The 110,826-nt window shown below is 63.2% G+C and carries 108 protein-coding genes and 1 riboswitch (1 of these 109 only partly in view); of the genes, 54 read left to right on the top strand and 54 right to left on the bottom strand.

What is annotated here, in order from left to right; all coding sequences use genetic code 11:
• Positions 1–30 precede the first annotated feature (30 nt).
• Positions 31–203: riboswitch (yybP-ykoY riboswitch) on the top strand.
• Between the two features lie 12 nt (positions 204–215).
• From AC1DMA_RS15700 to AC1DMA_RS15680, 5 genes are all read left to right on the top strand, one after another.
• Positions 216–782, top strand: a complete 567-nt coding sequence (locus AC1DMA_RS15700) for a TMEM165/GDT1 family protein (protein WP_478144780.1) — start codon at positions 216–218, stop codon at positions 780–782.
• Between the two features lie 124 nt (positions 783–906).
• The gene (metX, locus tag AC1DMA_RS15695) at positions 907–2,088 is read left to right on the top strand and encodes a homoserine O-succinyltransferase MetX (RefSeq protein WP_478127569.1); all 1,182 of its coding nucleotides are present in this window, start codon (positions 907–909) and stop codon (positions 2,086–2,088) included.
• Positions 2,085–2,672, top strand: a complete 588-nt coding sequence (gene metW, locus AC1DMA_RS15690) for a methionine biosynthesis protein MetW (protein ID WP_478127568.1) — start codon at positions 2,085–2,087, stop codon at positions 2,670–2,672. The genes metX and metW overlap by 4 nt, the downstream gene beginning before the upstream one ends.
• Before the next feature lie 55 nt (positions 2,673–2,727).
• Positions 2,728–3,315: an IMPACT family protein gene (locus tag AC1DMA_RS15685; RefSeq protein ID WP_478144779.1), complete on the top strand. Its 588-nt coding sequence runs from the start codon at positions 2,728–2,730 to the stop codon at positions 3,313–3,315.
• Positions 3,316–3,456: 141 nt separating this feature from the next.
• On the top strand, positions 3,457–3,999 hold the full coding sequence (locus AC1DMA_RS15680; RefSeq protein ID WP_478127566.1) for a bactofilin family protein: 543 nt from the start codon (positions 3,457–3,459) through the stop codon (positions 3,997–3,999).
• A 13-nt stretch (positions 4,000–4,012) separates the two neighbouring features.
• On the opposite strand, the gene AC1DMA_RS15675 is transcribed toward AC1DMA_RS15680, so the two are convergent.
• Positions 4,013–4,819, bottom strand: coding sequence for a DUF72 domain-containing protein (locus AC1DMA_RS15675; RefSeq protein ID WP_478144778.1), 807 nt, complete (start codon positions 4,817–4,819; stop codon positions 4,013–4,015).
• 183 nt (positions 4,820–5,002) lie between these two features.
• On the opposite strand from AC1DMA_RS15675, the gene AC1DMA_RS15670 reads away from it, so the two are divergent.
• Entirely contained in the window at positions 5,003–6,496 is a 1,494-nt protein-coding gene (locus tag AC1DMA_RS15670) for a M20 family metallopeptidase (protein WP_478144777.1), read from the top strand.
• The gene (locus AC1DMA_RS15665) at positions 6,493–7,356 is read left to right on the top strand and encodes a lysophospholipase (protein ID WP_478144776.1); all 864 of its coding nucleotides are present in this window, start codon (positions 6,493–6,495) and stop codon (positions 7,354–7,356) included. The genes AC1DMA_RS15670 and AC1DMA_RS15665 overlap by 4 nt, the downstream gene beginning before the upstream one ends.
• Here the strand turns inward: AC1DMA_RS15665 and AC1DMA_RS15660 are convergent.
• From AC1DMA_RS15660 to AC1DMA_RS15640, 5 genes are read right to left on the bottom strand one after another with little or no spacing between them, the layout of a single operon-like run.
• Positions 7,353–8,528 (bottom strand): MFS transporter, encoded by a 1,176-nt coding sequence (locus AC1DMA_RS15660; RefSeq protein WP_478127562.1) that lies wholly within the window; start codon positions 8,526–8,528, stop codon positions 7,353–7,355. The genes AC1DMA_RS15665 and AC1DMA_RS15660 overlap by 4 nt on opposite strands.
• A gap of 24 nt (positions 8,529–8,552) precedes the next feature.
• The gene (locus tag AC1DMA_RS15655; RefSeq protein ID WP_478127561.1) at positions 8,553–9,020 is read right to left on the bottom strand and encodes a YidB family protein; all 468 of its coding nucleotides are present in this window, start codon (positions 9,018–9,020) and stop codon (positions 8,553–8,555) included.
• A gap of 39 nt (positions 9,021–9,059) precedes the next feature.
• Complete coding sequence (locus AC1DMA_RS15650) at positions 9,060–10,439, bottom strand: M20/M25/M40 family metallo-hydrolase (protein ID WP_478144935.1); 1,380 nt, start codon at positions 10,437–10,439, stop codon at positions 9,060–9,062.
• A 14-nt stretch (positions 10,440–10,453) separates the two neighbouring features.
• Positions 10,454–11,176 (bottom strand): 16S rRNA (uracil(1498)-N(3))-methyltransferase, encoded by a 723-nt coding sequence (locus AC1DMA_RS15645; protein WP_478144775.1) that lies wholly within the window; start codon positions 11,174–11,176, stop codon positions 10,454–10,456.
• On the bottom strand, positions 11,173–12,267 hold the full coding sequence (locus AC1DMA_RS15640; protein WP_478144774.1) for an aminoglycoside phosphotransferase family protein: 1,095 nt from the start codon (positions 12,265–12,267) through the stop codon (positions 11,173–11,175). The genes AC1DMA_RS15645 and AC1DMA_RS15640 overlap by 4 nt, the downstream gene beginning before the upstream one ends.
• A 97-nt stretch (positions 12,268–12,364) precedes the next feature.
• Here AC1DMA_RS15640 and AC1DMA_RS15635 point away from each other — a divergent pair, with 97 nt between their 5' ends.
• From AC1DMA_RS15635 to rsmA, 3 genes are read left to right on the top strand one after another with little or no spacing between them, the layout of a single operon-like run.
• Positions 12,365–14,779 (top strand): LPS-assembly protein LptD, encoded by a 2,415-nt coding sequence (locus AC1DMA_RS15635; protein WP_478144773.1) that lies wholly within the window; start codon positions 12,365–12,367, stop codon positions 14,777–14,779.
• Positions 14,780–14,793: 14 nt separating this feature from the next.
• Complete coding sequence (locus AC1DMA_RS15630) at positions 14,794–16,173, top strand: peptidylprolyl isomerase (RefSeq protein ID WP_478144772.1); 1,380 nt, start codon at positions 14,794–14,796, stop codon at positions 16,171–16,173.
• A gap of 31 nt (positions 16,174–16,204) precedes the next feature.
• Positions 16,205–16,984, top strand: coding sequence for a 16S rRNA (adenine(1518)-N(6)/adenine(1519)-N(6))-dimethyltransferase RsmA (gene rsmA, locus AC1DMA_RS15625; protein ID WP_478144771.1), 780 nt, complete (start codon positions 16,205–16,207; stop codon positions 16,982–16,984).
• A gap of 327 nt (positions 16,985–17,311) precedes the next feature.
• Here rsmA and AC1DMA_RS15620 read toward each other — a convergent pair whose 3' ends face one another.
• The 3 genes from AC1DMA_RS15620 to AC1DMA_RS15610 all read right to left on the bottom strand — a co-directional run bounded on the left by AC1DMA_RS15620 (position 17,312) and on the right by AC1DMA_RS15610 (position 20,727).
• Positions 17,312–17,731, bottom strand: a complete 420-nt coding sequence (locus tag AC1DMA_RS15620; protein ID WP_478127555.1) for a barstar family protein — start codon at positions 17,729–17,731, stop codon at positions 17,312–17,314.
• A 59-nt stretch (positions 17,732–17,790) separates the two neighbouring features.
• Positions 17,791–18,204, bottom strand: a complete 414-nt coding sequence (locus AC1DMA_RS15615) for a guanyl-specific ribonuclease (RefSeq protein WP_478144770.1) — start codon at positions 18,202–18,204, stop codon at positions 17,791–17,793.
• Positions 18,205–18,387: 183 nt separating this feature from the next.
• Complete coding sequence (locus tag AC1DMA_RS15610; protein ID WP_478127553.1) at positions 18,388–20,727, bottom strand: NADP-dependent malic enzyme; 2,340 nt, start codon at positions 20,725–20,727, stop codon at positions 18,388–18,390.
• Between the two features lie 389 nt (positions 20,728–21,116).
• Here AC1DMA_RS15610 and AC1DMA_RS15605 point away from each other — a divergent pair, with 389 nt between their 5' ends.
• The 5 genes from AC1DMA_RS15605 to AC1DMA_RS15585 are packed head-to-tail and all read left to right on the top strand — an operon-like array spanning position 21,117 to position 27,035.
• Positions 21,117–22,172, top strand: coding sequence for an SPFH domain-containing protein (locus tag AC1DMA_RS15605; protein WP_478127552.1), 1,056 nt, complete (start codon positions 21,117–21,119; stop codon positions 22,170–22,172).
• A gap of 10 nt (positions 22,173–22,182) precedes the next feature.
• Entirely contained in the window at positions 22,183–23,667 is a 1,485-nt protein-coding gene (locus AC1DMA_RS15600; protein ID WP_478144769.1) for a DUF4178 domain-containing protein, read from the top strand.
• Between the two features lie 25 nt (positions 23,668–23,692).
• Positions 23,693–23,911 carry a DUF350 domain-containing protein gene (locus AC1DMA_RS15595; RefSeq protein WP_478127550.1) on the top strand — a complete coding sequence of 73 codons (219 nt, stop codon included), beginning with the start codon at positions 23,693–23,695 and terminating at the stop codon, positions 23,909–23,911.
• A gap of 17 nt (positions 23,912–23,928) precedes the next feature.
• Positions 23,929–25,461 (top strand): polyamine aminopropyltransferase, encoded by a 1,533-nt coding sequence (locus AC1DMA_RS15590; protein WP_478144934.1) that lies wholly within the window; start codon positions 23,929–23,931, stop codon positions 25,459–25,461.
• Complete coding sequence (locus AC1DMA_RS15585) at positions 25,458–27,035, top strand: FAD-dependent oxidoreductase (RefSeq protein ID WP_478144768.1); 1,578 nt, start codon at positions 25,458–25,460, stop codon at positions 27,033–27,035. The genes AC1DMA_RS15590 and AC1DMA_RS15585 overlap by 4 nt, the downstream gene beginning before the upstream one ends.
• 10 nt (positions 27,036–27,045) lie before the next feature.
• Here AC1DMA_RS15585 and AC1DMA_RS15580 read toward each other — a convergent pair whose 3' ends face one another.
• Positions 27,046–28,431, bottom strand: a complete 1,386-nt coding sequence (locus AC1DMA_RS15580) for an aminopeptidase P N-terminal domain-containing protein (RefSeq protein ID WP_478144767.1) — start codon at positions 28,429–28,431, stop codon at positions 27,046–27,048.
• A gap of 366 nt (positions 28,432–28,797) precedes the next feature.
• On the opposite strand from AC1DMA_RS15580, the gene AC1DMA_RS15575 reads away from it, so the two are divergent.
• Positions 28,798–30,600 (top strand): hypothetical protein, encoded by a 1,803-nt coding sequence (locus AC1DMA_RS15575; protein WP_478144766.1) that lies wholly within the window; start codon positions 28,798–28,800, stop codon positions 30,598–30,600.
• 36 nt (positions 30,601–30,636) lie between these two features.
• On the opposite strand, the gene AC1DMA_RS15570 is transcribed toward AC1DMA_RS15575, so the two are convergent.
• Both AC1DMA_RS15570 and AC1DMA_RS15565 read right to left on the bottom strand, forming a co-directional pair.
• Positions 30,637–31,341 (bottom strand): nucleotidyltransferase family protein, encoded by a 705-nt coding sequence (locus tag AC1DMA_RS15570; RefSeq protein ID WP_478144933.1) that lies wholly within the window; start codon positions 31,339–31,341, stop codon positions 30,637–30,639.
• A gap of 38 nt (positions 31,342–31,379) precedes the next feature.
• Positions 31,380–31,769 (bottom strand): S-adenosylmethionine decarboxylase family protein, encoded by a 390-nt coding sequence (locus AC1DMA_RS15565; protein ID WP_478127546.1) that lies wholly within the window; start codon positions 31,767–31,769, stop codon positions 31,380–31,382.
• Between the two features lie 99 nt (positions 31,770–31,868).
• Here AC1DMA_RS15565 and tkt point away from each other — a divergent pair, with 99 nt between their 5' ends.
• Positions 31,869–33,920: a transketolase gene (gene tkt, locus AC1DMA_RS15560; protein WP_478144765.1), complete on the top strand. Its 2,052-nt coding sequence runs from the start codon at positions 31,869–31,871 to the stop codon at positions 33,918–33,920.
• A 43-nt stretch (positions 33,921–33,963) separates the two neighbouring features.
• The gene (gene gap / locus AC1DMA_RS15555; protein ID WP_478144764.1) at positions 33,964–34,965 is read left to right on the top strand and encodes a type I glyceraldehyde-3-phosphate dehydrogenase; all 1,002 of its coding nucleotides are present in this window, start codon (positions 33,964–33,966) and stop codon (positions 34,963–34,965) included.
• 46 nt (positions 34,966–35,011) lie between these two features.
• On the opposite strand, the gene AC1DMA_RS15550 is transcribed toward gap, so the two are convergent.
• From AC1DMA_RS15550 to AC1DMA_RS15535, 4 genes are all read right to left on the bottom strand, one after another.
• Positions 35,012–36,271: a HipA domain-containing protein gene (locus tag AC1DMA_RS15550; protein ID WP_478144763.1), complete on the bottom strand. Its 1,260-nt coding sequence runs from the start codon at positions 36,269–36,271 to the stop codon at positions 35,012–35,014.
• On the bottom strand, positions 36,271–36,546 hold the full coding sequence (locus AC1DMA_RS15545) for a helix-turn-helix domain-containing protein (protein WP_478144762.1): 276 nt from the start codon (positions 36,544–36,546) through the stop codon (positions 36,271–36,273). Before AC1DMA_RS15545 ends, AC1DMA_RS15550 begins: the two co-directional genes overlap by 1 nt.
• A gap of 94 nt (positions 36,547–36,640) precedes the next feature.
• A complete protein-coding gene (locus tag AC1DMA_RS15540; RefSeq protein WP_478127541.1) occupies positions 36,641–36,949 on the bottom strand; it encodes a putative quinol monooxygenase in 309 nt (102 codons plus the stop codon).
• Between the two features lie 102 nt (positions 36,950–37,051).
• Positions 37,052–38,065, bottom strand: coding sequence for a ComEC/Rec2 family competence protein (locus tag AC1DMA_RS15535; protein WP_478144761.1), 1,014 nt, complete (start codon positions 38,063–38,065; stop codon positions 37,052–37,054).
• 107 nt (positions 38,066–38,172) lie between these two features.
• Between AC1DMA_RS15535 and AC1DMA_RS15530 the strand changes: the two genes are divergently transcribed.
• The 3 genes from AC1DMA_RS15530 to AC1DMA_RS15520 are packed head-to-tail and all read left to right on the top strand — an operon-like array spanning position 38,173 to position 43,499.
• Positions 38,173–38,766 (top strand): restriction endonuclease subunit S, encoded by a 594-nt coding sequence (locus AC1DMA_RS15530; protein WP_478127539.1) that lies wholly within the window; start codon positions 38,173–38,175, stop codon positions 38,764–38,766.
• 19 nt (positions 38,767–38,785) lie between these two features.
• Entirely contained in the window at positions 38,786–40,300 is a 1,515-nt protein-coding gene (locus AC1DMA_RS15525; protein WP_478127538.1) for a type I restriction-modification system subunit M, read from the top strand.
• A complete protein-coding gene (locus tag AC1DMA_RS15520; protein ID WP_478144760.1) occupies positions 40,293–43,499 on the top strand; it encodes a type I restriction endonuclease subunit R in 3,207 nt (1,068 codons plus the stop codon). Before AC1DMA_RS15525 ends, AC1DMA_RS15520 begins: the two co-directional genes overlap by 8 nt.
• Before the next feature lie 15 nt (positions 43,500–43,514).
• Here the strand turns inward: AC1DMA_RS15520 and AC1DMA_RS15515 are convergent, their stop codons facing one another.
• Positions 43,515–43,934 carry a VOC family protein gene (locus AC1DMA_RS15515; protein ID WP_478144759.1) on the bottom strand — a complete coding sequence of 140 codons (420 nt, stop codon included), beginning with the start codon at positions 43,932–43,934 and terminating at the stop codon, positions 43,515–43,517.
• A 140-nt stretch (positions 43,935–44,074) separates the two neighbouring features.
• On the opposite strand from AC1DMA_RS15515, the gene AC1DMA_RS15510 reads away from it, so the two are divergent.
• Entirely contained in the window at positions 44,075–44,722 is a 648-nt protein-coding gene (locus AC1DMA_RS15510; protein ID WP_478144758.1) for a TetR/AcrR family transcriptional regulator, read from the top strand.
• Positions 44,723–44,785: 63 nt separating this feature from the next.
• Here AC1DMA_RS15510 and AC1DMA_RS15505 read toward each other — a convergent pair whose 3' ends face one another.
• Positions 44,786–45,982: an MFS transporter gene (locus tag AC1DMA_RS15505; protein WP_478144757.1), complete on the bottom strand. Its 1,197-nt coding sequence runs from the start codon at positions 45,980–45,982 to the stop codon at positions 44,786–44,788.
• A gap of 342 nt (positions 45,983–46,324) precedes the next feature.
• Between AC1DMA_RS15505 and AC1DMA_RS15500 the strand changes: the two genes are divergently transcribed.
• Entirely contained in the window at positions 46,325–46,672 is a 348-nt protein-coding gene (locus AC1DMA_RS15500) for an FHA domain-containing protein (RefSeq protein WP_478127533.1), read from the top strand.
• A gap of 121 nt (positions 46,673–46,793) precedes the next feature.
• On the opposite strand, the gene AC1DMA_RS15495 is transcribed toward AC1DMA_RS15500, so the two are convergent.
• Complete coding sequence (locus tag AC1DMA_RS15495) at positions 46,794–48,596, bottom strand: NAD(P)/FAD-dependent oxidoreductase (protein WP_478144756.1); 1,803 nt, start codon at positions 48,594–48,596, stop codon at positions 46,794–46,796.
• Positions 48,597–48,771: 175 nt separating this feature from the next.
• On the opposite strand from AC1DMA_RS15495, the gene AC1DMA_RS15490 reads away from it, so the two are divergent.
• Both AC1DMA_RS15490 and AC1DMA_RS15485 read left to right on the top strand, forming a co-directional pair.
• Entirely contained in the window at positions 48,772–53,130 is a 4,359-nt protein-coding gene (locus AC1DMA_RS15490) for a DEAD/DEAH box helicase (RefSeq protein WP_478144755.1), read from the top strand.
• 36 nt (positions 53,131–53,166) lie between these two features.
• Positions 53,167–54,177 carry an aldo/keto reductase gene (locus AC1DMA_RS15485; RefSeq protein WP_478144754.1) on the top strand — a complete coding sequence of 337 codons (1,011 nt, stop codon included), beginning with the start codon at positions 53,167–53,169 and terminating at the stop codon, positions 54,175–54,177.
• A 23-nt stretch (positions 54,178–54,200) separates the two neighbouring features.
• Here AC1DMA_RS15485 and AC1DMA_RS15480 read toward each other — a convergent pair whose 3' ends face one another.
• On the bottom strand, positions 54,201–55,196 hold the full coding sequence (locus AC1DMA_RS15480; protein ID WP_478144753.1) for a bile acid:sodium symporter family protein: 996 nt from the start codon (positions 55,194–55,196) through the stop codon (positions 54,201–54,203).
• 71 nt (positions 55,197–55,267) lie between these two features.
• Between AC1DMA_RS15480 and AC1DMA_RS15475 the strand changes: the two genes are divergently transcribed.
• On the top strand, positions 55,268–56,164 hold the full coding sequence (locus tag AC1DMA_RS15475) for a LysR family transcriptional regulator (RefSeq protein ID WP_478144752.1): 897 nt from the start codon (positions 55,268–55,270) through the stop codon (positions 56,162–56,164).
• A gap of 15 nt (positions 56,165–56,179) precedes the next feature.
• On the opposite strand, the gene AC1DMA_RS15470 is transcribed toward AC1DMA_RS15475, so the two are convergent.
• Complete coding sequence (locus AC1DMA_RS15470) at positions 56,180–57,241, bottom strand: pirin family protein (protein ID WP_478144751.1); 1,062 nt, start codon at positions 57,239–57,241, stop codon at positions 56,180–56,182.
• 137 nt (positions 57,242–57,378) lie between these two features.
• Positions 57,379–57,534, bottom strand: a complete 156-nt coding sequence (locus AC1DMA_RS15465; protein ID WP_478127526.1) for a hypothetical protein — start codon at positions 57,532–57,534, stop codon at positions 57,379–57,381.
• Positions 57,535–57,616: 82 nt separating this feature from the next.
• Here AC1DMA_RS15465 and AC1DMA_RS15460 point away from each other — a divergent pair, with 82 nt between their 5' ends.
• Complete coding sequence (locus AC1DMA_RS15460; RefSeq protein WP_478144750.1) at positions 57,617–58,819, top strand: DUF2252 domain-containing protein; 1,203 nt, start codon at positions 57,617–57,619, stop codon at positions 58,817–58,819.
• Positions 58,820–58,855: 36 nt separating this feature from the next.
• Here the strand turns inward: AC1DMA_RS15460 and AC1DMA_RS15455 are convergent, their stop codons facing one another.
• Positions 58,856–59,335 (bottom strand): FKBP-type peptidyl-prolyl cis-trans isomerase, encoded by a 480-nt coding sequence (locus tag AC1DMA_RS15455; RefSeq protein WP_478127525.1) that lies wholly within the window; start codon positions 59,333–59,335, stop codon positions 58,856–58,858.
• 121 nt (positions 59,336–59,456) lie between these two features.
• Positions 59,457–60,464: an SDR family oxidoreductase gene (locus AC1DMA_RS15450; RefSeq protein ID WP_478144749.1), complete on the bottom strand. Its 1,008-nt coding sequence runs from the start codon at positions 60,462–60,464 to the stop codon at positions 59,457–59,459.
• A gap of 187 nt (positions 60,465–60,651) precedes the next feature.
• Here AC1DMA_RS15450 and AC1DMA_RS15445 point away from each other — a divergent pair, with 187 nt between their 5' ends.
• The gene (locus AC1DMA_RS15445) at positions 60,652–61,947 is read left to right on the top strand and encodes an Nramp family divalent metal transporter (RefSeq protein ID WP_478127523.1); all 1,296 of its coding nucleotides are present in this window, start codon (positions 60,652–60,654) and stop codon (positions 61,945–61,947) included.
• A gap of 27 nt (positions 61,948–61,974) precedes the next feature.
• On the opposite strand, the gene AC1DMA_RS15440 is transcribed toward AC1DMA_RS15445, so the two are convergent.
• The gene (locus tag AC1DMA_RS15440; protein WP_478127522.1) at positions 61,975–62,397 is read right to left on the bottom strand and encodes a hypothetical protein; all 423 of its coding nucleotides are present in this window, start codon (positions 62,395–62,397) and stop codon (positions 61,975–61,977) included.
• Between the two features lie 115 nt (positions 62,398–62,512).
• Here AC1DMA_RS15440 and AC1DMA_RS15435 point away from each other — a divergent pair, with 115 nt between their 5' ends.
• The gene (locus AC1DMA_RS15435) at positions 62,513–64,795 is read left to right on the top strand and encodes an ATP-dependent DNA helicase (RefSeq protein WP_478144748.1); all 2,283 of its coding nucleotides are present in this window, start codon (positions 62,513–62,515) and stop codon (positions 64,793–64,795) included.
• 20 nt (positions 64,796–64,815) lie between these two features.
• On the opposite strand, the gene AC1DMA_RS15430 is transcribed toward AC1DMA_RS15435, so the two are convergent.
• Entirely contained in the window at positions 64,816–65,586 is a 771-nt protein-coding gene (locus tag AC1DMA_RS15430; protein ID WP_478144747.1) for an SGNH/GDSL hydrolase family protein, read from the bottom strand.
• A 218-nt stretch (positions 65,587–65,804) separates the two neighbouring features.
• On the opposite strand from AC1DMA_RS15430, the gene AC1DMA_RS15425 reads away from it, so the two are divergent.
• Complete coding sequence (locus AC1DMA_RS15425; RefSeq protein ID WP_478127519.1) at positions 65,805–66,116, top strand: plasmid stabilization protein; 312 nt, start codon at positions 65,805–65,807, stop codon at positions 66,114–66,116.
• Positions 66,117–66,147: 31 nt separating this feature from the next.
• Here the strand turns inward: AC1DMA_RS15425 and AC1DMA_RS15420 are convergent, their stop codons facing one another.
• Both AC1DMA_RS15420 and AC1DMA_RS15415 read right to left on the bottom strand, forming a co-directional pair.
• The gene (locus AC1DMA_RS15420) at positions 66,148–66,327 is read right to left on the bottom strand and encodes a hypothetical protein (RefSeq protein WP_478127518.1); all 180 of its coding nucleotides are present in this window, start codon (positions 66,325–66,327) and stop codon (positions 66,148–66,150) included.
• Positions 66,328–66,382: 55 nt separating this feature from the next.
• The gene (locus AC1DMA_RS15415) at positions 66,383–67,303 is read right to left on the bottom strand and encodes a c-type cytochrome (RefSeq protein WP_478144746.1); all 921 of its coding nucleotides are present in this window, start codon (positions 67,301–67,303) and stop codon (positions 66,383–66,385) included.
• Positions 67,304–67,499: 196 nt separating this feature from the next.
• On the opposite strand from AC1DMA_RS15415, the gene AC1DMA_RS15410 reads away from it, so the two are divergent.
• A complete protein-coding gene (locus tag AC1DMA_RS15410) occupies positions 67,500–68,180 on the top strand; it encodes a TetR/AcrR family transcriptional regulator (protein ID WP_478127516.1) in 681 nt (226 codons plus the stop codon).
• Between the two features lie 11 nt (positions 68,181–68,191).
• Here the strand turns inward: AC1DMA_RS15410 and AC1DMA_RS15405 are convergent, their stop codons facing one another.
• From AC1DMA_RS15405 to AC1DMA_RS15385, 5 genes are all read right to left on the bottom strand, one after another.
• Positions 68,192–68,512 carry a hypothetical protein gene (locus AC1DMA_RS15405; RefSeq protein ID WP_478144745.1) on the bottom strand — a complete coding sequence of 107 codons (321 nt, stop codon included), beginning with the start codon at positions 68,510–68,512 and terminating at the stop codon, positions 68,192–68,194.
• Between the two features lie 103 nt (positions 68,513–68,615).
• The gene (locus tag AC1DMA_RS15400) at positions 68,616–68,786 is read right to left on the bottom strand and encodes a hypothetical protein (protein ID WP_478127514.1); all 171 of its coding nucleotides are present in this window, start codon (positions 68,784–68,786) and stop codon (positions 68,616–68,618) included.
• Positions 68,787–68,820: 34 nt separating this feature from the next.
• Positions 68,821–70,227, bottom strand: coding sequence for an ATP-dependent RNA helicase DbpA (dbpA, locus tag AC1DMA_RS15395; RefSeq protein ID WP_478144744.1), 1,407 nt, complete (start codon positions 70,225–70,227; stop codon positions 68,821–68,823).
• Between the two features lie 8 nt (positions 70,228–70,235).
• The gene (infA, locus tag AC1DMA_RS15390; RefSeq protein ID WP_028249914.1) at positions 70,236–70,505 is read right to left on the bottom strand and encodes a translation initiation factor IF-1; all 270 of its coding nucleotides are present in this window, start codon (positions 70,503–70,505) and stop codon (positions 70,236–70,238) included.
• A gap of 57 nt (positions 70,506–70,562) precedes the next feature.
• The gene (locus AC1DMA_RS15385) at positions 70,563–70,811 is read right to left on the bottom strand and encodes a hypothetical protein (protein WP_478127512.1); all 249 of its coding nucleotides are present in this window, start codon (positions 70,809–70,811) and stop codon (positions 70,563–70,565) included.
• An 8-nt stretch (positions 70,812–70,819) separates the two neighbouring features.
• Between AC1DMA_RS15385 and AC1DMA_RS15380 the strand changes: the two genes are divergently transcribed.
• Both AC1DMA_RS15380 and AC1DMA_RS15375 read left to right on the top strand, forming a co-directional pair.
• Positions 70,820–70,984 (top strand): hypothetical protein, encoded by a 165-nt coding sequence (locus tag AC1DMA_RS15380; protein WP_478144743.1) that lies wholly within the window; start codon positions 70,820–70,822, stop codon positions 70,982–70,984.
• 198 nt (positions 70,985–71,182) lie between these two features.
• Entirely contained in the window at positions 71,183–72,244 is a 1,062-nt protein-coding gene (locus tag AC1DMA_RS15375) for a S1C family serine protease (RefSeq protein ID WP_478144742.1), read from the top strand.
• A 17-nt stretch (positions 72,245–72,261) separates the two neighbouring features.
• Here AC1DMA_RS15375 and AC1DMA_RS15370 read toward each other — a convergent pair whose 3' ends face one another.
• Positions 72,262–73,317 (bottom strand): sugar phosphate isomerase/epimerase family protein, encoded by a 1,056-nt coding sequence (locus tag AC1DMA_RS15370; protein WP_478144741.1) that lies wholly within the window; start codon positions 73,315–73,317, stop codon positions 72,262–72,264.
• Positions 73,318–73,496: 179 nt separating this feature from the next.
• On the opposite strand from AC1DMA_RS15370, the gene AC1DMA_RS15365 reads away from it, so the two are divergent.
• Complete coding sequence (locus AC1DMA_RS15365; RefSeq protein ID WP_478127509.1) at positions 73,497–74,378, top strand: gamma-glutamyl-gamma-aminobutyrate hydrolase family protein; 882 nt, start codon at positions 73,497–73,499, stop codon at positions 74,376–74,378.
• On the opposite strand, the gene AC1DMA_RS15360 is transcribed toward AC1DMA_RS15365, so the two are convergent.
• Entirely contained in the window at positions 74,375–74,539 is a 165-nt protein-coding gene (locus tag AC1DMA_RS15360; protein WP_478144740.1) for a hypothetical protein, read from the bottom strand. The genes AC1DMA_RS15365 and AC1DMA_RS15360 overlap by 4 nt on opposite strands.
• 14 nt (positions 74,540–74,553) lie before the next feature.
• Entirely contained in the window at positions 74,554–77,481 is a 2,928-nt protein-coding gene (locus AC1DMA_RS15355) for a DNA topoisomerase III (protein WP_478144739.1), read from the bottom strand.
• Positions 77,482–77,566: 85 nt separating this feature from the next.
• Here AC1DMA_RS15355 and AC1DMA_RS15350 point away from each other — a divergent pair, with 85 nt between their 5' ends.
• Genes AC1DMA_RS15350 through AC1DMA_RS15340 form a run of 3 tightly spaced genes read left to right on the top strand, consistent with a single transcriptional unit; the run spans position 77,567 to position 79,208 of the window.
• A complete protein-coding gene (locus tag AC1DMA_RS15350) occupies positions 77,567–78,220 on the top strand; it encodes an SET domain-containing protein (protein WP_478127506.1) in 654 nt (217 codons plus the stop codon).
• 2 nt (positions 78,221–78,222) lie between these two features.
• Positions 78,223–79,020: a biotin--[acetyl-CoA-carboxylase] ligase gene (locus tag AC1DMA_RS15345; protein WP_478127505.1), complete on the top strand. Its 798-nt coding sequence runs from the start codon at positions 78,223–78,225 to the stop codon at positions 79,018–79,020.
• Positions 79,017–79,208 carry a sporulation protein gene (locus AC1DMA_RS15340; protein WP_478127504.1) on the top strand — a complete coding sequence of 64 codons (192 nt, stop codon included), beginning with the start codon at positions 79,017–79,019 and terminating at the stop codon, positions 79,206–79,208. The genes AC1DMA_RS15345 and AC1DMA_RS15340 overlap by 4 nt, the downstream gene beginning before the upstream one ends.
• Here the strand turns inward: AC1DMA_RS15340 and AC1DMA_RS15335 are convergent.
• The 3 genes from AC1DMA_RS15335 to AC1DMA_RS15325 form a co-directional block, all read right to left on the bottom strand.
• Positions 79,205–80,671: a sensor histidine kinase N-terminal domain-containing protein gene (locus AC1DMA_RS15335; protein WP_478127503.1), complete on the bottom strand. Its 1,467-nt coding sequence runs from the start codon at positions 80,669–80,671 to the stop codon at positions 79,205–79,207. The two genes, AC1DMA_RS15340 and AC1DMA_RS15335, sit on opposite strands and share 4 nt — an antisense overlap.
• A 142-nt stretch (positions 80,672–80,813) precedes the next feature.
• Complete coding sequence (locus tag AC1DMA_RS15330; protein ID WP_093165483.1) at positions 80,814–81,488, bottom strand: response regulator; 675 nt, start codon at positions 81,486–81,488, stop codon at positions 80,814–80,816.
• A 51-nt stretch (positions 81,489–81,539) separates the two neighbouring features.
• Entirely contained in the window at positions 81,540–82,025 is a 486-nt protein-coding gene (locus AC1DMA_RS15325; RefSeq protein WP_478144738.1) for a MarR family winged helix-turn-helix transcriptional regulator, read from the bottom strand.
• 145 nt (positions 82,026–82,170) lie between these two features.
• Between AC1DMA_RS15325 and recA the strand changes: the two genes are divergently transcribed.
• Together recA and recX are read left to right on the top strand one after the other, a co-directional pair.
• Complete coding sequence (recA, locus tag AC1DMA_RS15320; RefSeq protein WP_478144737.1) at positions 82,171–83,292, top strand: recombinase RecA; 1,122 nt, start codon at positions 82,171–82,173, stop codon at positions 83,290–83,292.
• 71 nt (positions 83,293–83,363) lie between these two features.
• On the top strand, positions 83,364–83,813 hold the full coding sequence (gene recX, locus AC1DMA_RS15315; RefSeq protein ID WP_478144736.1) for a recombination regulator RecX: 450 nt from the start codon (positions 83,364–83,366) through the stop codon (positions 83,811–83,813).
• A 36-nt stretch (positions 83,814–83,849) separates the two neighbouring features.
• On the opposite strand, the gene argC is transcribed toward recX, so the two are convergent.
• The gene (gene argC, locus AC1DMA_RS15310) at positions 83,850–84,773 is read right to left on the bottom strand and encodes an N-acetyl-gamma-glutamyl-phosphate reductase (protein ID WP_478144735.1); all 924 of its coding nucleotides are present in this window, start codon (positions 84,771–84,773) and stop codon (positions 83,850–83,852) included.
• A 193-nt stretch (positions 84,774–84,966) separates the two neighbouring features.
• Here argC and sucC point away from each other — a divergent pair, with 193 nt between their 5' ends.
• From sucC to AC1DMA_RS15260, 10 genes are all read left to right on the top strand, one after another.
• On the top strand, positions 84,967–86,133 hold the full coding sequence (gene sucC, locus AC1DMA_RS15305; RefSeq protein WP_478144734.1) for an ADP-forming succinate--CoA ligase subunit beta: 1,167 nt from the start codon (positions 84,967–84,969) through the stop codon (positions 86,131–86,133).
• 9 nt (positions 86,134–86,142) lie between these two features.
• The gene (gene sucD / locus AC1DMA_RS15300) at positions 86,143–87,036 is read left to right on the top strand and encodes a succinate--CoA ligase subunit alpha (RefSeq protein WP_478127497.1); all 894 of its coding nucleotides are present in this window, start codon (positions 86,143–86,145) and stop codon (positions 87,034–87,036) included.
• Positions 87,037–87,128: 92 nt separating this feature from the next.
• Positions 87,129–87,818, top strand: coding sequence for a TerC family protein (locus tag AC1DMA_RS15295; protein WP_478127496.1), 690 nt, complete (start codon positions 87,129–87,131; stop codon positions 87,816–87,818).
• Positions 87,819–87,834: 16 nt separating this feature from the next.
• Positions 87,835–88,644 (top strand): Stp1/IreP family PP2C-type Ser/Thr phosphatase, encoded by an 810-nt coding sequence (locus AC1DMA_RS15290; RefSeq protein WP_478127495.1) that lies wholly within the window; start codon positions 87,835–87,837, stop codon positions 88,642–88,644.
• 67 nt (positions 88,645–88,711) lie between these two features.
• Complete coding sequence (locus tag AC1DMA_RS15285; protein ID WP_478144733.1) at positions 88,712–89,365, top strand: FHA domain-containing protein; 654 nt, start codon at positions 88,712–88,714, stop codon at positions 89,363–89,365.
• 42 nt (positions 89,366–89,407) lie between these two features.
• Positions 89,408–91,675: a CHASE2 domain-containing protein gene (locus tag AC1DMA_RS15280; protein ID WP_478144732.1), complete on the top strand. Its 2,268-nt coding sequence runs from the start codon at positions 89,408–89,410 to the stop codon at positions 91,673–91,675.
• A 35-nt stretch (positions 91,676–91,710) separates the two neighbouring features.
• The gene (locus AC1DMA_RS15275) at positions 91,711–92,517 is read left to right on the top strand and encodes a 3',5'-cyclic-nucleotide phosphodiesterase (protein ID WP_478127492.1); all 807 of its coding nucleotides are present in this window, start codon (positions 91,711–91,713) and stop codon (positions 92,515–92,517) included.
• A gap of 203 nt (positions 92,518–92,720) precedes the next feature.
• The gene (locus AC1DMA_RS15270) at positions 92,721–93,218 is read left to right on the top strand and encodes a pilin (protein ID WP_478127491.1); all 498 of its coding nucleotides are present in this window, start codon (positions 92,721–92,723) and stop codon (positions 93,216–93,218) included.
• A 59-nt stretch (positions 93,219–93,277) separates the two neighbouring features.
• A complete protein-coding gene (locus AC1DMA_RS15265) occupies positions 93,278–93,514 on the top strand; it encodes a hypothetical protein (protein ID WP_478144731.1) in 237 nt (78 codons plus the stop codon).
• Positions 93,474–93,797, top strand: coding sequence for a GNAT family N-acetyltransferase (locus AC1DMA_RS15260; RefSeq protein ID WP_478127489.1), 324 nt, complete (start codon positions 93,474–93,476; stop codon positions 93,795–93,797). The genes AC1DMA_RS15265 and AC1DMA_RS15260 overlap by 41 nt, the downstream gene beginning before the upstream one ends.
• 351 nt (positions 93,798–94,148) lie before the next feature.
• Here the strand turns inward: AC1DMA_RS15260 and AC1DMA_RS15255 are convergent, their stop codons facing one another.
• The 7 genes from AC1DMA_RS15255 to moaC all read right to left on the bottom strand — a co-directional run bounded on the left by AC1DMA_RS15255 (position 94,149) and on the right by moaC (position 101,543).
• The gene (locus AC1DMA_RS15255; RefSeq protein ID WP_478127488.1) at positions 94,149–94,598 is read right to left on the bottom strand and encodes a type IV pilin protein; all 450 of its coding nucleotides are present in this window, start codon (positions 94,596–94,598) and stop codon (positions 94,149–94,151) included.
• Between the two features lie 2 nt (positions 94,599–94,600).
• Entirely contained in the window at positions 94,601–98,470 is a 3,870-nt protein-coding gene (locus AC1DMA_RS15250; protein WP_478144730.1) for a PilC/PilY family type IV pilus protein, read from the bottom strand.
• A gap of 11 nt (positions 98,471–98,481) precedes the next feature.
• Complete coding sequence (locus tag AC1DMA_RS15245; protein ID WP_478127486.1) at positions 98,482–99,066, bottom strand: pilus assembly PilX family protein; 585 nt, start codon at positions 99,064–99,066, stop codon at positions 98,482–98,484.
• The gene (locus AC1DMA_RS15240; protein ID WP_478144729.1) at positions 99,063–99,803 is read right to left on the bottom strand and encodes a PilW family protein; all 741 of its coding nucleotides are present in this window, start codon (positions 99,801–99,803) and stop codon (positions 99,063–99,065) included. The genes AC1DMA_RS15245 and AC1DMA_RS15240 overlap by 4 nt, the downstream gene beginning before the upstream one ends.
• A complete protein-coding gene (pilV, locus tag AC1DMA_RS15235) occupies positions 99,800–100,351 on the bottom strand; it encodes a type IV pilus modification protein PilV (protein ID WP_478127484.1) in 552 nt (183 codons plus the stop codon). Before pilV ends, AC1DMA_RS15240 begins: the two co-directional genes overlap by 4 nt.
• The gene (locus AC1DMA_RS15230) at positions 100,348–100,914 is read right to left on the bottom strand and encodes a GspH/FimT family pseudopilin (RefSeq protein WP_478127483.1); all 567 of its coding nucleotides are present in this window, start codon (positions 100,912–100,914) and stop codon (positions 100,348–100,350) included. The genes pilV and AC1DMA_RS15230 overlap by 4 nt, the downstream gene beginning before the upstream one ends.
• Before the next feature lie 146 nt (positions 100,915–101,060).
• Positions 101,061–101,543, bottom strand: coding sequence for a cyclic pyranopterin monophosphate synthase MoaC (gene moaC / locus AC1DMA_RS15225; protein WP_478144728.1), 483 nt, complete (start codon positions 101,541–101,543; stop codon positions 101,061–101,063).
• Positions 101,544–101,594: 51 nt separating this feature from the next.
• Here moaC and AC1DMA_RS15220 point away from each other — a divergent pair, with 51 nt between their 5' ends.
• The gene (locus tag AC1DMA_RS15220; protein ID WP_478144727.1) at positions 101,595–103,181 is read left to right on the top strand and encodes a M48 family metalloprotease; all 1,587 of its coding nucleotides are present in this window, start codon (positions 101,595–101,597) and stop codon (positions 103,179–103,181) included.
• A 15-nt stretch (positions 103,182–103,196) separates the two neighbouring features.
• Here the strand turns inward: AC1DMA_RS15220 and AC1DMA_RS15215 are convergent, their stop codons facing one another.
• The 3 genes from AC1DMA_RS15215 to AC1DMA_RS15205 are packed head-to-tail and all read right to left on the bottom strand — an operon-like array spanning position 103,197 to position 104,821.
• Positions 103,197–103,550: a phage holin family protein gene (locus AC1DMA_RS15215; protein WP_478127480.1), complete on the bottom strand. Its 354-nt coding sequence runs from the start codon at positions 103,548–103,550 to the stop codon at positions 103,197–103,199.
• A gap of 15 nt (positions 103,551–103,565) precedes the next feature.
• Complete coding sequence (locus AC1DMA_RS15210) at positions 103,566–104,033, bottom strand: hypothetical protein (RefSeq protein ID WP_478127479.1); 468 nt, start codon at positions 104,031–104,033, stop codon at positions 103,566–103,568.
• Between the two features lie 50 nt (positions 104,034–104,083).
• Positions 104,084–104,821, bottom strand: coding sequence for a TerC family protein (locus AC1DMA_RS15205; RefSeq protein ID WP_478127478.1), 738 nt, complete (start codon positions 104,819–104,821; stop codon positions 104,084–104,086).
• A gap of 409 nt (positions 104,822–105,230) precedes the next feature.
• On the opposite strand from AC1DMA_RS15205, the gene AC1DMA_RS15200 reads away from it, so the two are divergent.
• Both AC1DMA_RS15200 and AC1DMA_RS15195 read left to right on the top strand, forming a co-directional pair.
• Positions 105,231–105,662 (top strand): DUF3717 domain-containing protein, encoded by a 432-nt coding sequence (locus AC1DMA_RS15200; RefSeq protein ID WP_478127477.1) that lies wholly within the window; start codon positions 105,231–105,233, stop codon positions 105,660–105,662.
• A 14-nt stretch (positions 105,663–105,676) separates the two neighbouring features.
• Positions 105,677–105,991, top strand: coding sequence for a DUF2007 domain-containing protein (locus tag AC1DMA_RS15195; RefSeq protein ID WP_478144726.1), 315 nt, complete (start codon positions 105,677–105,679; stop codon positions 105,989–105,991).
• A gap of 30 nt (positions 105,992–106,021) precedes the next feature.
• Here the strand turns inward: AC1DMA_RS15195 and AC1DMA_RS15190 are convergent, their stop codons facing one another.
• Together AC1DMA_RS15190 and purB are read right to left on the bottom strand one after the other, a co-directional pair.
• Positions 106,022–106,582, bottom strand: coding sequence for a YaeQ family protein (locus AC1DMA_RS15190; protein WP_478144725.1), 561 nt, complete (start codon positions 106,580–106,582; stop codon positions 106,022–106,024).
• Positions 106,583–106,640: 58 nt separating this feature from the next.
• Entirely contained in the window at positions 106,641–108,020 is a 1,380-nt protein-coding gene (purB, locus tag AC1DMA_RS15185) for an adenylosuccinate lyase (protein ID WP_478144724.1), read from the bottom strand.
• Between the two features lie 158 nt (positions 108,021–108,178).
• Here purB and AC1DMA_RS15180 point away from each other — a divergent pair, with 158 nt between their 5' ends.
• On the top strand, positions 108,179–108,790 hold the full coding sequence (locus AC1DMA_RS15180; protein WP_478144723.1) for a glutathione S-transferase N-terminal domain-containing protein: 612 nt from the start codon (positions 108,179–108,181) through the stop codon (positions 108,788–108,790).
• Positions 108,791–109,047: 257 nt separating this feature from the next.
• Here AC1DMA_RS15180 and AC1DMA_RS15175 read toward each other — a convergent pair whose 3' ends face one another.
• The gene (locus tag AC1DMA_RS15175; protein WP_478144722.1) at positions 109,048–109,659 is read right to left on the bottom strand and encodes a glutathione peroxidase; all 612 of its coding nucleotides are present in this window, start codon (positions 109,657–109,659) and stop codon (positions 109,048–109,050) included.
• Positions 109,660–109,774: 115 nt separating this feature from the next.
• On the opposite strand from AC1DMA_RS15175, the gene AC1DMA_RS15170 reads away from it, so the two are divergent.
• Positions 109,775–110,632 carry a ferritin family protein gene (locus AC1DMA_RS15170; protein WP_478127472.1) on the top strand — a complete coding sequence of 286 codons (858 nt, stop codon included), beginning with the start codon at positions 109,775–109,777 and terminating at the stop codon, positions 110,630–110,632.
• Between the two features lie 116 nt (positions 110,633–110,748).
• Here AC1DMA_RS15170 and AC1DMA_RS15165 read toward each other — a convergent pair whose 3' ends face one another.
• Positions 110,749–110,826, bottom strand: partial view of a septal ring lytic transglycosylase RlpA family protein gene (locus tag AC1DMA_RS15165; protein WP_478144721.1) — the 3' end only. The gene runs 987 nt beyond the window's last position; the window shows 78 of its 1,065 coding nt (coding positions 988–1,065); its start codon lies beyond the right edge, outside the window — the gene reads right to left on this strand; its stop codon occupies positions 110,749–110,751.

Here is a 110,826-nt window from a genome sequence, read left to right as displayed (position 1 = left end):
TACATGAAAGAGGTAAGCCACGCTACAATCCCCGCAGTCATCGGGGAGTAGCCGCCTTCCATTGCGAGAAGGGTTTGCGTCAACAGACTTGTCCTACATCGAGTGGGATATGGCGCAAGCAGCGGACAGCCTGGCGAGACCTTTGACCGTGCGACTTCGGGTTCGGCCGAGTTGTCGTACGGTCAATTGCGTCTTCGGCCGAGGGATCCTTATTCATGGAAGCTTTTTTCGTTGCCACCGGCGTGGTCGCTCTCGCCGAGATGGGCGACAAGACCCAACTCCTCTCGCTCGTGCTTGCCGCGAGATTCCGCAGGCCTTGGCCGATCGTTCTCGGAATCCTCACCGCCACAGTCCTCAACCACGCATTAGCGGGCGCCGTCGGAAATTGGGTGACGCACTTCCTGGGCCCGGTCGTCCTGCGCTGGATCCTCGGTGGCTCGTTCATCGCAATGGCGCTGTGGATACTCGTCCCCGACAAGCTCGAGGACGACGAGGTTCCCAAGTCTTCTCGCTTCGGCGTTTTTGGCACGACCGTCATCGCCTTCTTTCTCGCCGAAATGGGCGACAAGACGCAGATTGCAACGGTGATGCTCGCGGCGCGTTATGTGGATGCCTATGCGTGGGTCGTTCTGGGCACGACGCTCGGGATGATGCTGGCGAATGCGCCGGTCGTGTGGCTTGGGGAGCGCATCGTCAAGCGCGTGCCGATCAAGCTTGTTCATGGCATCTCCGCCGTCATCTTTCTGGCGCTGGGCGTGGTCGCTTTGATCGACTGGGGTTGAAAGACAGAACGTCATATACTTTCGCGACGCGCCGATTTGCTCCAGCTTGCGGGCGCTTAACAAATGCAGCTAAAGACGGATGCCGACCCGGCTCGTTTTTGGCGAGGCCGGGTCTTTTTCATTCATGTCGTTCGTCGTTACTCCGCAATCCATGCAGTTCGCCGGCCCGCTGGCCCTGACCAGCGGCGCTTCGATCTCCGACTACACACTTGCTTTCGAAACCTACGGCGAACTCAACGCCGACCGCAGCAACGCGGTGCTGGTGTGTCATGCGCTCAATGCGTCGCACCATGTCGCCGGCATGTACGCGGGCCAAGCCAAGTCCGAAGGCTGGTGGGACAACATGATCGGGCCCGGAAAGCCGGTCGATACCGACCGGTTTTTCGTCATCGGCATCAACAATCTCGGCTCGTGTTTCGGCTCGACGGGGCCGATGCACATCAATCCGGCAACCGGCCGCGCCTACGGAGCCGACTTTCCGGTGGTCACGGTCGAAGACTGGGTCAATGCGCAGGCCGCGTTGCTCGATGCGCTCGGCATTCACACGCTTGCTGCAGTGATGGGAGGCAGCCTCGGCGGGATGCAGGCGCTCTCATGGGCTCTGCAATTCCCGGAGCGCGTGCGAAATGCCGTGGTGGTGGCGAGCGCTCCGAGTCTCACCGCACAGAACATTGCATTCAATGAAGTGGCGCGCCGGGCGATCGTGACCGATCCCGACTTCAACGGCGGCCACTTCTACGAGCACGGTGTCATCCCCAAACGAGGCCTGCGTATCGCGCGAATGGTCGGCCATATCACCTACCAGAGCGACGACCTCATGAACGAGAAATTCGGTCGGGCCCTGCGCAGTGCGGTCGAAGGGAGCGCCGTCAACACCGACTTCCTCTATTCGACACAAGAGGTCGAGTTCCAGATCGAAAGCTACCTGCGCTACAACGGCGACAAGTTCAGCGAGTACTTCGACGCGAACACCTATCTGCTGATCACGCGCGCGCTCGACTACTTCGACCCCGCGCGAACCCACGGCGGAGACCTTCGCGCCGCGCTGGCGAAAGCATCGGCCAAGTTTCTGTTGGTCAGCTTCACGACCGATTGGCGCTTCGCTCCGGCTCGCAGCCGGGAGATCGTCAAGGCGCTGCTCGACAACCGCCGCAACGTGAGCTATGCGGAAATCGACGCGCCGCATGGGCACGATGCCTTTCTCCTCGACGACGTGCGCTACATGAGCGTCGTGCGCTCGTACTTCGAGCGCATCGCTGGCGAGCAGACCCTGTCACCCAAGCGCGTGGAAGTCGCACCGGCATGAGCGATCTCGACACACAACGCCTCATTGCGCGACTCGTGCCGGAGGGCTCTCGCGTGCTCGATCTGGGCTGCGGCGATGGATCGCTGCTCGACCTTCTTCAGCGCGAGCGCGGATGCAGCGGCTACGGCGTCGAGATTGCCGATGGCAACGTGCTGCAATGCGTGCGACGCGGCGTCGACGTGATCCAGCTCAACCTCGACGAAGGCCTGGCCATGTTCGACGACGCGTCTTTCGATGTTGTGCTGCAGATCGACACGCTGCAGCACTTGCGCAACGCCGAGGTGATGCTGCGCGAAACCGCCCGCGTCGGGCGCATCGGCATTGTCGCGTTCCCGAATTTCGCGCATTGGCCCAACCGCATCAGCATCGCGCGTGGCCGCATGCCCGTGACGCGCCGGTTGCCCTACCAGTGGTACGACACGCCCAACATCCGTGTCGGGACATTCAAGGACTTCGGAGTGCTCGCGCGCAAGAACCGCTTGCGGGTGCTCGACTGTTTCGGCCTCGAAGCGGGACACGAAGTGCGCTGGCTTCCGAATGCGCGCGCCAGCACGGCAGTGTTCAAATTCGAGCGCGGCGAATAGCCAATACCCAATACCAATATACCCGGCGAAGATGGGCGGCGAGCGCCCGACCCCCATGTCCTTCACACTTGCTGCTCCGACGCACAGCGAGCTGATCATCAAGAAAAGCCGATTCATCGGCTGCGTCCAGCCGGTCGCCAATCGCGAAGCGGCGCAAGCCGTGGTGGCCGCGCTTCGCGCCGAACATCCCGGAGCCGCTCATGTCTGCTGGGCATTGATGGCCGGAGGCCAATCGGCGGCGAACGACGACGGCGAGCCAAGCGGCACTGCTGGACGGCCCATGCTCGAAGTGCTCCGCCATCACGATCTCGAAAGCGTGCTGGCCACGGTTGTGCGCTACTTCGGCGGCGTAAAGCTCGGTGCGGGCGGCCTGGTGCGCGCCTACACCGACAGCGTTGCGCAAGCGCTCGTTGGCGCGACGCTCATTCCATTGGTGCGTTTGCGCACTCTGAATTGCGCAGTCGCCTATGCGTTCGAAGGACTGCTGCGCCGCGAGATCGCCGCAATGGGCGCGACGCTCGACGAGGTGCATCACGACAGCCAAGTGCGTTTCTCGTTCACCCTCCCGCAATCGGCCGCGGATGCGTTCATCGCACGACTGGACGACGTGACGCAAGGGCGAGTTGCGTGGCTTCGCGCGTGATTGGCCGAACATGCTCGGCCGCGCGAGCACAAAAGTTCGCAGGCATCACGCTTTGGACTTATTCAGTTACGCCTATTGCGCAATGAAGTGCCGCCTTCGGTGACGGCGTTCTTACGATAGGCGATTTTGAGGAGCTACCCATTGGCCACACAGTCCCCCTTCTTCGGCAAGCGTGATCGCGACGCTGCCGACAATGTCACCTCCCGCCCCGCGCCGCTGATGGGTTCCGGTACTAATCTTTCCGGTACGCCCGTCAGTCCCTCGACGCTCACCACGCAGGCCGCCAACGCCGTTGCCAGCGTCGCCGCCCCCAAGGAGGGCGGCAGCAAGCTGACCGTGGGTCCCAACATCAAACTGAAGGGTGTCGAGATCACCGATTGCGACACGCTCGTCGTCGAAGGCCTTGTTGAAGCCACGATGGATTCGCGCGTGATGCAGATCGCCGAACAAGGAGCGTTCAAAGGCTCGGCGGAAATCGACATCGCCGAAATCCGCGGTCTCTTCGACGGCAATCTGACGGTTCGCGAGAAGCTCGTGATTCACTCCACGGGCAAGGTCACCGGCAAGATCCGCTACGGAAAGATCATCATCGAAGAAGGCGGCCAGCTTTCAGGCGAGATCACCTTCGGCGCCGCGGCGGCCGGCAGCAGCAAGCCCGCGGCGGCTCTTCACGCCGCTGCCTGACGCGCATCACGGGTCAGCTCAGTCGCTCGATCAAGGCACCGGCGGCCGCCGGTGCCTTTTCTTTTGCGCCGTTGATGAAGTAGACAAACACGTCACGCGCTTTCGAGGCGCCTGACTTGTCTTCTTCAACATGGGGCAATGACGAGGATGTTCCGCCCGCGGCCCAGGTTTTCGCGGCCTCGGCCCATTCGTCCAACGCCTTCGGTGCGTATCCGGACGCAAGCTTCGCGTCGCTGTTCATCAGGCGCGCGTAGACGAAGTCGCCCGTCAGGTCGGCAAACGACGGAAACTTCGGCGAATCCGTGAAGACGGTCGCCACCTTGTGCTTTCGGACGAGCGCAAGGTACTCGGGCGTTCGAAAGCTGTCATGGCGCACGTCCAGCACGTGACGCAGCGCACGGCTGCCTTCCTTCTTCGGCAGCAGTTCCAAAAACGCTGCGAGATCTTCCGGGTCGAACTGTTTGGTCGGCATGAATTGCCACACGATCGGCCCCAACTTGCTGCCGAGTTCGCCGATGCCGCTGTCCACGAAACGCTTGATCGATTCACCTGCCGTGGCGAGTTGCTTGCGATTGGTCGAGAAGCGCGAAGCCTTCATCGAAAACACGAAATCGTCCGGCGTCTCGTCGTGCCACTTCTTGAAAGTCGTCGGCTTGAAGGTGCTGTAGTAGGTGCCGTTGACCTCGATGGCGGTGACGTGGCGACTCGCGTAGTTCAGTTCCTGCGCGTGCGGAAGACCCGCCGGATAGAAGTTGTTGCGCCAGGGCTCGAAGGTCCAGCCTCCAATGCCGACACGGATTCGCTCAGCAGCGGCGTTCATTTCGGGCCCTTTCCCGCAGTGGCGGGCAAGTGACAAAGGCGAAGCTGGATGCGCGCAGGCATGGCATTCCTCGGAAGCAATGGCGAAGCACGCCTTTTTATCCCATCCAGCGGGTGCTTGCCATCTGCGCACGACCGGCCAAGACCCACTAACATCGTTCTCCTCACCCCGCGGAGTACTTTCATGAACGCCCCTCTCCACCGCGAAATGCCCTCCGGCCTGCTCGACGCCGGGCGCGCACTGTCCGACGTCTCGTCCCAATGGGACAACGACATCGTCAAGCAACTCACCAACTACATCGCGATCCCGGCCAAGTCCCCGGGCTTCGACAAGGAGTGGGCACAGAATGGCTACCTCGAAACCGTGCTGCGCAACGCCGCTGCCTGGGTCGAAGCTCAGAAGGTCGATGGCCTGAAGCTGGAGATCGTGCGGCTCGAAGGCCGCACGCCGGTGCTCTTCTTCGAGCTGCCGGCGACCGGTACGGACATGACCGAAACCGTGCTGATGTACGGCCACCTCGACAAGCAGCCTGAATTCACCGGCTGGCGCAACGACCTCGGCCCCTGGACACCCAAATACGAAGACGGCCTGCTGTACGGGCGCGGAGGCGCGGACGACGGCTATGCCGTCTATGCGAGCGTCGCGGCCATCCAGGCGCTGAAAGCCCAGGGCGCGGCACATCCGCGCATCGTGGGTCTGATCGAAACGTGCGAGGAATCCGGTTCATACGACCTGCTTCCCTATGTCGATGCATTGCGGCCGAGATTGGGCGACGTGTCGCTCGTCATCTGTCTCGATTCGGGCGCGGGCAACTACGATCAGCTTTGGCTCACCACCTCATTGCGCGGCATGGCGAGCGGTACGCTGAAGGTCGAGATCCTGACCGAAGGCGTGCACTCGGGCGACGCTTCGGGATTGGTGCCGTCGAGCTTCCGCGTCATGCGGCAGGTCCTTGACCGACTCGAAGACAGCAAGACCGGCCGTCTACTGCCCGAGAGTTTTCATTGCGCGGTCCCGGCTGAACGGTTGTCGCAGGCCAAGGCGACGGCCGCGATCCTTGGCGAAGAAGTCTACAAGCGTTTTCCGTGGGCGCACTACGATTGCGGCGGCGCATCGGCGTTTGCGCTGCCGACCACGACAGACCCGGTGGAGGCGCTGCTGAATCGCACCTGGAAGCCGACGCTCTCCGTCACCGGCGCCGAAGGGTTCCCGGCGTTGAAGGACGCCGGCAATGTGCTGCGCCCCTATACCGCATTCAAGCTGTCGCTGCGTCTGCCGCCGCTGGTCGATGCGGGTCAGGCAGTGCAACAGCTCAAGTCTTTGCTCGAGGACAACGCACCCTACCAGGCCAAGGTCACCTTCGAGAGCCATGGCGGCGCGACCGGATGGAACGCCCCCGACACCGCGCCATGGTTCGAGCATGCGCTGAATGCCGCGTCACAGGCGCACTTCGGCGCGAGCTGCGGCTACATCGGGCAAGGCGGCACCATCCCGCTCATGAACATGTTGAGTGTTGGCTTCCCGAAGGCGCAAATGATGGTCTGCGGTGTGCTGGGCCCCAAGAGCAATGCGCACGGGCCCAACGAGTTCCTGCATGTCCCCTATGCCAAGAAACTGACGGCGGCGGTGGCGGAGGTCATCGCGGCCTTGCCGGCGGCGAACGCCGTCGCTGCTTGAGCGCTCGTCCGACGCAAGCGGCGCCGCAGGTGCATCAAGCGCTGCGAACGCCCGACGGCGAAACATTGGCGCTGCACGTCTGGCCACCAGGACGTACCGTTGCAAGAGCCGTCGTCGTCATCGTTCATGGCTTGGGCGAACACGCCGGCCGCCTTGCGCATGTCGCACAGCGACTCAATGGGTGGGGCTTCGAAGTGCTCGCCCTCGATCAGTATGGCCATGGCGCTTCCACCGGCGCGCGCGGCGGTTTGCCGACGTCCAACCGCCTTACCGAAGATCTCGCGCTCGTGGTCGACGATGCCAGGCGCCGGCACCCGGGGCTCCCGGTGGTTCTGCTTGGCCACAGCCTGGGTGGGCTGGTGGCTGCAAGCTTCGTCGCGCGCGATGTGCGCACGGTAGATGCACTGGTGCTTTCGTCGCCAGCACTCGATCCCGGTCTCAGCCGATTCCAGAAGCTCCTGATCGCAATGCTGTCGCGGCTCGCGCCCGAATTGCGCGTGAGCAATGGACTCGACCTCAAGTATCTGTCGCACGATCCCGCGGTGGCAGAAGCGTATCGAGCCGACCCGCTGTGTCACGATCGCATCGGCGCGCGGCTGGCGAGCTTTTTGGCGGATGAGGGCACCACGGTGCAGTCGGCTGCTGCCGCTTGGCGCGTGCCGACGCTGCTCATCTACGCCGGGGATGATCGCCTTGTTTCTCCCGAGGGCAGCCGCGCATTCGAAAGTGCGGCGCCGTCGGAGCTTGTGAGCACCACGTGCTACACCAGCCACTTCCACGAGATCTTCAACGAACTCGACGCAGCGCCCGTCTTCGACAGGCTCGAGCGCTGGTTGGACGAACGCTTTCCGAATCTCTAGGCGGCTGCCGGGGCGGACGCGGCGCGCCGCCGCGCAAGCCACAAGAGCGCAAGGCCGGTCAGCACCACTGGCACCAACGAGCCGAAGTTAAGCAAGCGCCATCCCTGTGTCGTGACCAGTACGCCTGACGCGAAAGAGCTGATTGCCAGGGTCCCGAAGACACAGAAGTTCAGCGCGCCTTGCGCCCGGTCCCTTTCCTCGGCCGTGTACGCGGTCAGCGACAAAGTCGTGCTGCCGGTGAAGAGAAAGTTCCAGCCCACTCCCAGCATGAACAACGCAATCACGAACCGATGCAAGTCCACGCCAGACAGCGCGACGGCGATGCACCCCAGGTTGAGCAGCAATCCGACACCCATGACCGGCAGCGCGCCGAACCGGCGGATCAGGTGACCGGTGAAGAAGCCCGGCGCAAACATCCCGATCACGTGCCATTCAAGGACCAGCGCTACATCTTCAAATGGAAGACTGCACACCTGCATGGCGATCGGCGTCGCGGCCATCAGCAGATTCATGACACCGAATCCCAGCGCGCCCGAGACAGCGGCAACGATGAATACCGGCTGACGTGCGATCTCGGAAAGCGATCGCCCGCCTGCGGATGCGTTCTTGGCCGGTGGCGCGGGAAAGTCGATGAATTGCATCATCGCCATCGACGCCAGCGCGATCACCGCCAGGGCGAGGTACGCACCAGCGAACGGCACTTCGAACCAATTGCGCGTGACCGCGGCGAGATTCGGCCCCGCGACAGCACCGATCAGACCACCAGCCATCACCAGCGACACCGCCTTCTCGCGCCATTCGGGAGCGGCGAGTTCCGCGGCGGCAAATCGGTAGAGGCTGGCGTTGGCGTTGTAGTAGCCAGCGACCAGCGTCGCAAAGCAGAGGAGCCAGAAGTCCTTCCAGACAGCAGCTTGCGCGCACAGCAGCGCCGAGAACAGCGCCACTGCAATGCCGATCTGGAATGAACGTCGACGACCGAGACGGCGCTGGGTGCGCGCCACCAAGCCGGTCGCGAGCGCGCCGCCCACCACGTAGCCCATCACGGGCAGCGTTGCCATCCAGCCATGCGGCGCGAGTGCCAATCCGACGAGACCATTGATTGCGATGAACGTGACGTTGTTCGTCAGGAACAAGCCTTGGCAAATGGTCAGCAGCCAGAGATTGCGATTCATGGCATGAACGAAGGACTGCGGTCGTCAGCCCTTTTGAAGCAAGCCGCTCAGGGATGACAGCAGATCATCGTGATTGCCGAGGCCTTCGGCAGGCACCTGCCCCTTCGGCGTCAGGTGATCGATCAAGGTGGGCAGCAGCGTTGCGAGCAATGGCAGCAAGGTTGCGCTGTTCATCCCGAGCTTTTGCGCGATGCCGGAGATCGCGTCACTGCCCAGCACATCCTGCAATTGGCCTCCGGAGATGGGCGCGTTCTCGCCCTTTCCGATCCACGAGCCGATGACGTCACCCATCCCGGCCTGATCGAATTTGGACACCAACCCGCCGAGGCCACCAGTTTCACTGTTGTTGGCGAGCAGCCCGCCAAGGGCGCCGGCAATGCCGCCCAGATTGCCGAGCCCCTCGAGGCCGCTGAGCCCGCCGGGACCGCCTTCCTGAGGTTGCGCCTGCGCGCCGCCGAGCACCTGACCGAGTACCGAATCGAGCAATCCCATGATGGGCTCCTGAAGCAATGAAGGATGTGGAACGCGGCGTTACTTGGGGCGCGGTGTCCGCTTGGCCAGCAGCGGCTCGCTCACACCCTGCACGCCGACCAGCCCAAGCACGGTCGCGAGCGCATTCTGCGCGCCCTGCCAACCATCTGTCACGTCGATCCATTCAGACAGCGCATGAAAGCCGCCGGTCTTGCCTCCGCTACCGATGATGATCGCCGGGATCCCCAGCGACATCGGCACGTTGGCATCCGTGCTGGCGCCGGTGAGGAGCGTCTTGTGGCCGAAAGCGGCGTTGGAGCGGACCGCCGCCTCGACGACCACAGAATCCGACCCTGTGCGTCCGCCTGGCCGATCGCCGATAAGCTTGGTCGATGCACTGAGGGTCGTGACATTCCAGCGCTTGTTTTCTTCCGCTACGGCCTCGTCGATTGCGGACAGCACCTTCTTTTCAGTGTCCAGCAAGGCGCCCATTTCGTCCGAGCGGATGTCCACCGCCATTCGCGCATCCGGCGCGATGGTGTTGACGGACGTTCCACCGCCGACGGTGCCGACGGTGAACGTCGTCTTGGGAAAGCTCGGCGTCTTGATGTCGGCGATCTTTGCGATGGCGCGACCCATCCCGTGGATGGCGCTCGGAACCTGGCCAAACGCCGCGTAGCTGTGGCCGCCCGGGCCCTTGAAGTTCACTTCATAGCGGTGGCTGGCGGTACCGAGCACGAGAACGGTTCCGTCCGGCGCGGGCTCCAGGCCGACCATGCCGTCGATCTCCGGGTGATCGCGAAAAATGGCCTTCATGCCGCGCAAGTTGCCGAGTTCTTCTTCGCCGACGTTGCCCACGAACATCAGGTCGCCGACCGTCTGCACCTTGTGATCGTTCAGCACCTTGAGCCAGGAGAGCAACACGGAAAGGCCCCGTGTGTCGTCCGAGATGCCAGGCGCATGGAGCTTTCCATCCCGCTCCTTGACCTTGACGTCCGTGCCTGCGGGAAAGACCGTATCGAGATGCGCCGAGATCAGCAGTGTCGGCCCGTTGCCGGTACCTTTGCGCACGCCGATCACGTTGCCCTCGGCGTCGATCCTGGCGTCCGCAAGGCCGAGCGCCTTGATCCGAGCGAGAAACGCTTCGGCCCGCTTCTGCTCCTTGAACGGCGGCGCCTCGATCTCGGTGAGCGCCTTCAGGTCCTCGACCGATCGCTCATGGTCAGCCTTGACGGCGTCGAGCAACTGCTTGACGGCCGGTGCGGTCAGGAGCTGTGTATACGCCTCGTCGACTGCGGGCCGAACCTGCGACGGCGTCGGCGCCACAGCGGAGACTTGTGCGTGCGCGCCGCCGCCGATGCATGCTGCGGCAAGCACGATGGGCGCCATGCGCGACGGCAGCAAAGCCCGCGAGGGCAAGGAAATGAGGCGAGATGACATCATTCTTTGATCTTTCATTGCGAATCGGTGAGCAACACCAGCGCAGCGAGCGCGGCTGTTTCAGCGCGCAAGACACGCGGTCCCAGCGTCAGCGGGGCAAAGCCGCGGACCAGCGCTTCTTTTTCTTCTGAAGCACTGAGGCCGCCTTCCGGGCCGCTCAGGACCCAAACCGAACGCTGAATGCTGGCCGCCGCTTCGGGCGCCGACCAAGCTCCTTCGGTGAGGCTCAAGATGAACCGTTCCGAATCGTCCGCCGATGCCGCGAGCCACCCTGCCAGCGGCCGAACCGGATGAATCACCGGAACACGGTTGCGTCCGCATTGCTCGCAGGCCGAAATTGCGATGGCTTCCCAATGCAGGCGCTTCTTGTCGGCCCTTTCGCCTGACAACCGGAGCACCCCATGTGCCGTCACGAGCGGCTGAATGCTCGCGACGCCGAGTTCGGTCGCTTTCTCGACCAGCCAATCCATCCGTTCGTTGGCCGGCATTCCGACGGCCAGGTGCACCGCTCGCGCAGCCTCGCGCTCGATGGGCTTGCGCGCGCCGACGGTGACATCGACGTCGCTCCGCCCCATGCGGTCGACGGTCGCCGCGAATTCGCCGCCGCTGCCATCGAAGAGGGTCAGCGCATCGCCGGGTTGCATGCGAAGCACCTGCACGTGGCGCGCAGCACCGGGCGGCAGCGTGAGCGAGCTGTTCTCGACCAGCGCCACAGCGCAGTGAAATCGCGCCGTCACATGCGTCCGTAGGCGAAGCCGCTCAACGGCTGAGTGCCTTCGACTTCGTCGATCACGCGCAGCAACGGTGTGAGTTCGCGATAGCGACTGGCGGTCGCGCGGATATAGGCGATGAACCGCGGCGTATCGGCCAGGTACTTGGGCTTGCCGTCACGAACCGTGAGCCGCGCGAAGATGCCCGCGACTTTCAGGTGGCGCTGCAGACCCATCCATTCGACGCCCCTATAAAACGCACCGAAATCGTCGTCGACCAGCAGACCAGCCTTGCGGGCCCGCTCCCAATAGCGCACGGTGACGTCGATCACGAACTCTTCGTCCCAACTCAGAAACGCATCGCGCATGAGGCTTGCGATGTCATAGGTGATCGGGCCATGAACCGCGTCCTGGAAGTCCAGCACGCCCAGCGCCTGTCCCTCCTTGACCATCAGGTTGCGAGGCATGAAGTCGCGATGCACGTACACGCACGGCGCGGCGAGATTGTTCTCGACGATCAATGCAAAACTGCGGTCGAGACGCTCCTTGAGCTGCCCCTCCACCGGAATTCCTCGGTGCCTGGCGATGTACCACTGCGGAAACAGCGCAAGCTCGCGCTCCAGCAGCGCGCGATCGTAAGGAGGCAGGACATTCGGCTTCGATGCCAGTTGCCAGCGAATCAGTGCATCGATCGCCTGCTCGTAGAGAGGCCGTGCCGCGCCAGAGTCGGCGGGATCGATCACGTCGAGCATCGTGTGCGCACCCAGGTCATCGAGCAACAAGAATCCGTCGGTCTGATCCCACTCGAGCACCGTGGGCGCAGTGACGCCTGCGTCGCTCATCAGCTTGGCGATCTGAACGAAAGGGGCGCTGTTCTCCTGGGCGGGCGGTGCATCCATGATGATGCGGGTCTTGGCGCCGTCGCTCGTGTCGACCCGGAAGTAGCGTCTGAAACTGGCGTCTGCCGAGGCGAGCCGCACGGTCTGCGGCTGCAATTGGTGCGCCGGCGCAACGCGATCCATCCAGCGGTTGAACGCCTGGGCGCGGGCCGGATCGGTCCACGCTGGGGAATGAAGGGGAGATGCGGCGCGGTCGACCGGGGACGAAGAGGCTGTCATGGATAATTGATTCTACAAATCCGCCTTGCGCGGGCTCTCCCAACTCGACGGCCGTCAGCGCCGCCCTTCCCCTTCAGAAGATATTTGTTCCGTACCGATGCCTGACCTGAACCGAGCTGCCTGGCGCCGGTGCCGCCCGCCCTTGCCGCTGGCGGTACTGACGCTCGCACTGTTGCATGCGCACGCCGTGCGGGCGCAGGATACGGAACTGGATGCTCCGCTCGTGCTCAAGCGCACACCGCAGCTTGCCGAAGTGATCACGCCCGCGCAGCGCGGCGACCGGCCCAGCTTCGTGGATGGAGATCGCATCTCCGGCAGGCCGGACCTCGAGACGGTGGTCGAAGGCAACGCCACGCTGCGTCGTGGCGACACCTTCATTCGCGCCGACCGGCTGGAGTACTACCAGCCCGAAGATCGCGCCCGCGCCACCGGTAACGTCCATGTGAACCAGGCCGGCAATGTCTACGAAGGCCCCGAACTGGAACTCAAGCTCGAATCCTTCGAAGGGTTTTTCAACAAGGTCCGCTACTCCTTCCTGGCCAATGGCGGGCGGGGAGACGCGGAGCGAATCGACTTCATTGACAGCAATGTCTCGGTCGCACGCATCGCGACCTACACCACCTGTCGTCCCGAGGACTATCCGGGCTGGATGCCGGCCTGGCTCCTGCGCGCCAAGACCATCACCACCGACTCGGAAGAAAACATCGGGGTGGCGACAAGCGCGCAGGTCACCTTCATGGGCATCAGTACGCCGCCGTTCCCGTCGCTCAGCTTTCCTCTGAGCAACGCACGCAAGACGGGTCTGCTGCCGCCAGTGATCGGCATCGACAGTGTCAACGGCATCGAACTGACCACGCCTTACTACTGGAACATTGCCCCGAATCGCGATGCAACGTTCTATCCGACGCTGATGAGCAAGCGCGGCATCAATCTCGGAAACGAGTTCCGATATCTTGAGAACACGTACCAGGGCGAGATTCGCGCGGACTACATGCCGTACGACCGCCTTCGCGATCAAGACCGCTGGGGCGTCTGGACCCAACACAACCAGACTTTCGACCCCAAACCGCTCGGCCTCGACTATCTGACCGGCTCCCTCAGCATCAATCGCGTGAGCGACGACAACTACTGGCGCGACTTCACGCGGACGCCGTCCCTGACGACGCGGCTGCTTGCCAATGATGGCGCGCTGCGATGGGGTTCAGGGGACTGGAGCGGCATGGCCCGCGCGCTGAGTTACCAGACGCTGCAATACGCGCCTTCGCCGATCATTCCGCCGTACGACCGCATGCCGCAGATCACGGCCAACTACAACAAGTACGACGGCCCGGCCGGTTTGGACTTTTCGTTCAACAACGACTACACGCGTTTCCAGGGCGATCCGATCTTGCAGGGGCAGCCCGACGGGGAGCGCGCTTTCACGCAGCTTTCGCTGAGCCGACCTTTTCTGACCCCGGGCACGTTCGTCATTCCAAAGGTGATGGTGAACGCCCGCGCCTATCAGTTCGACGCGCCGATCAACGGATTGACTTCAACCAACGTGACGGTGCCGACGTTCAGTCTCGACAGCGGCATGATCTTCGAGCGGGACGCGAACTATTTCGGACGTGGGTTCCGGCAGACGCTCGAGCCTCGCGCCTTCTACGTCTATACGCCGTTTCGCAACCAGAACGAGTTGCCCAACTACGATTCAGCGGCCAACGACTTCAACTTTGCGACGGTTTACACCGAGAACGCCTTCTCCGGCAATGACCGGATATCCGACAGCAACCTGCTCACGCTGGGCGTGACTTCGAGATTGATCGATCCGGACACGGGCGCCGAGGCTGCCCGCTTCGGTATCGCGCAGCGGCTGCGTTTTGCCGATGAACTCGTCACGCTGCCGGGCGGAGTTCCTGTGACAGACCGTTTCAGCGACCTCTTGCTCGGCGCGCAGATCAACTGGACGCCCAAGTGGACCTTCGACGGCACTGTTCAATACAACCCGGACCAGCACAACTCCGAGCGCACAGCGCTGACCGCCCGCTATAGTCCCGGACCTTATCGCACGATCAGCGCCGCCTATCGCTACCAGGCAAGCAGCTACGCCGCAGCCGCGGACGGGACCAGAGTCTCCAACAATGACGGCAACCAATCGATCGATGTCGGCTGGCAGTGGCCCATCAACGATCTCTGGGGCGACAAAGGCAAGGACCTCGGCTCGGGGCGGGGTCAGGGGGGTGGGCGCTGGTACGCTGTAGGCCGTCTGAATTACAGTCTGCAAGACAGCAAACTCACCGACGGCGTACTCGGCTTTGAATACGACGGCTGCTGCTGGATCGGCCGCGTGGTTGTTGAACGTATCACCACCGGGCAAGTCACAGCCAGTACGCGAATCATGTTCCAGCTCGAGCTGGTCGGCTTCGCCAGCATCGGTACGAGCCCGCTTCGCACGTTGACGCAAAACATCCAGCGCTACACCCCTCTACGCCAACCCGGCGCCGCGCCGAGCCGCTACACCAATTACGACTGAGATAGAGCTTCGCCATGAAACACATTCGCTCCATCCTTACGCTTGCCTGCATGGCGACCCTGGCCACCGCTTCTGGCGCGCAAGGCATCACCGACATCATGCGCTCGGGGCCGCGCATCGCGCCTCCGGTCCCGGCCGACACGAGGGCCGCGCCGCCCAACGTGCAGCGCTCGGCCGAGTACATCGTCGCACTGGTCAACTCCGAACCCGTCACGAACACAGAGGTGCAGGCGCGCGTTCAGCGCATCCTGAGAGAGAACCCCGAAGCCGACCGCATGCCCCGGCCTGAGCTGACGCGTCTGGTGCTGGAGCGGCTCATCAACGAGCACGCCCAGCTGCAGATGGCCCAGGAAAACGGCATCAAGGTGGACGACCTTGCAATCGACCAGGCCGAACAGGCGGTGGCCCGGCAGAACCAGATCAGCCTTGTCGAGCTGCGCCGCCGGGTGGCGGCCGAGGGACTCTCGCAGGAGCAGTTCCGGCGCGAGCTTCGTGATCAGCTCATGCTGACCCGCCTGCGCGATCGCGAGATCGAAGCCAAGGTCAAGATCAGCGACGTCGAAGTCGACCAGTTCATTCGTGAACAGCGTGCCGGCGGCAACGCGGCAATCGCGCCGAACATCAACATCGCGCAGCTGCTGGTCGCCGTGCCCGAGAACGCGAGCGAGACAGACATCGCAAAGCTGCAGCAGCGCGCGCAGAGCCTCGCCCAGCGCGCGCGGGCCGGCGAGGATTTCGCAAAGCTCGTTCAGGAAAATTCCGACGCGGACCGCGCTGCGGGTGGCGCGCTCGGGGTGCGCAGTGCCGAGCGTTATCCGCCACTCTTCGTCGAAGCTACACAGTCGACCCCGGTCAACGGAATCGCCGGCCCGGTTCGGTCGCCAGCAGGCTTCCATGTGCTCAAGCTGCTGTCCAAATCGCAGCCTGGCGCGACTGACGCGGTCGTCACGCAGACGCACGTGCGTCATATCCTGCTGCGCAACGATCCCAAGCGCACCACTGCTCAATCGGTCGCGCAACTCGCCGAGTTCAAGGATCGCGTGAAAAAGGGTTCGGCGGACTTCGCGAGCCTTGCCAAGGACAACTCGGAAGACGCAAGCGCTAAGGAAGGCGGCGACCTCGGCTGGGCGCGCCCGGGCCAGTTCGTGCCCGAGTTCGAAGATGCAATGAACGGCCTCGCTCCCGGTCAGATCAGCGATCCGGTGGTGTCTCGCTTCGGGGTCCACCTGATCTTGGTGGAAGGTCGCCGAGAAGCCAAGCTCACCCAGACCGAGCAGCGTGAGGCAGCGCGCGCGGTGCTGCGCGAGAAAAAGATCCAGCAAGCCACCGAGACTTGGGCCCAGGAAGTGCGCGCGCGGGCCTACGTCGAATACCGCGACCCTCCGCAGACCTGATGCGTCGCCCCAAGGTTTCGCGCGCTTCCTCGTGAGCCGCGTTCATATCCCTCGCAAGCGCTTCGGGCAGCATTTCCTTGCTGACCAAGGCATCATCGACGCGATTGTTCGTGAGATTGCCCCGAAGCCCGGCGATGCAATGGTCGAAATCGGCCCAGGGCTCGCGGCGCTCACGCAACCACTCGTCGAGCGCCTTGGCCGATTGACCGTAATTGAACTCGATCGCGATCTGGCGCAGCGTCTGCGCAGCCACGGTCAATTGGATGTGGTTGAGTCGGACGTCCTGAAGGTTGATTTCGCCGCGCTTGCCGACAGGCTCGTGGCGCTGCCTTCCACCGGCCTGCGCGTCGTAGGCAACCTGCCCTACAACATCTCCACACCGATCCTCTTTCACTTGCTCGGCTTCGCACCGTTGATCTCCGACCAGCACTTCATGCTGCAGAAAGAGGTGATCGATCGCATGGTTGCGCGACCGGCAACCTCGGACTATGGCCGTCTGAGCGTCATGCTGCAGTGGCGGTACGAGATGGAGAACGTTCTTTTCGTGCCGCCGGAAAGCTTCGATCCCCCTCCCCGTGTCGATAGCGCCGTGGTCCGCATGGTGCCGCTGGCGGAGCCGCCGAAGGTTGACACGGAACTGCTCGGCGAGATCGTCCAGGTCGCTTTCAGCCAACGCCGCAAACTGCTGCGCCACAGCTTGGGCAAGTGGCTGGATCAAAAGGCTTTCGCCGGCACCTTCGACACCCAGCGCCGCGCCGAAGAAGTCCCGGTCCACGAATACCTAACCCTGGCCCAGCAGTTCCCAAAATGAAAAAAAGCCCGTCACTGACGGGCCTTTGTTAGTGAAACACCGCGGAACCGGCTCTGCCGGGCCGCTGGTGTTGCCCCCGGTAGGGGGTAGGTGGCCACACGAAGTGGGCAAGCCTGGGGGCGAGCAACACCTACGCTGCAGCGAGCCAATATCCCGCGTTGAACGGGCTGCTCATGCGCAACGCCAACGGGGAAACATCGACCAATTTGTCTGTCGGCATTTTTTCTGCCGCTGGGTCGGAATTCTGAACTTCGATATCGGCGGCCGGTGCGGTGCCGATTTGAGCCTCGTTCGCCCGTTCTGCTTGGCTGGTTTGTGCAGAACGGGCTACAGAAAAGAATAGAAGCACCGGAAGGGTATCTTTCGGTCTCCCCAGTAATCGGCAGCGTCACGGAAGATGTCCAGCAGTTGCTCCCGCGCTTCCTTGTCGAACTTGGCGTTCGCAGGGATCTGCTCGAGCACGATCACAAAACCGGGCTGCGGGCCCGATTTGTGCAACGGGTCCGTCATGCAGTCATACAGCGCATCGAAGTTCTTGCCGAAGTGCTGCGGAAAGGTGAATTGCTGAGCGATCAGATCCAGCACATCCTGCTTGGTCTGGGCGTTGCCGAGGTTGGCATATAGAAAGTGCTGACCGGCCGCATGTGCTGCCTCTTGCAGGTCGTTCACGCGAAATGCGCGAATCGACTGCACGATGTTCGGTCGCACGCCACGAAGGGATAGGGTCATCTCCGCTGGTCTTTCCATGGTTGTATTCATCATTTCGTCAGGACGCTCGTTCGCGCCTTTCCAATTCTGTTTGTCGCTCAAGGTTCGATCCGCCGAAAACTCGCATAGTGATCTGCCGTGTACCAGCAGGCCGATGGCGTCGTACGCTCGCCTCCGCAGACGATGCGCCGTGCACCACGATCGCGCGAGCCGGGCGTATCGACCGTGTACTCTCGGTAGTGGCCTCGGCGCTCCTGCGGCAGCAGGCGTTCGCGATTGCCGAACACCACGCCGTCTTTTTCATGCCGGAAAGGGCCACCGTTCAAAATGGCCTCATATGTACGCTGGCCTTGCACAGGCAATTCGGCCAACGCAATCGATTCCTGCACGGGCTGACCGGCTTCAGTACCGAACCATTCACGTGCCTGAACTCCAGTTGCAAAAGCCACCAACAACAAGCTGGTAAGCGCAAACTTGGAAACCGGAGACGTGATCGAGGCGTAAGCCGCCATGGGGCACCAGAAAGAAAAGAGCGAGAGCCGAATTGGGGGGTCAACCGGTTGGGGTTAACCCGCAAATTCAAGGCCGCAAGTGTGCACCAGAGGCGCGCAAATAGCAAGCGCCTGCCCAATCTTTGAGCAGGCGCAAGGGTTTGAGCGCGGGTTTGAAGTTAGCGACCGCTGTCGCCACACTGCCTAGCGCTCTGCGTTGGCGTCCGCGACTGTCAGTGCCGTCATATTCACGATGCGACGAACAGTGGCGCTCGCCGTGAGAATATGGACGGGCTTCGCTGCGCCCAGCAGAACCGGGCCGATCGCGATATTGCCGCCTGCTGCCGTTTTGAGCAGGTTGTACGAAATGTTGGCCGAATCGATGTTGGGAAACACGAGCAAATTGGCATCGCCAGCCAATGCGCTATGGGGCATTACCGCCGCACGCTGCTTGCCGTCCAACGCCACGTCGCCATGCATTTCCCCGTCGACCTCGAGCCACGGCGCTTGGGTGCGGAGCAAATCGAGCGTTTGACGCATCTTGAGGGCCGTTGGCAGATTGCTGCTGCCGAAATTGGAATGCGACAGCAAGGCGGCCTTTGGCTTGAGGCCGAACCGCATCATTTCTTCCGCGGCCATCGTCGTGATCTCGGCGAGTTCCTCAGGCGTCGGATCGTAGTTGACGTGCGTGTCGACCAGGAAGACCTGCCGGTCGGGAAGCAGAAGGCCGTTCATGCAGGCATAGATCGGCACGTTCTGACTGGTACTCGCGCAACCGCCCGGGCGCTTTCCGATCACCTGGTCGATGTAATGCAGGTGAATGGTCGTGGTACCCCAGGTACCGCAGATCATTCCGTCGACATCTCCCTTGTGGAGCAACATCGCGCCGATCAGGGTCAGGCGGCGACGCATCTCGATCTTTGCTGTCTGGACGGTCGTGCCCTTGCGTTCGGTCATCCGGTGATAGGTCTGCCAGAAGTCGCGATAGCGATGGTCCTGTTCGACGTTCACGATGTCGTAGTCGAGATCTTCCTTCAGGCGAAGGCCGAATTTTTCGATGCGTTGGGCAATGATTGCGGGACGGCCGATGAGCGTGGGTCGCGCGATTCCTTCGTCGACCACGATCTGCGCAGCGCGCAGCACGCGTTCTTCCTCGCCTTCGCAGTAGGCCACGCGCTTCTTCGGCGCGCGCTTGGCGGCATCGAAGATCGGTTTCATCATCGACCCTGAGGTGTAGACGAAGGTCTGCAGCTTGTCCCGATAGCCATCGAGGTCAGAGATGGGCCGCAGCGCCACCCCGCTCTCGGCAGCCGCCTGGGCGACGGCGGGTGCGATCTTCATCATCAACCGCGGATCGAAAGGCTTCGGAATCAGGTATTCGGGGCCAAAGCTGAGTTTCTCACCCGCGTATGCGGCCGCCACCCGCTCGCTCTGTTCTGCTTGCGCGAGTTCAGCGATGGCATGGACCGCCGCCACTTCCATTTCGTCCGTGATGGTGGTCGCGCCGCAGTCCAGGGCGCCGCGGAAGATGTATGGAAAGCAAAGGACGTTGTTGACCTGGTTCGGGTAGTCGGTCCGGCCGGTGGCCATCACGACGTCGTCGCGAACGGCGTGAGCATCCTCGGGCGTGATTTCCGGATTCGGATTCGCCAGCGCGAAGATCACGGGCTTCGCCGCCATCTTTGCCACCATGGCGGGCTTGAGCACGCCACCGGCGGACAAGCCAAGGAAAACATCCGCGCCTTCGATGACCTCGGTCAACGTCCGCGCCTTTGTCTTCTGCATGTACTGGCGCTTGTCGTCGTCCATCAATTCGGTGCGGCCTTCATAGACGACGCCCGCGAGATCGGTGACATAGACGTTCTCGCGCTTGAGGCCGACTTTCAGCAGCAGGTTCAGGCAGGCCAAGGCTGCAGCGCCTGCGCCCGAGGTCACGAGCTTGACCTGGGAGATGTCCTTGCCGACCACCTTGAGGCCGTTCAGCATGGCTGCCGCAACCGTGATGGCGGTGCCGTGCTGGTCGTCGTGGAAGACCGGAATCTTCATGCGCTTGCGCAGTTCGCGTTCGACGTAGAAGCAATCCGGCGCTTTGATGTCCTCGAGATTGATGGCCCCGAATGTGGGCTCGAGGGCGGCAATGACTTCGACCAGCTTTGCCGGGTCCTTCTCGTCGATTTCGATGTCGAACACGTCGACGCCGGCAAACTTCTTGAACAGAACGCCCTTGCCCTCCATGACGGGCTTGGAAGCCAGAGGGCCGATGTCGCCGAGACCGAGAACGGCCGTTCCATTGGTGATCACCGCAACGAGGTTGCCACGCGCGGTGTACTTGAATGCGTTGACGGGGTCCTTGACGATTTCCTCACACGGGGCCGCAACGCCGGGCGAATAGGCGAGCGCCAAATCGCGCTGATTGACCATCTGCTTGGTCGCGGCGATCGAGATCTTTCCGGGGACGGGATGCTCGTGATATTCGAGGGCTGCGCGGCGCAGTTCGGCACGTTTGTCCTCGGGCGTGGGGATCGGTGAAGTCGGATCGGACATTGGGCCGTGCCTCCAGTGACGCTTCTTGCAAAAGGGCGCCGATTGTAGACCTCGACTTTGGCGCGGCCGACGCGGATCGGGGGCCTCTGCGGCCCGGCGCCGTCTGTTCCTACTTCTTCTACTTATTCTTCCTATTTAGATTAGTAGTAGTAGTAAGGGACCGGCTCCGCTGTGGACAGTGGCACTTTCTCGTTGCGCAGCAAGCACTTGCCGAAGCCGGCCAGCTGTGGGCAGCTGCGCTTTCGTGCTGTCGCGCGAAGGCGAACAACTTTGACGAGAGCCTCTCGCCTGTGGATAACTGATGGGTTGTGCCGGAACTGTCCCCAGGGTTGTTCGACGGGCGCTGTGGCAATATGCCCGGCACAGCAACCCCGTAGCGAGGAACGACCATGGCGCTGATGGATTTCATCAAGAAGCAGTTCATCGACATCATTCAGTGGACCGAGACCAGCGATGGAACGCTGGCCTGGCGCTTTCCGATGCAGGACCTGGAAATCCAGAACGGCGCATCGCTGACGGTGCGGGAGTCGCAGGTGGCGGTGTTCGTGAACGAGGGCCAGGTGGCCGATGTCTTCGGGCCAGGCATGTACAAGCTCACGACGCAGACGCTGCCCGTGCTCACATACCTCCGGAACTGGGACAAGCTGTTCGAGTCGCCCTTCAAGAGCGATGTCTACTTCTTCAGCACGCGACAGCAGGTCGATCAGAAGTGGGGCACGCCGCAGCCGATCACCGTTCGTGACAAGGATTTCGGTGCGGTTCGCTTGCGGGCATTCGGCAACTTCAGCTTTCGCATTGGCGACGCCAAGCTGTTCCACACAGAGATCTCGGGCACCCGCGACCTCTACACGGTGGCGGAGCTCGACGGTCAGTTGCGCGGGCTGGTGCTTCAGAACATCAGCAACGCCATCGCTTCGAGCGGCGTGCCATTTCTCGATCTTGCAGCCAACCAGATCCAGTTCGCCCAAGCGCTCGCGACCCAGCTCGTGCCGGAGTTCGCAAAAATCGGCATCAAGCTCGAGACCATCACGGTGCAGAACGTCTCGTTGCCCGAAGAACTCCAAAAGATCCTCGACCAGAAGATCGGCATGGGCATGGTCGGCAACGACATGGGCAAGTTCATGCAGTACCAGACGGCGCAGGCCATTCCGAAGTTTGCCGAAGGGGCCGGCACTGGCGGTGGCATTGCGGGCGATGCCATGGGATTGGGCGCCGGCGTTGCGCTGGGCCAGGTGCTCGCGCAGAACCTTGCGCAGGGGCTGGGTCAGCAAAACCCTGCTGCTCCCGCGGCGGCCGGTCAGCAGCAGTCGCCCGTCGTCGCCGTTGTCAATCCAGCCGACGTGATGGCGACCCTTGAAAAGCTCGGTGAACTCAAGGCCAAGGGAATCCTCACCCAGGAAGAATTCGACGCCAAGAAGGCGGAGCTTCTGAAGAAGCTGGTCTGATCCGCGCGCGTTGGCCACCGATTCGTTTCAGCAGCGGCTCTATCGCGCGCCGTGCCCGGGCTGCGGCGCGCCGGTCGAATTTCGATCGGCGCAGTCGACCCATGCTGTGTGCCCCTACTGCCAGAGCACCGTGGTGCGGCAGGGCGAGACGCTCGCGCGCATCGGCAAGATGGCGGAGCTGTTCGATGACTTCAGCCCGCTGCAACTCTTTGCGGCCGGCCGCTTCGCGGATCGACCGTTCACGCTGGTCGGTCGCCTTCAGTACAGCTATGACAGCGCACGTTGGACCGAATGGATTGCCGCGCTCGATGCCGACCGCACCGGCATCCTGAGCGAAGACAACGGCGCTTACGTCTTCACGCTGCCGATCGCCCTGCAACGCCCTGCTCCGCCTGCGGAGGACTTGCGAGTCGGCGCAACGACAGCGTTCAACGGACAGAGCTACACGGTCACGTCAAACGAACAGGTTGCGCTGATCTCCGCGCAGGGCGAGTTGCCGAGGTTGCCCGAACTCGGCCGCCGATTTCCGGCCGTCGAACTGCGCAACGACCAGGGAGAGGTGCTCAGCCTCGACTACGACACGAATCCGCCTGGCGCGTATCTCGGGCGTGCGGTGCGTCTGGAGGACCTCCAGCTCACGGGATTGCGTGATGAATCGGCCAAGGAGGAGAGGGGCCGCAGCTTCAACTGCCCGAACTGCGGCTCGCCGGTCACACTCAACCTGGCCGACAGCAAGAGCGTCACCTGCCCTTCGTGCAACAGCATCATCGATCTGTCGCAAGGCATTGGCGGGGAGTTGCGGCACGCGTCGCAAGACGAACCCATCCAGCCGCTGATTCCGCTGGGTGCCGTCGGGCAATTGCAGGGCGTGAATTGGCAGGTGGTCGGCTTCCAGCATCGCATGGGCGTGGCGCCGGGCGATGACGAGCACTTCGGCTGGAGCGAATACCTGTTGTTCAACCAGAAGCGCGGCTTCAGCTTTCTCGTCGACGCGGAGGATGGCTGGAGCATTGTCAAGCCGACCACCGGCGCGCCGACGATGGCCGAAAACGGGTCGCGGGCAACCTACCTCGGCAAGGTCTACCTGCAGCAATATGCCTACAACGCCGAGACGGGCTACGTCGCCGGCGAGTTCTACTGGCAGGTCCAGCGCGGGCAGAAGACTTTCAACCGCGACTTCGCCGCCGGCACTTCGTTGCTGTCGATGGAGCGTTCTGCCAACGAGCTGACGTGGTCGGCTGGCAGCAGGGTCGACAGCGCCTCAGTGGCGGCCGCCTTCAAGCTCGATCGCCGCAAGGACATGTTCAAGCGCAACGATGCGTTGCCCGTGAGCGCGGCATCGAGCCTCGGATGCGGCACCATCATTCTGGTCATCGTGGTGATCATCATCCTGCTGATCATCCTGAGCACGTGCAGCGGTTCGGGCGGAACGGGCGGCACGCGCAGCGCAGGCGGCTCGTACGGCGGCTATTCGAGTGGCGGCGGCCACAAGTAATCAAATTTTTTCCGGAGGTCCTCTCATGACACTTGAATGGTTGAAGCCCGACGTCATCCTCGGATCGCTCGTCTATGCGGTGATCGGCATATTGGTCTTCTGGTTTTTCTTTCTGCTCATCGACAAGATGACGCCTTACGACCTCTGGCTCGAGATTGTCGAGAAGCAGAACGTGGCGCTGGGTCTCGTGGTTGCGGCGATGAGCCTCGGGATTTGCATCATCGTCGCAGCGGCGATCCATTGAGACCGAGCGAGGTCGCTGTGCCGGCGCATGCGGCCGCGAAGAGCGGCCCGCAGCCTGTCGAGGTCGCGCTGCTCGCCAGCGTGTTCGTGGTCGCGGCCTGCGGGCTGGTCTATGAACTCAGTGCGGCGGCGTTGAGCTCTTACCTGCTGGGAGATTCCGTGCTGCAGTTCAGCACGGTGATCGGCACCTACCTGTTCGCGATGGGTCTTGGCTCATGGCTCTCGCGCTATTTCGATCGGCAGCTGCCTGCGCATTTCCTGCGCATCGAACTGCTCGTGGCCTTGATCGGCGGCACCTTGCCCGCCGTTCTCTTCGTGGCCAACGCGTACATGCCAGGCGCTTTCCGGCTGCTGTTGTATGGGCTCGTGCTGGCCGTGGGCATGCTCGTTGGGCTCGAGATTCCGCTGGTCATGCGGATCCTGCGGCGCAATATCTTGCTGAAGGAACTGGTCTCGCAGGTCTTGACCTTCGACTACCTTGGCGCGCTTGCGGTGTCGATCGCGTTTCCGCTTTTGCTGGTGCCGCAATTGGGAATGATCCGCACCGGCTTGTTGTTCGGGCTGATGAACGCGGCCGTTGCGGTGTGGGCGCTCTGGCTATTTAGAGGCGAACTGCGACGGGTCAGGGCGCATGCAATGGCCTGCCTGCTGGTGCTGCTGGCGCTCATGGCTGCCTTCATCTTCGCGGAGCGCATCACGACGCTCGCGGAGGACAAGTTCTATCAAGACCGGGTGGTGTTCAGCGCGACCTCGCCCTACCAGCACATCGTGGTCACACGGGGTGCTTCGGGGCACCGTCTGTTCCTCAACGGGAACCTGCAGTTCGCGGAGCGCGACGAGTACCGATACCACGAGGCCTTGGTCCATCCTGTGATGGCCGCGCACGGGGCGCCCCGGAGGGTCGCGGTGCTTGGCGGCGGCGACGGAATGGCGGTGCGCGAGATCCTCAGATATCCCTCCGTCGAAAGCGTCACACTCGTCGAACTCGATCCGAACATGACGCGGCTCTTTACGGAGCACGAGACCCTGGCGGCGCTGAACGGTGGCTCGCTGAAATCGCCGAAAGTACGAATCGTCAATACCGACGCCTTCCAATGGCTCCAGGAGCAGGGCGAGACCTTTGACGTGATCGTGATCGATTTTCCGGACCCGACGAATTTCGCCATCGGCAAGCTCTACACGAGCTCGTTCTATGCGTTGCTCGACAAGCGCCTGTCGGCCTGCGGCTACGCAGTGATCCAGACCACGTCGCCGTTGATTGCACGCAAGAGTTTCTGGACGGTCGCCACGACCATCGAATCGGTCGGGCTTCATGCGACGCCCTATCACGCGCACGTGCCCAGCTTCGGCGAATGGGGCTACATCATCGCCAGTCGGCGGCCCTATCGCTTCCCCGAAACCTTGCCCGCGGGCTTGCGATTTCTGTCGACGGAAAGCTTGCCGTTGCTGTTCGACTTTCCGCTGGACATGGCGAGCGTGCCGACGCAGGTGAATCGGCTTTCGAATCAGGTCCTGGTCACGACCTACGAGCAGGAATGGGGAAAGCGGTGAGGCGCCGCGGGTTTCTGGGCGCGGTTGCAGGCGCGGCCATGCTGCCGGGGTGCAAGCCGTCAGACGAAATCCAGGGCGGCTTTGCAGGCATCGAAGTCGCACGAGGGCACGCACTTCGCGATGGTGCATTGAAAAGTGGTGACGCTCCGGACATCGTGCGTCGCACCCGGGTCGTGATCGCGGGCGGCGGTGTCGCAGGCCTGGCCGCCGCGCGTGCGCTGCGGCTCCACGGCATCGATGACTTCGTGCTGCTCGAACTCGAAGACACAGTGGGTGGCAACAGCCGGGGTGGCGCGGTGGATGGCATCGCTTGTCCGCTTGGCGCGCACTATTTGCCCCTACCCGGCGAAGACGCGCACGAGGTTCAGGACTTGCTCGAAGAACTCGGCTTGCGGCGCCGCATGGCGGGCCGCTGGGGTTACGACGAGCGCAATTTGTGCAGCGCGCCTCAGGAGCGACTCTTCTTTCGCGGCGCTTGGCAGGACGGGTTGCTGCCGATGGATGGCGTCGCCGCGAGCACGCCGGCGCAGTACCGCCGTTTTGCCGGTCGGGTCGATGCGTTGCGTCGAGAAGCGCGGTTCGTGATCCCGACCCTGCGGGCAGAAAGCGCGCCCCTGCTGCTCGAGTTGGACGGGCAAACTTTTCAGGCTTGGCTCGACCGCGAAGGCTTCACTGACCCGAACCTCCGCTGGTATCTGGACTACTGCTGTCGAGACGACTACGGCGCAGGCATGGCTTTCGTGTCGGCCTGGGCCGGGATTCATTACTTTGCCAGCCGCCACGGCTTTCACGCGCCGGGCAACGACAGCGCGGAGCCCGATGCTGTGCTGACGTGGCCGGAGGGCAATGGCTGGCTTACGCGGCGACTTGCCCAGCCTTTGGGCGAGCGGCTGAAGACTGGGCATGCGGTGAGCCGCATCGCGGAGCTCCGCGGGAGTGTCGAGGTCGACGCCTTCGATATCACGACCCGATCTCAGGTGCGCTGGCACGCAGAGCGTTGCATCGTTGCGCTCCCCGCATTCATCGCTGTGCGCCTTGTCGAGAACCCGCCCGAAGTATTGCGTCGAGCGGCGTCGGCTCTGGGCTACGCGCCATGGCTGGTTGCCAATGTCCATGTGCGTGAGCCGCTGGCAGACAGGCCGGGCGCGGCGCCGAGTTGGGACAATGTGATCTTCGGAACGCGCGGGCTCGGCTACGTGGACGCGCGCCACCAGACTCTGGACCCAACGCCGCGCGCCACGGTGCTGAGCTGGTATCGGCCGCTGGGGCCGAGCGGTTTCGATGGGCCTGACGGTCGGCGCCTGTTGCTGGACCGCGCGTGGTCCGATTGGCGCGACGAACTGCTGGCGGAGCTATCGGTCCCTCATCCCGACCTTGCGGGACTGGCAGCGCGAATCGACATCTCCCGATACGGCCACGCCATGGCGATTCCCGCTCCGGGCATGCTGAAGCAACTGGGCGCGCGCGACCGAATCGTGGCGGGACGCCTGGCCTTTGCGCACAGCGATTGGTCCGGCTACTCGATCTTCGAGGAAGCATTCACGCGCGGCCACCTGGCGGCTGCGGCGACCTGAGGTCCGTCCTTCAGCCCCGCATCAGCGCTTCGATCTCGTCGCCATCTACGGGCACGCCGCGAGAGATGAGTTCGCAGCCGGTCTCGGTGACGATCGCGTCGTCCTCGATGCGGATTCCAATGTTGTGGAATTGCTCCGGCACGCCTTCCGCAGGGCGCACGTAGATGCCGGGTTCGATCGTCAGGACCATGCCGGGGTGCAGGATTCGACTCGGCCGGTTCTTGATGATCTCGTTCGACAGCGGATCCCGGCGCTCGCTCACCTCACCGATCTGCGTGGGTTCGACATAGCTGCCGCAATCGTGCACGTCCATGCCAAGCCAGTGGCCTGTGCGATGCATGTAGAAGGGAAAGTAGGCGCGGTTTTCGATCACGTCATCCAGGCTGCCCACCTTGTTGGCGTCGAGCAACCCGAGGTCGAGCATGCCTTGCGAAAGCACCTTGACGGTGGCTTCGTGTGGATCGTTGAACCGTTGGCCCGCGCGGGTTGCCGCAACGGCGGCGTCCTGGCTCGCGAGGACGAGGTCGTACAGCGCGCGCTGCGGGCCGGTGAACTTGCCGTTTGCCGGAAATGTACGCGTGATGTCGCTCGCATAGCCGTCGAGCTCACAGCCCGCGTCGATGAGAACCAGTTCACCGTCCCGCACCGGCGCGGTGTCGGCCCGGTAGTGCAGGACGCAAGCGTTCGCGCCCGCCGCCACGATCGAGCTGTACGCCGGGTATTGCGATCCGCCCAAGCGGAATTCGTGCAGCAACTCCGCGTCCAGGTGGTATTCGCGGACGTCCTTGCCTTCACGCAGCATTCGCGCCGATAACTGCATCGCACGGACATGCGCCCTGGCGCTGATTTGCGCCGCCCGGCGCATCGTGTCCTGCTCATGCGCGTCCTTGACGAGCCGCATTTCATCCAGCGGGCCACACAGGTCGCGCTGTTCCTCAGGACAGAGCGCGCCGAAGCGCACGCGGGCGCGTACTGCAGAAAGCCATCCGTCGACCCGCGTCTCCAGCCCCTTGTGGGTGGCGAAGGGATACCAGACGACTGATTTGTTCTCCAGCAGCCGCGGCATCCGGGTGTCCAGTTCATCGATGGAGTAAGCCTCGTCGACCCCCAGTGCGGCCGGCGCGGCTTCGGGGCCGAGCCGGTAGCCGTCCCAGATTTCCCGCTCCAGATCCTTCGGTGCGCAGAACAAGGTGCACCGGCCATCACCCGACAGCACCAGCCATGCGTTCGGCTCCGTGAAGCCCGTCAGGTAATAGAAATAGCTGTCGTGCCGAAACAGAAAGTCACTGTCTCGGTTGCGCTGCCGCTCTGGCGCGGTGGGGATGATGGCGATGCTTTCGGCACCTATATAAGCAGAAAGATGTACACGTCGGGGGGCTTGATGAATTGGGGTCATAAGGTCACTATCCGATACGTTTGTAAGCAGTCCCTGGGGTAGGGAAAACACGAAGAAAGCAATTGCAAGAAGAATTGCCGTGTAGGACTACTCCCACTAAAAACCACCACTTCTTATTTCGGAGGTGTTTTTTTGTTCAATGTTCTAAATAAGAGCGCGATTCTGCTCGCGATAGGCGCTGGCGTGCTCACAGGTTGTGGTGGAGGAGGAAGCGGCGGCGGGGGCGGTATTGCCGCGACTGCCGTCAATGCGGCAGTGACACCCGACGCGGCCAATGCGTCGGCCCCCACAGTCTCGCCTGGCGGCACGGCACTCGGCGCTAGCGCGGCTTCGACCACGTTCTGTTCGACCGAAAGTAAAGACATCGTGGACGCATCTTCCAACATCGTGGCTGCGCAGTACACGGCGATGGCCAAGCAACTGAGCAAGGATGCCGGCATCGCGTACCGCTACGGTCCCGACGCGGCGTCTTGCGGAACCGCCAACACCGGTCCCGCCCTGGCCAAGCGCACGGACACCAAGCTTACCGACCCCGCGCAGAACGTCCCGTTCTACTGGTCGGTGGGCGGGCCTGTTTCCGGCGATCCGGGGCTTTTTTCCACCAACCAGGCCAACATGCTCTTCGCGGCCGACAATACGAGCGAACGCGTCGGCGTGGCCCTGTTCCAGGCTTCGGCGTACGTCTACAACGTCTTCGCCCAACTGCCGCAACTCCCATGGCAGATCTATCAGAAAGGCCAAGGCATCGACACCCCGAACGTCATGAACTACAAGGCGGCGGGCATCACGAGCGGCGATCCGGTGGCAATGGGCCGCTGCTATGGCCGCACGGGCTTCTGCGCGGAAGCCGTGGTCGCCTTCCAGAACGGCGTCATCGGCAGTGTCGGCACCAACACGGCGAGCAACAACGCGACGACCACGCTGGGGCCTAACAAGGTGCCGACGGGTGTCGCGGTGACCAATAACAACGAGTTCGCCCTGATCACGGTGTGGGACACCGTCGCGCTGAAGGGCCAGGTTGCCGTGGTGGCGCTGGCGGGCCTTTGCGATGGCTGCGATGCCATGAATGGAGCGGCGCACACCGTCAACGGCGTCTCATACGCGGCTTGGCATGACTGGTGGGGCGAATGGACGAGTCCCTACCCTGGCTTGCCCAACATGGGCAACACCGCTTTCATGAAGGTGCTGGGCTATGTCGATCTTCCTGGCATGGCGGCGCCTACCGAGATCTCGGTGACCACCGGCATGGACCAGTTCGACACAGTGCTTCCCAACGGCGCCGGCTTCATGGGATCGGCCAATTCGCCCCTGACCAGCAACTGGCAGAAGTTCGCCAAAGGCGGCAGCGACTACCGCAGGTATGCAAAGGGCGGTGTGGCGGTGGTGGTTTCCAAGTCGGAGCAGAAGGCTGCCTTCATCGACCTGAAGCCGCTCTTCAGCTACATCAACGGCGTGTATTTCAGCTCGAACGTCGGGTCCACCAGCAACCTGGGGCAAGGCGCCAACCAGTGGCCCTTCATCTCGGATGCAGCGACCCAGATGCCCAAGGTGGTGAAGACCGTGTCGCTGGGCGGCCGCCCGACGGCCGTGAAGACGACGGTCCTCAGCAGCAATCCGCGCGCATGGATTGCGACTCAGGACGGCACGTTGCACATCTACAGCCTGGACGGCTATGCACCGGGCGGCGCGGACAGCTCGCCGGCAGCCAGCGCCATCGCTGAAGTGGGCACCGTCAGCGGCATCGGCCGCAACCCGACTTCGCTGGCCACCTCCAAAGGCGAGCCGAGCAACTGGAGCGGAGAGCCCCTGAACCAGCAGGTGATTGTGGGATCGCGCGGCGACAACAAGATCTCCTGGGTGCGTTTTGCTGCCGACGGGAACAGCGGTGGCATCGTGCGGACCATCCAGCACAACGAGCTGAAGGACCTGATTGCCGTGGAAGATGCCGACAACTTCGCCAACGCGAACAACGTGGTGAGCGTGACGGACTACGCTGGCAAGGCAGTGCGCAACTACCGCTATGGTCCGGTGATCTTCTCGGACGGCGGTGCGTGTCCCAAGCCCAATGGCTGCTCGGTCAATTCGACCAATGGCAGCGTCGCTGAATACGGCGGTGCCATGACGGTGCCTGGCAAGCCATTCCAGGTGTCGACCGTCAACGTCCCCTGACGCGGATTCGAGACTTCATGCAGCAAACGGCCCGCCTCATGCGGGCCGTTTTTTTGTGTTCAGTTCAGTAAGCCGTTCGGGCGTGCCGACATCGGCCCAGCGCCCGCTGTAGCGCTCGGCACTGACATGCCCGTCCTTCATGGCATGGCGCAAGAGCGGCGCCAGCGCAGCCTTGATTCCCTCAGGATTGCCCCTTGGGATGTCGCAATAAGGCGGGGCGAACAACTCGGCGCGGTACAACGCAATCGTGGAGAAGGTGTCCTTCTGTGCCGATACGCTCAGGGCGCTCCCGTCCGGCGCGATGCCGAAATCGCCGTTCGGGTTGTGCGCAGGATTGGGCACCAGCCATAGATGCGCCAGCCGGCCGCTGGCCGCAAAACGATCCACCGCCGCTTGCGTGAACTCGAAGTCCGGAGCGAACACATCTCCGGCAACCACCCAGAAAATTTCTCCGAGCAAAGGCAAGGCCCGTACGATGCCTCCTGCGGTTTCGAGCGGGCCGCCGAAATCGTGCCCTTCATGCGAATAGGCAATGGTGGACGTTTCGAATCGCTGGCCAAAACGCACCTGTATCTGATCGCCAAGCCATGCCGTGTTGATCACGAGTCGGCCGAATCCTCCCGTTGCGAGCGCTTCCATGGGCCATTGCATGAGGGGCTTGCCTGCGACCTCCAGCAGAGGCTTCGGCGTGGTGTCGGTCAAGGGCCGCATGCGCTCACCGCGCCCTGCGGCAAGAATCATCGCGCTGACTGCTGGAGTCGCTGAAGTGGCTGGAGTCGTCATGCGGCCTCCGCCCGGATCGCTCCGCGCTGCAGCGCATGCCGCTCGACGTGCAGTGGCAGGAAGAGTGCCTCCAGCGAACCCATCAGCGCATGCGCCTTGGCCGAATGATCAGCGCCGAAGTTGCAGACGTAGACGTCGAGCGTGACGCTGCCTTCCTCGGGCCATGTGTGCACGCACAGGTGCGACTCCGCGAGCAGCACTGTGGCAGTCACTCCGCCCTCGCCCTTCGGTGTCGCCGGAAACGCATGAAAAAGCCGCCCAACCACCTGCAGCCCCGCGGATTCGGCCGCTTCGGCACAGGCGGTGCCGAGCGCATCGGCGTCGACAAGCCAGCGCGTCTCGCAGCGGCATCGATGGAGATCGGCAGTGAGGTGCAGTCCATGCATGGGCGGCACTCTAGCAGCCCTCCGCGCTTCGTTCGAAGTGCACCGACCTCGGCCGCTAAAATGCCGGGTTCCCCCTAACTTGCTCCCAGGAAGCCACAGATGGCCAACCAAGCCTTGATGGCCAACGCGATTCGCGCGCTGGCAATGGATGCCGTACAACTCGCAAACTCGGGGCATCCGGGCGCACCAATGGGCATGGCCGACATGGCTGTCGCGCTATGGGGCGAGCATCTCAAGCACAACCCCACCAATCCACACTGGTTCGATCGCGACCGCTTCGTGCTGTCGAACGGCCATGCGTCGATGCTCATCTACGCGGTGCTGCACCTCACGGGTTACGACCTGCCGATCGACGAGCTGAAGCACTTCCGCCAGTTGCACAGCAAGACCGCCGGCCACCCTGAAACGGGCATCACCCCCGGCGTCGAGACCACCACCGGGCCGCTGGGCCAGGGCATTACGAATGCCGTGGGTTTTGCGCTTGCCGAAAAGCTGCTTGCGTCGGAATTCAACCGCAAGGACCACACCATCGTCGATCATCACACCTACGCTTTCCTTGGCGACGGGTGCCTGATGGAAGGCATCAGCCACGAAGCCGCTGCCCTCGCCAGTGCATGGAAGCTTGGCAAGCTGATTGCGCTCTACGACGACAACGGCATTTCGATCGACGGTCCGGTCAAGCCCTGGTTCGTCGACAACACCGAAGAGCGTTTCAAAGCCTACGGCTGGCGAGTGATCGGGCCGATCGATGGGCACGACATCAAGGATGTGTCGAAGGCGATCGAAAAGGCGAAGAAGCACGACGATCGGCCCACATTGATCATCTGCAAGACGCAGATCGGCAAGGGAAGCCCCAATCGCGCCAACACGGCCAAGGCGCACGGAGAGCCGCTCGGTGCGGACGAGATCGCACTGACGCGCAGCGCGCTCCAGTGGAGCCACGCGCCCTTCGACCTGCCAGCGGCCGTCTATGAGGAATGGGATGCCAAGGCAGCCGGCGCCAAGGCCGAGGCCGAATGGAATGAAAGATTCGCGGCCTATGCGCAGTCCTTTCCCGATCTCGCGGACGAGTTCACGCGCCGTATGAAGGGAGAGCTGCCGAAGAACTTCCATCAGACCGCCTTCGATACGGTGGTGGCCGCCCACACCAAGGCCGAGACGGTCGCGTCGCGAAAAGCATCGCAACTCGCTCTCGAAGCCTTCACCGCCGCATTGCCCGAGTTGCTCGGCGGCAGCGCCGATCTCACCGGCTCGAACCTCACCAACACCAAGAGCACGCCCAGCCTGCGCTTCGATGCCAATGGCGCCGTGATCCGCAGCGAAGGCAACGAGCAGTTCCCTGACGGTCTGCCGGGCCGCCATATCAATTACGGCGTCCGCGAGTTCGGCATGGCCGCCATCATGAACGGCTTGGCGCTGCATGGGGGCTACATCCCTTACGGCGGCACCTTCCTGACTTTCAGTGATTACAGCCGCAATGCCATTCGCATGGCCGCGCTGATGAAGCAGCGCGTGATTCATGTCTTCACGCACGACTCCATCGGTCTCGGCGAAGACGGCCCGACACACCAGTCGATCGAACACGCTGCCTCGCTTCGCCTGATCCCGAACCTCGATGTCTGGCGCCCCGGCGACACGGCCGAGACTGCCGTCGCCTGGGCCGTGGCGCTGCAAAGCGCAAATCGTCCGACCGCACTGCTGCTGTCGCGCCAGAACCTGCCCTACTCGCCCAAGTCGGATCTGAGCGACATCAGCAAGGGTGCGTATGTGCTGTCTGAGCCGGCGGCAGTCGGGCTCAAGAACAAGAACGTGAAGGCCGTGATCATCGCGACGGGCTCCGAAGTGCAATTGGCCCTCAAGGCGCAAGAGCTGCTTGCCGCAAGGAAAATCGCGGTCCGCGTGGTTTCGATGCCTTCGACCACCACCTTCGATCGCCAGGACGTCGCCTACAAGACCAGCGTGCTGCCGAGCGGCACCCTGCGCATCGCCGTCGAAATGGGCGCCACCGGTGGGTGGTGGAAGTACGGCGTCGCGGCGGTGGTCGGCATCGACACTTACGGCGAATCGGCGCCTGCGGGCGTGCTGTTCAAGCATTTCGGGTTCACGGCAGAGAACGTGGCTGCCACGGTCGAAGCGGCGCTCAAGCGCTGAAATCGATCGCCCTTTCGGTTTTCATCATCCAGGAGCAAATGACATGGCTATCAAACTCGGCATCAATGGCTTCGGTCGCATCGGTCGCAACGTGCTTCGCGCGGCGGTGCAGAACTTCAAGAACGACATCGAGATCGTCGCGATCAACGATCTGCTCGAGCCGGACTACCTGGCGTACATGCTGCAGTACGACTCCGTGCATGGCCGCTTCCAGGGCGAAATCAACGTCGAGGGCAACACGCTCATCGTCAATGGCAAGAAGATTCGCCTGACGCAGGAGCGCGACCCGGCACAACTGAAGTGGAGCGACGTCGGCGCCGACGTCGTGCTCGAATCCACCGGCCTCTTCCTCACCAAGGAGACGGCGCAGAAGCACATCGACGCCGGCGCGAAGAAGGTTCTTCTCTCGGCGCCGAGCAAGGACGACACACCCATGTTCGTCTACGGCGTGAACGACAAGAAATACGCGGGCGAGGCCATCATCAGCAACGCCAGCTGCACGACAAACTGCCTGGCGCCGCTTGCCAAGGTCGTGAACGACAAGTGGGGCATCAAGCGCGGCCTGATGACCACCGTGCACGCAGCTACCGCGACGCAGAAGACCGTCGACGGCCCGAGCAACAAGGATTGGCGCGGCGGCCGGGGTATTCTCGAGAACATCATTCCGTCGAGCACCGGTGCAGCCAAGGCCGTCGGCGTGGTGATCCCCGAGCTCAACAAGAAGCTCACCGGCATGAGCTTCCGCGTGCCGACTTCCGACGTGTCGGTGGTCGACCTCACTGTCGAGCTGGTCAACGCGGCGACCTACGAGGAAATCTGCGCTGAAATGAAAGCCCAGAGCGAAGGCGCGCTCAAGGGCGTCCTCGGCTACACGGAAGACAAGGTGGTCGCCACCGATTTCCGCGGCGACCCGCGCACCTCGATCTTCGACGCCGACGCTGGCATCGCCCTGGACGGCACCTTCGTCAAGCTCGTGAGCTGGTACGACAACGAGTGGGGCTACTCGAACAAGTGCCTGGAGATGGTTCGCGTGATGGCGAAGTAAGGCGGTTTCGAGCACTCACCGACAACGCGCCCGAGGGCGCGTTTTTTCATGGTGCCTTAAGAAAGCGCTTGGAGAGCTGGCGAGTCGTTGAGACGACGAATCGATGCAGCCGGACGGCCAACGTTTTCGCACCCGCGGATAAATCGGGCTCAAGGGACTCGATGGCTGCTTCCGTTGCGTCAGGCAGCTTGTTGGCGAGTTCTTCGGCAATGGCGAACAGGAACCCCGAGCGCATATTGAATGCTTCGGCGAGCGCCATGATGTTCGCTCGCGACATCGTACCGGGCGTCGTCTCGCCGCCGATGGAGAAAGCGAAGTGCGGTGACAGTCCGGGATAGATGCGGGTGCACATCAAGTCGTAGAACGGCGTGAGCCTCATGCCAGCGCCAGGCACCCGATAGAGCGACAAGTTCTTGGCGTGGCTGTCGTTGTTGCCGACATAGAGGTTGAAGAACAGCCAGGCGACGAAGTTCTTCAAGTCCGACGCAGGTTGCGTGCTGTACCGGCGAATCAGTTCTGCGCAACGTGCTGCACCGGGGCCGCCTTCAATCTCGTATTTTTTCTCCGACACTGTGCCGGCCAATTGGCACAAGTCGTACTGCAACAAGCGACCCAGGGTGCCGTCCGCCCGGTCGAGGCGGTCGAAGCGCTTGACAACGCAAGCCTGGGTGGTCGGCTCATAGAAGACTTGCGCTGTCGGCAGCCCGCACAACGCCGAGGTGCGCATCATCACAGCTTCGTTGGCCGCCGAATGCCAGATCTTGGCAATGCGGCGGATGTCCGGCTTGAGAATGTGCGTGGACGGAGAAGTGCCCTGAGGAAGTCGCGGCAATCCATCGTCGAACAATGCGATGGAAGCCTTGTCTTGGGCGCCGGCCAGCGACACTCGGGCATGGTTGCCTTTGATATCGATAGCGGCAGCTGACTTGCGCCCCAGCATCAGCGCGAGGGCCTGCCAGCTCGTTGTCTCATAGGAAGGGGGTTCGGGTCGCTCCCCACCCGGGAGAATGACGAACCCGCCGGCGGTGTCGCCCGCGACTTCGTGCAGCAGCGAGAACAACGTGGAAGCCTTCTTCTGCTCTGAGAGATAGGCGCGCAGTTCGCCTTCGGGCAGCAGGTTTTCCAAGAACGCCTGCACGGCCGCCGAGGATTGATGCCCTGGAGAAAGGTCTATGGCGGCGACTTGCAGCCGCTCAGCGCGGGCGAGCCATTCAGGCGTGTACTCGAATTCGATGGGGGAACTGTCGTGGACTACGGCGACGTGCTCTTCGCCGAAGAAGACGTCCAGGCTGTGCGGCCGGGCCATCAAATGCCACCGGAGGTTCGGGGCCGCACCACGACTTCCAGTCCCAGCAGGTCAAGCACATCCAGCGCTTTTTGCAGTTGGACCGTTGGCTTGCCGCCCTCCAGATCCACGATGAAACGGTTGCCTGTATTGCCCAATCCAGCGATGTCCAACTGCTTGAGGTTGAGAGAACGGCGGCGCTGGCGAATCAGTTCGCCGAGATCGGCAGTAGAACGGATGACGGCATCCGTGTCTTGTGAATTACCGATCGGTAACGATGACTTTGCTCCAGGCATTGTTGCTCCCACGAATTACCTGTCGGTAATTCTGCCGCGACGCCGCACTCAAAGTCAATAAAAATTACCGATCGGTAACTGATCTATCGATGCGCTATACCGGCTCAAGCACATGGATCAAGCGGCTCTCCGTCCAGTCTTTCACCTTCGCTCCATAGGCGGCCATGTGTGGCGCTGCCGCGTGCGCCTGCAGGTCCGCGAGCGTTTCCCACTTCTCGATCACCACGAAGGTGTCCGGTCCGAATGAAGCGCGCGAGGTCGGCACGCCAGCGGCGTCCGCGGTCGCGGTGTATTCGATGCAGCCTTTTTCCGCGAGAACCGCGGCCCGATTGGCGCGGTAGGCCTCGAGGATCTGCGCGCGTTGGCCGGGTTTGGCGGTGATGACGGCGACGACGTGAATCATGGGCGAATGCTCCTTGGTTGCCTGGATGATGGACCGTGGAATTTACGAGGAACAGGCGCCTTCCGCCTGTCGCATCGGAGGCCGGCCGACATGAGCCGGCGTTCAAATCTCCAGGAGCGTGTCGGGTTGGGTCCTGTACCAGCCGCGGTCGGGCATCTCGTGCCAATGATGAAGGCTCACCCCCCGCGTTGCGAAGCTGAGGGCGCCGCGCCGGCTCAACGCCTCCGTCAGTATCCGGCTGAGGCGCTGCCGCGCTTCGATGCTGATGGAGACGAAAGCCGACTTGGTGTGTTTGCGCTGCGCCGCAGGCGTGCTCTGCCCGACGATCCGATCGAGCACCTGGGTCGACACATGGTTCAGGTTCCCCGCATTGGGTGCCTGCAGCAGGCAGAGCTGCGACGGAAGATCGACACCCAGCCGCTCGGCAAAGGTCGCTCCCGCGTCGAGCGCCTGAACGCCCGCCCTTCCCGTGAGCAGAACCCCCTGCCCACCGAACTCGCCATAGAGCACCGCGCTTGATTCGTTCTCTGCCGTGGTCGTGGCATGAGCGCGCAGACGTTCGCGCGCGTAGCGTCGGGTCCAGCGGTCCAGCAGGTGAACAAACTCGAGAAGCCGAGCGATCCGCTGCGAAGCGCCCTCGCCGGGGCCATCGAATTTCCCATCGAACTTCGCATTAAAGGCCGGCAGCAATGCATCGACATACCAGTCGTGGCCGGGAGACAGGACGACGAAGGGGCCGACATTGGCGCCGGCAAAAGGTTCGAACACAGGGACACCCCGCGATTTGGCCAGGCTCTCGAGGGCACGCGCCGGTCCCATGGCGCTCCGCAGCCGCCTCGAATAGGCCCAGGGCCGCTGCATCCACAACTCGCCGACTGTCAGTTTGCCGAGAACCACCGGCAAGCCGTCCATGTGATCGCTCGCCGGATGCGAACTCACCAGGTAGTCCACATGAGACGTCATGTACAGGTTCTGGATGTGAGCCACCATCTGCGCGCCTGAGAGCGCCGTGCCGGCGTCGTAGACAAGCACCTTGTAATCGCCCGGTTGGCCCCAGCGGACGCTGATGGCTGCGCCGCCTGACTTCACAGGCAGGAAATCGACCTCATACCCCATCCAACACTCCCTGACCTTGACCATTTGTTCGCATCGCAAGGCGACGCACTGGTTTTGTGCCGAAAGTCTAGCGAGCCGCGGTCATCGAACCTTGTAGGATTTGCATCATGTCGATTGATGCAGTTCGTGTTTCGTTGGGGGAGTTGACTGCCATCAAGGCGGGCTATCCCTTTCGCGGCTCCATCGAGGAGATTCCTGGAGGCCCGGTCCGCGCCGTCCAGATGAAGGACGTGCATCCTGCCGCCGGGGTCCGATGGCAGACGGTGGTGCGGACGCGGCTCACGGGACGCGGCGATGCCGACTGGCTGCTCCCAGGCGATCTGCTCTTTGTGGCGCGGGGCAGCCGCTTCTATGCCGCCTGTCTTGATGAACCGCCTGAGCATGCAGTTTGCGGGCCTCATCTTTTTCATCTGCGCCTCAAGCCTGGGAGCCCCGCGATCGCGGCCTTTCTCGCCTGGCAGATCAACCAGCCGCCTTTTCAGCGAGCGCTGCAGCGCGCGGCCGAGGGTTCGAGCCAACTGAGCGTGCGCCGGCCGATGCTCGAAGCCATGCGCGTCAGCATTCCTTCTCTGCCCGATCAGCAGCGCATCGTCGAACTGGTGCGGCTGGCCCACCGTGAGCGACACCTGCAGGCCCTGCTCATCCGCAATCACGAGCGCCTCTTCGAATCGATCGCCGAGGAACTGGCAGCGACCCCATGACAAAAACCACAGGGAGAACATGAAACAACCCACCATCGAGCAGGATGCGATCAATGGCGCCGTGTGGACCGCTTGCGAAACCCTTCGAGGGATCGTGGACCCGGGCATCTACAAGGACTACGTCCTGACCTTGCTGTTTCTCAAGTACGTGTCGGACGTCTGGCAGGAGCACTACGACGGGTACCTCAAGGAATACGCCGATGCCGAACCGGGGCTCATCGACGAATTGCTCAAGACCGAACGCTTCGTGCTTCCGCCGAACGCCAGCTTCTACGCGCTGCACGCGGCGCGCTATCAGCCCGGCAATGGGGAGCGCATCGATCGTGCGCTGCATGCGATCGAAGACGCCAACCTATCGAAGCTGCGCGACATCTTTCAGGACATCAGCTTCAACGCGGGCAAGCTGGGGGACGAGCAGCAGAAGAACGACATGCTGCGGCAGCTCCTCGAAGCTTTCGCCAGGCCCGAACTCGACCTGAGCCCCAGCAGGGTCGGGACGCTCGGCGTGGTCGGCAACGCGTACGAATTCATCATCAAGCGATTTGCCTCGACCAGCGGCAAGAAGGCCGGCGAGTTCTACACGCCGCCGGAAGTTTCGGAGCTCCTCGCGCGCTTGATGGACCCGCGGGACGGCGATGAAGTCTGCGACCCCGCATGTGGATCCGGTTCGCTGCTGCTTCGGTGCGGCCGGCTCATCCGAGAACGCAGCGGCATGCGGCGCTATGCGCTCTATGGGCAGGAGGCCATAGGCAGCACCTGGGCGCTCGCCAAGATGAACATGTTCCTTCATGGCGAGGACAACCATCGCATCGAATGGGGCGACACGCTCCGCAATCCCAAGCTGGTGGTGGGCGACACGCGGCTGCGACGCTTCGATGTCGTCGTCGCCAACCCACCGTTCAGTCTCGACAAGTGGGGCCATGAGAGCGCCGAGAACGATCGCTTCGGCCGCTACCGCCGCGGGCTGCCTCCGCGTGGCAAAGGCGACTTCGCCTTCATCCTGCACATGGTCGAGACCCTGAATCCGCGCACCGGGCGCATGGCGGTGGTCATGCCGCATGGCGTTCTTTTTCGCGGAGGCGCCGAGCGCGCGATCCGTCGAAAGCTGATCGAGGAGAACCTGCTCGACGCGGTCATCGGCATTCCTGAAAAGCTCTTCTATGGCACCGGCATCCCTGCCGCAGTGCTGGTGCTGCGCAAGGACAAGGCCGACGACAAAGTCCTTTTCATCGACGCCAGCCGCGAGTTCCAGCCTGGCAAGAACCAGAACCTGCTGCGCGCGGCCGACATTGAACGGATCCTCGCGACCTATGCCGGGCGTGAGTCTGCTGACAAGTACGCCATCCTCGTCGCTCCCGACGCCATTGCCGAACAGGACTACAACCTCAACGTCGGCCGCTATGTCGACAGCACGCAGGCTCCACTCCACGTTGACCTCGACGCATTGCGGCGCGAGCGGATCGAACTGAAGAAGGAGTGCGCAGGCATTGAAGAGGAGATGGCCGGGTACCTGAAGGAGCTCGGGTATGACTGATGACGCCCGCCTGAGTGCGTTGCGCATGCTGTGCAATCTCGACTGGCGCTACCTGAATCCGGCGGCGTGCCTCGAACTGCGAGGCGGCGCGCGCGAAGTTCTGGTCAAGCGCTGGGTTGTCGAGTTTCTCCAGACGCGCCGGTTTGAATACAAGGGCGCTCACCACTCGCTCTCCGCTGGCGCCATCGATCAGATCCTGCGCGAACTCGCCACGCTCGGGTTGGGAGACGGACTGCTCGCCGCCAACCAGCGGCTCTATTCGAGGCTTGCCTACGGCGTCACGGTCACCGAGTTCATGCCCGACGGCAAGAAGCATCAACCGACCATCGCGATCATCGACTGGGACGACCCCGCCGCCAATCGCTTCGACGTGACAGAGGACCTGAGCGTGCTTTCGCAGGGCAGCGGCAACCACCGCGCGCCCGACGTCGTCGCCTACGTGAACGGCATTCCGCTTGTTGTGATCGAGTGCGGGCGCCCCACGGTGCGTGAAGCCATCGAGCGGCACCTGCGCAATCAGCGCGACGAGGAAGTGCCGCATCTCTTTGCATACGCGCAACTGCAGATCGCCATCGGCCCGACCGATGCCTGCTATGGCACCACTCGCACACCTGCGAAATTCTGGTCGAGATGGAACAAGGAAGAAGAGTTCGACGAAGCGCACGTGCGCTCGCTGAAGAATGCGACGCCGCCGTCCGAGACGCTCGGGCAGCTCTTGCAAGGAAAGTCCTCCGCGCTGAGGACCGGGCTCGAATCGCTATGGGCTTCGCCGCTGTCGCCTGATGCGGCCGACCGCCTGCTGGTCAGCCTGCTCACGCCTTCGAGACTGCTCGAAGTGCTGCGCGGATTCATATTGTTCGACCGCAAGCTGGGCAAGATCGTGGCGCGCCCGCCGCAATTCTTCGCTGCGGGTGCGCTGCTGAAGCGCCTCGCGTCCTTGCGAGCCGATGGTTCGCGCAAGGGCGGCGTGGTCTGGCACACCGCAGGGTCGGGCAAGAGCCTCACCATGGTGTTCTTGGCCAAGGCATTGCTCTTGAACGAAAACTTGAAGGACTGTCGCATCTTCGTCGTCACTGATCGGGTCGATCTGGAGCATCAGCTGGCGCGGAATTTCGTGGCGAGCGATGCCTTCGGTCCATCCTTCGGCGCGCACAAGGAAGGCGAGCGCAGCAAGGCCGTCACGGGCCGGGATCTCGCAAGGCGCATTGGCAGCGGCGCCGAGCGGATCACCTTCGCGCTGATTCAGAAGTTCAACATTGCGTCGCGCTTGCCCGAATGCCGAAACGAGTCGGCAAACATCATCGTGCTGGTCGACGAAGGCCATCGCAGTCATGGGGGCGAAACGCACGAACGCATGCGCAGGGCTCTGCCCCGTGCGGCCTTCGTGGCCTTCACCGGCACACCGCTGCTGAAGCACGAGAAGACGACGAAGAAGTTCGGGCCGATCATTCACGCCTACACGATGCGCCGCGCGGTCGAAGATGGCGTCGTCACGCCGCTGCTCTACGAAGAGCGTGTGCCCGAACTCAAAATCGACGCGAAGGCGGTGGACCGCTGGTTCGACAAGATCAGTGCCACCTGCGGCGCGAATCAGCGAATCGATGCGAGCAAGCCATGCGCGGCGCGTGGAGTCATCCACGGCGCGGCCGGGCGCATCGAGCTGATTGCGTGGGACATCGCGACCCATTTCAGCGAAAACTTCAAGAAGTTGGCGCCCGGGCTGAAAGGCCAGGTCGCCACCGCCAGTAAGCGCGATGCAGTCCGCTACAAGAAGGCGCTCGACGCGACCGGGCTCGTCACCAGCGCCATCGTCATCTCGCCGCCCGACGCGCGCGAGGGCGACTTCGATCCCGACGATGATGGGTTGGCAGAGGTGCAGCATTGGTGGCGCCACAACGTGCTCGCAAGTGCGCACAAGCCGGCGGAACACGAGCGACAGGTGCTGCGTGGCTTCGGCACCGACGCCGAACCCGATCTACTCATCGTCGTCGATCGGCTGCTCACAGGGTTCGACGAGCCGCGCAATGCCGTGCTCTACATCGACAAGCCGCTCCAGAGTCATGGCCTCATCCAGGCAGTGGCCCGCGTGAATCGGTTGCACGACGCCAAGCGACACGGTCTGTTGGTCGACTATCGCGGCGTCCTCAAGCAGCTGGATACGGCGATCAGCGACTACCAGGACCTCGAGGAGCGCACGCAGAGTGGGTTCGACGCCACGGACCTCGTCGGGCTATACACGCCGGTGCATGCCGAATTCAAGCGACTGCCGTCGTTGCACGCGTCGATGTGGTCGTTCTTCGATGAGGTCGCCGATCGCGACGATCCCGAGCAACTGCGGCAGGCGCTGAGCGCGGGAGTTCGCGATGACTTCTCCGCAGCCGTCAATGCCTTCGGACAATGCTTGAGGACGGCGCTGTCCTCGCGCAGCTTCTTCGAAGACCCGCAGTTTTCGGAAGAGCAGGTTGCCCGCTACACGCAGGACTTGCGCTTGTTGCGAAATGCGCGGCAGACCGCTCAACGCGATGCCATGGAGACCGTCGTGGACAGCGAATACGACAAGCAGATCCAAAGGCTTGTCGACGCATGCATCGAAGGCAGCACGGTGCGCGAACCTGATGCCGTCTATGCAGTGAGGCAGTCTTCCCACGGCGATGCGGCTGATGCTTGGCCTGAGCAAAGGACGCGCCGTGAAGCCGCGTTGATCAGGACGCGCCTTCAGAACACCATTGCGCACGAACTCGTCGAAGATCCGTACGCGCAAAAGGTGTTGTCCGGCTTGCTCAAGAGCGCAATCGAAGATGCAGAAGCGCTCTTCGACAGCCCGCGAAAGCAATACGCCCTGCTTCGCGAGTTCGAGCGAAGCGTCGACCTTCGCGCAGTCCCTGGCATGCCCGACGTGTTGTCAGCCAACCCGCGGGCCAGGGCATTCTTCGGCGCCATCCTGATGGCCTTGGGCGATGAAGCCGCCGCGGGGCTCGATGCATCGGCGCGCCGCGGCTATATCGACCATGCGCTCGCCATCAGCCGCCTCGTGGATGACGCGATGGCTGAACACTCGCTCGATCCGCAAGGCTTCGAGTCCGCCGTCCGCAGGGATTTGCTGATGCGCTTCCATGCGTCGCTGGGCCTCAACAGGGCCAACGCCGTGATCTCCCATGTGCTTCAGATCACCCGCGCTGGTAGAAGCCGGAGCGCCTGACGATTGCGGGTCCGCTCAACCTTCTTGCATCACCACCACCATCCAGGAAACGCCGAACCGGTCCGCCACCATGCCGAAGGCCGGGGAGAAGAAGGTCTTGCCAAGTGGCATCTGCACTTGGCCGCCATCTCCCAGTGCGGAGAACAAGCGATTGGCTTGCGCCTCGTCGTCCACGATCAGCGACAGCGAGACCCCTTGGAACACTGGCTTGCCGGTGTTATTGCCGTCTGACGCCATGAGCGTTGTCTTGCCGATCGTGAAGCTTGAGTGCATCACCTTCTCCGCCGAACCGGGCGGGCACATCTCTGCAGCATTGGGTTCCGGCATCTCCTTGAAGCGCATCAGCGAGGTGATCTGCGCGCCTACCGCCTTGCGATAGAACTCGAGCGCTTCTTCGCAGCGGCCATCAAACATCAGATAGGGCTGAACTTGCATGAGGTTCTCCTGTGGGTGAATGCACGGGTGGGCGATTGGAGGCGGGATGCGGATGCACCCGCAGCGACGTGACTTGCTTTGTGTACAACGTCCACAAGACAATAGCAAACACAATGAACGCTGTCCACATGAAACGCTCGATGACCCCATCTGCTGCCCTGGCTCCTGCCCCACGCAGTACTTATCGGCACGGAGATCTTCGGCGTGCGCTTCTCGACGCGGGCATCGAACTCGCGCGTGCGGGCGGCCCGGAAGCGGTGGTGTTGCGCGAGGCGACGCGCCGCGCAGGCGTGGCCCCCAATGCGGCGTATCGGCACTTCGCAAACCGGCAAGCCCTGCTGCAAGCGGTACGGGCTGCGGCCCTGTCCGCGGTGGCGCGCGCGATGGAGGCTGAATTTGCGACCCTCCCGCCTGCGCAGGATGCTGCGGAATTCGCTCGTGCGAGCCTTCGCGCCGTCGGCACCGGCTATCTGCGCTTCGCGCAGGCGGAGACCGGCTTGTTCCGAATGGCCTTTGCAACGCCTGTCGATGTGAATGACCAGCCCTCCGAAGCCAAGAGCGGCCAAAGCGGCTTGAATCCATTCGAACTCCTTGGCGCCGCGCTGGACCGCTTGGTTGCCGCCGGCGCAATGGCGCCCGAGAGCCGGCCGGGCGCGGAATTCCTGGCTTGGTCGGCCGTGCACGGATTCGCGCTGCTCGTCATCGATGGACCTCTGAGAGGCATGCCGCCGGGCCAAGCCGAGGCGCTGGGCCGGCGGGTTGTAGATATGGTTGAAAAGGGGCTGTAGCGTCGCGCCAACTGACGACCTGTTCACTTCTCCAGTGAGAGTCGCCAAGCGCGCGGAGCGAACTCACTGAGCAGTCTTGGTGAAGCTGGGTGAAAAATTTGCCCTTAGCCAGCACAAAGAAAACCCGAGCAGCAACCAGGCAATTGCCGCTCCAACGACAAAGGGCGCAGATCGGCTCTGAGCATTTATAAGCCACGCCCCGAGGGCTGGCCCACTCACCACAACCAGCATCTGCAAGCTGCGCGCGGATGTGCTAATCCGCCCGAGCATTGGCAAGGGACATGTATTCTGCAAATTAACTCCATTGCCGATCAGGAACAACTCGTAGCCGAGGCCGTTGAGGAGCCAGATCAATACAAAGACAGATATCGTTGCCGAGTCCATGTAAAAGGTCGACACGACAGCAGCGCCAGTTACTGCAATAGTAAACGCCGCGATACCGCTTTGCATCAGCGCCACTGGGGCCGCCCTCGAAAAGACAAAGCGAACCAATATCGCACCGATCACAGCGCCCGCACCTGTGGCAGACACTACGATCGAAAAGGCGCGAGCATCAAAGCCGGAACCGGAAAGAAAACGAGCCAGGTGAGGATCGTAAACTGCCAGTGCCAACGACATGCCAACCCCCAGCGCGATGGTGACAATCAAATCGCGAGGAAGAAAGAAAAACTGACGAAACCCCATTGCATTACCTTTTGGGCCCCGCTCTTTGGATTCCGGCGAGCTCCAGTCAAGACTCGCGCTGCTCAACAGCTTCGGTAATAGTATTGCGCCGACTATCGTCATGCATGCAGAGAAAATAAAAATCATCTGTGATGCAAAAATCATCGTAAGCACGCCCGCAACGAGCGGCGTAATGATCTTGGCGCCCTGATCGAACACGCTAAGGCCGCTGTAATATTTGACGCGATCGGCGCTTCCTACAACGCGGTTGGTGACGATAGCCGCTGCCGGCCAGTAGCAAACATTCGCGAAGCCCTTGAGGAAAACCAGAACGGCAAAAAAGCCATAATTGGGCGCAAAGGCGATCGCACCCGTCAATATTGATCGCGTCAGGATGCCGACATAGATAACCTTTCGAGCGTCGACGCGATCTAAAAAGACGCCAATGAACGGCCCTAAAACCAAACTCGGAATACCGAAAAGAGCCGCAAGAAGCGCCATCTCCCCCGGGCTGGATTTCCACAGAAAAGCAGGGACAGAAAAAATCAGGAAAACGTCAGTCCATTGGGCGAGGCTTGCAAAAGCCTGTGCGGTCAAAAGGCGGCGGGCGCGAGGATTCGACGGGTGCGCCTCCCCTTTCACAAGGGGTCACGCGCAAGGGTTTCCAAAGCCTCGGCGTGCGGGGGGCTCAAACGTTCTTCAGGATGCATCGACTTAGCCCAGATATGGAGAGAGTGCGCCTGGATTCTTCTTAAGTGAATATGCATTCAAAGACCATCTTCAGGTTTGCTCGAGCGCGGAGTTTAGGGGCGCTTTTCGCCAGCCGCGCGCTTCAACGGCTGGCTCGTTGGGTCTGACGCACTCCGAGTTGTAACGGCGCAAGCGTTGTACTTCGAATGTCGCAACGCTACTGTGCAAACCTCCCGGGAGCGCGCGCAGATGGCACTGCTGATCCTGATGACACCCAAGGGCGAGACCACGCAGGTCCCCGTTGCCGAGCCCGTTCTGGCCATCGGTCGAGCCGAGCGCAACCATGTTGTGCTCGCATCCATGCGCGTGAGCCGGTTTCATGCGGCGCTAAGGACGGAGGGGCCGCTGATCACCATCCGCGATCTGGGCAGCAAGAACGGTACTTTCGTGAATGGAAGGCGTATCCATGTGCAACTTCTGGCGAACGGCGACAACATCGATATCGCCGGTTACTGGATGCGCTTCCTCGCGGTCGATCAAGAGTCGGTTGCCGACGAGGCCATGCGGCTGATGAGTGAACGGGGACCGTTGATGTGATTCGCCCCCAGGCTTGCGCACTTCGTGTCGCCGCCTTCCCCCTGCCGGGGGCAACACCGGCGGGCCGGCTTAGCCGGTTCCGCGGTGTTTCTGGAACTGGCGCGCCCGTTTTGGGGCGGCTTTATCGGGTGTGGTGGGTGGGGGCCAGCTCGTAGACGCGGGTGGGGAGTCCTTCCATGCGGGCTTTGAGTTGCAGGGCAAGGAACTGGGAATAGTGGCGCGACTGGTGGAGGTTGCCGCCGTGGATCCAGAGTTGCGGGACTTGGGTGGGCTTCCACATGTTGCGGAGTTCGCCTTCCCACGGGCCGGGGTCCTTGGCAGTGTCGGAGCCGAGGCCCCAGACTTTGCCGACCTTGTCGGCGATCTCGGGCGAGATCAGGTCGGCGAGCCAGCCATTCATGGAACCGTAGCCAGTTGCGTAAACGATGAGGTCCGCCGGCAGTTCGGTGCCGTCGCTGAGCGTGACGGAGCGCGGATTGATGCGCTCGATGGTGACGCCGCTTCTGAGCTTGATGCTGCCGTTGGCGACGAGCTCGGATGCGCCGACGTCGATGTAGTAGCCGGAACCGCGCCGCAGGTACTTCATGAAAAGGCCGGAGCCGTCGGGGCCGAAGTCCAGCATGAAGCCGGCCTTTTCAAGGCGCGCGTACAGGTCCGCATCCCGCTTCTTCATCTCTTCGTAGATCGGCACCTGCATCGGCGCCAGGATCTTGTAGGGGATGGACGCGAAGATCAGATCGGCCTTGTCGGTAGTGACACCAGCCTTCAGGGCGGCCTCTGAATACAGGGCGCCGAGCCCCAGTTCCATCAGCGAATCGGATGGCGCGATATGCGTCGAACTGCGCTGGATCATCGTGACGTCGGCGCCGTTTTCCCACAGCGCGGCGCAGATGTCGTGCGCCGAGTTGTTCGACCCGAGCACCACGCACTTCTTGCCGCGCCAGGCTTCAGGGCCCGGATGAGCGCTGGAGTGGTGCTGTTCGCCCTCGAAGGTTTCCGCGCCGGGGATCTTCGGCACGTTGGGATAGCCCGATACGCCGAGCGCGAACACCAGTTGCTTGGGTCGCAACGTGATTTCCTTGCCGTCGCGCTCGACCGTCACTTCCCACTCGTTCTTCTCTTCGTCGAAGCGCGCCTTCTTTGCCGTCGTGGAGCTCCAGTAGTTGAGCTCCATCACCTTGGTGTACATCTCGAGCCAGTCGCCGATCTTGTCCTTCGGCGAGAAGACCGGCCAGTGCTCCGGAAATGGCAGATACGGCAGATGGTCATACCAGACCGGGTCGTGCAGGCACAGGCTCTTGTAGCGCTTGCGCCAGGAATCGCCGGGCCGCGCGTTCTTCTCGACGATGATGGTCGGCACACCCATGCGCCGCAGGCGCGCGCCGAGCGCGATGCCGCCCTGGCCGCCGCCGATGATCACGACATATGGCTGCTCCGAATAGCCGAGGGTCTTCGATTCTTCGTCGCGCCGCTCCTGCCAGTTTTTGCGCTGCGGATTCGCCCCATGCTCGGCACCCTTGATGCGGCGCTCGCCCTTGGGCTCCTCGAAGCCCTTGAGCTCGGTCATGGTCGTCAGCAGCGTCCAGGCCTTGCCATTGCGCAATCGCAGATGGCCGCGCCCGCGCGCCACAGCGGTCTCGAAGGTGAACCACGCGTCGACCACACCGTCGGCCTCTGTCGCGTCGCCTTCGACGGCGAAGCCCACGGGCTTCGTGTCGGCCAGTCGCGCCTTCAGCATCTGGCGGATGGCCTCGGCGCCTTCTTGCGTGCGAATGTTCCAGGTGAAAGCGACGAGATCGCGCCAGTACGAATCAGGCTCGAACAGCGCCACCGCGGCGTCGATGTCCTGTTTTTCGAGCGCGGAGCTGAAATCGGCCAGCCAGGCGCCGGCGATCTGTGTCGGGTGAGTGGACAGATCCGTCATCGCTTTGTCTCCTTCGATCCGGCCCCCGCGTGCAGGCCGGCGGCAACCGTACCCCCATCGGCGCCTGTCGTCAAACGCCGATCACTCGCCTTGGACTTGCGCCGGTTCGGTGATCGTGCCAGTCTGGAGGCGGTGCCTTGATATCCGCCTCGCAGACCTGATCTGACTCCGTTCGGTGATCCACGACTTCCACCCCGCCGTCGCCAACTGGTTTCGCGCGACATTCCCCGCCCCGACGGACGCCCAGTCCGCTGCATGGCCGGCGATCGCCGCAGGCCGCCACACGCTGATCGCGGCACCCACAGGCTCGGGGAAGACGCTGACGGCTTTTCTCGCGGCACTCGATGCGCTTGTGCGGCAGGGTCTCGATGCCGGGGGGCTGGTCGACGAAACGGTCGTGCTCTATGTTTCGCCGCTCAAGGCACTATCCAACGACATCGGCCTCAACCTGAAAGCGCCACTCGCCGGCATCCGCCGCGAGCTCTCCAACCTCGGGTTGCCGGACGTCGAGATTCGCACCGCGGTCCGTACGGGCGACACGCCTGCTAAGGAGCGTCAGGAGAGCCTCCGCAAGCCCCCGCACATCCTGGTCAGCACGCCCGAGTCGCTGTACGTGCTGCTGGGATCGGCATCGGGCCGCAAGATGCTGTCGACCGTTCGCACGGTGATCGTCGATGAGATCCATGCGGTGGTCTCCAGCAAGCGCGGCAGCCACCTGGCGCTGTCGCTCGAACGGCTGCAGGCGATCTGCGAACGCCCGCTGACGCGCATCGGCGTCTCGGCGACGCAGAAGCCGATCGACGAGATTGCGCGCTTTCTCGTCGGTGCGGGCGCGGTGAAGGACGGCGTGGCAGATTGCGAGATCGTCGACATCGGCTATGCCAAGCAGCGCGATCTGGCGCTGGAACTCCCGCCTACTCCGCTTGCAGCGGTGATGTCGAACGAGCAATGGGAGCAGGTCTATGCGCGGGTCGCGGCGCTGGTCCATGCGCATCGCACGACGCTGGTCTTCGTCAACACGCGCCGCATGGCCGAACGCGCAGCGCGGCACCTCGGGGAGATTCTGGGCAAGGAAGTGGTGGCCGCGCACCATGGCAGCCTGTCGAAGGAAACGCGCCTGGACGCCGAACAGCGCCTGAAGCGCGGCGACCTGAAGGTGCTGGTCGCCACGGCCTCGCTAGAGCTCGGCCTGGACATCGGCGATGTCGATCTCGTCTGCCAACTGGGTTCGCCGCGATCCATCGCCACCTTCCTTCAGCGCGCAGGGCGCTCAGGCCATGCGGTGGGCGGTGTGCCGAAGGCGCGGCTCTTTCCGCAATCGTGCGATGAACTGGTCGAATGCGCGGCGCTGCTGGACTGCGTGCGCCGCGGCGAACTGGACGCGCTGCACGTGCTGCCGGCGCCCCTCGATGTCCTGGCACAGCAAATCGTCGCCGAGACCGCGAGCCGCGAATGGGACGAAGACGAACTCTTCGCGCTCGTCCGTCGCGCGTGGCCCTATGCACAGTTGACGCGTGAGGCCTATGTGTCGGTGGTCCGCATGCTGGCGGAAGGCTTCACCACACGGCAGGGGCATCGCGCGAGCTATGTGCATCGCGATGCCGTTCATCATCGCCTGCGGCAGCGCAAGGGTGCACGCCTGACTGCGCTGACGTCCGGCGGAACCATTCCGGAGACGGGCGACTACACGGTGATGCTGGAACCGCAGGCGCACAAGATCGGCACGGTCAATGAGGACTTCGCGGTCGAGAGCCTGGCGGGCGACGTCTTCCAGCTTGGCAACGCGAGCTATCGAATCCTGCGCGTCGAACCCGGCCGGATCCGGGTCGAGGATGCACATGGTGCCGCGCCGAATATCCCGTTCTGGCTGGGCGAAGCGCCGGGGCGGACGGATGAGCTCTCATTCGGTGTGTCGCGGCTGCGCGGCGAAATCGCCGAGGTGCTCGCGGCGCGCGGCGTCGATGCGGCCCAGGAGTGGCTCGTTCGCACGACAGGCATCGATGCCGCCTCTGCGCGACAGATCGTCGACTACCTTGCGCGCGCTGAACGGGCGCTGGGCGCATTGCCGACGCAGGAGCGCATCGTGATGGAGCGCTTCTTCGACGAATCCGGTGGCATGCAGCTGGTGATTCACTCGCCTCACGGAAGCCGAATCAACCGCGCCTGGGGACTTGCGCTGCGCAAGCGCTTCTGCCGCAAGTTCAATTTCGAATTGCAGGCCGCAGCGACCGAGGATGGCATCGTGCTGTCGCTGGCGACCAGCCACAGCTTTGCGCTGGATGAGGTTGCGCGTTATCTGCATTCGGCATCGGCACTCGACGTCCTGGTGCAGGCGCTGCTGGATGCGCCGCTCTTTGGCGCGCGCTGGCGGTGGAATGCCACCACGGCGCTAGCGCTGCCGCGCTTCGTCGGCGGGCGCAAGGTGGCGCCGCAGTTGCAACGCATGAAGTCGGAGGATCTTCTTGCCTCCGTGTTTCCGGACCAACTGGCCTGCGCCGAAAACCTCGCCGGTGCGCGAGAGATCCCGGACCATCCGCTGGTCGCGCAGACCCTGCAGGACTGCCTCTATGACGCGATGGATGCCGAGGGCTGGCTCCGGTTGCTTAGTCGTATGGAATCGGGCGAAGTCGAAGTGGTGGCGCGCGATCTTCCCGCGCCCTCGCCGCTTGCCGCTGAGGCGCTGAATGCGCGGCCCTACGCATTCCTCGATGACGCCCCCATCGAGGAACGCCGCACGCAGGCTGTGCAGAGTCGCCGCTATGTCGATCCCGAAAGCGCGGACGATATGGGTCAGCTCGATCACGACGCCATCGACAGTGTTCGTGAAGAAGCCTGGCCCACTGTGCGTGGCATCGACGAGATGCATGAGGCGTTGAGCGGCCTGGGCATTGCGACAGACGCGGAAGCATCGGCGAACGCCGAGTGGCCGACTTGGCTGCAAGCACTCGCGCAAGTCGGACGCGCCACGCGGTTGGTGCCTGCAGGCGCGCAATCCGGCGCGGGTCTGTGGGTCGTGGCGGAGCGTCTTGCGCAGGTCGGGGTGCTGTACCCCAATGCCGCGCTGCACCCGGCGATCGAGTCGCCCGCCGAGTACGCGCACGCGCACGGCAGTTCCGAAGAGGCGTTGCGCGAGTTGCTGCGTTCGCGCCTGACGGCGCTCGGACCGATGCATGCTGACGATTTGGCAGCGCAGTTGCAATTGCCGCGCGGCGCCGTCGATGCAGCCCTGTCTGCCTTGGAGGCCGAAGGCTACGTGCTCCAAGGCCGGTTCACGCCCGGGGCCGAATCGATCGAGTGGTGCGAGCGGCATCTGCTCGCGCGCATCCATCGCTACACCTTGAAGCGTTTGCGGCGCGAGATCGAACCTGTCGAACCGCGGGACTTCGCGCGCTTCCTCTTTGAATGGCAGCACGTCGGTCCCGCCAGCCGCGTCAGCGGGCCCGACGCATTGGCGGGCATCCTGACGCAGCTCGAAGGCTACGAGGCGCCGGCGGCCAGTTGGGAGGCCGAGCTGCTGCCGGCGCGGGTCAAGGACTACGCGGCTGCATGGCTCGACGACCTGTGCACTTCCGGGCGCACGCTGTGGACGCGACTGCGTCCGCCCGCCGCGGATGGCCGGCCCGGTGGCGGCGGCGCATCGCTGCGGGCAACCCCCGTGCTGTTGCTGCCGCGCAAGACGGCTTCTCTTTGGGCGGGCCTTGCACCGGCGCCAGTCGACGATGCGGCGCTGGGCTCGCGCGCGCAGCGGGTGGCGGCGTTCCTCGCCGAGCGCGGCGCGTCCTTCTTCGATGAAATCGTCCAAGGCACGCATCTGCTGGGCACGGAACTCGAAGACGCATTGAGCGAACTGGTCGTACGCGGTCGCGCGCATTGCGACAGCTTTGCGGGGTTGCGCGCGTTGCTCATACCGCCATCCAAGCGCTCGTCGACGCATGCGCGCCGTCGCCGCCGCACGTCGCTGTTCGGCATCGAGGACGCAGGTCGATGGTCGCTGGTGCGGCAACGCGCGGCGGACTCTGGTGGCGCGGCCGCCTCCACATCGCCGGACGCCATCGAGCAGGTCGCGCGCATCCTGTTGCGCCGCTACGGGGTGGTGTGCTGGCGCGTGCTGGAGCGCGAAGCGTCGTGGCTTCCGCCGTGGCGTGATCTCGTGCGCTGCTATCGCCGCCTCGAAGCGCGCGGAGAGATTCGCGGAGGCCGTTTCATCGCCGGCGTTGCCGGAGAACAATTCGCGCTGCCCGAGGCCATCGGCCTGATGCGGCAAGTGCGGCGCCAGCCGCTGGACGGGGCACTGGTTTGCCTCGCCGCGATCGATCCTGCCAATCTGCTCGGCACGGTCTTGCCAGGGCCGAAGGTGCCGCGCGTCTCGGGCGCGCGCGTGGCTTTCCGGGACGGAGTTCCCTTGGGCACCAATGTGGCTGGCCAGGTCGAGCTGCTGACTACGTTGACATCGTCGGAAGCTCAAGCCGTGACGCGCGCGCTGACGTCCGATATTTCCTTGCGGTTCCTTGAGATGGCAGCGCAGGCTGCTTGACTATGATCCCATCAGCCCAGCGATCGGAGTCTTTCCATGAGCATCCCTACCACCCGCCTTGGCCGCACCGGCCTGACTGTGTCGCGCCTCGCGCTCGGCACCATGACTTTCGGCCTGCAGACCGACGAAGCCGTGTCGCACCGCATCCTCGACCATGCGACGGAAGGCGGCATCAATTTTCTTGATACGGCCGATGTGTACCCGCTCGGCGGCGATGTCGAAACCACCGGGCGCACCGAAGAAATCATCGGCCGCTGGCTGCACGCAAAGGGTGCCGGCGGACGCAGCCGATTCATCATCGCGACCAAAGCCTGCGGCAAGGTCGGGCCGAACAGCTGGGACCAAGGCGCATCGCGCAAGCACCTGCTCGATGCCATCGATGCATCGCTCAAGCGCCTGCAAACGGATCATGTTGACCTTTACCAATTGCACTCGGACGACCGCGAGACGCCGATCGACGAAAGCCTGGAGGCGCTGGACGTGATCGTGCGCTCGGGCCGAGCACGCTACATCGGGGTTTCCAACTTCCTGGCATACCGGCTTGCCCGAGCCATCGGACGCAGTGAACTGCACAAGCTCACGAAGCTGGTGTCGGTGCAACCGCGCTACAGCTTGCTGTTCCGCGAAATCGAGCGCGAACTGCTCCCGCTGGCGGGCGAGGAAGGCTTGGGCGTGATCCCGTACAACCCATTGGCAGGCGGCCTGCTGACGGGCAAGTACAAGTCCGGCGCCAAACCGGAAGACAACACGCGCTTCACGCTCGGAACCGCCGGCTCGATGTACCAGGATCGCTACTGGAACGAGCGCAGCTTTGCCACGGTTGCGCAATTGCACAAGCTGGCCGATGAAGCCGGCGTACCGCTCGCGACCCTGGCCGTGTCATGGGTGATGGCCAATCCGCTGATCACCGCGCCGCTGCTGGGCGCCAGCCGACCAGAACAACTGGATGCGACGCTTGCCGCCGCGGACTACAAGCTGGATGCGGACCTGAAGAAGCGCCTGGACGACCTGACAGCCGAGTACCGCAAGGGCGACGCTCCCCGTTGACTCGCGCCCGCGGCCAACGGTATTCAGGCCGTCTTGGCAGGGGCTGCTTTGACCGCTTCCTGCCGGCGGGCGTAGCGTTGTGCCAGCACAGCGCAGACCATCAGTTGCATCTGGTGGAAAAGCATCAGCGGCAGCACGATGGCGCCGACTGCATGTGAGGCGAAGAGCACCTTCGCCATCGGAATGCCGCTCGCAAGGCTCTTCTTGGAGCCGCAGAACACGATCGTGATTTCGTCGGCCTTGTCGAAGCCGAGGCTGCGGGCCGCCCAAGTGGTGATGCAGAGCGCCAGGGCCAACAACACGGCGCAGACGACCAGCAGTCCTGCCAGCGCGCTCATCGGCACTTGCTTCCACAGGCCCTCGATCACGGCCGCACTGAACGCGGTGTAGACGACCAGAAGGATGGAGCCGCGGTCGACCAGCGTGAGCACTGATGCACGATGCTTGATCCAGGCGCCGATCCATGGCCGCAGCAGGTGCCCGGCGACGAAAGGCACCATCAGTTGCAGCAGGATGCGCCCGATGGCGTCTAGCGAAGCGCCGGAGCCGTTGTGAGGCACGACGATCAGGTTGACCAGGATCGGTGTCACGAAGACCCCGAGCAGCGTCGATGCCGATGCGCTGCAAACGGCGGCCGGGATGTTGCCGCGCGCCATCGAGGTAAAGGCGATTGCCGACTGCACGGTGGCGGGCAGCACGCAAAGAAAGAGCACGCCCGTGTAGAGCTCCGGGGTGACCAGCGGCGTCAGCACCGGCTGGAGTGCCAGTCCCAGCAACGGAAACATGACGAAGGTGGCTGCGAACACCAGCACGTGCAGGCGCCAGTGCGTGATGCCTCCGAGGATCGCTTCGCGCGAGAGCTTGGCGCCGTGCAAAAAGAACAGCAGCCCGATCGCGACGGTAGTGAGCCGTTCGAAGAAATGCGCCGCCCCCCCGCTGGCGGGCCAAAGGCTGGCGAGCGTGACGACGGCGACCAGCGCCAGGGTGAAGTTGTCGGGGAGGTAGCGTGAACGTGCCATGGGGCGAGATTGGACGCTTTCCACATTCAAAAGTGAAATGGATTTATTTGATAGATATATGATTGCACCGCATGAATGTCACGCTTCGACAGCTCCGCGTTTTCCAGGCGGTTGCCGAGGGGCGCAACTTCAGCCGTGCGGGCGATCAGGTCGGGCTCACGCAACCGGCGGTCAGCCGCTCCATCGTTGAGCTCGAGGCGCAGCTCGGCCTGAAGCTGCTCGATCGCACCACGCGCGAGGTCGTGCTGACCGAAGCCGGCCAGTCCTTGGCGCTGCGGCTCGATCGGGTGCTCGATGAGCTCGACCAGACACTGGCGGAAGTGCATGGCATGGCCGGTGCCAGACGCGGAAAGGTCAGGGTCGCGAGCAGTCCGACGTTGTCCGCGAACCTAATGCCGGCTTGCATCGCCGAGTGCGCGCGGCGCGATCCCGACATTGAACTCGTTTTGCTCGACCGAATTCAGCAGGACGTGCTCGACAGCGTGCGCGCCGGCGAGGTCGACTTCGGCGTAGTGGTCGAGCCGACGGCGGCGGACGACCTGCATTGCGAGGCGATTCTCGAAGACCCCTTCTGCCTCGTCATGCCCCCGACCCACCGCCTTTCGGCGAAGACGTCGGTGCGCTGGTTGATGCTCGAAGGCGAGCCGCTTGTGTTGCTCGACCATGCCTCAGGCAGCCGGCGCCTGATCGATCAGGCCCTCGCCTCGCATGGCGTGCGCTGCGATGTCCGGCAGCAGGTGGGTCATCCCACCACGGCTTTCCGGATGGTCGAGCAGGGAATCGGCATCAGCGTGATGCCGGCGCTCGCGATGCCGCCCAAGGGGTTGCGGACGCTGGCCGTGCGGCCGCTGCTGCCCAAGGTGAAGCGCGCGATCATGCTCGTGCACCGCCGGAATCGAGCGCCAGCCCCGCTGGCTCAGCGCGTGTGGGCGTTGATCCGTGAGATGGCCTTGCAGCGAGGGAATTGAGGGCGCTGAAGGCGCTCAGCTCTCCGCGCGGTCCAGCGGCCGTTCTTCCCGGCCGCCGGGGTGCCGCGCAAAGCGCGAAGGGTCGCGCCCATGCACCGGCGCGTCGTCAGGCCACGGCCAACCGCCGAACTGCGTGCGGCGATAGTCCGACATCGCCTGCGCGATTTCGGCCTGCGTGTTCATGACGAACGGGCCGTACTGCGCGACAGGCTCGCCGATAGGCCTGCCCTGCAGCACCAGGAATTCGCTCGGCGCGTCGCCGTTGAGCAGATCCACGGCAGCATCAGCGCGCAGTTCGATGGCCGCATGGCTGTCGACGTTCTGACCGGCGATCGACACCGAGCGGCCCTTGAAAAAGTAGAGACTGCGGCGCGTGCCTTCACCCGCCGCTGCCGGCAGTGTCCAGCGCGCGCCGGGCTCCATGCGGATCGTCCAGATGGCGAGATCAGCCTCCGGCTTCGATGCCCACGAGTCCGGCGGAGGCGCGAGCGGGCTGCCCTCGCCGGGTTGCCCGGCGACGGGACCGATCCGCCCCGCGATGCTGGCGATCTCAGTCTTCAGGCCATCGGCGTCAGTTGCCGTGAAGCTGGGAATCTCCTCGGACCAGAACATCGTGAAGTGCGGCTCGGCCATCTTGCTGGCAGCGGGCAGGTTGAGCCAGATCTGGAACAGCTCCAACGGGTTGGGTGCGGTCGTGTCTAGCAGGGGGAACATCTCCGAATGCACGATGCCCTTGCCTGCGGCAAGCCATTGCACGTCGCCGCCGCCGAAGCGGGCCGTTGCGCCGAGCGAATCCGAATGATCGATCAGGCCCTTGCGCACGATCGTCACGGTTTCGAAGCCGCGGTGTGGATGTCCCGGGAAGCCGGGAACCGTCGTGCCGTGATACATGCTCCAGCCGTCCTTGCGGCTGAAGTCCTGCCCCAGGTTGCGGCCGGCCAACACAGTGTCGGGGCCCATCTGCGCATTCGCGCGCGGATAGGCATCGTCGTGATAGACGCAGAAGAGGAACGGGTCGATCGTCTCCCACGGAAACCCGAGGGCTTTGATCTGGACGATGGGGCTGGCAGTGGTCATGGCGCTCGATTCCTTTGAGTTCCCCGGTCGATGCGACTCGGGCGATCAGCGGAATATGAGGCCATTGGGCCGCTGCAGAAGGCCGGCGCGCGCAACGCAGTCGAGCGACGAGCGCAACAGTGGCCCGGTCGGCCCTGTCAGTGAACCATCATCATGTTGATGGAATGCGCCGCGGCAAGCAGTGCCACGGCAACCGCCGCGGAGGCGGCATGCTGCAGGATGAGTGCTGCGGACAACGGCTTTGCGCTCTTGAGGGTCTTCAGACGTTTGCTTCTTCGGGAGGGGAATGGCATGGCGCCGAATGTGCCTCAGCAAGCCTGAATGCCTGCTGACGCGAGAAGCCACCGCTTGCCCTGATTCGCGTATCGTGCTGCGATGGACGTCGTTCGCGAGATTGCAACCTTCAACAAGGGCCGCGACCCGGAGCGCTTGCAGCTGAAGTACGCCAGGATGCGCGAGAGTCCATTCGTTTTCCTGCGCGGAACCTGCCATCTGTTCTACGAACGGCTTTCTCCCGCTGGCGTGCTGCGCTCGGCGCCACTGACGTGGGTCTGCGGCGATCTGCACCTGGAGAACTTCGGCAGCTTCAAGGGCGACAACCGCCTCGTCTATTTCGACATCAACGATTTCGACGAGGCCGCGTTGGCGCCGGCGAGCTGGGACCTCGTCCGGTTTCTGACGAGTCTGCAGGTCGGCGCCGAAAGCATTTCGGTCCGGCCCGGTAAAGCGCACAAGCTCTGCGAGACCTTCATCCAGGCCTATGCGACTGCGCTCTGCGCGGGCAAAGCCTATTGGGTGGAGCGCGACACCGCGCAGGGCCTGGTGCGAGTGCTGCTCGACGCGCTCCGGGAGAGACAGCGTTCAGCGTTTCTGGCGAGCCGCACGGACCTCAACGGCCATCGACGGTTGTTGCGAACGGACGGCAAGAAGGCACTCGCTGCGTCAGACCAGCAACGCGCCCTCGTGATCGGCGTCGTCGATGAATACGCCGCACTTCAGGCAAATCCCAAGTTTTACGAAGTGCTGGACGTGGCACGGCGAATCGCGGGCACCGGCAGTCTCGGCGTCGACCGCTACGTCATTCTGGTGGCGGGCAAGGGTTCGCCCGACGGCAACTACGTGCTGGATCTGAAAGAGGCGCTTCCATCGTCGCTGGTGCCGCAGCTGAAGGTGCCGCAACCCAAATGGCAGTCCGAAGCCCATCGGGTCGTCGCATTGCAGCGCCGCCTGCAGGCTGTGTCCATGGCCTTCCTGCAGCCCGTGATGCTGGGCGGCTCGCCTTATGTCTTGCGCGCCCTTCAGCCGGCCGAGGATCGGGTGATGTTGGGCGGCAGGTCCGCGCGAGACGCGAGCGATCTTGAAGGCGTCATCGCCGTGATGGGAAAGCTGGTGGCGTGGGCGCAGTTGCGAAGCGCCGGGCGCCAGGGTTCGGCCATCGCCGACGAGCTGATCGACTTCGGCCAGCGCAGCAAGTGGAAAGCTCGTGTGCTCGATGCATCCATCGAATGCGCCGCGCAGGTTCAACAGGACTGGTCGACCTACTCCGCGGCCTACGAGCGGGGCGTCTTCTCGGCCTGATAGCGTCGCCGCGGCTTTTGGCTCTGTTGTGGCGTTTCAGTGATGGTGCCCGTGCTCGCCATGCGCATGACGATGCGTGATCTCTTCTTCGGTCGCCGCGCGAACATCGGTCACCGTCAGGCTGAACTTGAGCGACTTGCCTGCGAGCGGGTGATTGCCATCGAGGATCACCTGCGGCCCCTTGATCTTCATCACGCTGAAGACCTGGGGCTCGCCCTTGTCGTTGCGCCCTTCGAGTTGGCCCCCCACCTTCACGCCGGGCGGGAACTCGCTTTTGGGAATGGTTCGCACCAATGATTCATCACGCGCTCCGAAAGCATCGTCGGGCTGCAGGTTGAGCGTGGCCTGGAAGCCGGGCTCTTTGCCTTCCAGCGCAGCTTCGATCTTCGGGAAGGTGTTGTCGTAGCCACCATGCAGATAGACCATGGGCTCGCGACCTTCGTCCACGAGTTTCTGGGTGGCGGCATCGGAGACTTTGTAGCGAAGGGTGACGACGGTGTTGGCTGTGACTTTCATTGGACGGTCTTGCGGAGTGTGTGCGGAATGCGTGTACTGGGCCGGGATCGGCCTCCGGATAGATCCGGAGTCTACGATTTCACCCCCGCACCCGCACCCGCACCCCAACTCCGCAGCCGCACTACAACGCCCCGATGCTGCCCGTGATCGGCAGGACGATTCCCGTGATGTAGCTTGCGCAAGACGGCGCAGCGAGGAACACATAGGCCGGAGCCAGCTCTTCAGGCTGGGCTGGGCGCTTCATGTCGGTGTTCTTGCCGAAATCCTTGACCTGATCGGCCGAGCTGTCCGCAGGATTCAGCGGTGTCCACACCGGGCCCGGCGCCACCGCGTTGACGCGAATGCCCTTGTCCAGCAGGTTGCTCGCCAATGATTTGGTGAATGCGTGGATGGCGCCCTTGGTCGTCGAGTAGTCGATCAAGTGCGCGCTTCCCTCGAAGCCGGTCACGGATCCGGTGTTGATGATCGAACCCCCTTTGGGCAGGTGCGGAACCGCCGCGCGTGCCATCTGGAAATAGCCGAACACGTTCGTGCGCAAGGTGAGGTCCAGGCGCTCGTCCGTGATGTCTTCGATCGAGGATGCGTGGAGCTGGAACGCCGCATTGTTGACGAGGATGTCGAGCTTGCCGAAGGCCTCCAGCGTTTGCTTGACCGCCTGCTCGCAGAACTGTGGATCGCGGACGTCGCCAGGAATCAACACGCAGTGGCGGCCTTCGGCTTCGACGCAGCGGCGCGTCTCGTCGGCGTCGACCTGCTCGTCCTTCAGGTAGACGATGGCCACGTCCGCGCCCTCCCGCGCATAGAGCAACGCCACCGCGCGGCCAATGCCCGAGTCGCCGCCGGTGACCAGTGCGACCATTCCGTTGAGCTTGCCGCTGCCGAGATAGCCGCTCGCCTTGAATCGCGGCTGAAGGTCCATCTCTGCCTCCAGGCCGGGCTTGTCGAGGTGTTGGGCGGGCATGGGGTTCTCGGGCTCTGGCACATGGCCGGCTTGCACCGGCCCTTTGCCTTCCGAGGCGGATTCGGTCGCGCGGTCCTTGGCGTCCTGCTCGCGCTGCACTTTGCGGTGCTGGACGGCGACGTCGCCGTTGTCGGCGTCCGAATTCGAGGGGTCCTGGTTCGAGGTCATGGATGAGTGCTCCTGCAAAGAATGGCCTCAACGTAGGGACGCCTGGAGGCCCGCCTTGTCATCCAAGACCGCGTCCCCTGCGCAGAAGTCGACGACGTCCCACAGCACGCCAGGGCGGGCACCTATTCGCGCCGGGAAGACCTCACGCCAATGTCGGCGGCTGCGACTCTCGGAATCCTCGATCCTCATGAGCACCCCATCCAATCTTGCGACCGCCGACCTGGCGCCGACCGGCAAGCGCTGGTGGTCCAAGCTCGGCCCCGGGCTGATCACGGGCGCAGCGGACGACGATCCCAGCGGCATCGCCACCTTCTCGCAGGCTGGCGCGCAGTTCGGCTACGGCCTCGGCTGGACCTTGCTGATCACGTTTCCGCTGATGATGGGGATCCAGCTTGCAAGCGCGCGCATCGGGCGCGTCACTGGCAAGAACCTGACCGAGACATTCGCGCGCTTCTGTCCGCGCTGGATGGTCGCCTCGCTGGTGTTGCTGCTGCTGACCGCCAATGTGATCAATCTGGGCGCCGACCTGAGCGCCATGGGCACCTCGGCCGCAATGGTCCTGCACGGGCCGGCGGCCTGGTACGCGGGGGGCTTTGCGGTCCTGTCGCTGCTGCTTCAGGTCTTCATGACCTACGACCGCTATGTGCGTGTGCTCAAGTGGCTCACGTTGTCGCTCTTCGCGTATGTGGGCGTCGTGTTCGTGGTCGACGTGGACTGGGGTGCTGCGATGAGAGGCGTTTTCGCACCCTCCTTCCACTGGGGCCGCGAGTACGTGACGACCGTCGTCGCCATTCTCGGGACCAGCATCAGCCCTTACCTCTTCTTCTGGCAAGCCTCGCAGGAAGTGCAGGACATCAAGCGCGTCCCGGCAGATCAGCCGCTGCGCGTTGCCCCGGAGCAGGCGCGGCGTCAATTGCGGCGCCTGCGTATCGACACCGCCGTGGGCATGGGCTTCTCGAACCTCATTGCATTCTTCGTGATCACGGCGGCGGCCGCGACTTTGCATGCGACCGGCCAGACGCAGATCGAATCCACTGCGCAGGCCGCCGCTGCGCTGCGCCCGGTGGCCGGCGATGCCGCGTTCTTGCTGTTCGCCGTCGGCATCATCGGAACCGGAATGCTGGCGCTGCCCGTGCTCGCAGGCTCGGCGGCAGAAGCCGTGGCGAGCTATTTCCACGTGCGCAAAGGCCTGGACCTGACGCTGGCGCAAGGCCGCAGCTTCTACGGCATCCTCGCCGCGGCCATGGCCGTCGGCGTTGCGTTCAGCCTATCCGGCGTCAACCCGATCTCCGCGCTCTACTGGGCCGCGGTAATCAACGCCGTCATCTCCGTGCCTGTGATGGCGGCCGTGATGATCGCGGCTTCGAGTCCCAAGGTGATGAGCGAGATGGTGCTGCCGCGAAAATGGAAGGTGCTCGGGTGGCTCGCCACGGGGGCGATGGCGGCGGCTTCGGTGGCGCTGGCCGTGGTTTCGATCTGGTGACCGGCGCGACCGCCCTTTCGCTCCAGGCTATCGGCCGAAGGCGATGAGACTCCAGACAATCAGCGCGAGCTGGCCGACATTGATCAGGATGGCCGTGATGTGAGTCCGGCGAAAGCCCGGGATGGCATCCATGTAGTTCGACTCGATCTCCGCGCCGAGTGAGTCCATCCTGGGAATGACCTTCTTGCGCAAGACCATGGCAAGCAATGCCAGCGCTGCTGCACCCAAGGCAACGCCGAAGCGGCCCGCGAGCGCATAGCTGACGGCCGTTGCGGCGGCACTCACGAAGGCCGCCACGTAGTAGATATTGAAGAACCCGCGCACGAAACGGGCATCGAGCGGACTGTCGTGCTTCAGGATCAGGAGCGGGATGGAGCCCATGATGAAGTAGGCCGTGGTCACGAGCAGTGCCACGGTGAAGCCCAGGGCGGCAAACATGGCGGCGGACATCTTTGTTTCCTTGGGCTGGTGGAATTCGCTTGGCCTTTCCGAGTTTGTCTTATCTCCGGCGCCGCTAACATGTGTATGTTCATCCAGTGCTTCGTCCGCCCCATTCATCAGCCTCATGGCCGCCGTATTCGATTCACCGCCAGCGTTCACAGTGTCCGTGAAAACGCTCTGCGCGTTCGCGGCGAAGGCTGGCGATCTCGATCTGCGCTTCGTGCCGGCGCCGAGCGCGCAGGAGGGACAGGCCGGCCATCGCTTGGTGCAGGGGCGTCGCGGCCCCAGCTATGAAAGCGAGATTGCGCTCGCATCGCACCACGATCGGCTGCAGGTGCGCGGACGCGCCGATGGCTACGACCCTCATCGCGCACGGGTCGAAGAGATCAAGACTTTCCGCGGAGACTTCGCAGCCGTCAAGGCCAACCATCGCGCGCTGCACTGGGCACAGGCCCGAACCTACGCCTGGATGCTTTGCGAGCGCGATGCGCTGGAGCGAATGGAAGTTGCGCTCGTCTATCTCGACCTCGGCACGGAAGAGGAAGTCGTGCTCGAAGAGACGTGCACGCGCGAAGCCCTGCGCGATCACTTCGAGATGCTCTGCGGCAGTTTCATCACGTGGGCCCAGCAGGAGGCGGATCATCGGGCGCAACTCGACAAGGCGCTGGGCGCGCTGAACTTTCCGCACGGCGAATTTCGTGCCGGACAACGCGATCTGGCACAGGCCGTCTATCGCGCTGCCGCCGGCGGGCGCTGTCTTCTCGCGCAGGCACCCACGGGCATCGGCAAGACCGTCGCCACCCTCTTCCCATTGCTCAAGGCACGGCCTGCGCAGAAGCTGGACAAGATCTACTTCCTCACCGCAAAGACCTCCGGCCGCTCCGTCGCGCTGAATGCCCTGCGTACGCTGGATGGCGATCGAGCCGCGCTGCGCGTGCTCGAACTCACAGCGCGCGAGAAGGCCTGCGAGTACCCGGGGCGGGCCTGCAATGGCGAAGCCTGCCCACTGGCGCGCGGCTTCTACGACCGGCTCCCAGCGGCGCGCAGCGAGGCAGCACGCGCCGCGTGGCTCGACCGGCCGACGCTGCGACGCATTGCCCTGGCGCACGAGGTTTGCCCTTATTTCCTCGCGCAGGAACTGGCGCGCTGGAGCGACGTGATCGTCGGCGACTACAACTATTACTTCGACGGCAACGCCTTCCTCTTTGGGCTGATGAAGGAGGAAGACTGGCGCGTCGCGCTGCTGGTGGACGAGGCGCACAACCTGCTGGACCGTGGGCGCGGCATGTATTCCGCGCAGCTTGAAGCAGCGGCAATGGATGCCGTGCGTGGCAAGGCACCGCCATTGATCAAGAAGGCGCTCGGGCAGCTGCACCGCGAATGGCAGTTGCTGCAAAGAGACCAGAGCGCAGCCTATGAGCCACGCGACGAGATACCGGAACGATTCACGCGTGCGCTGCAGGATGCGGTCGGCACGATCGCCGAGCATTTCACGGCACGGCCGGATGATGCGAACGGGCCGCTGCAGGAGTGCTTCTTCGACCTCCTCCGCTTCGCCCGCTTGGCCGATTCCTTCGGCAAGCATTCGGTGTTCGAATGCACCCTCGCCGACGACGGTACGCGAAGCCTTGTCATCCGCAACCTCGTGCCGGCGCCTTTCCTGGCGAGTCGCTTCGCGGACTGCGATTCGGCGGTGTGCTTCTCGGGCACCCTGGCGCCGTTCGCCTTCTACCGCGACACGCTCGGCCTTCCCGACGACACGGCGACACTGGACGTGGGTTCGCCTTTTCGCAGCGAACAACTGAAGGTGCGCGTGGCGATGGACGTATCGACACGATTCCGGGATCGCGACCGTTCACTGGCGGCGCTCACCGACGTCATCGCCGGCCAGTTTGCCGAGCAACCGGGCAACTATCTCGCGTTCTTCAGCAGCTTCGACTATCTGGCGGCCGCATCGGCGGCTTTTGGAGAGCGCCACCCCGGAATTTCTGCGTGGGCGCAGTCGCGCGGCATGCGAGAAGCCGACCGCGATGCCTTCTTGGCCCGCTTCGCAGCGGGCGGGCGAGGCGTCGGTTTCGCGGTGCTTGGAGGTGCGTTCGGCGAGGGCATCGACCTGCCGGGCGATCGGCTCGTGGGTGCCTTTGTCGCAAGCCTTGGCCTGCCGCAGCACAACGAACCGAATGAAGTCATGCGCGAGCGGCTGGACACGCTCTTCGGCGATGGCTACGAATACACCTATGTCTACCCCGGCCTGCAAAAGGTCGTGCAGGCGGCGGGCCGGGTCATCCGAACCGAGACCGACGCCGGCGTGCTCTACCTGCTCGACGACCGTTTCGCGCGCCCCGAGATCCGGCAACTGCTGCCGGCATGGTGGCATGTGCAGCCGATGTTCGCTGCCAGGCGTTGAAGCGCGATCGCCTCAGGGCCTCAGAAGCTCTGTCCTCGCACGCTGGCACTGCGCCCTATCTTTCTCAGCCTGGCAGAAAGCTGCGCCTGGGCTTCGAGCTCGCGCTGCCACAGCTCATAACCCGCATCGCTGGGATGAAGGCCATCGGGCGCGACCAGCCGGGCGGGATGCCGCGCGAAGGGATCGTCCTCCCGCTCCTGGTAGAGCGAAACGTACTGCGCGCCATTGGCTTGCGCGACCTCCGAGACGATGGCATGGAGCTGGCGCGAGCGGAAGCGCATCCACCAGTTCCAGGGCGGAAGAAGAAATCGCGTGTTCCCGACGTTGCCGGGCGGCATGAAGATGACGAGGTCCGAGCGGATGCGAGCTCGCTGGGCGATCTGGCGGACGCTGTCGCGCAGCGCGCCGCCGCTGGTGCCATGAAAGAGGTCGTTGCTGCCGCCGAGCACCAGCACCGCGTCGAAGCGCTCGTCTCCTTCGAGCTGTCGGGCAAAGTCTTCGAAGCGCGCGCCGTGCGCTCCTTTGTTGACGACCGTGAGTGTCGGGTTGGCGCGAGACAGCAGGCCGGCGAGGCTGTATTCAGGGGCGCTCGCGCCGGAGCCCTTGGCAGCGCTGTCGCCGACGATCAACAGGCGGGCACCCTCTGGACGTGCCACGCGCTCGAAGGGATGGCCCCTGCGCGCCTTGCGGCCGGCCTGGCGGATGCGAAGTGCGGCATAGCCGCCCGTGGCCGCGATGAAGCCGGCCAGCACGGACAGGCCCGCCGCGGCTGCAATGTTCTGGCGTTTCACACGGTCTCCTTCCGGACTTTGTTGGATTGGATCTGAAGCCTAAAGGTAGCCTGATCCGCGAAATGTAGGAAGCGTCCCAACGGCCATGCTGAAGACTTCCAATGGCGCAGCGATCATCAATGAAAGTGACGGCTGACGCACATCGCCCGCGAATTCCTACCCGCGTGCCGCATGCGTCGCGGGAGATATGTGACGTCCCAACGCACTAGGAGCACAGCATGCCAAGGGGTGATAAATCGTCCTACACCGGCAAGCAGAAACGCCAGGCCGAGCACATTGAAAGCGGCTACGAGCATCGCGGCGTGGCCAAGCAGGAAGCGGAGCGGCGCGCCTGGGCGACAGTCAATGCCGAAACCGGCGGCGGCAAGAAGAGCGGCTCGGGCCGCGGCAAGGCGGAGAACCACGCGCCTGCGCACAAGGGCGGCCACAAAGGTGGAGCGGCGTCGGCCTCGCGCTCGGCTGCTGAACGCTCGGCGTCAGCCAAGAAGGCAGCTGCGACCCGCAAGCGCAACGCCGAGCATCGCGGCTGATTGTGCTGCCCGCCTTCGACGGGCGCCCGCCTCAGGCGGGATCTGACCGCTTCGACATTTCCGTCAGTTGAAGCTCGATCCTGAAGAGGCGCTCGTTGAGGATCGCGGTCTGTAGCCGTATCGCCTCGATGATTGCCCGCGTCTGCGGGTCGGCAGCGTTGTTCGAAAGCTCTTGCAGTTCGTGCAGTTTGTTGCGCAGCTCGTTGCTCATGTCGGGACTCCGTGGGGCGTTGGCTCCATCGTAGGCAAAGCCGCGCTTCGCGTCATCAGCCGTGCGGCGTCGGCGGCAAAGTCTTGAGGTACAGATGCAACGCTTGCACGTCCATCTCGCTCATCTCGCGCAGTGAGCCGAAGGGCATCACCTTGACCGCCGTGCCATCGGGGCGATTGCCCGTCTTGAAGAGACGCGCAAAAGTCTCTACGTCAGCGTAGCGGGCCATGGCCGAACCTTCGCCGGGCGTCAGGTTGGCTGCTGCGGGCCAGTCGGGCGGGCCGCCCGGGATCTTGCCGCCGTTGAGCTTGGCGCCATGGCAGCCGAGGCACATGTTCGCCACGTAGGCGCCGTGGACGACTGTCACCCCGTCAGGCACCGGCTGCTCGGGCGGCCGTGAATGATCAATCTTGGCTGCTGCGTCCTTGACCACGCCGAAGCCGTAGAAGGCGCGAACCGGCAAAGGCAGTTCGACCACCGCACCACCGCCCGTGGCGGGCTCGGTGTGCCGGAGGTAGGCGACGAGTGAGGCGAGATCGTCGTCGGTCAGCCGGTTGTAGTCTTCGCTCGGCATCACCATCAGCGCCCTCCCCACCGGATTGACGCCATGCCGGATGGAGCGCTCCCAATCTTCCGGCTTGTAGCCTGCCACGACGCTCCCGGGGCCGGGGCTGATGTTCGGGCCGGCGATTCGCATGCCTTTGCCATCGTCGAGGAACACAGCGCCATTTGCCTTGGCACCGTGGCAGTCGACGCATCCTCGGGATGCGAATAGATAGCGCCCCCGTTCGATAGCGGCTGCATCGTCGCGGAACGCGACGCCCTGCACGACGACGTCGACCTTGCGCTGCATCTTGTAGCGCGCCAGCTGATCGCCGGCGAAGAGCGCCGCTGCAATGAGCGCGACCATGATCACCAGCGCCAGAGCGATCCGCTTCAGCCACCGTTTGCCGGTCCGGCCCGTCGGGGCCGTCATGCCAGGTCCTTCGGCAGCCGTGGCGGATTCGCGACCTTGCGGGCGCCCGCTCCGGCGCCCAACTTTTTGTGAGACATGGCAAACTCCCGTTCGTTGATGTATGGTTTAAATTTGGATTGCGTGTTCAAAAATGGATGATGGCGTAAATTTCGGCGGAGCGTCAATATCGCTTTTGCCAGATGCACTGGCCGAAAGTGTGTGGCGCGCGCAGCCCGGGCTGCTCAAGCGCGAGCGCACCCGCGTGCAGCTCGTGCAGGCTGCAATCAAGGTTTTCGGCGCGCGCGGCTATGTCGAAGCCACCATTCAGGAGATCGCGGCGGTCGCCGGTATGGCGACCGGCACCGTCTACAACCACTTCAAGACCAAGGACGAGGTGGCCAGCGCAGTGGCGCTGCTTCTCGCGGACACGCTTTGCCGCCGGATCACGGACAGTCAGCAAAGCATTCAGGAAGGCGCCCAGCGCATGGCCATTGGCGTTCGGCGCTACATCTGGCTGGCGGAAGAGAGCCCGCAATGGGCACTGATGATGCTGGAGATCGCGGCCGCGGCGCCGCAGCTTCTCGCCGAGGTGCGTGACTACGCGCTGGCCGACCTGCGCCTCGGCGTCAGGCAGAAGGCTTTCCGCGTGCCCAGCGAGACAGCCGCGATGGACATGATCAACGGCAGCGTCCAGCAGGCGATGCGCACGGTCATCTATGGCGCCGCGCCCGCGAATCACGGACGTGATGTGGCGAACTGTGTGTTGCGGGGATTGGGCATGGAGCTGGCCGAAGCAAAGGAGGTCGCGAGCCGGCCCTTGCCGCCCTTCCCGCCAATGGCCGACAAACCCTCGGTGAAGGCAAAGAGCGCGGCCGGGTCGAAGCGCCGGGCCGCCTGACGGCGCTCAGCTCAGGGCTCGGACGGGTCCCATGCCGGAGAGTGCCACCCAAGCAATTCGGCCAAGCGCCGCACGATCCAAAGAGCTTCGGCCGATGACACACCCGCGTCGGGCGAACTCAGGCCCGCATGAATCCGCAACAGGATCTCTTCTTCGGACGGCACTTCGACGTGGTGCAAGATTTGCGCGTGCTGCACCAGATGATTGGCAAGGTCCTCGCACACCTCGTAGCGTGAACGAACGATGGCAATCGGTTCGCTGAGCCGCTGCCGATAATCGGTGTAGACGGCGAAGAACGAAGGCGGGATGTCGATCTGGTAGTCGTCAGACATGTCGGAAGGGGTGCGGGAAATCCAATGAAAAACGCGCCCGTAGGCGCGTTTCAGGAGATTGCTGCGCCAGACGGTGCGACTGGCGCAACGGGCCCCCGACCGATCAGCCGCCCTTCTTGGCGCGCTTGCCGGGGTTCTTCTTGCTGCGAGTGGCGGTGCCGCGCTCCAGGCTTACCTTCTGGCCGCCACCCATCTTGGGAAGGCTGTAGCCGGGCATCGGAACGGGCTTGGGGGTGGCAATGCGGTCTGCCTCGGTGCGGATTTTGTTGGGCATGGAAAGCTCTGGTGAAAAAAATCGAAGGACGTAATTAAGCCACATCGTCGAGCAGCCGCACTTTGACGGTCTTGCCCTTGACGCGGCCAGTGGAAAGCTTGTGCACGGCTTCGCGGGCAATGCGCCGGTCGACCGCCACGTAAGTGGAGAACTCGTTGACGTTGATCTTGCCGACCTGTTCGCGCGTGAAGCCGGCTTCGCCGGTCAGGGCGCCCAGGACGTCGCCGGCGCGTATTTTTTCCTTGCGCCCACCGATGATCTGCAGCGTGGCCATCGGGGCCCGCAGGGGATCAGCGTCGCCGGACGGGCCGGCAGTGAGCTCGGAAAGGGGATGCCATTCGGATTCGCGGCCTTGCAACTGCTCGATCTTTCCGACGCTGCCCATCTCGTCCATGCTGGCAAGGCTGAGCGCCAGACCTTCCGCGTCGCCGCGGCCCGTGCGGCCGATGCGGTGAATGTGGATCTCGGGATCGGGGGTCACGTCGACATTGATCACTGCTTCGAGTTGTGCAATGTCGAGACCGCGCGCCGCGACGTCGGTGGCGACCAGAACGGAACAGCTGCGGTTGGCAAACTGCACCAGCACCTGGTCTCGCTCGCGCTGCTCCAGCTCGCCGAACAATGCCAAGGCGCTGAAGCCCTGGCTTTGCAGCACCTGAACCAGATCGCGGCACTGCTGCTTGGTGTTGCAGAAGGCGAGCGTGCTGGAAGGACGAAAGTGGTTAAGCAACAAGCTCACGGCATGCAGCCGCTCGCTATCCTTGACCTGGTACCAGCGCTGGCGGATCTTGGCGCCGTCGTGCTGGGCCTCGACCGTGATCTGCTGCGGCGTCTTCATGAACTGCGCGCTGAGCTTGGCGATACCTTCGGGGTAGGTCGCCGAGAACAGCAGGGTTTGTCGTTCCTTCGGGCAGAGCCGTGCGACCTTGGCGATGTCGTCGAAGAAGCCCATGTCGAGCATGCGGTCCGCTTCATCGAGCACCAGCGTGTTGAGCGCTTCGAGGTTCAGGCTGCCGCGATCGAGGTGGTCCATGATGCGGCCGGGGGTGCCGACCACGATGTGTGCACCGTGTTCGAGGCTGGCGAGTTGCCCGCGCAGTGCGACGCCGCCGCACAGGGTGATCACCTTGATGTTTTCGGCGGCCCTGGCGAGGCGGCGTACTTCCGTCGTCACCTGGTCTGCCAATTCGCGTGTCGGGCACAGAACCATCGCCTGGACCGCGAAGCGCCTCGGATTGAGATTGGCCAACAGCGCCAGTGCAAAGGCAGCCGTTTTACCGCTACCGGTCTTGGCTTGCGCGATCAGGTCCTTGCCCAGGAGGGCCACTGGCAGGCTTGCCGCCTGGATCGGCGTCATCTGCAAGTACCCGAGCTGCGTCAGGTTCGCCAGCGTTTCTGGCGAAAGCGGCAGCGTGGCGAAATCGGTGGCCGGACCGGTCACGGAGAGGATCAGCGACGCTGCGAGTTGTTGCCGGAATTGACCGGCGGCGGACCACGGCGCTCGAGATGGCGGAACGTGATGCGGCCCTTGGTCAGGTCATAGGGCGACAGCTCCAGCGACACCTTGTCGCCGGCCAGGATGCGGATGTGATGCTTGCGCATCTTGCCGCCGCTGTAAGCGATCAGCTGGTGGCCGTTGTCGAGGGTCACGCGGTAGCGCGAGTCAGGCAGCACTTCCGTGACTGCGCCGTTCATTTCGATCAGTTCTTCCTTGGGCATGAATTACCTTTGATTGAATATGTTTGTCGTAATTGGACAGGAAAATGGTCGGCCGGTTCAAGCGGCGCAATGCACAGGTGGGGCGCTGCGTTCGCGCACCCAGCCCAAGCCTTCGTCGACGGCGTAGCGCACCGCTGCGGCGCGGCTGGCAAAACGTGGGGTGAAGCGCATGACCCGGTCATGCATGCCGCTGCCGCGGCCTGAGCGGATCGATACAGACGCCGCAAAGCGCCCGTCGTCCAGATCCTTGATGAGCGGCGAGACTAGGTACTTGCCCACCGCGATGCTGTGTTGAATGATGTCCATCGAAAGCCTTGCGCAACACGATTTCGCGCTACGCTGAAAAATATTTGAAAAAACGAGCGCAGGCCGGGCCGGATGGCGCCCACCGGGGCGGACAGCGCGCTATTCGCTTCAACAAGTACGAAGGCAGTGGTGGCAATCATGGGCGCCCGGTCTGGCGCACCAACACACTGTAAGAGCCGGCTTGCTTTTAAAAGGGCCTGGGGATTCCAGGCCAGCCGGCGAGTTTGACGAAATGCTTCGTCGTGGTATCGAAACGAACCCGGCATTCTATCCGACTGGCACAACAGTTGCTATTTCAATCTTGTGACACGACTTGCGTGTGACGCGCTTGCGACGCACGATGGCAAGTACAACGTCCGAGGAGCGCGGCCATGCAAGTTCAGCGATCAGGCACCCGATCTTCGCTCGTTCGATGGTATGGCTGCATGCTCGCGGTCGGTTTGATCTTCTTCTGCCCGGCAGCGATCGCGGCAACATCAGTCCCCGACAAGGCCGCGATGAACGCGCAGATTCGTGCGCTCAAGCGCGCTGGCGACGCGGTTGTCCTGGTCAACGTCACCGCAACGGAGGGTGCCACTTCGGCCGACAGCCTTGGCCAGCGGCGCTCGGGGTCCGGCGTCGTCATCGGATCCGACGGACTGATCCTCACGATCGGCTATTTGTTGCTCGAAGCTGAAACGATCGAAGTCGTCACGCAGGACGATCACGTCTTGCCGGCGCGACAAGTGGCGTATGACCTCGCGACCGGATTCGGCCTGATCCGGCCGCTGGTGCCACTGCGCGGCATCGAGCCTGTGCCGCTTGCCGGCATTGCCTCGCTCAAGTTGGGGCAGCCGCTCCTCGTCGCCACCGGCGGCAGCAGCGGCACAGAGGTGGGATTCACGCGTCTGACCGGTACACGTCCGTTCTCGGGCTACTGGGAGTACTACATTGACGCCGCGATATTCACCAGTCCGCCGGTGCCAAACCACAGCGGGGCATCGCTCTTCAACAGCAACGGAGAGCTGCTCGGTATCGGAAGTCTGTTCGTCCTGGAAGCCGGCGGGCCGGACGAGGCCTTGCCGGGAAACATGTTCGTCCCGGTGGAGCTGCTGCGGCCTGTGTTGTCGGAGATGAAAGCGACCGGCACCACGCGCGCGAGCACCAGGCCATGGTTGGGCGTGTCCTCGTCGGAGCGCGGGGGGCATGTGCAAATCGTGCGTGTGGATCGCTCCGGCCCCGCGCTCGAGGCAGGCGTGCAGCCCGGCGACGTGGTGCTGGAAATCGACGGCGTTCAGGTCAGTACGCTGGAAGCCTTCTACAAGCAGCTCTGGAAGCGGCCGGGCGCCGAAGGCGATGTCGAGCTCACCGTGCAACAAGGATCGGAAGTACGGAAGATCACGGTGCATGCGGTGGATCGCATGCGGACCCTCCGCAAACCTCAAGGCATATAGCCGGCGCTTTCGTCGGCTCAGTTGATTCCCAGGATTTTCTTGTTGGCGGCCTTGTCGATACCGCCTGCTGCGAAGTCATCGAACGCACGATCGGCCACCCGGATGATGTGCTGAGCGATGAATTCCGCGCCTTCCCGGGCACCGTCTTCGGGATGCTTCAGACAGCATTCCCATTCCAGCACCGCCCATCCCGGAAAGTCGTAGGCAGCCATCTTGGAGAAGATCGAGCCGAAATCCACCTGCCCGTCACCCAGTGAGCGAAAGCGCCCGGCCCTGTTGATCCACGACTGGAAGCCGCCGTAGACACCCTGCTTGCCCGTCGGATTGAACTCCGCATCCTTCACGTGAAAGATCTTGATCCGGTCGTGGTAGTGGTCAATGTACGCGAGGTAGTCCAGTTGTTGGAGGACGAAATGGCTCGGGTCATAGAGCAGGCAGGCGCGCGGATGGTTGTTCACACGCTCGAGGAACATCTCGTAGGTCACGCCGTCGTGCAGGTCTTCGCCGGGATGGATCTCGTAGCAGACGTCGACCCCCACATCGTCGAAGCGGTCGAGGATCGGTTTCCAGCGCCGGGCGAGTTCGTCGAAGGCCTCCTCGATCAGGCCGGCCGGGCGAGGCGGCCATGAATAGAGATAAGGCCATGCCAGTGCCCCCGAGAAGGTCGCGTGAGCCGTCAAGCCTAGGTTGGCCGATGCCTGGGCGGCATAGTGGAGTTGCTCGACCGCCCATTTCTGGCGCTTGACCGGATCGTTGCGGACCTCCGGCGCGGCGAAACCATCGAACCCGGCGTCGTAGGCCGGATGCACCGCGATCAACTGTCCCTGAAGATGGGTTGAAAGCTCCGTGACCTCGAGCCCGTGGCTTGCCAGCGTGCCCTTCACCTCATCGCAGTAAGTCTTGCTTTCCGCCGCTTTCTTGAGATCGAAGATGCGGACGTCCCAACTGGGGATCTGGACGCCCTTGTAGCCAAGATTCGCGGCCCAGCCTGCAATAGCTTCGAGCGAATTGAATGGCGCAGTGTCCCCGGCGAACTGAGCCAGAAAAATCGCCGGCCCCTTGATGGTCTTCATCGGTGGTCTCCTAGGTTCGATCGGTGCAAATGATGCACTTGTTTTGCGTCCACGCAACGCAAGGCACCGTCCGACACGCTCGATAGGGGGTTCGCGTGTGCGCTGGGCGGTGGAAGGTTTCACAATGGTTTTTCTGTCTACCTGGGGGCGACGCGGCATACGCGGCAGCCCGAAGAGCGATGTCACAAACGGTTTCCGGGCGCCTCAAGATCGGCCTGTCCGCCTGCTTCTCCCACGCCGACCCCGAGCGCTCCTTGTTCACGAACAAGACGCTGCAATATGTGGAGCAGTCAATTGCGCACTGGCTGATGTCCGCCGGCGCGATGGTGGTGATGGTTCCATGCCCGACCGGCGAAACGGCGCGCGGCGACACCAAGCTGTCGCACTACGCCGAATGGCTCGATGGCGTCGTCATGCATGGCGGCTCCGACGTCTGGCCCGGAAGCTACGGTGAAGTGCCGCTCAAGGACGCATGGAACGGTGACCGCATCCGGGACCTCTACGATCTGGCGCTGGTGGAGGCTTTCGAGCAAGCTGGCAAGCCGATCTTCGGCGTCTGCCGGGGGCTGCAACTGATCAATGTGGCCTTCGGAGGCACGCTCTACCAGGACATCGAGGCGCAGCACCCCAACGCGCAGCGGCATCGTGATCCGGTGGCCTACGACCAGAATTTTCACGAAATCCGCCTCACGCCCGGATCACGCCTGTCGATGCTTTATCCGGGAATGGAAACGACTCGCGTCAACAGCATCCATCACCAAGGCGTAAAGGACCTCGCGCCTGGGTTCGAAGTCGATGCATGGAGCATTCCCGATCACGTGGCCGAAGCCATCCGGCGCCGGCCGGACCGGGGGCGCAGCTACATTGCGGCGACCCAATGGCATCCCGAGTTTCACAAGTACGGCGCCACAGACACGCTCAACGACACCGCCATCCTGGAGGATTTCCTGTGGGCTTGCGCCACGGCCAAGGTCAGCCCCAAGGGGCCGCTGCGCACTGCCCCCGGCCGCATCCGCAACCGCGCGGCGCGCCTGCTGCGCCAGGCACTGCTGATGCGCTAGCGGCTTTGGTTCTTGTAGCTGCTGACGCCCGCGTCGACGGTACCGAATACCGTGACGCCGCTGCTGGAACCGCCGGCACTGGCGCCGCCGCCCGTCCCTGCGCAGGCAGTGAGCAGGCATACGACGCTGGTTGCAAGCAGCGCGGCAAAAATTCGCTTCATGCGGATCTCCGTTTTCAACTCAGATGCTTGCCGACGATGCCGGCCAGTTCGAACATCGTGACCTGATCCTTGCCGAACACGGGCTTGAGCTTTGCGTCGGCGTTGATCGCGCGCTTGTTCGTCGAATCCTGCAGGCCGTTGGCCTTGATGTAGTCCCATAGCTTCTTGATGACTTCGGTCCGGGCCACGGGTTCCCCACCGATCACCGCGGCCAAAGCGTCGCTCGGCTTGAGTCCCGCGCCGGGCTTGCGCGGCGCCTTGGGGGCGGCGGCTTTCTTGGCTGCAACCTTCTTTGCCGCGGTCTTCGCAGGCGCGGCAGTCTTCTTGGCGGCGGGCGCTGCCTTGGTGAAAGTCTTGCGCGGCGGGAACTTGCTGGTGCGCGGCTCGAACTCGAAAGTCACCTTGCCCTCTTCCTTGTTCCAGGCCAGGAAAGCCTTGAACGCGCGGCGCGTGCGCATCGACACGAACTTGTCGAGCAGGTCGGTCTTGCCGGTGGCGAGCAGCTTCTCAACCTGCGCTCGTTCCACGGGCTGCTGAAGAATGATCTTGCCGGTCTTGAAATCGCACGTCGGCGTGGGTTGTTGGTTGGTCGGCACCGACTTTTCGCAAACGTAGTTGCTGCCGTGTTCGAACACGCGTGCGCCGCATTTCGGGCAGGCGCCCAGTGACTCCTGGCCGCTGAAATCGACGATCTCGCCCGTCTCGGCGTTCTTGTCGTCACCGAAATCGAACTCGAGCTTCCAGTTCTTCGCTTCCTCGTCGAACTTGAGGATGATCTCCGACGTGAAAGGCCAACCCGCCTTCGAGCGGAAGCCTTCCAGCGGGCCGATGTGCTTTTCGCGCAGCAACTGCTCGGCTTCCTGGACCTCAAAGGTTCGCCCGGCAGGCGACTTGCCGAACGAGAAGCCGCAAGGTTCCTGGCCAGGCTTGCCGGTGCATGTGTAGCGGCGGTAGTTTTCTTTCACCACGCCGCCGCAGTTGGGGCAGGGCGTCGAAAGCGTGGCGTAGTCCCCCGGCACGGTGTCGCGGTCGTATTCCTTGGCCTTCTTGACGATGTGCTCCGTCATCTCGGCGATTTCGCGCATGAAGGCTTCCCGGCTGAGCTTGCCGTGCTCCATCTGCGCAAGCTTGTATTCCCACTCGCCGGTGAGCTCTGCCTTGGAGAGTTCCTCGACGCCGAGGCCGCGCAGCAGCGTCATGAGCTGGAACGCCTTGGCGGTCGGAATCAGCTCGCGGCCTTCGCGGTACATGTACTTTTCGGCCAGCAAGCCTTCGATGATGGCCGCGCGAGTCGCTGGCGTGCCAAGGCCTTTTTCCTGCATCGCCTCGCGCAGTTCGTCGTCGTCGATGGTCTTGCCTGCGCCTTCCATGGCGCCGAGCAGCGTGGCTTCCGAATAGCGCGCGGGCGGCCGCGTCTTCAGGCCTTTGGGTTCAGCGGATTGGACCTTGACCATTTCGCCAGGCTTGACCGGCACCAGGCGCTTGCCGTCCTTGTCGTCTTCCTTCTCGTCGTCCTGGGCTTCCTTGCCATAGATCGCGAGCCAACCCGGCTTGACGAGCACCTTGCCGTCCGTGCGAAACGGATACTTCTTGCCCGCATGCTCGACAGTGCTGATGCGTGTCGTCACCTGGTATTCGGCACTCGGGAAGAAGACCGAAAGAAACCGTCGAACGACGAAGTCATAGAGCTTCTGCTCGGCATCCGAGAGGCCGCTAGGCGCTTGCAAGGTCGGGATGATCGCGAAGTGATCGCTGACCTTGGCGTTGTCGAAGATGCGCTTGGAAGGCTTGACGTAGCTGCCGTCGATCGCCTGCTGTGCAAAGGGCGCCAAGTGCCGCATGCCGCTGTTGGCGAGCATGCCCATGGTTTGCTTCACGACAGGCAGGTAGTCCTCGGGCAGCGCGCGCGAATCGGTACGCGGATAGGTCAGCGCCTTGTGACGCTCGTAGAGGCTTTGCGCCAGCGCCAGCGTCGTCTTGGCGCTGAAGCCGAAGCGGCCGTTGGCCTCGCGCTGCAGCGATGTCAGGTCGAACAGCAGCGGCGACGCCTGGGTGGTCGGCTTGCTTTCCTCGGTGACGCTCGCGACCTTGCCGCGTGCGGCTTCGGCAATTTCACGGGCATCGCGCTCGTTCCACACACGGTCGGCACGTTGTTCAGGGTCGGCCACGCCATCAGGGCCGGGCGGCGGTTTCCTCCAGGCAGGATCGAACCACTTGCCGGGGTATTCGCCGGCTTCGGCCAGGAAGCTGCCATGCACTTCCCAATAGTCGCGGCTGACGAACTTGCGGATCTTTTCTTCGCGCTCGACCACCACCGAAAGCGTTGGGGTCTGCACGCGGCCCACGGTGGTGAGAAAGAAACCACCATCGCGCGAATTGAACGCCGTCATGGCACGGGTGCCGTTGATGCCGACCAGCCAATCAGCCTCGGACCGTGAACGCGCGGCGTCGGCCAGGCCCCGCATCTGCTGCTCGGTGCGCAGCTGGTCGAAGCCCTCCCGAATGGCTTGCGGCGTCATCGACTGCAGCCAGAGCCGCTTCACGGGTTTGCCGAGCGTTGCTTTGCCGCCGGCATATTGTTCGATCAGCCGGAAGATCAACTCACCCTCGCGGCCCGCGTCGCAAGCGTTCACAAGCTGGGTCACGTCCTTGCGCTTGGCCTGCTTGACCACCGCATTGAGGCGGGTCTTGGTCTTGTCGACCGGCTTCAGGTCGAACCGTGGCGGAATCACCGGCAGGTTCGCGAAGCTCCATTTGCCGCGCTTGACGTCGAACTCCTCGGGCGCCTGGATTTCGACCAGGTGGCCCACCGCACTCGTCACGACATACTTTTCGTTTTCGAAGTGCTCCTCGTGCTTGTCGAATTTGCCGGCCACGGGCGTGAGCGCGCGCACGATGTCCTGGGCCACCGACGGCTTCTCTGCAATCACCAAAGTCTTCATTGACAAGTCATCCTTACAATCTGGCGCTTCTCGCGTGCGCACGCGCACGCGCATGCGTACATATTCAAACTATCAGACTTCGCCGATGCCTTCCAAGTCCCCTGTTTCCAGCGGCCGTCGCATTCAGACTCGGCGCTCGGCCGTCCATGGCAACGGCGTCTTCGCCGTGCAGGATATCGCGGAGGGCGAGACGCTCATCGAATACAAGGGCGAAGTCATCACGTGGAAGGAAGCGCTGCGCCGCCATCCGCATGACCCGGCCCAGCCCCATCACACGTTCTACTTTCATATCGATGACGGCCATGTGATAGATGGCGGCGTCAAGGGCAATGCGGCGCGCTGGATCAATCACTCCTGCGACCCAAGCTGCGAGGCCGACGAACAGGACGGCCGTGTCTTCATCAAGGCGCTGCGCAATATCGCCGCCGGCGAAGAACTGAGCTACGACTACGGCCTTGTCATCGACGAACCCTATACAGAAAAGCTGAAGGCGGACTTCCCGTGCTGGTGCGGCTCGGAGAATTGCCGAGGCACTCTGCTGGCGCCGAAAGGCGGTGGCAAGGGCAAGAAGAAGGACAAGGGCGCCAAGAAGAACGCGAAGAACGCCAAGAACGCGAAGAACGTCAAGGACGCCAAGACAAAAAGCGCCGCGAAGAAGAAGGACAAACCCGAGAAGCCAGGGAAGGGCAAGGCGCGCAAGGATCCGAAGAAGCAAAAGGCCAAGTCCAACAAGGGCTGAACATGGCTGCACGCTGGTTCGAAGACGAGATCGCGCACGCACTGGCAGAGTCGCTGCCGGGCCTGAAGGTGGAAGTCGTTGCCGAGATCGACTCCACCAGCAGCGAATTGATGCGCCGAGCGCGCGATGGACGCCGGTCTCCCATGCTTCTGGTGGCCGAACGGCAGACTGCCGGCCGGGGGCGTTTGGGCCGCAACTGGCAAAGCGCGCAAAGCACGGGCGAGCCTGCATCACTGACCTTCTCGCTCGGGCTGCCCTTGGCACCGCGAGACTGGTCGGGCCTGTCGCTTGCCGTTGGCGTGAGCGTTGCCGAAAGCCTGGACCCTTCAAATGCGGCGGGGCTCGCGCTGAAATGGCCCAACGACCTATGGGTCGGCGACCGCAAGCTCGGCGGCATCCTCATCGAAACCGCGTTGCTCACTCCCGACGCGGCCGAGCGCTATCTGGTGATCGGCATCGGGATCAACATCGGTCCGCGCGAGGCGGCCGGATTCAGCACCGCACCAGCCTGGCTCCAGGAGTGGCAGCCGCTTGCCAAAGCCGGAGAGGTGCTTCGCGAGATCGTGGTGCCGCTGGTGCACAGCGTCCGCGAATTCGACGAACGAGGCTTCGTGCCTTTTGCGTCGCGGTTCGCAGCGCGCGACATTCTTCGTGGCCGCGATGTGTGCCTGAGCGACGGCACCGAGGGCCAGTGCGAAGGCGTCGGCTGGGGCGGTGAGCTGTTGGTGCGGACAGCCGACGGCATGAAGACCATCACCAGCGCTGAAGTCAGCGTGCGGCCTGCTCGTCCGTCCCGATGAAAGTGCGCCTCTTGGTGGTGGCGTTGCTATTGGCCAACTTGGGCTACTACGCGTGGTCGCACGGTGGGCTTGCTGTCTTCGGTGCCAAGCCGGCGCGCTTCGATGAGCGCGAACCTCAGCGTCTGCAGCAGCAAGTGCGACCGCAATTGCTCGAAATTCGCAAGAACGCCGCGAGCACAGCCCTTTAGCTGCTCAAGCGAACGGCGTGCCGTTCACTTTCGTTTCCGTCGAAACGCAGGCTGACGAGCGTGCCTGGTGGATGCTGTCCCGGATGCGCGTCTTCCAGTCGCACCGTCGCAAAGTGCTGGCGTGCAATCTCCCGCACGATGGGCAGACCAAGTCCTGAGCCGTCCGCCTCGTTGCCGAGCACACGGTAGAAGGGCTCGAACACCAGCTCGCGCTCGCTCTCCGCAATGCCCGGGCCGTTGTCCTCGACTTGCACGACGACGATCCGGCCGAAAGGATCCGCCAGCACTCGCGCAGTGATCACCCCTGGGCGCTCGGGCGCCGAGGGCGTGTAGTTGATGGCGTTGTCGAGCAGGTTTCGGATCAGTTCCTTGAGCAGGGTCGGATTGCCGTCGATCCCCACCCCCGGTGCGCCCGGCTCGGCGCCCTCATAGCCGAGGTCGATGCGCTTGTCGATCGCCCGGGGTACGGCCTCGCGCACGACCTCGATGGTGAGCCGTGCGAGGTCGCAGGGCTGGCGGCCGATGTTGGCGCCGCTGCTTTCCGCGCGCGCGAGCGACAGGAGCTGATTGACCGTGTGCGTCGCACGCACGCTGGCACGGCCGATTTGCTTGAGCGACTGCTTCAGTTCGTCCGCATTGGCGCCTTCGCGCTGTGCAAGATCGGCCTGCATGCGAAGTCCTGCGAGGGGCGTCTTCAGCTGGTGAGCTGCATCGGCAAGAAAGCGCTTTTGCGTGCCGATCGAATCGTTGAGCTTGCTCAGGAGATCGTTCACCGACAGGACCAACGGCACGACTTCGAGCGGCACCGAGGATTCGTCCAACGGACTCAGGTCTCCAGGCCGGCGCTCGCGAATGCGCGCCTCGACCACCGACAGCGGTTTGATGCCGCGCACGAGCGCCAACCAGATCAGAAGCACCGCCAGCGGAAGGATCGCGAACTGCGGCAACAGTACGCCCTTGATGATTTCTGTGGCGAGCACCGACTGCTTCTCGCGCGTCTCGGCCATCTGAAGCAACGCCACCGGTGTGTCGGGGCTGCTGCCGGCTATCCAGAGCGAGGCCACCCGAACCTGTCGCCCATGGATGTCGCTGCTGCTCAGGTACACCGCGCCGGGTGTTGGCGGATCGTCGCTGGACGGAAAGGGCACGTCCGGATCGCCGCTCAGCAGCGTGCCGTGCGCATCGAGCAACTGGTAATAGACGCGGTCGACGTCATCACCACCCAGGATCTCGCGTGCCGGCTGCGGCAGCACGAACTTGACGCGCCCTTGATCGACCTCGACCATGCGCGCCAGCGTCTGGATATTGGATTCGAGTGCGCGGTCGAAGGGCGCGTTGGCAATGCCCTGCGCAACCAGCCAGGTGACCCCGATGCTGACCGGCACCAGCAGCAGGAGCGGCGTGAGCATCCAGTCGAGGATCTCGCCGAAGAGAGAGCGCTGCGCGCGCTGGAAGAGCTTCACGCTCGCCCCCAGGCTTGCCCACTTCGTGTGGCCGCCCACCCCCTGCCGGGGGCAACACCAGCGGCCCGGCGGAGCCGGTTCCGCGGTGTTTCACCAATGGGCCTGGCTGCGCAGGCCATTGACGTCAGGGCGCCATGGGGCATCAGGAGGGGATTTTTTCGAGGCAGTAGCCGAGGCCGCGGACGGTGGCGATACGCACCGGGCCCTTCTCGATTTTCTTGCGCAAGCGGTGGATATAGACCTCGATCGCGTTGAGGCTGACTTCCTCGCCCCATTCGCACAGGCGTTCGACCAGTTGATCCTTGCTCACCAGCCGCCCGGCGCGCTGGAGCAGCACTTCGAGAAGGCCCAGTTCGCGCGCCGACAGTTCGATCATCTTGCCGTCGATGGTCGCAACGCGGCCGGCCTGGTCGTAGACCAGCGGACCGTGCTTGATGGCGTTGCTCGTGCCGCCCATGCCGCGGCGCGTGAGCGCACGCACGCGTGCTTCCAGTTCCTGCAGCGAAAAGGGCTTGGCCATGTAGTCGTCCGCGCCGTAGTCGAGGCCCTTGACTCTTTCCTCGACGCTGTCGGCTGCGGTCAGCACCAGTACCGGCAGTTGCGAGCCGCGTGCGCGAAGTCGCTTGAGAATCTCCAGGCCATGCATATTGGGCAGGCCGAGATCGAGAATGAGTAGATCGAACTCGCTGTTCGTCATCAATGCGGCGTCGGCCTGCGAGCCGGTCGCCACATGATCGACCGCCGAGCCGGAAGTTCGCAGGCTTCGCAGCAGCGCATCGGCCAGCACCTGGTCATCTTCCGCAATCAGTATTCGCATCCCAGCCTCCAGACATCGCAGCTTGCACCGGCCGCCGCCCTATCGGGAATTCTAGGACGCGGCATAGGCTTCGAGTCCGATGGTTACCACGGTGGCGACGTCATCGCCGACGCTCGCCCGGAACTCTGCTTCGGCCTGTGCGACCGCGTTTCGAAATGCCTGGAGCCATGCCAGCCCATCCGAGGTGAACATCACGCGGCGCGCGCGTGCGTCGAGTGGATCCGCGCTGCGGGTCACGAGGCCCCACGCCTCGCATTGGTCGACCAGCGTGCCCATGGCCTGCTTGGTCATTCCTGCTCGCTCGGCGAGCTCCGTGAGGCGCGAGCCTTCGCGCGCCAGATGCCGCGTGATGTGGATATGGGCCGCGCTCACCTGCGCCCGTGCCGCGAGATTGGAAAGCGCCAGCGGCACGTCCGCGTCGTGGGCCATCAATGCGAGAACGCGTTCATCGAAGCGGCGCATGGCGTGGCCCAGAAGCCGGCCCAGGTGGGTTTGCCGCCAGGCATCGTGGTCGATGGGAAAAATCATGTCATTCATGCCGGACGATAGTAAACCAAACTGACCAAAAAACACGAGATCGACCGCGAATCAACCTCTACACTACTGTTCAAGCATCCAGCCTGTGATTAAAAGCAGAGTGGATGAATCCAACACAACCCGTTGATATTCAAGGAGTTTTTACATGGACGCAATCGTCAAGGGCACAAGTATTTCGGCCCCCAACAGCGAAAAAGCCAAGGCTCTGCAGGCCGCGCTGGCCCAAATCGAAAAGCAGTTCGGCAAGGGCACGATCATGCGTCTGGGCGAGGGCGAAGCGCTCGAAGACATCCAGGTGGTCTCCACCGGCTCGCTGGGTCTGGACATCGCGCTTGGCGTCGGCGGCCTGCCGCGCGGCCGGGTGATCGAGATCTACGGTCCGGAATCCTCGGGCAAGACCACGCTCACGCTCCAGGTCATCGCCGAAATGCAGCGCCAGGCCGGCACCTGCGCCTTTGTCGATGCCGAGCACGCACTTGACGTGCAATACGCCCAGAAGCTCGGCGTGAACCTGTCCGACCTGCTCATCAGCCAGCCCGACACCGGCGAGCAAGCTCTCGAAATCGTCGATTCACTGGTGCGCTCCGGCGCGGTCGACCTGATCGTGGTCGACTCGGTCGCCGCGCTCACGCCCAAGGCCGAAATCGAAGGTGAAATGGGCGACTCCCTGCCTGGCCTGCAGGCTCGCCTCATGAGCCAGGCGCTGCGCAAGCTCACGGCCACCATCAAGAAGACCAACTGCATGGTCATCTTCATCAACCAGATCCGCATGAAGATCGGCGTGATGTTCGGATCGCCCGAAACCACCACCGGCGGCAACGCCCTGAAGTTCTACGCCTCCGTGCGCCTCGATATCCGCCGCATCGGAACCATCAAGAAGGGCGACGAGGCGATCGGCAACGAAACCAAGGTCAAGGTGGTCAAGAACAAGGTCTCGCCGCCCTTCAAGACCGCGGAGTTCGACATCCTGTTCGGCGAAGGCATCAGCCGCGAAGGCGAGATCATCGACATGGGCGTGACCGCCAAGATCGTCGACAAGTCAGGCGCCTGGTACGCCTACAACGGCGAAAAGATCGGGCAAGGCCGCGACAACGCGCGTGAGTTCCTGCGCGAAAACCGCGAGCTGTCGCGCGAGATCGAGAACAAGGTGCGCGAATCGCTCGGCATTCCGCTGCTTCTGGCCGAGACACCCGACGCGTCGGCGGAAAAGGCTGAGAAGCCCGAAAAAGCAGAGAAGGCCGAGAAAGCCGAGAAGGCAGGGAAGTAGGGCGGCTCCTCCGCAGCAGCGCTCGCCCGACGCGGCGGGCGCGGTTATGAACCGCAGCGATCATTCATGCCATGGCCTTTGCCGCACCATCCCTCAAGGGCCGCGCGCTTCGCCTGTTGAGCCAACGTGAGCATTCACGCGCGGAGCTCGAACGCAAGCTCGCCAAGTACGAAGAGCAGCCGGGCGAGCTGTCACTCGCGCTCGACGAGCTGACCGCCAAGGATTTCATCAGCGAGGCGAGGGTGGTGCAGTCGGTTCTGCATCAGCGTGCCGCAAGGCATGGCGCTGCCCGAGTGCGCCAGGAATTGCTTCACAAGGGCATCGCACCCGAAGCAGTCGCGGAGGCTGTCGCGAGCCTGCAGGGCAGCGAGCTGGACCGCGCCCGCGAAGTCTGGCGACGCCGCTTCGATGCGCTCCCGCAGGACGCAACGCAACGCGCGAAGCAGACGCGATTCTTGCTGGCGCGCGGATTCTCCGGCGCCGTGGTCTCCAGGGTGTTGCGCTACGACCCGGACGAGTGAGCCGCCGCGCCGGGAGGCTGCAAAGCCAGGATCGGTTCAGATCCCCAGCATCAGCTTCAGGTTCTGGACCGCCGCACCGCTAGCGCCCTTGCCCAGGTTGTCGAGCCGGGCGATGACGACGGCGTGCCGATGGTCTTCATTCGGGAACACGCGGATCTCGAGCTGATTGGTGTCATTGAGGGCCAGCGGATCGAGCTTGCCATCCGAGCTCGGCGGCAACACCTTCACGAACTGCTCCGGCGTGTTGCTCTTGGCGTAGTGCGAGGCGAGAGCGTCGTGCAGGTCGCTCGCCTTCGGGCGGCCGGGCAGGTCATCGAGGTGCAGCGGCAACTGGACCAGCATGCCTTGCTTGAAGTTGCCCACTGCGGGAATGAACACGGGCCGGCGGGTCAGGCCGGTGTATTTCATGATCTCGGGGATATGCTTGTGCTTGAGTCCGAGCGCATAGGTTTCGAAAGCCGGCGCGGCGCCTGCTTCGTACGCTTCGATCATGGTCCGACCGCCGCCGGAATAGCCGCTGACCGAGGGCAGGGCGATCGGGAACCCGGGTGGAAGCAGTCCGGCGTCCACCAGCGGGCGAACGATCGCGATGGCGCCCGTCGCGTAGCAGCCCGGATTGGCGACGCGCTCGGCCTTGGCGACGGCGTCCTTCTGGCCGGCCACCAGCTCTGGAAATCCGAACACCCAGCCTTCCGCCGTACGGTGCGCGGTAGAGGCGTCGATGATCTTGGGACGGCGGCCTTCGAGTTGATCGATCAAGGCCACTGATTCACGTGCGGCGTCGTCGTGCAGGCAGAGCACCACGAGATCGACGCCTGCCATCAGCTCACGCTTTGCGGCGACGTCTTTTCGGAGCTCAGGGGCGATGCTCACGAGTTCGATGTGCGGCATCGACTGGAGCCGCTCGCGGATCTGCAGGCCGGTCGTGCCGGCTTCGCCATCAATGAAGACCTTGGGCATGGGAGGGCCTCGAAAAAGCTCTGACGTCTCTGGAGTAACTACGTATTGACCACAGCGCAAGGGGCGGCCCTTGGTGCGGCGCACCATGATACAGTCCTCTGCTGTTCGCCGCCCCCGCCGCCAGGCGCCGTGGCCCGCGGACAACAGCCACAATTTCTCCCGATCTCCAAACCCCGTTCCGAGAGACACCCTCATGAAGATTCACGAGTACCAAGGCAAGGAAATTCTTGCCAAGTTCGGCGTGCCTGTGCCCCGTGGCATTCCGGCGTACACAGTGCAGGAGGCGGTCGAAGCCGCTCAGAAGCTCGGCGGCCCCGTCTGGGTCGTCAAAGCCCAAATCCACGCGGGCGGCCGCGGCAAGGGCGGCGGCGTCAAGGTCGCCAAATCGATCGAAGACGTCAAGAAGCTGGCCGGCGACATCCTCGGCATGCAGCTCAAGACACACCAGACCGGTCCTGAAGGCCAGAAGGTGCGCCGCCTCTACATCGAAGACGGCGCGGACATCCAGAAGGAATACTACGTCTCGGTCGTGACCGATCGCGCGACGCAAAAGGTCGCGATCATCGCTTCCAGCGAGGGCGGCATGGACATCGAGGAAGTGGCCCACTCCACGCCCGAGAAGATCGTCACCGAATTCGTCGACCCGCTCACCGGCCTCGGCGACGCGCAAGCCAAGAAGATATCCGATGCCATCGGCATGCCGGCAGACTCTACGGCCCAAGCCGTGGACGTCCTCAAGAAGCTCTACACCTGCTACATGGAAACGGACGCCTCGCTGGTCGAGATCAACCCGCTCAACCGTGACAGCAAGGGCAACGTCGTCGCGCTCGACGCCAAGTTCAACTTCGACAGCAACGCGCTGTTCCGCCATCCCGAAATCGTGGCGCTGCGCGACCTCGACGAGGAAGACGCAGCCGAAGTCGAAGCCAGCAAGTTCGATCTCGCCTACATCAGCCTCGACGGCAACATCGGCTGCCTCGTGAACGGCGCCGGCCTTGCCATGGCAACCATGGACACCATCAAGCTCTTCGGTGGCGAACCGGCCAACTTCCTGGACGTCGGCGGCGGCGCCACACCCGAGAAGGTGACCGAAGCCTTCAAGATCATGCTGAAGAACAAGAACGTCGAGGCCATCCTCGTCAACATCTTCGGCGGCATCATGAAGTGCGACACCATCGCAACCGGCGTCATCGCAGCCTGCAAGGCCGTGAACCTGCAGGTGCCGCTGGTGGTGCGCATGAAGGGCACCAACGAAGTCGAAGGCAAGAAGCTGCTGGCCGATTCCGGCCTGCCGATCATCAGCGCCGACACCATGGCGGAAGCGGCCCAGAAGGTCGTGGCAGCAGTCAAGAAAGCCTAAGGAAACGTCATGTCGATCTACATCAACAAAGACACCAAAGTCATCACGCAAGGTATCACCGGCAAGACCGGTCAGTTCCACACTGAAAAGTGCCAGGAATACGCGAACGGCAAGAACTGCTTCGTGGCCGGCGTGAATCCGAAGAAGGCCGGCGAGTCGATCTTCAACATCCCGATCTTCGGCTCCGTCAAGGAAGCCGCCACGCAAACCGGCGCGACCGTGTCCGTGATCTACGTGCCGCCGGCTGGCGCTGCCGCCGCGATCTGGGAAGCCGTCGAGGCCGACCTGGACATGGCGATCTGCATCACCGAAGGCATTCCCGTTCGCGACATGCTCGAAGTGCGCAACAAGATGAGGGCCAAGGAAGCCGCCGGCGGCAAGAAGACGCTGCTGCTCGGCCCGAACTGCCCCGGCCTGATCACGCCCGACGAAATCAAGATCGGCATCATGCCCGGCCACATTCATCGGAAGGGCCGTATCGGGGTGGTCAGCCGCTCGGGCACGCTCACCTATGAAGCCGTGGCGCAATTGACCGAAATCGGTCTTGGCCAGTCGAGCGCTGTCGGCATCGGTGGCGACCCGATCAACGGGCTCAAGCACATCGACGTGATGAAGGCCTTCAACGACGATCCCGACACCGACGCCGTCATCATGATCGGCGAAATCGGCGGCCCCGACGAAGCCGACGCGGCACGCTGGTGCAAGGACAACATGAAGAAGCCGATCGTCGGCTTCATTGCCGGCGTGACTGCCCCTCCCGGCAAGCGCATGGGTCATGCAGGCGCGCTGATTTCCGGCGGCGCTGATACAGCGGACGCCAAGCTGGCCATCATGGAAGAATGCGGATTCACCGTGACGCGCAACTTCTCTGAGCTCGCCAAGCGCCTGAAGGCACTTATCTGATAATCGCGCCTAGCGGTGTGAACCACACAAGAAAAAGCGCCCGCAATTCAGGTTGCGGGCGCTTTTTCAATCAATAACACGTGGCTTGAGACATGGAACTTTTGCAAACCGCGGACTTCTGGATCGGTCTTGTCAAGATCGTCTGGATCAACATCATTCTCTCGGGCGACAACGCCGTCGTCATCGCGATGGCGGCGCGTTCGCTTCCACCCCAGCAGCAGCGCACGGCCGTGCTGTTCGGTTCCGGGGCCGCAGTGGTTCTGCGCATTATTCTCACGGTCGTCGCGGCCAAGTTGCTGGCGCTGCCTTATCTGCAGATCGTCGGCGGCGCGTTGCTGTTGTGGATCGGCACCCAGTTGCTCGGCGAAGAGGAAGACGATGGCGGCGAGGACAAGGAATACGGCAGCATGTTTGCGGCGGTAAGAACCATTTTGCTGGCCGACCTCGTCATGAGCCTGGACAACGTCATTGCCGTCGCGGCAGCGGCCCAGGGCAGCATGGTGTTGCTGATCCTCGGACTGGCAATCAGTATTCCGCTGGTGATTTTTGGCAGTACGCTCATGATCAAGCTCATGGAACGTTTTCCCATCATCGTCATGCTCGGCGCAGCGCTGATCGGCTGGGTCGGCGGCGAGACGATCGTCAGCGACACCATCCTCGCCGACGTCCAGGCAAACAACCCGTGGCTGCATTACGCCGCCGCGATCACCGGTGCCATCTTCGTGGTTCTGGTTGGCCGGTGGCTTCAACGCCGCGGACACGCTGAAAAGCTGATCGCCTGATCACCCACTCACGACCATGGCGAACTTGGGCGCACCAGCAACTCCGGACATCGGCACTTTGACCTGGGATTTCGCCGCCCTCACCGACGCCGGGCGGATACGCGCCAACAACGAGGACACCATCGCCTTCGATGCCTCGCTGGGTCTGGTTCTCCTGGCCGACGGAATGGGCGGCTACAACGGCGGTGAAGTCGCCAGCGGCATGGCGATCGCGCTGCTGCAAGCCAGCTTCGGCCGATGGCTGGCGCACGCTGGCCCCCAGGCAAACCCAAAGGCGGTTCGCCGAGCCTTGCAGGCCGGCACCGACGAGGCGAATGCGGCCATTCTCGAAGCCGGCATCGCGAACCTCCAATTGCAAGGCATGGGGACGACCCTGGTGCTGGCCGCTTTCGGGCAGCAGCGAGCCATCGTCGGCCACATCGGCGATTCCCGCTGCTATCGGCTCCGCGGAGAAAAGTTCGAATTGCTGACGCGCGACCACTCCCTTTTGCAGGAGCAACTCGACGCGGGGGCGATCACGCCAGAGCAGGCCATCCAGTCGCCGCACCGCAATCTCGTGACGAGGGCCCTGGGTATCGAGCGCCACGTCGAACTCGAAATGCACGAGCACAGCGTTCGGGCGGGCGACCTCTTTTTGTTCTGCTCCGACGGCTTGAGCGAGATGGTGTCGGACGCGCAGCTTTTCACACTTTTGTTACAGAATATAGAACTGCCCGAAAAGGCAACACTTTTGGTTGCAACTGCGAACGAGAATGGGGGACGGGATAACATTTCCGTTGTCCTGGCCCGAGCGAGCGGAAGCGGACCGTCCGAGGAACCTGGATAGCCAAGATCAAGGGACCGTCGCCGCAGGGACCTACTGTGAATAGAAAAATGAGATCCAGGAGTCGGCCATGCCGAAATTGATCGTGTCGATCGACGGCGTCGTCATCAAGGAAGTGACGCTTGCCAAGGACCGGACCACGCTGGGCCGCCGGCCCTATAACGACATCGTGGTCGACAATCTCGCCATCAGCGGCGAACATGCCGTGCTGCACTTGATTGGCGGCGATGTCTATCTGGAAGATCTCAACAGCACCAACGGTACCTACGTCAACGGCCGTGCCATCAAGAAGCAGGCGCTCGAGCAGAACGACATCATCGAGGTTGGCAAGTACAAAGTTCGCTATCTCGCAACGGGCGGCTCCGAGAACGCTGCTGCTGTCCGGGCCACGGTCCCGCCCGTTCCGTCCGGCCCCATCCCCCTCTCATCTGCGCCGACCGTCCAGTCTCCCCTTGGCGGTGGCACCGCCGGTGTCGCGGTCATCCGGGTCCTTTCTGGCAGCGGCGCCGGACGCGAACTCTCCCTCCAGAAGGTCGTCACGACCATCGGCAAGCCCGGCGTCGCCGTGGCGGCTGTCACCCGGCGCTTGCACGGCTATGTCGTGGCGCCCATCGATGGCGGAACCGTGCTCAATGGCGAGCCGCTCGGCAGCGAAGCGGTTGCCTTGCAAGACGGCGACGTGCTCGAGCTGGGCGGTACTCGAATGCAGTTCGTCGTCGCCTGACCTTTTTCCGCGGGACACGGCAACCCGCGGGCGCCGCCGGCAATGATTGCGCTGCGCCGGCGCTGGGCGCGGATCGCCGTCACCCTCGTTCCTGTCGCGCTCGCTATAGCTCATGTGGTGGGAGGCTGGCATCTCCCCTTCGTCGAGGCGCTCGACTACTTCATCTATGACACGCGCCTGCGCGCATCGATGCCGCGCACGCTCGATCCGCGCGTCGTCATAGTCGATGTCGACGATCGCAGCCTGCAGCAGCTCGGCCAATGGCCCTGGAGCCGTGACCTGCTGGCGAAACTCACGACCGAGATCATGGACCGGCAGCAAGCCAGAGTGTTGGGATTTGACGTGCTCTTTGTCGAACCCGACGGCACCTCAGGCGTGGACTCGCTCCAGCGGCTGGCGCAGGGGCCTTTGTCTGCCCGCCCCGAAGTCGTCGAGGAAATCAAGCGCTTCGCTTCCGAACTTGATCACGACGCCGCCTTCGCGAACACGCTGGCCGGGCGGCCCGTTTCGCTCGGCTTCTACTTCACGCAGACGCGAGAGCCGCGCACCAGAGGACAGCTGCCCGCACCCGTTTTGCCAGCCGATGCCTTCCCCGAAGGACGCATCTACACGACTCAGTGGAACGGCTTCGTCGGCAGCATCCCGCAGCTTGCGCGCGTGGCGCCCGCAGCCGGCTTTCTCAACGTGGTGTTCGATGCGGATCAGGATGGCATCGTCCGATCGGTGCCGTTGATCGCCCGCTATACGGGCGAAGTCGCGCAACCAGGCTATTACGAATCCATGGCCCTGAGCGTTTACAGGATGGCGGTCGGCTCGGAGGCCATTCGACCCATCTTCGCGTCGACTGGCCACCAAGCCGGGCCACCCCCTCTGGAAGCTCTTGCCGTCGCAACCGCATCGGGTACTCAACGCATTCCGGTGAACGCGACCGCCAGCATGCTCGTCCCGTTTCGCGGACCGGGCGGCGCATCCGGCGGCTCCTTTCGCCATGTCCCTGCCGCCGATGCCATCCACGGTGCGCTAGAACCCGGTGAACTGAAAGGCAAGATCGTTCTCGTCGGCTCGACAGCGCCAGGCCTTGAAGACCTGCGATCCACCCCGGGGGGCGCCGCCTTTCCCGGGGTCGAAGTGCACGCCAACATCATCTCCGGGCTGCTCGACGGACGCATGCGCAGCGTTCCGGACTACGCCCCCGGCTATGAATTGGTCGTCGTGCTCATTGCCGGTCTCGCGCTCGCTTTCGGGCTTTCGCTCAGCAGCGCGCCTCGTGCCTTGTTGATTGCCTTGCTTGTCGGCGGCGCGGCGGTGGGCATCAATACATGGCTGTTCCTATATGCCAATCTCGTGCTGCCCTTGGGAGCCACCGTCATCATGATCGTGGCGGCGTTCTTGCTGAACATGAGCTGGGGTTACCTGGTCGAATCGCGCGCCAGTCGCAGGCTGGCCAGCTTGTTCGGCACCTACGTGCCACCCGAGCTGGTCGCCGAAATGCGGGCAGACCCCGCGCGCTACAGCATGCGCGCGGAAAGCAAGGAAATGACCGTCATGTTCTGCGACATGCGCGGCTTCACCCAAATGGCCGAACAGATGGCGCCTGTCGAGCTGCAGGATTTCTTGAACACCATCTTCAGCCGCCTGACTGCCGTCATCAGCGCGCATCGCGGAACAGTCGATAAATACATGGGCGATTGCGTCATGGCGTTCTGGGGCGCGCCTGTAGATACGCCCGACCACGCGGAGCTTGCCGTCCGCGCGGCGATGGACATGAGCGCGGCCGTGGGCGAGCTGAACGAAGTGCATCGCAAGACAGGCCGCCCACAGATCAGCATCGGGATTGGTCTCAACTCCGGCGTCATGAGCGTCGGGGACATGGGTTCGGCTGTCCGCCGCAGCTATACGGTCGTCGGAGACGCCGTGAATCTCGCGTCGCGAATCGAAGGCCTGGGCGTGCACTACGGGGTCGAAATTGTCGCCAGCGAGGCGACCCAATCGCTTGCGCCGTCATTCGTGTGGCAAGAGCTCGATCGCGTTCGCGTGCAGGGAAAGATGAAGATCGTCCGGATCTTCACCCCCGTCGGCTTGCGAGGCAGCGTGGCGGAATCCCGCGACGGCGAACTCGAGCGCTGGGATCGCGTTCTTACTGCCTACCGCGCGCAAGAATGGCGGCAAGGTCAAGTTATGCTGGCAACCCTGCACGCCACGGATGCGAAAAAAGTCCTTTACCAGCTCTATGCGCAGCGATTAGCCTCGCTTTCGTTGCAGCCAAAGGACCCAGCCTGGGACGGTGCGACCCGGTTCGAATCGAAATAGCGGCCAAACGGCTGAAAGGGCAAAGGTCTCGCCAAATGCAGGTGCGTGTGTTGGGGTGCTCCGGCGCCATTGCCAAGGACTGCCGCACGACCTCTTTTCTGGTCGATAGCGACCTGCTGGTCGACGCCGGCACGGGCGTCGGCGACCTGACGCTCGACGAGATGGCCGCCATCGACGACGTGGTGCTGACGCACTCGCACCTCGATCACGTCGCCGCACTCCCGTTGATGCTTGACTCCGTTGCAAACAACCGGGCGCGGCCACTGCGGGTGCATGCGCTGCGGGCAACGATCGAAGCCTTGCGGGCGCATGTTTTCAACAACGTCATCTGGCCGGACTTTGCGAGCATCCCCAGTCGTGAGGCGCCGTTCGTGAGCTTTCACGACCTGGTGATCGGGCAGCAGTTGCAGCTTGGGACGGGGGCGCTCAAGCACATCGAAGTGCTGCCTGCGGTGCATACCGTTCCGGCTTGCGGCTACGCCGTGAGATGCGCGCGCGGCGGGCCGAACTGGGTTTTCAGCGGGGATACCGAGCGCAATGCGCCGTTTTGGGATCGGGTGAATCAGCTCGATGTCGCGATGCTGGTGATCGAGACTGCGTTCAGCAATAGAGAGCAGGCGCTGGCCCAGCGGAGCTTGCATCTTTCGCCGTCGACGCTGGCGAGCGAACTGGCGCAGATCGCTGAAGGCAAGAACTATCCGATCTATATCACCCACACCAAGCCAGCCGAGACGGGCGAGATCATGAGCCAGATCGATTTACTGACCCATGCGTCCCAGGGACATGGGAAGCAGGGGTGGGACATTCGGTGGTTGCAGGCGGCTGGTGTTCTGACGGTCTGACGACTCTTGCCAGTGGAGTGACAAAAATTGTCGCAGTGTTTGTTGGCAACAACGAAGATTGTCACTCCTTGTAACGCGAACGTGAACAAATTGGCATCGGGATCGACGTGAACAGGGGTGCGGCAGCATGGCATGGATGCTGCGGTTAAATGAGCGCACCGAGGGCTCGCCTCGGGCCCTCAAAACCAACCTGGAGTAACTGAATGAACCGTCGTTCCATCGCACGCAATGTGCAAAAGGGTTTCACCCTTATTGAATTGATGATCGTTGTGGCGATCATTGGTATCTTGGCTGCTGTGGCTCTGCCGGCTTATCAGGACTACACCGTCCGTGCCAAGATGTCTGAGGTGATCATTGCGCTTGATACTTGCAAGAACGCAGTCACTGAAGCGGCCCAAACTGGCTTGGCGACTGCGCCCACTACCAACAGCTTCGGTTGCGAGAGCACGACGGCCACTTCTCAATACGTCGCCTCGATTACGACCGACGCCGCTGGCGTCATCACGGCAACAGTCCAGGGCATCAGGCCCGCCGATCCAGACGGTCTTCTTGTGACATTGACGCCGTCTTCGACGGTGGGCACTCCCCCGACTGCCATGGTTGCTGCCGACTTCACGGCGGGAACCGCGAAGCCCGTCATGCAGTGGAAATGCACCGGCACAGTCAACCAGAAGTACCTGCCTGCCACCTGCCGCACCTAAGCGTCGATCTGTCCCTAAACGAGCCGCCTTCGGGCGGCTTTTTTGCGTCCGGCGCCCCCATGGCAAGCGTGCGCGCACTGACCTTGGTCCGGCAACTTCGACGAACCGCCGGCGGTGGCCCGCAGCGGCGCGTCGAAGCTAAGGCTGCCTTCCATGCAAAGCATACGGAGCAGTTCCTCGTCAAGGCGCTGCGCAAGGGCGGCAGTTTGACGGTGTCCATGATCGCGGAGGTCGACGAGGAAATAGTCGGCCCACGTGGCCACCTCGCCGGTAAGCATTTCGGACGGCGCTCCTGATTGGTGTGGTCTCGGCCCCATTTCAGTGTCGCCGGTCTATCAACGTCAGGGGGTTGGCTCACGCCTCATGCGCGAAGCGCAGCTTCCGGGTGCGCCGTTCTCGGCGAGCCTGGCTTCTACGGTCGCTGGGGCTTTCGGCCCGCCATGGCGTACTTCTGCGGGTGAAAGTTCCGACTTAAGCAAGTCGGGAGAGCGCGACCCATCAGGTGACCTGAAAAGCGACCAGCGACCAGAGAACGAGAAGTCAGCAGAAGTCGAGATAGCAATAAAGGCTGAGAAATAGAAGCGCCGGCGAGGGGCCGAACGTGCGCACCGTGGTTGCATTCCTCCACGCAACAGTCACCATCGACGCAGCGGTTATCGGCCGCCCATGACGCCAAAAGTGCGCATGGCGCGCTTCATCCGCCACGAAATGCCGAGTGCTCGGCCGTCGTTTTATAGCCTTGGTGTATTTCAGCAATGAGACTAGTTGCTTGCCCCATCGCAAAGCGTCGAGCAAAGTCCCCACCATCAATGCTGCAGCATCGCGTTGGAGACCCGCAAGCAAGTCCGTCTGGAATTACCGTGTCGGGAGAACTGTCGCCGCGATCTTCCGCGGCCCCTCGAAATTTGCTAACAGTTCCGGAAACGATGCTCACCAGCACCCGGCTGCGCCAAGCGTTCCGCTGCTGCCCTGGGCACCTAGTTGATCAACGGTGTAGGTACCGCATTTGGTGTCGGCCGTCTGTGCACCCGCAGGCGTGGCGGTGGCGGTGAATGCAGTGGCCGTAGCGGTTGGGACGTTGAGCTGATAGAAGACCGAGCTACCTGACGAAACATCAATCGGAAATACGCCTCCGTATCCCAGGTCGGCCGCGATTTTTGTGTAGGTGTTGTGGGTAGTCATATAGCGCTCCTGCCGGGCCGCGAGGTCCAACAACGCTGCCTTCGCGTCAGTGCGCCGCGATTTGCGAATCTGTTCCAGATATGACGGGTACGCGATGGCTGCCAGGATCGCCACGATAGCCACCGCGATCATGAGTTCGATCAACGTGAAGCCAGCGCTGCGACGCTGACAACCCTTTGAGCATTTGAGGTTCTTCATGATCAGCGCAGTTTGATCCATGTGAGTCGGTTGCCCTTGCCGTTAGCTCCCGGATTGATCTTGGTGGTGACGCCCTGTCCGCCGCTGGTCTGCTGGACCAGATACGGCCATTTGTCGGCCGTCACGATGGACGGCGTGCCGGTCGCGCTCAGCCCAATGCCGCTCACGATGCCGCCGTTGTAAGTGACAAAATTGCCGTTCTGGTCACCGAAGAACGAGCTCTTGGGTGCGCCACCGCTGTCCAGCGACACAGCCATGGTGTAGCCCGACGCGGGCTGTGTGTCACAGCTCAAGGCTTGCGACACTGCGGGAATGGTGGTGTTGATCAGCAACATGCCATAGGCAATTGTCGGGTTGTAGATCACCTGCTCGTTGCCAGTGGCAGGCAAGGGCAGTGTCCAGCCGAAGTGCGTGTTGGCGCTGGCGCCGCCTGTGCAGGCGCTTGACCCTTTCCAGCACACCTTGTTGGTACTGAGCGTGCGGTAGCCCGAAATCGTGCTGCTTCCGGTGGGAGCGGGTGCCGTGGCCGTGATGCTTTGCGTCCTTAACGTGCTGACGGTGACTGTCTGCGTCCCCGTGAGGGCGGCATATTGGGAGGAAGCCCCCGCAACTGTGTTCCAGGCGCTCATGTCCCAATCCCATACGCCGTAGAGCGCCTGGGTGCCGGATGCGTACGTGAGCGCGCTGGTCTGCGTCTGCGGAAACTGTTGGCCAGTGCCAAAACTGATGACGACGCCGGGCTGACCGGCAGGGCCAACGCCAAGCACTGAGGCAACTGTCACACGGGTGGTTATCGGTTGGCCTGTTGCGGTGGTGAAGATGGGCTTTGCGGAAGCAGCCCACTTGGTCGGATCAGAACTGGTCAGGTCAAAGCGCCACACATTGCCGAGTGAGTCGCCGCCGTAGACGTAGTCGGTCACGTGGTCGCCATCCAGGTCGGCAGAGGCGACGTAGGCGATGCCGTTGCGCGCGGTGATGTTGCCTGAAGTGTCTTTGGCCGGGCCTTTTCCGGTGTCGATGAAGCGGAACGTGCGGGTGCCGTCCGTCGGATCGACCAGCATGACGAACAGCCCTGCCGTGCCTGTGCTGCTGTTGAGCCCATTGCCGAAGAGCACGGCCCATTGCCCGTTGTGCATGCGGCGGATGATCGGCGTGCCATAGGTGCTGCCCAGGCTGTTTCCGCATGTCGCGTTGCCCGTGCATGTGATGGCGCCGGCCCCGGTGCCCGACCTCCATTCGCCGAGCACCAGCGACGCTGCCTTGCCCTCGGCGAATTGGGTGGGATCCGTAATGTCCAGGGCGTAGATTGCGCTGTTTGCAACCGAGGTCGTATCGGCAATCGGACCGCTTGCATTGGCGCCAGCACCGACGCCGCTGACCAGCCACGTGTGCCAGGCACCACCGTAATAGAGGTCGCCCGTGCCTGGCGTGGCGTCGGTAAAGAGGTTGTGCGCGTATTGGGTCGAACTGAAATCCAGCAACGGCGTGGTCGAATGGATGGTGTTCAGGACCGTCGAGGGGATATACGCAAGCAATTCCTTGCCGTCGTTCGTGGTGTTGACGAAGTCTCCCTTGGCGTCATAGGTGCCGCTGCGAAAGCCATGCAGGAAACCATCGTTGGCGCCGATGTAGACCACATTCTGCCGGGCGCCCTGGGCAGTCGTAGCTGTCGACCCGGCGAAGTCGGCGTAGCTGCCTGCCGCTTCATTGACGGTGGCGGACGGGTACAGCGCATCCTTCCACGGCCCCTGGTAAGGCAGCGAAGGCGGGCCGACCCAGGTCGGGCTCGAATTGATGATGTCGCCCAGCACGCCGGTTCGGGTGCGCAGCTTGCCGGAGTTGGCAATTTCAGTGCTGCGGTCGCCTCGCAGGTAGCGCAAGCGGGCATCGGTGGATGATGCGTCGCCAGCTGTCAATGCGCTCGCCTGTGCAGTCGTCAGATTGCTCCATTGAAACGGAATGCCGGCCGCGCCGTCCCAACTCAACATGGTTCGACTGCCAGATGCCTGCGCAGTGTTGGTGCCTTTGGTGGCCTGGCACGAGCCGCCTGTCAGAACGCAATTGGCGTCCCAGTTAGCCACTGGGTTGATTGAAACCAGCCCCGTGGTGGTGTCGGTCACGAGATCTTGCGCGGTCAGTTGGCCCCACCAGTTGCTGGGATGGTAGTAGGCCAGGTACACCTGCGTGCCGGCTTCCACCCGTGCAGCCTGCTGTACGTTCGTGCCGGCGGAGCTGCTGGAGAGGTTGAGCGGCGAAGCCTTGAAGCAGGTGATCTCGTGCACGTTGCTACCGCCGCCTGTGCCGGCGGAAAAGCCGAACAGGACGTTGTCCGGAACATTGCCGTTGGACGCAGAGATGGACTGGTTGGAGATCACCGGGACGGCCGATCCGCCGTTGTAGCTGTAGGACATGTTGAGCAGGCCATCCTGCGTGATGCTCAGCGCGTAGGTGATGGGGACGGCGCTGCTGCGAACCGGCGTCGATGGCGTCGACGTGGACGTGGCCTGCTGATTGAAAATGGTCACCGCGTTTGTCCCGGTTTTGGGCAACACGCTGGAAGCCATGAGCGGGTAGTCCGTCACTGGGGTGGTGTAGAACTGCGCGGCCGGCACGGTCGTGCCGTTGACAGTTTGCGACGCGCCCGTGTTGTTATAGGGAAAGCCCGTCGCGCAGGTGGTTTGCACTGCTGTTTGCCGAGTGGCGGCGCTCATCGAAGTCGGGAAGAGCGAGGGATAGGTTGCGTTCAACCATGTCCAGTTGACTTTGCCGGCGCCCCGGACACTGATGGTGCCTGGCAACGCCCCTGGGCCCGTGGCGGTGTTGTCGTTCTTGCTCCAGGAGTACGTCGTCGCAACCGTCGTCGTAAGGGGGCTATTGGCGGCATAGGTGGTGTAGGTGCCTGCCGCGTAGTAGATCTTGCTTGAGCCCGAGCCGCTGCTGTTGACCTTGCCGGTGATGTTTATCGCCGCAGGCACGCTGGTGCTGCCGCTCACAGTGCTGGTGGAAGTGGGATTCGGAGGTGTATTGGTAACCGTGGTCGTGCTCGGACTACTGGTGCTTATCGTGATCGTCGTGGGACTGCCGACGATGCCGCTCGGCGCGGTGCCGTTCCAAGTAGGAGCACCTTGGCTGGTGAGGATTGGGGTTTTGCCGCTACTGTCCGTGCGTATGTTTCCTGTGTAGACGGTAGGGGTCGCTGTTGTCGTAACCGTCGTCGTTGTCGTCGCGGTAGTGACGGCACCATTGGTGAAGTTGCCGTATTCGTCGATGCCGACGCCCAGGTAGCCGCCCAGGAGACCATCGTAGGTGCCATTGGTGTTGGAGCAGCTATAGCCCAGACTGCCCCCGAAACCACCAGCGGTGACTGGAGGGCTCGAGGCATCCGACATGAAAAACGTGATCCCGTCCGCACCAGAAGGCTGTCCGGAGGCGTTCTTGTACGCATTGCCGCCGTAGGTCTTGGTGGTAAAAGTGACCTGCACACCCTGGTTGGCTGGGAACCCTTCCGTCGTGATCACGGCGCCTGTCTGATTGGTGCCGTTCGACCCGTTAGTGAGGTTGTCGCCGTTGGTGAGTCGCAAGGCACCGTTGCCCACTGGATCGGGAAAGGTGCCGTTGTAGCCGCCGATGAGTGTCTTGCCGGCGTAGTAACCCCCGCTTGCCTGCAATGCAGTGCAGCCTGGGATGGTGTTTGTCGCGCTCTTTGCGGCCGTCCCGGCCGTCAGGCAGGCGCCATTCAAACTGTTCCACTTGTTATAGACAGAGGCCGCCCCAGTGAGCGTGTCATTGATGACGACTTGGGCTTGTGCCGACCAATAGGTGCCGGCCAGCATGCAGAACAGCCCGGCCAAAAGTGTGCGCGAAGGATTCATAGTCGCTTTCCTCAGGGTTGGTCGAGAGCTTTGTTTCCGCCGGTGATCTGGTAGGTGCTTTGCACCACAGCGGCAGTGGTAGCTCGGCCGCCGTAGCCGTATGCCGAAACTTGGTACAGCAGTGATCTGCCGTCGGGCGCCAGGCCGAGGTAGCTGATGTACATGCCGGGTTTGGCGCTGTACTTGATGTCGCCGCCACCGGTCACACCTCCACCTCCTGCCGCCGACATGTTTGGAGGCAGGTACTCGGCGCGCGCCGTCCATGGCAGCGTGGCGGGCGTTGCGAGGGCGTTGGAGCAAACCTGCATCTGGGAAAGCGTGTTGGCATTTGTGACCGCGGTGCAGGCACTTCCTGTGCCTCCATTTCCTTGGCCCAGCCACCATTCGCCATACTGCAGGGCGCTTTGAGCTGTCTCTAGTGCGCGCTGCTTTTCCAGCGTGTTGCCCGCAATCTTTTCCTGCAGGTCGAAGCTATGAAACATGCTGATCGACAACACCGTCAGCACGATCAAGAACAGCAGGCTGATGATCATCACGAAGCCATGCTGTCGCGGCTTGACGGCAAAACTTGAAATGGGCTGGCGACGCGTGCTCATGGTTTGTTCATCAGGTTGATGACCTGCGTCCAGCCAATCGTCGTCGACGAAAGGAAGGGATTGATCAGATTGACGGTGACGCGCGCGGTCCGCGCCTGTGGCCACCACGCCTTCGTCGTTATGGTGGCTGCGTCCAGGTACTGCAAAGCCTGTCCGTCACCCAGCGTGTCGACGCCGTAGAGCACCTGCAACGATTTGATGCCGCCCACCAGGGGCGTGTTCGTCGTGCCTCCATCGTTCGAACACAACAGTTCATTGTTCGCGCTGACAGTGAACGTGTTCATGACCAGCTTCTTGACTGCGGGCGTTGCAGCCGGATTGACGTTGCCTAAGCAGTCCATGATCCCGTCGCCGCTCGTCGTCATATAGCGAGAGGTGATCGTGTCGCTGCTGCCACTCGCACCGGTCAATCCAACCACCCCCTGTCCTGCGGCGAATGCACCATAGGCGCTACCCGTCGCCGCGGGCAAGTTCGTTGCGGCGGTGTTCGCCAGAGGGTCGGGAAAGTAGCCCGCCGATTGAATCGTCGTGGTCAGGATCGTCAGAGCGAGGCGCTCGTTGTCCTGCAACTGCGCAAGCTGGTCCTGCGAGGTGAAGGCCTGCTTCATGTTGAGGAACAGAGAAGTCAGACCCAGCAGGAGGAATAAGCCGATGGTGACTGCGACGAGAAGTTCGACAAGTCCGAGGCCGGACTGCCGCCCCCGACCATGCTGCAGGGTGGGCGCTTGGCGGTTCATGGCTCGACGTAGAGGCTGAATTGCTGGGTGGCGGTCTGGGTGGCGCCGCCAGCGGTCGTGGTGCTACGGTTGATCGCGATGTACTTCTCGGCCCAATTCACGTTGATGACGCAGCTGATGGGCTGACCGACGACGGTCGTGCATGTGATAGTCGCCGTGTACGAAGGAAAGCGGTCATTCATATTTGCCACCCAGGTTTGCACGTCGTAGGCGGCCATTTGCGCCGGCGTGCAGGTCGCTGTCGCAGTGGGGCTGCAATCCACCGTAGCGTTCAGGATGTTCGAGGCATCCGTGATCGTGGTACCTATGGCGCTCGCAGTGCCTGGGGCAGCCCCCTCAGCCCAGAAGGCTCGATTTCCATGCATGGCGGCTGCAAGGCTGGAAGCCTGAAGTGCGATGAGTGAGCGGGCCCTTGCAATCTGAGTGTTGGCTAGCGCTGCGGCTTGCATTCTTGAGAGGCCGAGCAAACCGAACGCGATGATGACGAGTGAGACCAGCACCTCGATCATCGAGAAGCCCAGAGCTTGGCGTTTGGTGGGAGCCATCATGAACATCCTCCGGTTCCACCCGCCATGACGCTGTGGTGCCCGATTCTGTTGATCGACACGCATCGCGTGGCGTTGGCATTGAGTGGCGCGGTATGCAGTGCCATCAAGATGGCCGTACCTGTGCCGACTGGCAGATTGGCAAAACCGTCCCGGCTGTAGGTGACCGATGTCATGGACGGCGTTGCGGCGAAGGTGTCGTTGCCGCTCCAGGCGGGCCGCTTGCGAAGCACCGTGTCACCCGTGTCGACCGCGCCGGAGCCGTTGAGATCGGCGAACACGATCCAGCCGCTGTGCCAAGTGTTGGCGCCGAGACAGCTGACGCCATTGGAGGATGCACAGATGCTGACCGGCAGGCCTTGCTTGATCGCTTCAGAGCGCGCGAACTGCAGATCGCCTGCGAATGAATTGATCTCGGCGCTCACGCGGTTGCGCTGGATCAGGCCGACGAATGAAGGCGTGGCGAGTGCTGTCAGTATGGCGACGAGCGCGATCACGACCATCAATTCGATGACTGTGAATCCTCGGGCAGAGCTCGCGCTGCGATCAGATCGCCGGTAATTCATTGACGTGGTTTCGCCCAAGGAGGGTTGGGCTTCTGGTTACGATTTTCGGCAATCGTCACAGATTGTGACTTTCGACGAGTGCCATTCGTCGTGCATGCTTCGCCGTCTGTCGGACCTTGCATCCGGTCGGCGAGGGCTCGACCCTTCTATGTGTCCGCCACCCAACTCCCCGACTTCCCCCCATGCTTCTCCAACACATGCACCCCGCTGATCGTCATCCCCCGATCCACCGCCTTGCACATGTCATAGACAGTCAACAGCGCCACCTGCACAGCCGTCAGCGCCTCCATCTCGACGCCGGTCGGCCCGACGGTCTCCACCGTCGCAGTGCAACTCACGTGCGGCAGCGCCCCCTCAACCAGCGCAAACGCCACCGCCACGCGCGTGAGCGCCAGGGGATGGCAAAGCGGAATCAAATCGCTGGTCTTCTTGGCTGCCTGGATGCCGGCGATTCGAGCCACGCCCAGCACATCGCCCTTCTTGGCGGTTCCGGATTCGACCAGGGCTAGCGTGGACGCCAGCATCTCGATACGTCCGGTCGCAACGGCCACGCGATGGGTCGCGGGCTTGGCTGCGACGTCGACCATATGCGCCTGGCCTTGGGCATCAAAATGGGTGAGAGAGCTCATATGAACGTTCCGCGGAGTGCCGCATCATACGAGCCGAGCCGTTGAAGAGGAATGCCGCGCTTGACTACGATTTCTGAATCCTCCTCCAGACCTGCAGCACGCGTCCACCGCCCGCTGCGTGCCCTTTGCGTCGCCCTGGTGATCGCCTCCCAGCTGGTCTTGCCGGCCCCCGTCCGCGCCCAGCAACTGCCCGGCATGGGCGACGGCGCCGAAATGACGGCCACTGCCGAGCGCCATCTGGGCGATCAGATCGCGCGCGAGCTGTACCGCGACCCCGACTACATCGACGATCCGGTGCTGGTCGAATATGTGACCGACGTCTGGCAACGCCTGCTCGCGGCGGCGCGCACCCGTGGCGAGCTCACGCCCGAACTCGACGAACGCTTTGCGTGGACGATTCTCCTGGGCCGCGACCGCGAGGTGAATGCATTTGCGTTGCCCGGTGGTTACCTCGGCGTGAACCTGGGGCTGATCGCGATCGTCGGCAGTCGCGACGAGCTGGCCACGGTGCTCGGACACGAAATGTCGCACGTCACGCAGCGCCATATCGCGCGCATGATGTCCAAGCAGAACAAGCAGTTTCCGTTGATGCTCGCGGGCATGATCCTGGGCGTGCTCGCCGCAAGCAAGAGCCGCAATCCCGATGCCGGCCAGGCAGTGATGATGGGCAGCCAGGCGGCTTTTGCGCAGAGCCAGCTGAGTTTTTCGCGCGACATGGAGCGCGAGGCCGATCGCATCGGATTCGGCGTGATGACGCAGGCCGGCTATGCCCCGCAGGGCGCGGCGTCGATGTTCGAAAAGCTGCAGTACGCGTCGCGACTCAACGACAACGGCTCGTACCCCTATCTGCGCAGCCACCCGCTGACGGGCGAACGCATCGCGGACATGCAGGCGCGCTTCCAGCTTCAGCCCGGCAAGTCGGGCGCCCTGCCGCTGGCGATGGATCACGCAATGATCTCCGCCCGTGCGAGGGTGCTGACGCGGCCAGGCGTGGATGTGCTGCGTCTCTGGGTCGACGCGCCGTCAACCGGCGAGTTCGCGCGCAGCTCGCCAGCGCAACAGGCGGCAATGCTTTACGCAGCGGCGTTGTCGGCGAGCGAATTGCGCGACTTCAAGGCCGCCCGCTCGCTGGCACAGCGGCTCATCACTCGAACTGCCGACGACGCACCGTCGGCGCGACTGGCCCGTTTGCTTTCGGCCGAGATCGAGTTGGTCGCGGGCTCCGCACCGGCGGCGCAGGCGCTGCTCAATCCCAAGGCCAAGGATCGTCCTGAAATGCTGCTCGCTGCGCAGGCCGCCATTGCCGTGCACGACCCGGCGCCGATGGTTCAGCCATTGCGGGACTGGGTCGCCACGCATCCTCGCGATGCGTCGGCTTGGCGCACCTTGGCCAATTTGTATGGCGCCCAGAACGATCCGGTTCGCGCTGTGCGCGCGGACGCTGAGTCCAACATCGCGGTGCTGGACTATCCGGCCGCGCGGGATCGGCTCAGGGCGGCGCAGGACATGATCCGCAACAACGCGCGCGGAGCTGGGGGTGAGCCGATCGACAACTACGAGGCATCGATCATCGATACCCGAGCGCGCGCGGTGGAGGCTCTCGCGAGAGAACAGGCCGCAGAGCCGCCCCTGAAATAGACGAACAGGCGCCGCTCAAGTCCGGGCGAAGAGCCCACCCAGCGCCGATTCGATGATCAATCCGAGCAGCGAATAGAGCAACGATCCGATGAGGGCGGCCAGGAAGCTGTTGACGTGGAAGCCCGAAAGCAACCCTGAAGCCGCCCAGAAGAGCAGCGCGTTGATCACGAACAGGAAGAGCCCGAGCGTGACGATGGTCACGGGCAGCGTGAGCACCACCAGAACCGGCCGCACGAACATGTTCAGAAGGCCGATCACCGCCGCCGCAAGCAGTGCCGAGCCATAGCTGGTGACCTGGACGCCGCTGTAGATATACGTGACCGCCAGCAACGCGAGTGCGCTGAGCAGCCATTTGATGACAAGGCGCATTGGCTGGGCGCGTACTCAGTCGGTGAACTCGGCGGCAAGCATCATCAGCGCGCCCATGCTCAGCAGGGCACTGGGAAGCGCCCAGCTCGAGCGCCCGGGAGGCGCCACGTCCGCAGCCACGGGCTCCAGGTCGAGCCCGGCCTTTGGACGGCGCGCATCGACGACTTGCGCCACGCCATGCTCCAGTCTCAGTCGCTTGGTCAGGTCGGCGAGCGGCCCCTCGGCGAGAACCCTTGTGACGCGATCGCCTTCCTCGCTTTGCAGGGCAGGCACTAATTGCTCCTGCACCTTGGCGAACCATTTGCTCCGCCAGTTTTCGCGCGCACTGTGGCTGACCCATTTGCTGATGCGACGGGTCATGCGCGGCGCGCAAGCCACCAGCACCCAATGCCGCGGAGCCCGACCGTTCGCTTCCGCTGCCATCTTCGCGAGAAATTCGCGGGCGTAGGCGGCGTCATCAACGTACAGAATGATCTTTTCCATGGGAGCTCCTTCTTGCGATGGTTGTAGTGGCAGAGACATCGAGCGCTACGTCAAACGGTGACCGTGTCGGCAGGTTTCGGGCGGCGCGCGGCCACCCACTTGCCGATGGCCAGTACCAGCAGCGCGCCGGCGACACCGGCCGCATAGCGGACCACGTCGCTTTGGGGCAGCTTGGGCACCCATGTCCACGCGGCGGCGTTCGCCACGGCCGGATCGGAGACAGCCATGGTGCCGGCGATCCAGCCCAGAAGCATCCCTCCGAGCGTGATGATGATCGGGAAGCGGTCCATCAGCTTGATGACCAGCTGACTGCCCCAGACGATGATCGGAATGCTCACGAGCAGCCCGAAAACCACGAGCGACATCTGATGGCCTTCGCCGGCACCTTCGGCCGCACCGGCGATCGCGATGACGTTGTCCACGCTCATGACCAGGTCGGCAACGATGACGGTCTTGACCGCGGCCCAGAGCTTATCGCTGGCAGCGATGTTTCCGTGGGGGTCGTCGTGCTCGGGTGCGAGAAGCTTGATGCCGATCCAGACCAGCAGGATTGCGCCCGCGAGCTTCAGGAAAGGTATGGCGAGTAGCGTGAGCGCGAAAAAGATCAGGATCACGCGCAGCACGATGGCGCCAGCGGTGCCCCAGAGAATGCCCTTGGTGCGCTGCGCCGGCGGCAGCTTGCGGCATGCCAGCGCAATTACCACCGCGTTGTCGCCGCCGAGCAGGATGTCGATCATGATGATTTGACCGACGGCAACCCAAAACTCGGGCGTCAGAAACTGTTCCATAAAGTCCTCTGTTCGTTTCGATTCATCCCGTTGGGGCCGGATGAAGCGGGCGGGTGAGGACCAACGCCCTCGAGGAACACGCAATCGCTTCGATCAAACCAGCACGGGTTCAAATCGAAGGTCTTGCTCGACAGCGCGTGACTGCCCGAAAGGCCGGAAGTGTGATGCTTCGTATTGACGACCTGACGATGCCCGCTGAAAAGCGAGCGGGAGCTACTCCCCTTCGTGGCGGAATTAGAGCATTGCGCCTGATGTGTGGCAACCGGGCGGAGCTTCGGCCTTGAGCGAAAGCCGCTGGCGGGCCGCATCGGGTAAGAAGTTGTTGCTATGAATATGAGAGCTGATCAATTCCTTCGGGCACGGCGGGATTTGTCGGGACTATGATCGCCGCTCGCTTTTTTTCGTCCGTATGGCCGCCATTCACATCACCGACATCGAGGCCGCCATCAACTTCTGGCGCGGCCGAAAGCCCTCGCCCGACGGCGTGACGCTTGCGCCCGAACTGCGGGCGCTGGCCGAGGTGTACGCGCTCATGGTGTTCCACCACGAAGACGAGGTTGATGAAGTCGGCTTTCCGTCGAAGGCATGGGACGCATGGCTGACGTGGTACCAGACCACGCCCGATACGCCGTGCATCGCCATCTGCTCCACCAGCCAAGGTGATGACGAATGCAAGGGTTGCGGGCGAAGTTTCGACGAGGTCCAGCACTGGCCGGCCATGACGCCGGGCGAGAAACGCTCGACCTGGCGGCGCATCACGATGCAGGATTCGGCTTGGCGCTTCAATAAATACGCGGAGCGCGCCCGCGAGGTCTCCGATACTGCAGCGAGCACCGAGTAGCCTCACCTCGATCTATGCGCCGCCTCGTCCAAGCCCCCAATCTGGCCATCGCGACACTGTGGTTGCATGCATTGCGCGAAGACGGCGTCCAGGCGTCGGTGCAGCGTGAATATCTGGGCGCCGCGGCAGGCCAACTGCCTCCGGACCAGTGCCTGCCCGAAATCTGGATTGAGGACGACACGCAGTTCGCGCTCGCCGAGCGCCTCTTGCATGAATTGCGCCATCGGCCCCAACGCCGCTGGCAATGCGTGTGCGGCGAACTGGTCGAAGGCGGCTTCGAACAGTGCTGGCAATGCGGCGAGATGATGCCGAGCCAGGCTCAGCCCTGAGCAAACGGCGGCCCGGCGAGCCGCCACCCGCTACTTGAGCTTCACGGGTTCGATATCGATGTTGTGCGTGCCGTCGCCCAGCATCAACGCGCCTTCCTGAATCGTCGCCTGTAGCTGCATCGACCGCTGCGCCAGAGCGGCAAGCGCCTGCGACGCTGCGGTGGGTATCCGGAACACGCTCAGGTTCTGCGGCCGCGTCAGCTTGTTCTCGATGCCGCGCCACCAGATCTCGGCGGCGTGGTTGAAGCAATAGACGATGACCTCGTCCGCCTTGCCGCACGCCTTGATGATGGGCTTGTCTTCCGGCTGGCCGACCTCGATCCACATCTTTACTTCGCCGGTGAAGTCGCGCAGCCAGACGTCCGGCTCGTCCGGGTTCGAGAGGCCGGCGCCGAAGGCGAGCGTTCCGTCGCCATTGCAGACGTCCTGCAACTTGTGGGCGTTGAGCGCCAGCGCCACCAGCCGGATCATCATCCGCTCGTCGGTTTCGCTCGGATGACGCGCCAGCGTCAGCGTGTGATCGGCGTAGTAGCCATGATCGATGTCCGCGACAGCGAGACTGGCCTTGAATATCGTTGACTTGAGTGCCATCAGATTCGCCGCTCCGTCAGGGGGAAGCGAGGACACGAAGTGCCGAGAGTGGGGGCCATCATGCCCGCCGGGCCAATTCGGCAGCCTTGCCGATGTAGCTGGCCGGCGTCATGGCCAGCAGCCGATCTTTTTCGGCGTCAGGGATCGCAAGCGAGCGGATCAGCCCATGCAGCGCCTCGGCCGTGACCGTCTTGCCGCGAGTCACTTCCTTCAACTGCTCGTACGCACCCTGCACGCCGAAGCGCCGCATCACCGTCTGGATGGGTTCTGCGAGCACTTCCCATGAAGCGTCCAGATCCGCTGCCAACGCTTCTTCGTTGAGTTCGAGCTTGCCCAAGCCGGCCGCCAAGCTCGCATAAGCGAGCGTGGCATAGCCGAGCGCGACGCCGATGTTGCGCAGCACGGTGCTGTCGGTCAGGTCGCGCTGCCAGCGGCTGATGGGCAGCTTTTCGCTCAGGTGGCGAAGAACCGCATTCGCAAGGCCGAGATTTCCTTCAGCATTCTCGAAGTCGATCGGGTTGACCTTGTGCGGCATCGTCGAGGAGCCGATTTCACCTTTCTTCAGCCGCTGCTTGAAGTACCCGAGGCTCACGTAACCCCAGATGTCGCGCGAGAAGTCGATGAGGATCGTGTTGGCCCGAGCGATCGCGTCGAAGAGTTCGGCCATGTAGTCATGTGGCTCGATCTGGATGCTGTATGGCTGAAAAGTCAGACCCAGACCCAGCGGCGCGGGCGTCTCGACCACTTTTCGGCTGAACGCCTCCCAGTCGAAGTCTGGCCACGCCGCCAGATGCGCGTTGTAGTTGCCGACCGCTCCGTTCATCTTGCCGAGCAACTGCACGCCCGCGATCTGCTCGCGCGCCTTCGACAGACGCACGGCGACGTTGGCGATTTCCTTGCCCACGGTGGTCGGGCTGGCGGTCTGTCCGTGCGTGCGCGAAAGCATCGATACGTCAGCGAACTTCGTCGCCATCTCGCGCAAGGTCGAGATCAGGCCGTCGATGGCGGGCAGCATCACCTTCTCGCGGGCCGCCTGGATCTGCAGCGCATGGCTCGTGTTGTTGATGTCTTCGCTGGTGCAGGCGAAGTGCACGAACTCCGAAGCGGCAAGCAGCTCGGGCCGCGCCTCGAACTTCGACTTGATCCAGTACTCGACGGCCTTCACGTCATGGTTGGTGGTCTTCTCGATCTGCTTGATCGCTATCGCGTCGGCCTCCGAGAAGTTGGAGACCAGCCCGAGCAAATACTTGCGGGCGCCTCCGGTGAGTGGCTTGAATTCAGCGAAGCCGCAGTCCGAAAGGGCGATGAACCACGCCACTTCGACCTGCACCCGCCGGTGCATGTAGCCCTGTTCGCTCATCAGCGGGCGCAGTGCCGCGAGCTTTGGCGCGTAGCGGCCATCAAGGGGGGAAAGCGCGGAAACGGTGGAGAAACTCATCGGCGAATTTTAGGTCTCGCCCGGCTCGAAGCAATTGCGGCTCCGGCTCGCCGCCGCACGCCAAGAACGGGCCGGGAGGGCAACGTCGATTCCGCAGTGGTCCGGTTCCCATAGAATCAAAGCGCTACAACGATGACCCTGATGGGGGGAAAGCCCGAATGAAACTGATCGGATCCGCTGCCAGTCCTTACGTGCGCAAAGTGCGAGTGGTCATGGCCGAGAAGCGGCTCGACTACCAGTTCGTGATCGAAGACGTCTGGTCTGCCGATACCACCATTTCCAGTGCCAATCCACTCGGCAAGGTGCCCTGCCTGATCATGGACGGCAGCGAAGCCATGTTCGATTCGCGCGTGATCGTCGAGTATCTCGACACGCTCTCGCCGGTCGGCAAGCTGATTCCACAGCAAAGCCGTGAGCGGGCGGAAGTCAAGACCTGGGAAGCGCTGGCTGATGGCGTCATGGACGCGGGCGTGCTTTGGCGGCTCGAAGCAACGTGGGCACATCGTGCCGACGGCGAACGCAGCCGGGCCTGGATGGACCGCCAGCGCGCGAAGGTCCTCAATGGGATCGCGGCCATGGCCAAGGGGCTCGCCGACAAGCCGTTCTGCAGCGGGATCCACCTGAGTCTTTCGGACATTGCGGTGGGCTGTGCACTTGGCTGGATCGCCCATCGCTTTCCCGATATCGACTGGCGCGGCGATCACCCGAATCTTGCCAAGCTCTACGACAAGTTGATGTTGCGGCCCAGCTTCGCCGACACCTGCCCTTGAGCCGGCCCAGACAAAAAAATGCCCCGCAATGCGGGGCATTTTTTTGGTGGAGATAAAAACGTTGCGAGGCGCCCCGAGACGAAGGAGGGAGGGAGGGAGGAGGAGAAGAATCGCCTCGGGATTTCAACCAAGCGACACGCACCTGGAAGACCTCGCAACATGAAACCGATAGGGTGATCCACACCCGAAACCGTTATGAGCGTGGCCCCGGCGACCGGTTCCCGCGCGAGAGGTAAGCGTTTGTGACGGTAAATCGATCAGTGGGTCGATCGATCGGGACCGAGTTGCTTTTCGACATCGCGGATGAAGGATCGATCCTCAGGCGTCGTGAGGCTTGAATAAGACTCGACCACCGTTCCGTCCCGCGCGATCAGGTACTTGTAGAAATTCCATTTCGGCGTTGTTCCCGAAGCGCGCGCCAACTCCTTGAACAATGGGTTGGCGTCTGTTCCGCGGACAGAGCTTTTCGCAAACATCGGAAATTTGACACCAAAGGTGCTTTCGCAGAAGTCGGCGATTTCCTTGTTCGAACCTGCCTCTTGCGCGAAATCGTTGGACGGGAAACCAAGCACGACCAAGCCCCGAGCGCGGTATTTGCTGTCCAGGGATTCGAGACCTTTGTACTGGGGTGTAAATCCACAGAAGCTCGCGGTATTTACGACGAGCAGCACCTTGCCCGTGTACTGGCACAGATTCTGGGGTTTCTCATCTTGAAGCCGCGCAAAGGTGTGCTGCAGGATGGCTGGGCAGGCGGATGCCGCGGTCGAGGCGGCTTTGGCGTCGTCAGCCTTTGCGCTGCGGGGGAGAAAGCTGGCCACGGCGGCTATGGCCAAAAGAATCGTCAACGGCAGCCGGACGTGAATTCGCATGGCGGATTTCCTCAGTTTTGCGCATGGGAAGCGTACGCGTATTTGTATGTTCTTGCGCGTGTCATGGACGCGCCAAGACCGCCGTCTAAAATCCAGCGGCTTCAGAAAGACACCAATGCTGTACCCGGAACTCTTCAGACAACTCGAATCCGTCCGCTGGGACATGGACAAGGATATTCCGTGGCAGTCATTCGACGGGACCCTGCTATCCGAAGAGCAGGCCCAGACCATCAAGATGAATGCCATCACGGAATGGGCCGCATTGCCTGCCACCGAGATGTTCCTGCGCGACAACCGGCATGACAGCGACTTCTCGGCCTTCATGTCGATCTGGTTCTTCGAAGAGCAAAAGCATTCACTGGTGCTGATGGAATATCTCAAGCGCTTCAGCCCGCAGCACGCGCCGACCGAACAGGAACTGCACGACGTGCGCTTCGATTTCGATCCCGCGCCGCCGCTCGAAACGCTCATGCTGCATTTCTGCGGCGAAATCCGCCTCAACCACTGGTATCGCCGCGCGGCGGAGTGGCACACCGAGCCCGTCATCAAGCACATCTACACCACGCTCAGCCAGGACGAGGCGCGCCATGGCGGCGCCTATCTCCGCTACATGAAGCGTGCGCTCGAAAAGTTCGGCGACGAGGCGCGTTCGGCATTCACCAAGGTGGGCGTGCTCATGGCTAGCGCCCGCCGGACCGCGCAGGCGCTGCACCCGACCAACCTGCACGTCAACAAGGCGCTTTTCCCCAACGACACGATCCAGAGCCGTGTGCCGGACCCCGACTGGCTCGAGCACTGGCTCGACAAGCAGATCAAGTTCGACACGGTCTGGGAAAACAAGGTCGGCGACCGCATCCTTCACAACTTGAGCTTGCTGATGAACAGGAGCTTCAAGACCGTGCAGGAACTGAATCGCTATCGCAAAGAGCTGGCGGCTTCGCTCGGGCCGAAGCCCGAGTACCAGGGAGCCTAGCCAAGCTCGCCCCCAGGCTGCGCGCACTTCGTGTCGCTTCGCCAACCCCCTGCCGGGGGCGGCCGGCCGCTTCGGGCGGCCGGGCGCGGCGGCCCTCCTCTGAAGACGCATCGCCGTCAGTGGCGCTCTACGATCACGGGGGTTAGTTGGAGGCCGTTGCGGACTTGCTCTGCGGTGTTGCGGGCTGATTCGCG

The organism is Variovorax sp. 05N34 (genome assembly GCF_056397405.1).
The sequence above is the reverse complement of the archived record's forward strand: the minus strand, read 5'-3'. Positions and strand labels throughout refer to the sequence as shown.

What these genes read in the sequence shown, in the direction of transcription:
- AC1DMA_RS15520 (WP_478144760.1), top strand. Translation starts at nt 40,293, where the DNA reads ATGACTGATGACGCCCGCCTGAGTGCGTTGCGCATGCTGTGCAATCTC.
- AC1DMA_RS15435 (WP_478144748.1), top strand. Translation starts at nt 62,513, where the DNA reads ATGGCCGCCGTATTCGATTCACCGCCAGCGTTCACAGTGTCCGTGAAA.
- AC1DMA_RS15210 (WP_478127479.1), bottom strand. Translation starts at nt 104,033, where the DNA reads ATGGAAAAGATCATTCTGTACGTTGATGACGCCGCCTACGCCCGCGAA.
- moaC (WP_478144728.1), bottom strand. Translation starts at nt 101,543, where the DNA reads ATGAGCTCTCTCACCCATTTTGATGCCCAAGGCCAGGCGCATATGGTC.
- AC1DMA_RS15515 (WP_478144759.1), bottom strand. Translation starts at nt 43,934, where the DNA reads ATGCAAGTTCAGCCCTATCTGATGTTTGATGGCCGCTGCGAAGAAGCG.
- sucD (WP_478127497.1), top strand. Translation starts at nt 86,143, where the DNA reads ATGTCGATCTACATCAACAAAGACACCAAAGTCATCACGCAAGGTATC.
- AC1DMA_RS15485 (WP_478144754.1), top strand. Translation starts at nt 53,167, where the DNA reads ATGAGCATCCCTACCACCCGCCTTGGCCGCACCGGCCTGACTGTGTCG.
- AC1DMA_RS15420 (WP_478127518.1), bottom strand. Translation starts at nt 66,327, where the DNA reads ATGAGCAACGAGCTGCGCAACAAACTGCACGAACTGCAAGAGCTTTCG.
- AC1DMA_RS15345 (WP_478127505.1), top strand. Translation starts at nt 78,223, where the DNA reads ATGGCTGCACGCTGGTTCGAAGACGAGATCGCGCACGCACTGGCAGAG.
- AC1DMA_RS15465 (WP_478127526.1), bottom strand. Translation starts at nt 57,534, where the DNA reads ATGCCATTCCCCTCCCGAAGAAGCAAACGTCTGAAGACCCTCAAGAGC.
- AC1DMA_RS15285 (WP_478144733.1), top strand. Translation starts at nt 88,712, where the DNA reads ATGCCGAAATTGATCGTGTCGATCGACGGCGTCGTCATCAAGGAAGTG.
- AC1DMA_RS15385 (WP_478127512.1), bottom strand. Translation starts at nt 70,811, where the DNA reads ATGGACATCATTCAACACAGCATCGCGGTGGGCAAGTACCTAGTCTCG.
- AC1DMA_RS15510 (WP_478144758.1), top strand. Translation starts at nt 44,075, where the DNA reads ATGACCCCATCTGCTGCCCTGGCTCCTGCCCCACGCAGTACTTATCGG.
- AC1DMA_RS15325 (WP_478144738.1), bottom strand. Translation starts at nt 82,025, where the DNA reads ATGAATGACATGATTTTTCCCATCGACCACGATGCCTGGCGGCAAACC.
- AC1DMA_RS15655 (WP_478127561.1), bottom strand. Translation starts at nt 9,020, where the DNA reads ATGGGATTGCTCGATTCGGTACTCGGTCAGGTGCTCGGCGGCGCGCAG.
- AC1DMA_RS15195 (WP_478144726.1), top strand. Translation starts at nt 105,677, where the DNA reads ATGCGCCGCCTCGTCCAAGCCCCCAATCTGGCCATCGCGACACTGTGG.
- AC1DMA_RS15540 (WP_478127541.1), bottom strand. Translation starts at nt 36,949, where the DNA reads ATGATTCACGTCGTCGCCGTCATCACCGCCAAACCCGGCCAACGCGCG.
- AC1DMA_RS15650 (WP_478144935.1), bottom strand. Translation starts at nt 10,439, where the DNA reads ATGTCATCTCGCCTCATTTCCTTGCCCTCGCGGGCTTTGCTGCCGTCG.
- AC1DMA_RS15340 (WP_478127504.1), top strand. Translation starts at nt 79,017, where the DNA reads ATGAAAGTGCGCCTCTTGGTGGTGGCGTTGCTATTGGCCAACTTGGGC.
- metW (WP_478127568.1), top strand. Translation starts at nt 2,085, where the DNA reads ATGAGCGATCTCGACACACAACGCCTCATTGCGCGACTCGTGCCGGAG.
- metX (WP_478127569.1), top strand. Translation starts at nt 907, where the DNA reads ATGTCGTTCGTCGTTACTCCGCAATCCATGCAGTTCGCCGGCCCGCTG.
- AC1DMA_RS15640 (WP_478144774.1), bottom strand. Translation starts at nt 12,267, where the DNA reads ATGACAGCCTCTTCGTCCCCGGTCGACCGCGCCGCATCTCCCCTTCAT.
- AC1DMA_RS15525 (WP_478127538.1), top strand. Translation starts at nt 38,786, where the DNA reads ATGAAACAACCCACCATCGAGCAGGATGCGATCAATGGCGCCGTGTGG.
- AC1DMA_RS15635 (WP_478144773.1), top strand. Translation starts at nt 12,365, where the DNA reads ATGCCTGACCTGAACCGAGCTGCCTGGCGCCGGTGCCGCCCGCCCTTG.
- AC1DMA_RS15205 (WP_478127478.1), bottom strand. Translation starts at nt 104,821, where the DNA reads ATGGAACAGTTTCTGACGCCCGAGTTTTGGGTTGCCGTCGGTCAAATC.
- AC1DMA_RS15450 (WP_478144749.1), bottom strand. Translation starts at nt 60,464, where the DNA reads ATGACCTCGAACCAGGACCCCTCGAATTCGGACGCCGACAACGGCGAC.
- AC1DMA_RS15360 (WP_478144740.1), bottom strand. Translation starts at nt 74,539, where the DNA reads ATGAAGCGAATTTTTGCCGCGCTGCTTGCAACCAGCGTCGTATGCCTG.
- AC1DMA_RS15535 (WP_478144761.1), bottom strand. Translation starts at nt 38,065, where the DNA reads ATGGGGTATGAGGTCGATTTCCTGCCTGTGAAGTCAGGCGGCGCAGCC.
- AC1DMA_RS15250 (WP_478144730.1), bottom strand. Translation starts at nt 98,470, where the DNA reads ATGAATCCTTCGCGCACACTTTTGGCCGGGCTGTTCTGCATGCTGGCC.
- sucC (WP_478144734.1), top strand. Translation starts at nt 84,967, where the DNA reads ATGAAGATTCACGAGTACCAAGGCAAGGAAATTCTTGCCAAGTTCGGC.
- AC1DMA_RS15180 (WP_478144723.1), top strand. Translation starts at nt 108,179, where the DNA reads ATGAAACTGATCGGATCCGCTGCCAGTCCTTACGTGCGCAAAGTGCGA.
- AC1DMA_RS15290 (WP_478127495.1), top strand. Translation starts at nt 87,835, where the DNA reads ATGGCGAACTTGGGCGCACCAGCAACTCCGGACATCGGCACTTTGACC.
- AC1DMA_RS15460 (WP_478144750.1), top strand. Translation starts at nt 57,617, where the DNA reads ATGGACGTCGTTCGCGAGATTGCAACCTTCAACAAGGGCCGCGACCCG.
- AC1DMA_RS15565 (WP_478127546.1), bottom strand. Translation starts at nt 31,769, where the DNA reads ATGCATGGACTGCACCTCACTGCCGATCTCCATCGATGCCGCTGCGAG.
- AC1DMA_RS15595 (WP_478127550.1), top strand. Translation starts at nt 23,693, where the DNA reads ATGACACTTGAATGGTTGAAGCCCGACGTCATCCTCGGATCGCTCGTC.
- AC1DMA_RS15255 (WP_478127488.1), bottom strand. Translation starts at nt 94,598, where the DNA reads ATGAAGAACCTCAAATGCTCAAAGGGTTGTCAGCGTCGCAGCGCTGGC.
- AC1DMA_RS15355 (WP_478144739.1), bottom strand. Translation starts at nt 77,481, where the DNA reads ATGAAGACTTTGGTGATTGCAGAGAAGCCGTCGGTGGCCCAGGACATC.
- AC1DMA_RS15495 (WP_478144756.1), bottom strand. Translation starts at nt 48,596, where the DNA reads ATGACGGATCTGTCCACTCACCCGACACAGATCGCCGGCGCCTGGCTG.
- AC1DMA_RS15620 (WP_478127555.1), bottom strand. Translation starts at nt 17,731, where the DNA reads ATGGAAAGACCAGCGGAGATGACCCTATCCCTTCGTGGCGTGCGACCG.
- AC1DMA_RS15405 (WP_478144745.1), bottom strand. Translation starts at nt 68,512, where the DNA reads ATGTCTGACGACTACCAGATCGACATCCCGCCTTCGTTCTTCGCCGTC.
- AC1DMA_RS15350 (WP_478127506.1), top strand. Translation starts at nt 77,567, where the DNA reads ATGCCTTCCAAGTCCCCTGTTTCCAGCGGCCGTCGCATTCAGACTCGG.
- AC1DMA_RS15415 (WP_478144746.1), bottom strand. Translation starts at nt 67,303, where the DNA reads ATGACGGCCCCGACGGGCCGGACCGGCAAACGGTGGCTGAAGCGGATC.
- AC1DMA_RS15370 (WP_478144741.1), bottom strand. Translation starts at nt 73,317, where the DNA reads ATGAAGACCATCAAGGGGCCGGCGATTTTTCTGGCTCAGTTCGCCGGG.
- AC1DMA_RS15685 (WP_478144779.1), top strand. Translation starts at nt 2,728, where the DNA reads ATGTCCTTCACACTTGCTGCTCCGACGCACAGCGAGCTGATCATCAAG.
- AC1DMA_RS15190 (WP_478144725.1), bottom strand. Translation starts at nt 106,582, where the DNA reads ATGGCACTCAAGTCAACGATATTCAAGGCCAGTCTCGCTGTCGCGGAC.
- AC1DMA_RS15365 (WP_478127509.1), top strand. Translation starts at nt 73,497, where the DNA reads ATGTCACAAACGGTTTCCGGGCGCCTCAAGATCGGCCTGTCCGCCTGC.
- AC1DMA_RS15280 (WP_478144732.1), top strand. Translation starts at nt 89,408, where the DNA reads ATGATTGCGCTGCGCCGGCGCTGGGCGCGGATCGCCGTCACCCTCGTT.
- AC1DMA_RS15330 (WP_093165483.1), bottom strand. Translation starts at nt 81,488, where the DNA reads ATGCGAATACTGATTGCGGAAGATGACCAGGTGCTGGCCGATGCGCTG.
- tkt (WP_478144765.1), top strand. Translation starts at nt 31,869, where the DNA reads ATGGCCAACCAAGCCTTGATGGCCAACGCGATTCGCGCGCTGGCAATG.
- AC1DMA_RS15265 (WP_478144731.1), top strand. Translation starts at nt 93,278, where the DNA reads ATGGCAAGCGTGCGCGCACTGACCTTGGTCCGGCAACTTCGACGAACC.
- AC1DMA_RS15605 (WP_478127552.1), top strand. Translation starts at nt 21,117, where the DNA reads ATGGCGCTGATGGATTTCATCAAGAAGCAGTTCATCGACATCATTCAG.
- AC1DMA_RS15570 (WP_478144933.1), bottom strand. Translation starts at nt 31,341, where the DNA reads ATGATTCTTGCCGCAGGGCGCGGTGAGCGCATGCGGCCCTTGACCGAC.
- AC1DMA_RS15200 (WP_478127477.1), top strand. Translation starts at nt 105,231, where the DNA reads ATGGCCGCCATTCACATCACCGACATCGAGGCCGCCATCAACTTCTGG.
- AC1DMA_RS15675 (WP_478144778.1), bottom strand. Translation starts at nt 4,819, where the DNA reads ATGAACGCCGCTGCTGAGCGAATCCGTGTCGGCATTGGAGGCTGGACC.
- AC1DMA_RS15375 (WP_478144742.1), top strand. Translation starts at nt 71,183, where the DNA reads ATGCAAGTTCAGCGATCAGGCACCCGATCTTCGCTCGTTCGATGGTAT.
- AC1DMA_RS15670 (WP_478144777.1), top strand. Translation starts at nt 5,003, where the DNA reads ATGAACGCCCCTCTCCACCGCGAAATGCCCTCCGGCCTGCTCGACGCC.
- AC1DMA_RS15580 (WP_478144767.1), bottom strand. Translation starts at nt 28,431, where the DNA reads ATGACCCCAATTCATCAAGCCCCCCGACGTGTACATCTTTCTGCTTAT.
- recX (WP_478144736.1), top strand. Translation starts at nt 83,364, where the DNA reads ATGGCCTTTGCCGCACCATCCCTCAAGGGCCGCGCGCTTCGCCTGTTG.
- AC1DMA_RS15245 (WP_478127486.1), bottom strand. Translation starts at nt 99,066, where the DNA reads ATGAGCACGCGTCGCCAGCCCATTTCAAGTTTTGCCGTCAAGCCGCGA.
- AC1DMA_RS15170 (WP_478127472.1), top strand. Translation starts at nt 109,775, where the DNA reads ATGCTGTACCCGGAACTCTTCAGACAACTCGAATCCGTCCGCTGGGAC.
- AC1DMA_RS15700 (WP_478144780.1), top strand. Translation starts at nt 216, where the DNA reads ATGGAAGCTTTTTTCGTTGCCACCGGCGTGGTCGCTCTCGCCGAGATG.
- AC1DMA_RS15295 (WP_478127496.1), top strand. Translation starts at nt 87,129, where the DNA reads ATGGAACTTTTGCAAACCGCGGACTTCTGGATCGGTCTTGTCAAGATC.
- argC (WP_478144735.1), bottom strand. Translation starts at nt 84,773, where the DNA reads ATGCCCAAGGTCTTCATTGATGGCGAAGCCGGCACGACCGGCCTGCAG.
- AC1DMA_RS15240 (WP_478144729.1), bottom strand. Translation starts at nt 99,803, where the DNA reads ATGAACCGCCAAGCGCCCACCCTGCAGCATGGTCGGGGGCGGCAGTCC.
- AC1DMA_RS15270 (WP_478127491.1), top strand. Translation starts at nt 92,721, where the DNA reads ATGAACCGTCGTTCCATCGCACGCAATGTGCAAAAGGGTTTCACCCTT.
- AC1DMA_RS15440 (WP_478127522.1), bottom strand. Translation starts at nt 62,397, where the DNA reads ATGTCCGCCGCCATGTTTGCCGCCCTGGGCTTCACCGTGGCACTGCTC.
- AC1DMA_RS15425 (WP_478127519.1), top strand. Translation starts at nt 65,805, where the DNA reads ATGCCAAGGGGTGATAAATCGTCCTACACCGGCAAGCAGAAACGCCAG.
- AC1DMA_RS15630 (WP_478144772.1), top strand. Translation starts at nt 14,794, where the DNA reads ATGAAACACATTCGCTCCATCCTTACGCTTGCCTGCATGGCGACCCTG.
- purB (WP_478144724.1), bottom strand. Translation starts at nt 108,020, where the DNA reads ATGAGTTTCTCCACCGTTTCCGCGCTTTCCCCCCTTGATGGCCGCTAC.
- AC1DMA_RS15275 (WP_478127492.1), top strand. Translation starts at nt 91,711, where the DNA reads ATGCAGGTGCGTGTGTTGGGGTGCTCCGGCGCCATTGCCAAGGACTGC.
- AC1DMA_RS15230 (WP_478127483.1), bottom strand. Translation starts at nt 100,914, where the DNA reads ATGAATTACCGGCGATCTGATCGCAGCGCGAGCTCTGCCCGAGGATTC.
- AC1DMA_RS15480 (WP_478144753.1), bottom strand. Translation starts at nt 55,196, where the DNA reads ATGGCACGTTCACGCTACCTCCCCGACAACTTCACCCTGGCGCTGGTC.
- AC1DMA_RS15470 (WP_478144751.1), bottom strand. Translation starts at nt 57,241, where the DNA reads ATGACCACTGCCAGCCCCATCGTCCAGATCAAAGCCCTCGGGTTTCCG.
- recA (WP_478144737.1), top strand. Translation starts at nt 82,171, where the DNA reads ATGGACGCAATCGTCAAGGGCACAAGTATTTCGGCCCCCAACAGCGAA.
- AC1DMA_RS15530 (WP_478127539.1), top strand. Translation starts at nt 38,173, where the DNA reads ATGTCGATTGATGCAGTTCGTGTTTCGTTGGGGGAGTTGACTGCCATC.
- AC1DMA_RS15615 (WP_478144770.1), bottom strand. Translation starts at nt 18,204, where the DNA reads ATGGCGGCTTACGCCTCGATCACGTCTCCGGTTTCCAAGTTTGCGCTT.
- AC1DMA_RS15500 (WP_478127533.1), top strand. Translation starts at nt 46,325, where the DNA reads ATGGCACTGCTGATCCTGATGACACCCAAGGGCGAGACCACGCAGGTC.
- AC1DMA_RS15220 (WP_478144727.1), top strand. Translation starts at nt 101,595, where the DNA reads ATGCCGCGCTTGACTACGATTTCTGAATCCTCCTCCAGACCTGCAGCA.
- AC1DMA_RS15175 (WP_478144722.1), bottom strand. Translation starts at nt 109,659, where the DNA reads ATGCGAATTCACGTCCGGCTGCCGTTGACGATTCTTTTGGCCATAGCC.
- gap (WP_478144764.1), top strand. Translation starts at nt 33,964, where the DNA reads ATGGCTATCAAACTCGGCATCAATGGCTTCGGTCGCATCGGTCGCAAC.
- AC1DMA_RS15545 (WP_478144762.1), bottom strand. Translation starts at nt 36,546, where the DNA reads ATGCCTGGAGCAAAGTCATCGTTACCGATCGGTAATTCACAAGACACG.
- AC1DMA_RS15400 (WP_478127514.1), bottom strand. Translation starts at nt 68,786, where the DNA reads ATGCCCAACAAAATCCGCACCGAGGCAGACCGCATTGCCACCCCCAAG.
- infA (WP_028249914.1), bottom strand. Translation starts at nt 70,505, where the DNA reads ATGCCCAAGGAAGAACTGATCGAAATGAACGGCGCAGTCACGGAAGTG.
- AC1DMA_RS15455 (WP_478127525.1), bottom strand. Translation starts at nt 59,335, where the DNA reads ATGAAAGTCACAGCCAACACCGTCGTCACCCTTCGCTACAAAGTCTCC.
- AC1DMA_RS15610 (WP_478127553.1), bottom strand. Translation starts at nt 20,727, where the DNA reads ATGTCCGATCCGACTTCACCGATCCCCACGCCCGAGGACAAACGTGCC.
- AC1DMA_RS15445 (WP_478127523.1), top strand. Translation starts at nt 60,652, where the DNA reads ATGAGCACCCCATCCAATCTTGCGACCGCCGACCTGGCGCCGACCGGC.
- AC1DMA_RS15660 (WP_478127562.1), bottom strand. Translation starts at nt 8,528, where the DNA reads ATGAATCGCAATCTCTGGCTGCTGACCATTTGCCAAGGCTTGTTCCTG.
- pilV (WP_478127484.1), bottom strand. Translation starts at nt 100,351, where the DNA reads ATGATGGCTCCCACCAAACGCCAAGCTCTGGGCTTCTCGATGATCGAG.
- AC1DMA_RS15215 (WP_478127480.1), bottom strand. Translation starts at nt 103,550, where the DNA reads ATGCGCCTTGTCATCAAATGGCTGCTCAGCGCACTCGCGTTGCTGGCG.
- AC1DMA_RS15475 (WP_478144752.1), top strand. Translation starts at nt 55,268, where the DNA reads ATGAATGTCACGCTTCGACAGCTCCGCGTTTTCCAGGCGGTTGCCGAG.
- AC1DMA_RS15550 (WP_478144763.1), bottom strand. Translation starts at nt 36,271, where the DNA reads ATGGCCCGGCCGCACAGCCTGGACGTCTTCTTCGGCGAAGAGCACGTC.